Genomic DNA, 115343 nt, shown 5'->3' with positions numbered 1-115343 from the left:
AAAAAATAAATTTGTAATAAAAACGCGTACTTTTCCGGTTCCGCATAAAATAAAGGTAATACCTCATTATCATCAACTGATTCGTAAAAGGCTTCTGAACCTAAACGGTTTGCAATTAAAGCTGTTAAACTAGATTTACCAGCGCCAATCGTACCTGCTAAAACAATCACTGCCATCGAACTCCCTACCTATTTTTTTCCATTTTATTTTTTATCTTCAACCAATTAAACATACCAAAAATTGAGTTAAAAGTATACATACAATACATAACAAATATCGCATAATCACCACCAGCGTGCGTCCCTGCTCGGAACCATAACAAAATTGAAAAAATATTTCCTAGTAGCCAAAACACGAATTGCGATTGATAACGTTTAATCATCAATAACATCCCTGTCGCTGAAACACTGAACGTGATTGCATCTAATGTTTGTTGCGCATCATTTACAAAACCTAACAAAATATATGCCGCTACGCCAATGAGCAGCCACGTGAAAAAGGCATACAACCACTGAATACCTTTTAAAACTTTTACTTCGGTTACTTGACCTGAGCCATCTTCGCTAGCCCGAAGCCAAGCATAAAGCCCTGTAATGTCCATAATAATATAGAAGCTTTGTAAAAGAACTTCCGCATATACCCGTGTCACTAACCCAAAATAGCCAATAATCACTGCACTGATTAACCCAAAAATGTAATTGCTGACTTTTCCTTGGGCAATTAAATTCACACAAATGATGCCGGCTAAACCACCTACTAACGTAATCCAATTCGATGGATTGATAGCAAATGCAATCAACTGTACCCCCACCATCAAAGCTAAAAACAAGTAACTTCTCGTTTCCCAACCTTTAAAATCATTCACCAAAAAATTCTTATTCACGACAAATTTCCGACCTTCCTAAAACCAAACTTTTATCTGTTGACGTCTCAATAAGAGTACTCCGTTTTAAAAAACAAGTCAATCAGATTTCGGAATAAAAAGAAGATTTTAATACTATATATTGATTAAAAAAATAAAAAGACACTACATATAGTTATTTTGTAAGCTTTCTGATATCCTTTATTGCCACAATATTTTCTTCATCTTGTTTTAATCTTCTATGTAGTCATGGATTTGTTTCCATCTAATGATTCCTGCGGCAGAACCCTTTACGACGGTAGCGCTTCAAATTAATGTTGCGAAAGCGGAAGCAACCGCACATATTTATGCTTCAAATACAGTCATCGTTCACTCTTTTTATTGAAATGCTTAAAAATTGATGGCCTTATTTCTCGAATCTGGCCACTTATTAACTTATTACATGAAAACATTCGCCTAAAAAAAGCAAAAAAAACGACTAACCTAAATAATCGACCTACAAACAATTCCTTTCATTTGTAGGTCGATTATCTTTATTAGGTTTGATACGGATGTTTCGCCATTCCTAGTTTCCCTTTACTGCTCATCTCTACTTATTTTTTTACTGTTTGCCAACAGCTCGTGGTCTGAAAGTACTATCCGTCCTTTGGTACTTTGTTCAAAGCTGTAAGCTTGCTCAAATAACGTTTGCTCTTTATTGGCAGTTTGTGTAAAAGTAAGCCCATAAGGTTGTCCTTCACTGTTTTTCGCCAAAGGAACCGTCAATTCAGGATATCCTGCCACGGCACTTAAACCCGTACCTTCAGAATCAATAAAAGAATATCCGTCTAATTGTTGTTTTTTTAGCAACGCATCAAACGTTTGCTGTGCTTTTTTAATGGTTGCTTGAATGACTTCTTTATCTGGTTGTTTCTTTTTAGCATCTGCTTCTAATAAATCTTGCCCATACTTGGCACGAACCTTTTTATCTTGTTGATTATACGCAATTAGTTCCTCCAGTGTTTTAAATGGTAAATCATAACGTTTCGCAAATTCTTCCAATGCAAACTTAAATTCATTGGAAATAACTTTCCCGCCATCAATCCCTTCCATATCTGGCGTTACCGGAATCACTTCTGCTCCAGCTTTTTGGAGGGCCTTTTTAGCAGCCGTAAATTCTTCTTCAGCACTTGGCATTTCTAGCAACCCAATGCGTTGACCTTGTAAGTTATTTTTAGTAAATTTCGTTGAATCAATCCTCGGAACCGTGTCTTTCTTAAACGCATTATAGCCTTGCGCAGCATCAACGACACTTCGGGCAATCGGGCCAACTGTATCTAATGACGGTGCCAATGGCAAAACACCTTCGCCACTTACTGAACTGTGGGTCGGTTTAAAACCAACCACTGATTGATGAGAAGCGGGGGAAACAATCGATCCCATCGTCTCAGTGCCTAAAGAGAAGGCGCCGATATTCATCGTCACACTAGCCGCACTCCCAGAACTTGAACCTGAAGGTGTTATTTTGAGCGGCCCATAAGGATTAAGTGTTTGTCCATGTTTGGAACTATAGCCACTTGGTGCTTTCATTGACATATAATTCGCTAGTTCAGATAAGTTTACTTTTCCTAAAATCAAAGTTTGCGCCTCTGTTAACTTCTTAACTACTTCCGCATCTTCCTTAGGCTTGAACGTGCGTAAAGCATAAGCTCCTGCACTCGAAATCATGTTGGTCGTATTTATATTTTCTTTCAAAGTCACAGGAATACCATACAAAGGCTTCTTCGGTGTTTGAGAGGCTTGCTGATCAAATGCCTTTGCTTCCTTAATTGCTTGCGGATTGATTTCAGAGATGCTGTTCATGCCATTATCTATTTGATCGAACTGTAAAATACGGTCCAAATAAAACGCCGTAAGTTCTTCATAGGTCAATGTTCCTTCGGCAATCGCTTGCTGTAATTCAGTGATATTTTTTTCAATAATCAACGGTGCTTTGGTACGAGCTTTTTGTACATCTGTTTCTTTTAATTGGTCTTCAATCGTTTTAACGATTCTCTCTTGATTGTACATTGCTGGGGTTTCTGCCTCAGGAGTGAACTTTTTGAGTATAAACCAATACGCTGCAGCGCCTATTATGACTAACAAAACAGCAATTATTCCGATTACTTTTAAAAATTTAGACATTTTTATCCTCCTATACCATTTAAAGATTATCTTACTATGTTTATTTTTGCATAACAACTAACAGTTTTGTTCGTTAAAAAGACAAAATAGAGAGTAGGACATCCGTCAAAACGACCGATGTCCTACTCTCTAACGATTAAGATAGTCCGCTAAATGCGTTTGTTTTAATCTTTTGTGAAAGTTAAATATTGAGAATTTATTGTGTAATTCGTGTACCACTTTCTCCTTTGATTGCTTCCGAAGCTAATTCTAAAAGCCCGATAATCGCCTGGCGGTTTGGTTTACTTTCTGCAAAACTGATGGCCGCTTCCACCTTGGGTAACATACTACCTGGCGCAAATTGATCTTCTTCTATATATTGTTGCATTGCCGTAACCGTAACATCGGTCAAAGCTTGTTGATTTGCTTGACCAAAGTTAACAAAAACATGTTCTACTGCAGTTAATACCACAAAAACATCTGCTTCAATGAGTTCAGCCATTTTTGCTGCCGCAAAATCTTTATCAATGACTGCATCTACACCATGATAGACTGGACCATCATAGGCAATAGGAACCCCGCCACCACCACAAGCAATTACGATCTGTCCTGCATCAACAAGTGTTCGCAAGCTAACTTTTTCGTAAATATCAACTGGTTTTGGTGAAGGAACTACCCGTCGCCAGCCTCGACCCGCATCTTCTTGATAGACGTTCCCAGTTTCCGCCATCAACTGTTTGGCTGTTTCTTCGTCATAATAACCACCAATTGGTTTTGTTGGTTTTGTAAACGCTGGGTCTTTTGGATCCACCACGACTTGTGTAATTAACGTAACAACTGGTTGTTCCCCTAAATTTCTGGCTACTAGTTCTTCATCAATTGCTTGTTGTAAATGATAGCCAATATAGCCTTGGCTCATTGCTGTGCATTCAGGAAATGGCACGACATCTTCTGAAGATTGACTCGTTTCCTCAAAAGCTAAGCGAATTTTGCCAACTTGTGGCCCGTTGCCATGAGCAATCACCACTTGATGGCCTTGTTCAATTAAATCAACAATGGATTTTGCAGCGGTTTGTGCTTTTGCCAATTGTTCTTTCGAAGAATTTCCTAACGCATTTCCACCTAATGCAATCACTATTTTTGACATCTGTTTCCCTCCTAGCGCTTTGGTTCTTGTTGTGTGATACAGTGAATATTGCCGCCCCCATAAACAACTTCTACCGTATTAACGCCGACAATTTTTTTATCTGGGAACATCGTTTGAACTTGCTCTAAAGCCAAACGATCATTTTCATCACCATACTGTGGCACAATCACGCCATCATTTGTAATTAAAAAGTTCATATAGGATGCGATACAAATATCGCCATCTTCTCGTGGCATGGTTCCTTCCACGAAATCAATTTTGAAGGAGCCTTTAATGGTTACATTTTTGACAGGACAGCATAATTTGTGGACTTTTAATTGGCGTCCTTTAGCATCAGTCATTTTAAGCAAACGTTGATACGCATCTTGTGCCGCTTCATAAAATGGGCTATTTTGATCTTCGGTGTAAATACAAGCCACTTCACCAGGTGCAATAAAACAAGCTACATCATCTACGTGACCATTGGTTTCTTCTGGGTCAATTCCATCACCTAGCCAAAGAACTTTTTCAACATTTAAATAGTCGCATAATTTTTGTTCGATTGCTTCTTTTGAAAGTTGTGGATTTCGACCTTCACTTAATAAGCACATTTCTGTAGTCAAGACTGTTCCTTGTCCATCTACGTGGAATGAACCGCCTTCTAAAACAAAATCATCTGTACGATAAGAATCTACATGCTCAATTTCACAAATTTTTTGTGCAACCAAATCGTCTTGGTCCCAAGGGAAATATAAACCATCTACTAATCCCCCCCAAGCATTGAATGTCCAATCCACACCACGGATTTCTCCATGGTCGTTAATGACAAATGATGGTCCACAATCACGGACCCACGCATCATTGTTTGACATTTCGTAAACCGTAATTTCTGGCGGCAATTGGCGACGGCAATTTTGAAATTGTTGTTGAGAAACCACCACATTCATCGGTGTAAATTGACTAATTGCTTTGGCCACATTAGTAAAAGCTTCTTGGACAGGTTTACCACCATCGCGCCAATTATCCGGTCTTTCTGGCCAAATCATCCAAACTTTCTCTTGTGGTTCAAATTCTCCTGGCATTCTAAAGCCATCTTGTTTAGGGGTACTTCCTACAATTCGTTTAGCCATTTTCTTTCGTTCCCTTCTTAATTTTTTTCACGTAAATAATTACTTCACCAAACAGAATAAAAATGATTGCCCCAATTGTAATTGGTAATTTTTCATTTAATGCTGCGGGACTAAAATCTAAAGGTACTGCTGTGAAAACCAGTGAAATAATAATCATAATCATTGGTAAAACCACTAAAACTTTTAAAAATCCTGGTTTTCCGTTAACTTTAAACGGACGTGGTGTATCGGGATCAATTTTTCTAAGCTTATAAAAAGCTGGGAAAACTGGGATATACGATAACAAGAATAGGACGACATTCAAGGAGAAAAAGGCCCAGAATAAATTTTGATTAGGTAAAATTGGTGCTAATACAATGACCACCGATGCCACAATGCCATTCATCAAAGCAGCCCCAATTGGCATGTCATTTTTCTTGCTACGTTTTTCAAAAAATTTAGGCATGTCACCATTTTCAGCAGCATAACAAGCTGTATTATTGACTCCTAATGACCAAGAAATCATGTTGCCGAACAACGTAAGAAGGAATAGGAAAGCCATCAACATAATGAACCAACCTTCTGTCGAGCCTGTCAATAGTTTAAAGCTATCCATCATACCACTGCCGGTACTAATTTGATCGGTGGGAATCGCTACCCCAATTCCAAAGGCTGAAAAAATATAAATGGCCGCAATGACTAACCCCGCTGCTACAATAGCTTGTGGAATTTGCTTCTTAGGATTTTCCATATCATCTGCAAACGTACAGATGACTTCAAACCCTAACAAATTAAAAATGATTACAGAAATAAAAGATAAACTCCTTAAGTCAAACGTTGGTAGCATTGATTTCAAGGTAAATTCGTTGGCAACACCTTTCGTCAAGGCTACATACAACCCTAGCCCACCAATTAAGACTGCTAAAACCATCTTGATTACGGCAGCTCCATTTAGAATCCAGATACTGTCGCTGACTGGATAAAAACTAATCCAAACCACAATCCAAGTAAAAATTAATTCAACAATAATCATCATCGGTGTTGAAAACTTAATACCTGTAATTGTCGTTAATAGTTCTGGCGTCATAACGGCTAATGAAGCTAGCCACAATGGATAATTAATCCAATAATACCAAGAAACTCTGGCACCCCAACGATGACCATATGCTTTGGTCACCCAATCATAGATGCCCCCTTCACCAATATAAGTTGTTCCTAATTCTGATGAAATTAACCCATATGGCAATAGGAATGCAATTAATAAGAAAATCCACCAAAAAAACTGAGAATTACCAATTGCAGCAACAGGCGCCGCTGCTTCAGCAACGAAAACCACACAGATGACTGATAAAATGGCACTCGTTAAACTAAATTTCTTTTTCCCCTCCATGAAGACTCTTCCTCTCTTTATAAACTGTCCACTGATTCATTTTTTCAATCAGTGGACAGTTGGCCGTTAAATGCTTTGAGTGTCTAAGAAAACTTCTAGTTCTTTTTTCGCTTCTGCTTGCTTGATTAAATCATAAGGATTTTTTGCTTCATAATCATTCATAAGATATACTAATAAGCCACGAATAGATGTTAAACGGTTTTCTGCTTCATCGAAACAAATAGAATTTTTACCGTCAATCACTTCATCAGTTACTTCTTCCCCACGTGTTGCTGGTAAACAGTGCATGAATTTACAATTGGCACCTGCCCGATCCATCATTTCTTGATTCACTTGATATTTTGGATAGAAAACCTTCATACGTTCTTCTTCAGATAATTCCGCTTCGTACAAGCCATACCAAACATCCGTGTACAAGAAATCAGCGCCTTCAACAGAACTTGCATCATCTGTGACCAAAAAGCTACCGCCTGAAACTTCACAATTTTTTGCTAATTTCGCTTGATGCTCTTCATTTAATTGGAAGCCTTCTGGACCGAAGTGAACAAAATTCATGCCCATTTTTGTTGTGATTAATCCTAAAGAAAAACAAACTTGTGTTGCATCTCCGACAAAGACAACTTTACAATCTTCTAATTTTTTGCCTTCTGGTAAATGCTCAACCATGGTACACAAATCACCTAATTCTTGGGTTGGATGATTGTAATCAGACATACCGTTAATGACTGGGATGGTAGCACAATTAGCTAAATCAACAATACTATGGTGACGTTCCACACGAGCCATCAAAATATCTACTAAACGTGACAATACGCGGCTGGTATCTTCAATCGTTTCATGTCCCCCTAATTGAATTTGACCAGGTGCTAAATATTCGCCATGTCCACCTAATTGTTCCATTGCAGTTTCAAAAGATACTCGTGTTCGAGTTGAAGATTGTTGGAAAATCATTCCTAAAGATTTGTTTTTTAACAGTTGCGGATAATACCCATTTTTAATCGCTTCTTTAATTTTTAATGATAAATCGACTAAGTAATGCATTTCCTCTTTCGTATATGTTTCTGTTGTAACGTAATCTCTTTTCATGATGTGTTCCTCCTAAAGTTGTTTTTGTTTACACATTGACTTTACCAAGTTTAGCGAAGAGTTTACTATCCGCCAAAAGTTAGAAAACGCTTTCTTTTTTGGCGTGATTTTTCAGTAAAAAAAGTTTATTTATGGTTATAAACCGTTGGTACACCAGGAGTTTATAAAAGTTTAGGCGGATTTCTCTCTAATTTCTGACCAATCATAGATTTGAAAATGGTATAATTATTTTGAAAAATCATTCACTTAAAATAAAAGATGAAAGGGGTTTCCAATCGTGACATTTGTTTTTATTTATAACATCTTGTTGATTATTTTATATTCGTTTACTTCAACCTTTACCTTAAATCTTTACTTGAAAAATAAACAACCGATTTTTTTATTGCTTCTCTTTTTAATGGTTATTTTTATTTGTGACAATGTGATTGTTTATATGACTGAGTTCATTAATTCGTTTGCAACCGAATATAATCAGACCTTTATGACCGCACCTTTTTTAAAGACCATTATTTTTATTTGTTGTAATTTTGCCTATCTGGCTATTATCAATACTATTAGTGGGCGTCCTTTTAAAAATTATCAATTTGTCTGGTTATTTTTAATTGGTTTATGGATGCTAGCTATTCCATTTTCACAAAATTCCGCCTTAAAAGTTTGGTTGTACTATTTACCCAATCAGTTATTTTTAATTTACCTTGGTTTCTATGCGCTCTATCAATTACGAATAGATCCTTTATCAGCCCTTGCAAAAAAATATCTTCGTTTTATTGGTTGGCTAAGCATTGGTTTCGGTGTGGCGATTCTTTTGGAAGATACCTTCGTTATTTTTAACATTGACCAATATTCTGATATTGTCTTTAAAATTAACAACCGAAACGTTTCTGAAGATATTTATACAATCATTCTCTCCATCGCCATTATCTACTTCTGTAATCGTGATTTTCCTCTGTCGGTTCTTGAAAAAGATGCTGCTAAATTGGAAGAAAATCAATCAGATGAACCCGTACTTTTGGCGCCTTTTTGTGATGCCTATCAATTAACGCAACGAGAACGAGAAGTGCTTTCGTTACTTTTAGAGTGCAAAACAAATCAAGATATAGCCAACGAACTATTCCTATCAATCGGGACAGTAAAAACACATATCCACAATATTTTCGTTAAATTAGAAGTAAACAAAAGAGCAGAAGTTTTTGTCAGTTATCAACTTTTTTCTCAACAACAAACTGAACATTTAGCGAGATAATTAAAAAGGAAGCCTCTTGTAGTGAGACCCGAAAGTTAGACCGAATACCGACTGGAGAAATCTGGTCGGTATTTTTATGCGACGAACCGTTTACGGAATTGAACGGGACTGCACCCTAGTTTTGTCTTTATTCGTTGATGATTATAATAATCAATCCATTCCTCAATTGCTTGTTCTAGTTCTTCGAAACTAGAATAAATAATGCCATGGTAGGTTTCTTGTTTTAGTAAACCAAAGAAATTCTCCATAGGAGAATTATCAAAACAATTGCCTTTTCGAGACATACTTTGAAAGATCTGGTGACTGGTTAATTGCTTTTTGTACTGCTTCATTTGGTACCCCCAACCTTGGTCAGAATGAAAAGTGCGCCGATATGGACAATCTTGCGTTTTATCAATGGCTTCTTTTTGTGCCTCAAGAATTGCTTTGGCATTCGGCTGTTTAGAAATACGGTAAGACAAGATTTCACCATTAAATAAATCAAGAAAAGGATCCAAATAGAGTTTTTTTATTTGAATCTTTCCACTTTGATCACGTTCATAATACTTAAATTCAGAGGTATCTGTTGTTAGCTTTTGATGGGGTACTGAAGTGTAGAAACGACGATGTAGACGGTTTTTTTCGCCATAGCCAACGGTTCCTTTGTAGGAATTATATTTTCTTGATTTACGAATAAATTTTGTCCCTTTTAGGCCAAGTTTACGCATAAGACGACGAATTTTTTTCTGGTTTACGTTCAATCCTTGTTCTTTTAAAGCTAATTGAATACGGCGATAGCCATAGTTTCCTTTGTTTTCGTCAAAAATTTTCTTAATCAGGGCTTCTAATTTTTGATTGGGATTTTTTCGCTCAAATCGCTTTTGCCAATACATATACGTCGCTTTAGGAAATTTGGTTGCTTCCAGTAAGATTGTTAATCGGAATTTTTTTCGGAGTTCGTGGATGATTCGGGCATCTCGTTCTTGAGTCGTTCCGGGATATTCATTCCTAAAGCGCGGAGCTTTTTTATGAAGGCTAGTTCCGCTCGCAATAGTTCATTTTCATGTTCTAATTCTTGTTCACGTGTTCGTGTTTTTTTCACCTGAACGGGTTTCTTTTTCTTTGACATAGAAGGTCTTCCTTTCTGTTTTGGTGAAAGCCCTTCTATGCCTGTTTCTAGAAATTTCTGGTGCCAAGCCAGGACTAAGGTATCGTTTGGCAGACCATATTTCAATGCGACAGTCAGATAAGAGTCACCACTCGTTAAATAATAGTGTATGACATCCCACTTGAATTTGGAAGAGTAATGTTGGTAATTTACTCTTCGATGAAGTGCGTTAAATCCAAATTTTTCGACTGTTTTAACCCATTTACGAACAGTCGAAAGTGAAGCAATATCAAATTGATTCGCAAGTGTTCGATAACCTCCTGCGCCATTTTGATAAGCTTCTACTACTTTTTTCTTGAATGCATAATCGTATTTTGCCAATTTAAATACGCCTCCAAAGTTAGATTTTTTGGTCTAACTTTGGGGGCGCACTACATCTCCGTGATCGGCGGCTTCCTTTTTGATTAACTATTTTCTTGTACTTGTCGAACTCGCTTTTCAATTTCTTGAAAGTTAATAATTTTAGCTTGGCGATGAATTTCTTTTCCTTCATAGTATAAGATAATGGTCGGTGCAGAAAAAGCATTTAATTGTCCAATTATTTCTGGACTTTTATCAGCTTCTGCAATGTATGTAGGAAATTCATATTTTGTTGCAATTTTTTCGACAATCGGTTTATCAACTGTACAAACACTACAATTTTTTGCTGTCAAAAAGACGGCTTGTAGACGATTGTCTGTAATTTTTTCTTCTAATTCTTCTAATGTTGTTACATATTCCACTGAATAGCCCTCCTTGTCTTTTGTCTAAAATAACAGATTTACTAGCAAAATAACAACTTATTTGTTTGGCTAGGAATGCTTTAACAAAAAAGTTGCCCCCCATTTCATTAATGGGAGACAACTTTTTACTGATAACCGCTTATTTATTAAAAATTTTAGGCCCTTTGCGCATGTTTTTACGATCATTTTTGGGAGTTTCCATTTTTTTAGAACGGCCACCACCTTGTTTCTTTTTAATTAATTCTAACATTTTTTCTTTTTCATTCATTTAATCCACCGCCTTTGTTAATAACGTGACAGATTCAATGTGGGTCGTTTGTGGGAAATTATCCACTGGTTGAATTTCTTTTGCTTCATAGCCACCTTCTGTTAATAATGCAATGTCGCGAGCGAGTGTGGCTGGATTACAGCTGACATAAACAATTCGTTCAGGTTGCGTTTCAATTAATGTGTTTACTAATTGACCGTCTAACCCTTTCCGTGGTGGATCCACCACCACAACATCTGGTTGCAAGCCATTTTCAACTAATTTTGGCAATAATTCTTCCGCTAAACCAGCCGTGAAAGTGGCATTCTCAATGTTGTTTAATTTAGCATTATTTTCTGCATCTTTGACCGCTTCTTCAATTACTTCAATACCGTAAACTTGCTTTGCATCTTGGGCTAAAGTTAAGCCAATCGTCCCAATCCCACAATAGGCATCCACCACAATTTCATTGCCTGTTAAAGCCGCATACTCTTTGACTTTTTGATACATCACTTCTGTTTGTTGTGGATTTACTTGATAAAATGAACGCGCGGAAATTTCAAATTTCAAATCAAAAATAGTATCTGTAATTTTTTCAGACCCATGTAATAAGATGGTTTCGTCGCCAAAAATGACATTGGTTCGTTTTGGATTTACATTTTGTACAATGCTGACTACTTCCGGAATAGCTTCCAAAATATCTGGCACAATTTTACTAATTGGGAATAATTTCGGTGTTCTCGTAATTAGAACAACCATCATCTCCCCAGTATGGTAGCCACGACGAACGACAATATGGCGTAAGTTCCCTGTATTATCAGATTCGTTATAAGGTTTTACGCTATATTTACGCATAATGTCACGGATTTTAACAATTGCTGTATCAATTTCTGGGTCTTGAATATAGAAATGTTCCATCGGAATTAAATCATGGCTATTTTTCCGGAAAAAACCTGTTTGTAGTTGGTTGTCAATTTTACGCACGGGAATTTGTGCTTTGTTCCGGTAATGCCACGGATCGTTCATCCCAATTGTTGGTAAAACAGGGACTTCTGGTAATTTAGCAACACGTTGCATAACATTTTCGACTTGTTGCGTTTTAAATGATAGTTGGGCGCCGTACGCTAAATGTTGCAACGGACTAATCCCTACTTTTGTAAAGTTTTCATCTTTCACGGGAACACGCTGTTCACTGCTTTTTAGGACAGTCAATACTTTCCCATAACCAAAACTTTTGCCTGTTTTTAAGACTTTGATTTCAAGTTTTTCACCTGGTAAGGCATTTTCAATAAACAATGGATAATGGTCCACTTTTGCCACGCCTAAACCTTCATGCGTCAAGTCAATGATTTCTACTTCAATGACGTCATTTTTCTTTACTGGATAATTTTTCATAAGTCGCTCCTTCTTTTTATACACTTCACTCATTCTAATGAAAATACCTAAGAAAAGCAACAACGAATTTTCATGGCGATTTAGCAATTTCGTTTGAGCTTTTTAGGTAAATAAAAGAATGAGACCCTTTCCCTTAGTCAAAAAATAGCCAATGAAAGATCTTATCAACTAAATCTTTCATTAGCTATTCACGGACTACCTAGTGCTTTTCTTTTTCGGCAATCTTTCCATCACCATCAATATCTTCGTCTGTTAGTCGTTCAACTTCTTTGACAAATTCTTTGCTGGCTTCATTATATGCTTCTTCCTCTTCGTCTTCTGACTCTACGACAATCTCATCGCTACCAGTTAAGACAGAACCCATAATCGCATTGGACGGCAGTGCATCACCATTTGCAAAAATTTCAATGTGTTGATGCATATTTTTAAAGGTCATTGGAGCATCGCCTCCATATTCACCATCTAAATTAATCATCATTTTATTGTTCTTTTCTAACGTTTCTGCATGTAAATAGCTGGTCTTTGTATAGATTAGTCGATGATCTTCAACATGTTTTCCACCATTTAACATTAACGCAACTAAATGAAGAATCTCAAAAATATTGGCTGTTTTTACAATGATTAATGAAAACTTACCATCATCTAATTTAGCGTCTGGTACGATTTGCTCGAAACCACCCACCGAGTTAGTCAGCCCTAGGAAAAACATTGATGCATTGCCTTCGTACACACCTTCATCATACGTCATGCGCATTTTAATCGGCTTCACTCGCGGCAACATTTCGGCTCCTTTGGCTAAGTACGCTAAATAACCAAAAATACTTTTCAACTCTGACGGAACCTCATAAGTCAGTTCCGTTAAATGACCACCCGCCGCAATATTGATAAAGTAATTTTTACCGGCTTGGCCAATATCCATTTTGACAGTTTGATTTTTTTTAATCACTTCTGCTGCCTTAACGATATTATCACGAGGAATCTTCAAGGCCCGTGCATAGTCATTCGTCGTTCCAGCAGGAATAATGGCCATTTTAGGGCGCCGCTTCAACGGAGCAATCCCATTCACGACTTCATTAATGGTCCCATCTCCACCTGCTGCTACTAGTAAATCAAATCCTGCACGCGCAGCACGATGTGCTTCATTGCGTGCTGAATTTTCTTCTGGTGTGGTCGCAAATGCACTGGCTTCATAACCACATTCTTCTAAAATAGATAAAATATCGGCTAAGTTCTTTTTGATTAACTCTTTTCCTGACGTTGGATTATAAATCACTCTAGCTTTTTTCATGGTTTGCCTGCTACTTTCTTATCGTTTTGAAAGCTCTTCTTGCAATAACTTGTTAACCACACCTGGGTTTGCTTGTCCACGAGTTGCTTTCATAATTTGTCCAACAAGGAAACCAACTGCACGGTCTTTTCCGTTTTTAAAGTCATCAATTGATTGTTGGTTGTTGTCTAAAACTTCGTTAATCATTGGTAATAATTGCGCTGGATCAGATAATTGAACAAGGCCTTTTGCTTCGACAACTTCTTTAGCGTCTCCACCGTTTTCAATTAACTCTTTGAACACTTTCTTCGCAATTTTCGAGCTGATTGTGCCATCGTTAATCAAAGTAATCATACCCGCTAGATTTTCTGGTGTTAGTTTAGTATCGGCTAATTCAACTTTTTCACTGTTTAAGTAAGCAGAAACTTCGCCCATTAACCAGTTTGATGCTTGTTTCGCATCTGCACCGTTTGCTAAAGTTGCTTCAAAGAAATCTGACATTTCTTTCGTTAAAGTCAAGACCATTGCGTCGTATTCAGGTAACCCTAATTCACTGATATAACGGGCACGACGTGAGGCTGGCATTTCTGGCAAACTAGCGCGAACTTTTTCAATCCATTCATCATCAATTGAAAAACGAGGAACATCTGGCTCTGGGAAGTAACGGTAGTCACTTGAGCCTTCTTTAACACGCATAAGCAACGTTGTACTAGTTGCTTCATCAAAGCGGCGTGTTTCTTGTTGAATTTCGCCACCAGATAATAGGACTTTGGCTTGGCGTTTTTCTTCATAAGCTAAACCTTTTTTTACAAAGTTCATGGAGTTCAAGTTCTTTAATTCCGCTTTAGTACCAAATTCTTCTTGACCATACGGACGTAAAGAAATATTGGCATCACAACGCATAGAACCTTCTTCCATTTTCACATCAGAAACTTCTGTAAATTGGATAATTGAACGCAACGCTTCTAAATACGCATAGGCTTCTTCTGGTGAACGCATGTCTGCTTCAGAAACAATCTCAATTAAAGGCGTGCCTTGACGATTCAAGTCTACATAAGAATAGCCATCTGTGCCGTGAATATTTTTCCCAGCATCTTCTTCTAAATGCACCCGTTCAATGCGAATTTTTTTCTTTTTGCCTTCGACTTCAATTTCAATCCAACCATCATGTCCGATTGGTTGATCAAATTGAGAAATTTGATACGCTTTAGGATTATCTGGGTAGAAATAGTTTTTACGATCAAAATGAGTTTCTTTTGAAATTTCACAGTTCAAAGCAAGAGCTGCTTTCATCCCAAATTCTAAAGCACCTTTATTCATCACAGGTAAAACACCTGGGTAACTCCAGTCAACTACATTTGTGTTGCTATTTGGTTCTGCTCCGAAATGCGCTGGCGCAGAGGAGAAAATTTTAGAGTTGGTTTTTAATTCTACGTGGACTTCTAATCCAATGACAGTTTCAAAGTTCATTAATCGTTCCCCCCTAAAATGACTGGTTTTTTCGTATGGAAATCTGTCGCTTGTTCAAAGGCGTACGCTGCTTTGTACATTGTATGTTCGTCAAAATGTTTCCCGATAATTTGTAAACCAACTGGCAAGCCTTCTGAGAATCCTGCTGGAATTGACATACCTGGTAACCCAGCTAAGTTGACAGGAACTGTTAAAATATCATACATATACATCGTGATTGGATCATTGATATTTTCACCCAAACCAAAAGCAACCGTTGGTGTGGAAGGACCAATAATTAAGTCATAATCCGCAAAGACGTTATCAAAGTCTTGTTTGATTAATGTGCGGACTTGTCCTGCTTTTTTGAAGTGCGCATCATAATAACCAGCACTTAAAGAGAAGGTTCCTAACATAATCCGACGTTTGACTTCAGTACCAAAGCCTTCAGAACGCGAATTAACATAGACGTCTTCTAGATTTTGGACATTTTCGGAACGGTAACCATAACGAATGCCATCAAAGCGTTGTAAGTTTGAACTTGCTTCTGAAGAGGCAATAATATAATAAGCGGCAATCCCATATTTAGAATGTGGCAAGCTAACTTCTTCTACTGTTGCGCCTAAAGCTTTAAACGTTTCTGCAGCTTTTAATATCGCTTCGCGAACATCCGATTGTACCCCTTCACCTAAGTATTCTTTTGGTAAAGCAATTTTCATGCCTTTGATGTCGCCAGTTAAATCTGACGTAAAATCAGGAACAGAAACGCCTGCAGAAGTGCCGTCTTTTTCGTCATAACCACTAATTGCATTTAAAGCTAAGGCATTGTCTTTAACATTTCGTGTCAATGGACCAATTTGGTCTAAACTTGAAGCAAAAGCAATCAAACCAAAACGAGACACACGTCCATACGTTGGTTTTAAGCCCACAATACCGTTAAAAGCTGCTGGTTGACGGATACTACCACCTGTATCAGTTCCTAGAGAAACTGGTACTTGACCGGCTGCAACAGCTGAAGCTGAACCACCTGAAGAACCACCAGGGACTTTCGTTTGATCCCAAGCATTTTTAGTTTTCTTGAAGTAAGATGTTTCCGTACTTCCACCCATAGCAAACTCATCCATGTTTAATTTTCCAACTGGAATCATATCTGCTTGATAGACTTTATCCATCACAGTCGCATCATAAATTGGATCAAAATTGTATAACATTTTTGATCCAGCTGTTGTTAAAATATCTTTTGTGACAATGTTGTCTTTAATCCCAATTGGAATTCCTGCTAAAGGATTACTTTCAGTGATGCCTTTTAAGTCGATGGCTTTTGCTAATTCCAGCGCTTTTTCTTCACTTACTGTGATAAAAGAATCCATTTTTTCTTCTGTATCTCGGATACGATTTAAAGTTTCTTTTGTTAAATCAACTGCTGTAATTTCTTTTGAAACCAATAAATCATGTAATTCCGTTAACGATTTGTCGTATAATTTTTCCATTAGGCTCCTGCCTCCCCGTTATCCATAATTGCAGGCACTTTAATGTAACCATTCTCTGATTCTGGAACATTCCGCATTAATTCTTTACGGTCCATTCCTGGTGTCGCTACGTCTTCACGCATAACATTGATTGATTCATTCACATTTGAAGTAAAAGGAACCCCGGTTGTATCTACTTCTTCTAGTAATTCCACCATATCAATAATTTTATCTAGTTGATTGGTAAAGTCCGCTAATTCTTCTTCGGAGAAAGATAATTTTGATAATTTAGCGACATGTTTGACTTGTTCTTCTGTAATTGCCATAGATACCCTTCTTTCTATCATTTACTGAAATTTTCATTTTCAGATTAATCAATTGGATTGTATTTCTTTAAACAGCTTGTCTCAGCTATTCACTCTGTTCCCATTCTACCATAAAATGGTCGGATATTTTAGATGAAACCTTGAATTTCATTGATAATTTGTCGCTCGCAAAAATGACGGAAATATGTTATTATGAAAATGAAAAGAGAGATATGCAGGAACATACCTCTCTAGTAGCCACTACTAGTTATAAGAACTAGCGGCTTACTGAGTTAAATATTTTTTGTTGCTTTAACCGTTCAGCTCCTCAAAGCTTATGAACGGTTATTTTTGTTGTCTGAGACAAGCGCGAGGATACTGATGATTGGTTTTACAACAAGTGTTGCAAAACCAATCATCAGTCCTAGCGCTGCTTCAACGGACAAAAATATTGCTCCTTTCGTTAAAGTAAGAAGAATTGCGCATAAGCATCAACCTCCTTTCTCAACTCAGAAAGTCCTCGTTCATATAACTTTTATGACTAAAATAAGTATACCATCAAATTACTACATAAAATCTGACAACGTTAATTTGTCTTCTTAAAAATGACTTGCATCTAACGCATCGACCATTTCTTGTTCATTCCAAACGGTCACGCCTAAGCTTTCAGCTTTGGTTAATTTACTGCCTGCATCTTCGCCAGCAACCACAATATCAGTTTTTTTCGAAACACTCCCTGTAACTTTTCCACCAAGATTTTCAATTTTTTCTTTGGCTTCTTCGCGAGTGTACTGCGTTAATTTTCCTGTTAAAACAACTGTTTTGTCTTTGAAAGGTGACTCCACTTCTGCTAATTGCTCTGTCCGGAGACCTTTATATGTCAAGTTCACTTGGGCTTTTTCCAGTTCAGCCATTAATTCATGAACTTCCTCATTTTCAAAATACGTCACAACGCTGTCGGCGATTGTTTCACCAATTGAATCCAAAGCCACAATTTCTTCCGCAGTTGCTCGACTTAAGGTTGATAAATCACCAAAATGCTCCGCTAAAATTTTCGCCGCTTTCGCACCCACATGGCGAATCCCTAAGCCAAAAATCAAACGCTCTACAGAGTTTTCTTTACTCCCTTGAATGGCAGTATAAATGTTGTTTGCTGATTTTTCTTTGATTTTATCCAAAGTCATTAATTGTTCTTCTGTTAAGAAATACAGATCCGCTACATCTTTCACTAATTCTTTGTCATACATTTGTGCTAACACTCGTGGCCCCAAGCCATCAATGTTCATTGCGTTTCGTGAGACAAAGTGATTCAGCCCTTCCTTAATTTGCGCAGGGCATTTTGGATTAATACAACGTAACGCCACTTCCTCATCTAAATGCACCAACTCACTATGACAAATCGGACAATGTGTCGGCATTTCATAAGGCTGACTATCGGCTGCACGTTTTTCAACTAGGACTTGCGCTACTTCTGGGATAATATCGCCGGCTTTGTAAATAATAACATGATCATTTAAACGGATATCTTTCATTTGAATAAAATCTGCATTATGCAAACTTGCCCGACTAACCGTGGTTCCCGCGACTCGTACAGGAGCCATGACCGCAGTAGGAGTGACCACCCCCGTGCGCCCAATTGTCCATTCAATATCTTCCACTACTGTTTCTGCTTCTTCTGGTGGAAATTTGTAGGCAATCGCCCAGCGAGGTGCTTTGACAGTGAAACCTAATTCATCTTGCAACGCAAATTCGTTCACTTTAATCACAATTCCATCGATTTCGTATGGCAAAGTGCTCCGCTTTTCATGGTATTCTTCAATGTAGGCCCAAGCTTCATCGATTGACTGACATAATTGCCGTTCGGGATTGGTTCTAAAACCAATTGCAGAAAGCTCTTCTAATGCCTCAAACTGCGTCTTCGCTTTCATTGGTCCAAAGTCAGCAACTGTGTATAAAAACGTATTTAAGTTCCGTTTCGCCACAATTTTTGTATCTAATTGGCGCAAGCTTCCCGCCGCTGCATTCCGAGGATTGGCAAAAATATCTTGGCCATTTTCTTCACGTTCTTCATTCAATGCGACAAAGGATTGTTTAGGCATGTAGCACTCGCCACGAACTTCCACTGAAATGGGCTCCGTTAAGCGCATCGGTACAGAGCGAACCGTTCGTAAGTTCTCTGTAATGTTTTCACCAACCGTTCCATCGCCTCGTGTTGCTCCGCGTACAAACACCCCGTTTTCATAACGTAATGAAATTGCTAACCCATCAATTTTTAACTCGCAACAGTAAGCAACGGGTTTACCAATCGCCTTACGAACACGTTCATCAAAAGCAAAAATGTCTTCCTTGCTAAACCCATCATTTAAACTATACATTGGAATGTCATGCGGAGCTTTTTCAAAACCAGATAAAACTTTGCCACCTACACGTTGTGTCGGCGAATCTGGCGTGATTAAATCAGGAAACTCCGTTTCAATATCGACTAACTCTTTATACAAACGATCGTAAACATAATCTTCTACGGATGGTTGATCTTTGACATAATATTCATGGGAATATTGATTGAGTTGTTTTCTTAATTCTTGCGCACGAGTTGTCGCCGCCGTTAATGTTAATGGTTGTTGTTCCATCGTAGAACTCCTCCTCATAAGTGTAATGCTCTTATCGTCTTTTTAACACATTTACACTAAGATAGAAAATAAAAAGAATTTATCTAATGATGATTTCTCATTAAATCGCTGACCTATTTTGCATGTTAAATTTTTTCAATTGGTGCAAATGCCGCTAACAACCGTTTTATGCCTCTTTCTGGGAAAGCAATGTCCAACTCTAAGTCTTTGGCCGAACCGCCTACACGAACGACTGTACCAACGCCCCATGCTTTATGTTGGACCTTATCACCTGCTTGCCAAGAAACTTTTTCGCCACCACTTGCCACTTTGTTGCTAACTGATTTTGTAGCTGGCTGTGTATAAGCTGGTTTACTTGCGCTAGGCTTAAATACTTTAGGATCAAAGGTGCGCGCTGGAGCTTTCTGTAAATTGGCCGCCGCCCCTTGTTTCATTAAACGCTCCGCCTCAATTTCTTCTAAAAAGCGACTTGGTCGATTATATTGCGTGCGACCATATAATGTTCTCGAATAAGCATTCGTTAAGAACAAGGCTTCTTCCGCTCGTGTAATACCAACATAAGCCAAGCGCCGTTCTTCTTCCAGTTCACTTTCTTCTAGCATGGCACGTGATAATGGGAAAACCCCTTCTTCTAAGCCCATTAAAAAGACCACTGGAAATTCCAGCCCTTTGGCCGCATGCAACGTCATTAAGGTTACTTGTGAAGAGCTCTCTTCTAAATTATCTAAATCAGAAACCAAGGCTAAATCTGTTAAGAAATCCGCCAATTTTGTTTCTTCGCCATTTGGATCGTCGTTATTTTGCGCTTCAAAACGTTTATCAAATTCTTGTGTCACAGATAAAAATTCGTCCAAGTTTTCTAAGCGAGCTTGAGACTCTAAATTATTTTGCGCCATCAAAGCTTCCCGATAACCACTACGTTGTAAAGTTTCTTTCACCAATTCTGTAATCGTTAAATAGGGCACTGTTTTCGTTAAGTCTTGAATCATCATGCCAAAATTACCAAGCTCTTTACCCGCTTTTCCTGAAATATTTGCCAAATCAACATTTTGGGTAGCTTCCAGCAAAGCCCAACCATGCGTATCCGCAAATAATCGTAATTTTTCAATTGAACTTTTACCGATTCCTCGTTTTGGTTCATTGACAATTCGTTCAAAGCTGATTGAATCATCTGGATTGGCAATCAAACTTAAATAAGCCAAAATATCTTTAATTTCTTTACGGTCGTAGAATTTATGTCCGCCCACCATGGTATACGGAATATTAGATTTCAAGAGCATTTCTTCCACTACACGGGATTGAGCATTGGTCCGATATAATACCGCAAAATCACCATAAATTCGGTCATTTTCCCGCATTTCTTTTTGGATTTGGCTCACAATAAATTGTGTTTCATCCCGTTCTGTGTCCCCACGATAATAGACAATTTTTTCACCGTCTATATTTTCTGTCCACAGTTCTTTCTCGCGGCGGTTACGGTTATTTTTGATGACATCATTCGCAGCCGCCAAAATGTTTTTGGTGGATCGATAATTTTGTTCTAGCAAAATTACACTGGCATCTGGATAATCTTTTTCAAAATCCAAGATATTTTGCATATCCGCCCCGCGCCAACCATAGATACTTTGGTCGGCATCACCTACGACACACAGATTTTTGAAACGTGCAGCCAATAAATTAACTAAGGTATATTGTGCATGATTGGTATCTTGGTATTCATCCACATGAATATAGTGAAATTTATTTTGGTAGAAAGCCAACGTATCTGGTTGTTCATTGAATAAACGAATCGTATTCATAATCAAATCATCAAAATCCATACATTGGTTTTTGCGTAATTCTTTTTGATAGGCTTCATAGCATTTTGCGACAATTTCTTCATATAAGGAACCTTGCATTTCAGCAACTTTTTCAGGCGTTTGTAATTCATTTTTGGCATTGCTAATCGTACCTAAAATTGAGCGAGGATCATATTTTTTTGAATCAATATTTAAGTCGTTTAAGATGCGTTTCATTAATGTTTTTTGTTCCGATGGGTCAATAATTGTAAAATTACGGTTGTAACCAATCTGATCCACATCACGACGTAAAATTCTTACACACATGGAGTGAAAAGTGGAGACCCATACATCTTCGCCACCCGTTTCCAGTAATTTATTTACACGCTCTTTCATTTCTTTAGCAGCTTTATTGGTAAACGTAATCGCCAAAATATTCCATGGATTTACTTCTTTTTCCTCAATTAGATAGGCAATTCGGTGTGTTAAAACCCGCGTTTTTCCACTACCAGCACCAGCCATGACTAACAGTGGTCCTTCTGTATGCAAAACGGCTTCTTCTTGTCGAGGATTCATTCCCTGAACCAAGGCATGTTTTTGTGTCATATTAAACGTCCTCTCTCTTTTTTCAATCTTATACAGTATACCAAAAATCCCTTTGAAGTTCTTTAGAAAAGAACAAAAAATCTTTTTCTTTTTATATGAAATTTTCTTGTAAATCAAGTCAAACCGCAGTACATTAGTAAGTAGTGATGGAGGCTAAAAATGAAATGAATAATGATGTACATGAAATTAAACAATTAGATGGTACCCGAATCGGCTTTATCCTTAAAGGCATCGTCGTCGGAATCCTGGTCGGCTTTGTTGTCAGCTTATTTCGCTTAGGCATTGAAAAAATTGGCGAACAAGTCGTTCATCTGTATCAAACGTTTCACGAAAAACCCTTTTGGATGATTCCGTGGTTCTTATTTTCTCTCGTGCTTGCTTATTTATTAGGACGACTGATTAAGAGCGAACCAGCAATTAAAGGCAGTGGCATTCCCCAAGTGGAAGGACAACTTCAAGGTCAATTAGAAATTCATTGGTTTCCAGTGCTTTGGAAAAAATTTATCGGTGGGATCTTAGCGATTAGTCCTGGGCTATTTTTGGGACGTGAAGGTCCTTCAATTCAACTAGGTGCAGTGGTTGGACAAGGCTATAGTCAATGGCGGCAAAGCACCAAGTCTGAAGAAAAAATTTTAATCAGTAGTGGTGCCAGTGCTGGTTTAGCCGCCGCTTTTAATGCACCAATCGCAGGACTTTTATTTGTTCTAGAAGAGGTTCACCATTCCTTTTCACCTTTAGTTTGGTTAACCTCTTTTTCTGCGGCCATTTCCGCTAACTTTGTTTCTTTGCATTTCTTCGGATTGCAACCAGTTCTTTATATTGGTCCGGTTAAATCTTTGCCTTTAGAGTACTATTGGACATTAGTACTGCTGGGCGTTTTGCTAGGATTATTAGGTTGGATATATCAAAAAACATTGTTGTCCTTACCAAAAGTATATGGAAAAATCAAAGGCCTTTCTCCTAATTATTATGGTTTTGTTCCTTTTATTTTGATTTTACCGATTGGTTATTTCTTTCCACATTTACTTGGCGGTGGGAATCAAATTGTTTTAGCTTTAGGCAATCAACCGGCCACGATTTGGGCTTTAGTCGGCTTACTGGTTTTACGTTTTGTTTTTTCAATGGTTTCTTACGGTTCGAATCTCCCTGGCGGTATTTTCTTGCCTATTCTAACTTTAGGTGCCATTATCGGAACATTGTATGGCAGTCTACTTGTCCAATACGTAGGGATGGATCCAATTTTTGTGAAAAACTTTTTAATTTTTGCCATGGCTGGTTATTTTACTGCGATTGGTAAAGCACCGTTAACAGCGATTATTTTAGTAACAGAAATGGTCGGCAATTTTTCTCATTTAATGTCTTTAGGGGTTGTCGCTTTAGTTAGTTATATTACCATCGATAGTCTTGGCGGCAAGCCAATTTATGAAAGCTTATTAGAACGTTTGGTTCCTTCTAAAGTAAGTAATATTCGTGGCCACAAAACGATTATTGAATTACCTATCACTGCAGAAAGTTCCTTAGATGATACGATGGTACGTGATTTTGTCTGGCCTAAACAAATGTTGCTCACTTCCATTCGCCGTGGCGAATCGGAAATTTTAACACATGGTGATACTGTTATGCATGTTGGCGATGTGCTCATTATTTTGACCGATGAAAAACTCGCTTACCAAGTCAAAAAAGAGATTTATCAAAAAACTTTACCGAATGATTTAGTAAATTAAAGAAAGCTGCTGAACTCAGGTTCAGCAGCTTTCTTTTTTTATGACTGTTTTTTAATTTTTTTGAATGTTTTTGACCGTTTTAGATTGATTAGCGTTTTCATTTGTGCTATTATATCCATGAAATGAGGGATGAAAATGCTTACGGAAGAACGACATCAAAAAATTTTACAATTGTTAGATCAAAAATCAGTCGTCAAATCGCAAGAACTTGCTAGCTTATTCAACGCTTCAGAATCCACAATCCGCCGCGATTTACAAGAATTAGAAGACGCCAATTTGTTAGAACGCATTCACGGCGGCGCTAAGCGTATTCTTAATTTAGGCTTTGAACAAAACATGACGGAAAAATCAATCAAAAACACGCACGAAAAGCAAAAGATTGCTTCTTTAGCCGCTAGTTATGTACAAGATGGCGATATGATCTATTTAGATGCTGGTTCAACCACGTTAGAAATGATCCCTTTTTTAGTTGGGAAACAAATCCATGTAGTGACGAATTCCGTGCATCACGCTGCAAAACTTAGCGATATGGAAATTCCCACTATTATGCTTGGTGGTACTTTGAAGCTCTCCACTAAAGCAATCATTGGTGCCACTAGTATGGAACAGCTACAACATTTTCGTTTTAACAAAGCTTTTTTAGGAACTAACGGCGCACATTTAGAATTTGGTTTAACGACGCCTGATCCCGAAGAAGCAGCGCTAAAAGCCTTGGCTATTCATCAAGCAGAAACAGCCTATGTTTTACTGGATCATACAAAATTTAATGAAGTAACGTTTACCAAAGTGGAAGAATTAGAGTCAGTTACTTTACTAACTGACTACTGCCCTGCTGAATCGCTTCAAGGATTCCAGCAAAAAACTATTTTAATGGAGGCAAACAAATGATTTACACAGTGACTTTAAACCCTTCTATCGACTTTATCGTTCACGTCGATCATCTACAAATTGGTGATTTGAATCGGATGACGAATGATTTTAAATTACCTGGCGGCAAAGGAATCAACGTTTCACGTATTTTAAAACGTATGGAAACAGAATCCACTGCCTTAGGTTTTTTAGGTGGTTTTACAGGCTCATTCATTGCCGATTGGTTGAAAAAAGAAGAAATCCAAACGAATTTCACTCCCGTGTCTGCTGATACACGAATCAACATTAAATTGAAATCAGATACTGAGACAGAAATTAACGGCTTAGGACCTGCTCTAACAAACGAAGAAATTCAAGAACTAAAACAAGCAGTTAGTCGTGTTCAGGCTGGTGATATTGTTGTTCTTTCAGGAAGTACACCTGCTTCTCTACGCAAAGGATTTTACGAAGAGTTAATCCAAATTGTGAAGGAAAAAGGCGCAGAATTTGTTATTGATACGACAGGTGAAGATTTAATGAACGCTTTGCCACAAAAACCTTTATTGGTCAAGCCAAACAATCATGAGTTGGCAGAATTATATCATACAACCTTTACAAGTGTTGAAGACATTTTACCTTATGGACATCGGTTACTAGAAGAAGGAGCGCAACACGTAATTATCTCAATGGCTGGTGATGGTGCATTACTTTTCACAACAGAAGGTGTTTATCGTTCCAACGTTTTAAAACGTCCACTGAAAAATTCTGTCGGCGCTGGCGACTCAATGATTGCTGGTTTTATTGGCAACTTTTCAAAAACACAAGATCCTTTAGAGGCTTTCAAATGGGGTGTCGCTTGCGGTAGCGCGACCGCATTTTCTGATGATTTAGCCTCAGAAGATTTTATCCAAGAACTTATTCACGAAGTAACAATTGAAAAAATTTCAGAATAAATCCACTAAGGGAGGAAAATAGAGTGAACATTAATGATTTATTAATAAAAGATGTCATGATTATGGATTTACAAGCTACTGATAAAAAAGGCGCGATTGATGAAATGGTCCAAAAATTATACGATGGTGGCCGCATCTCTGACATTGACACTTACAAAGAAGGAATTTTAAAACGCGAAGCACAAACATCGACTGGTTTAGGCGACGGCATCGCTATGCCTCACGCAAAAAATAGTGCCGTAAAAGAACCGACAGTTCTTTTTGCTAAAAGTAAAAAAGGTGTTGATTATGAAGCACTAGATGGACAACCTACTTATCTATTCTTCATGATTGCTGCTCCAGAAGGCGCCAATGATACACATCTCCAAGCGCTTGCGGCCCTTTCTCGATTACTTATCGATCCAGAATTTGTTGGCAAATTGAAAGAGGCGGAAACTCCAGAAGCAGTCCAAGCTCTTTTCCAAGCAGCAGAAGATCAAAAAGAAGCGGAAGAAAAAGCAGAACAAGAACAAACAACGCCAGCACCAGAAAGCAATCGTAAATATATTATTGCTGTGACTGCTTGTCCTACAGGAATTGCTCATACTTACATGGCCGAAGATGCGCTGAAGAAAAAAGCAAAAGAAATGGGCGTAGACATTAAAGTAGAAACAAACGGTTCAGAAGGAATTAAAAATCGTTTAACTGCTGAAGATATTGCTCGTGCTGATGGCGTGATTGTCGCAGCCGATAAAAAAGTAGAAATGAATCGTTTTGACGGTAAAAAATTAGTCAACCGTCCCGTTAGTGATGGAATTCGTAAAACCGAAGAACTAATTAACTTAGCCATTAGTGGCGAAGCTCCTACTTTCCATGGCAGTGACTCGGCTGCAAGCGATCAAGAGGATTCAGCGGAAGGTTCAATCGGTTCTCGTATCTATAAAGATTTAATGAATGGTGTTTCTCATATGTTACCTTTCGTTATTGGTGGCGGAATTGCCATTGCTCTTTCCTTTATGATTGATCAATTTATCGGGGTTCCTCAAGATCAATTAGCCAATTTAGGGAATTACAATGACGTAGCTAGCTGGTTTAACCAAATTGGTGGCGCAGCATTTGGCTTTATGTTACCTGTCTTAGCTGGTTTTATTGCTTCTAGTATTGGGGATCGTCCAGGCTTAGTCGCTGGTTTTGCGGCTGGTGCGTTAGCAAACGCTGGCGGAGCTGGATTCCTTGGGGCCCTAATCGGTGGTTTCTTAGCTGGTTATGTAGTGGTTCTTTTACGTAAAGTCTTCAAAGGCTTGCCAAAATCATTAGATGGAATTAAAACCATTTTATTCTATCCAGTTTTTGGTTTGATTATTACGGGCTTATTAATGTTAGTCATTAACATCCCGATGAAAGCAATTAATGATGCGTTAAATCATTTCCTACTTGGCTTAGATGGCACAAATGCAGCTTTACTTGGTGCCTTATTAGCTGGTATGATGGCCATCGACTTAGGTGGACCAGTTAACAAAGCTGCTTATGTTTTCGGTACAGCTACGCTAGCAAGTACTGTTGCAGAAGGTGGCAGCGTGGTCATGGCTTCTGTAATGGCTGGCGGAATGGTTCCTCCATTAGCAATTTTCGTAGCAACTCGTTTATTTAAAAATAAATTTACAAAAGATCAACAAGATGCCGGCTTAACCAATATTGTAATGGGACTTTCTTTTGTTACTGAAGGGGCAATTCCTTTTGCAGCAGCTGACCCATTACGTGTGATTCCAAGTTTCGTGGTAGGTTCTGCCTTTACTGGTGCGTTGGTTGGTGCGTTTGGTATCAAATTATTGGCACCACATGGAGGAATCTTCGTCGTCTTCCTATTAAGTAATCCATTACTATATCTATTGTTCATCTTAATTGGGGCGATTATTTCAGGAATTGTCTACGGACTTTTGAAAAAACCTGTCGAAGTACCTGCTTAAAAAAAAGCAAAAAAGCGATTCAACCATGGTTGAATCGCTTTTTTATTATTTTCTCTTTATCGCATAATTTTCTAAATACTCAGGATTTCCTTTGCTTCTGATATACGTGTACACGCCCATCACAAAGGCCCCAAGGGTATTGGTAAATAAATCCCCCATCGTATCCATTAAAGCAGCACGCCCAATAAATGGTTGGCCGTTGGACATATTATAGCGTTGTAAGTTCATGTTCCCTAGTGAATCGCAGATAAATTCCCAGAATTCCCAGAAGACGCCACAAAGCCCTGCAAATGCAAACCCAAATAATAAAAATAACCACGGGGAAACATCGGCGTACTTCGTTTTCTTCAATAGGAAACCAGCAATACCATAACCAACAGCAGTTAACAGCATCGGACTAACAAAGTGTAAAATTTTATCCCAGAACGAAATGATTGAAATCATATGCAACGAGGTTCCTAGGAATACTGAAATAAATAAGAAAAACCAGTAAAAATAAACGATGGTCGGTGGCATAATAATTTTTAAAAATTTATTGACAAGATCCGGTAAAAAGATCAGCCCAATTCCAAGTAAACATTCGATAACAAACGTCACACCTTGTTTTGTTGAATACTTAGCCGTAAAAAATTCCCAGAGATTGTACGTCAAGCATAAGATGCCAAACACCACTAATCCATATTTAATTTTCGAATAATTTTTATCCATTTTGACACACCCTTTCAAAAGTTATTTTATATGAAAAAAACTGTAGATGAAAGACACCTTCCATCTACAGTTTTAGAAAACTCTATCGAATGAAGAGCTTATTAAAAATGTTTATTTTTCAACAGCTGTTTCAGTAATTGTTTCAACAGCACGTTTCATACGAATATCGTGTTCTAACATGTCGTTGTTTAATACTTTACGTACTTGCGCTTCAGGCATGTTGTATTGTTCTGCTAAATCTTTCACTTCAGCATCGATGTCTTCTTGTGTTACTTCGATGTTTTCAGCTTTGGCAACTGCTTCAATCACTAAGTTTGTTTTTGTGCGTGTTTCTGCTTCACCTTCAAATTGTTTGTGTAAATCTTCTTCTGTAGAACCAGTTAATTGGTAGTACATTTCAGGAGAAATTCCTTGGCGTTGCATGTTGTTTAAGAATTCATCCATTGAACGGTGAACTTCGTCGTGAACCATTACGTGTGGTAATTCAACGATTTCAGCATTTTCAACAGCTAAACGAATTGCTTCTTCGTCTTTTGCTTCTTCAGCTGCTGCTTCTTTTGCTTCTGTCAATTCTTTACGGAATTTTTCTTTTAATTCGTCTAATGATTCTACTGAATCGTCAACGTCTTTTGCAAATTCATCATCCAATTCTGGTAATTCTTTTGCTTTTACTTCATGAACAGTTACTTTGAAGACTGCTTCTTTACCAGCTAAATCTTCTGCTTGGTAATCTTCAGGGAAAGTAACGTTTACTTCTACTTCTTCGCCAGCTTTTTTGCCAACTAATTGGTCTTCAAAGCCTGGAATAAATGAATTAGAACCTAGTTCTAATGAGTAATTTTCGCCTTTGCCGCCTTCAAATGCTTCGTCGCCTAAGAAGCCTTCAAAGTCGATAACTACAGTGTCGCCATTTTCAGCAGCGGCATCTTCTTTGATTACTAATTCAGCTTGAGATTCTTGTTCGCGTTTCAAACGTGCTTCCACGTCTTCATCTGTTACTTCACGGTCTTGTTTAGACACTGTTAAGTTTTTGTATTCACCTAATTTTACTTCAGGTTTTACAGTTACTTCAGCAGTGATAACCCAGTCTTCCCCTTTATTCATGCTTTCAACATCAATTTTTGGTTGTGCTACTGGTTCAATTCCTGCTTCTAAAACAGCCGCTTCATATGCTTCTGGTAAAACAGCGTTTAACGCATCTTCGTATAACGCTTCTTCTCCATACATACGGTTAAAAACAGTACGTGATACTTTTCCTTTACGGAAACCAGGTACGTTTAAGTTTTTTTTCACTTTATTGAACGCTTGCGTTAATCCTTTTTCGATTACTGCTTGTTCGATTGAAAAAGTTAATACACCATCATTAGTGCCTTTTTTTTCCCATTTCGCAGACATTTGTTTCCCTCCGAATAACATTTAATTTTATACATCAAACTTTATTTATGCATACCTTTAAATAGTACACTATCCCTAGGAAAATGTAAATATTTTAAGTGCTAAGAAGTGAAAGAAAGACTCGATTTTTAGCAAACTATCAGTTTTTTAATTTTTTCGGATTAAAAAAGCATAGAATTTCGAGAAATTTCCTTCTTAAAATCCTAAAAGATTGTGAACAAAATATCTTGTTCATCATCGGATGTAATCGCTTTACTTTATGAATGGTCCATTATAGAATGTATGTACTCAATATTTACGCATTATATATTTTCGTCATTATACATATAATATCAAAAAAGGAGAGGATGGTTTTGAATAAGTTCGTCTGGGGAATCTTTTCTTGCATCATATCATGGCTTTTTTTATCGCTGACTCAACCTTTGATAGCTCATTCTGAAACACTGAACCCTACAACTCACGCCTCTACTTTTAGTGAAACATTTACCTCAGTTTCAACAGAACAACAAACAACTCAAGCAACCGATATCGTGGAACAAGAAACCGAGCAAACCCATGCTTCCTCTGAAAACGATGAACCTATGGCACCTACGCCAGCTAGTGTTTCTGTTGGTAATAGCACCTTAAAAAGTACCTTAAGCACGGGAACGTATAACCAAGATATTATCACACTTTCGTATGAATACAGTGTGACACTTATCGGCTTAGCAATTAATGATCGACCGATTATTGCTATTCAACTTCCTACAGAAATTTCAAGCCAGTTAGATAACGACACTCTAAAGCAACAAGATTTTCTGACTCTTTTAACAGGGACTGTCAGTTATCCAGGAACAACCACTCAAGATATTCACAGTTCAACTAACGGCGTCAGCCTCTCTTATAGTAGCACTTATCATTCTGTATATCTGACTTTTCCAAGTAGCACCTTGGTGTTACTTCCCGGAACCAAATGGTCTGCCGCCATTTCGTTTGATGTGGGCGCACTTTATAAACGAGGAATTTCAATCCCTCCTGCTCTTAACGGCAAAGACTATCCGATTCGAGGAACCTTTACAGATGTTGGCACTGGATTAGGTGCAATTAATATTATTATTGGGAATAATACAAAAACAGGCGTAATTAGCAAAGCTCAACTTAGTTTAGGGAATTATCCCGTTCCTCAAGTCACACCAGCCAAACTAACTCAATCAAATCATCTGGACACTACTGTAACAGGGACCATTCAACAAGTACAAGACCCAAACTATAACTACTCTGTTCAATTAACCTTGAACCGCCATGATGGCACCACTACCCCCATTGTGGTGAAAGGGATTTCTGTCGATGCAGCCGGAAATTTCTCGACATCGTTAGCTTCACCATTAGAATATGGCGACACGCTCTCTACAATTGTCTTTGCTCGTTCCAAAACGTCAACCGACTATATTCAAAGCAGCCCCTCAGCTGACCAAAGTGTCAATTGGTCAATCCAACCAGTCACAAACGTAGTCGCCAATGCCGGCTCAACTCAACTTTCAGGTAAAGCTTCTCAAGTATCTAACGGAACCTATCAAGTTAAAGTACAAATAAATGGTGGTTCTATTTACACAACGTCCTTAGATTCCAATAGCCATTTTCAATTTGCTAATTTACCCACTTTCCAAGGAGGAGAAACGGTCAGCTTGTGGGCCCAAGGGCTCAGCAATCGCACTGGCCTGCCTTTGCTAACCAGTTCTACTGTTTCTCAAACAGTTGCTTATCCTGTGCCTCAACTAACGGTCACGCAAATCATTGAGCGGAAAAATGCACAAGGGCTCTGGGAAGCTGCAAACTCTGTCGTAAGTGGTCAAATCATTCGTTTTACGTTAACCACACGTTTAACCAATCAACCAGCAACGTGGATGAATCAGCAATTACGAGCAACGGTGCCTAAAGGACTGTCCCAACTTTCAGCTGCTACATTAACAAAACAATCAGCAGCAGGTTTAAGTACGCCAATAGCTGGGCTTCAACTTTTAACTGATAGTTCCACTGGTTTGCCGTATTGGAGTTATCACAATTCGCTGCCAGCAGATAATTTTACGGAAGCCAATACACAATTCACCTTACAATATACAGCAACGGTTACAGAAGAATGGATAAACCAATTTCTTTTATTTTCTAGCACGGTTACTGGCAATGATGGTGGCGGAACGCCAATTACGCCAATCACTAAGGAACAGTCTTTACCTATCAAAAACGGTACCCTCCGTTTTGTGCAGATGCCAACTACAGTTTCCTTTAAAAATTTACCTTTTCCCAGCAAACGAACCCTCTACTCACCATCGACCATTAGCGCTCCTTTCCTCATTGCCGATGGTCGTGTTGCAAAAACACCATGGCATTTGTTGGTAAGAGAGAGTCAGCCCATGCATTCAACTTCTACAAATAAAACGATCCAGCAAGCTTTCATTTATCGAAAAAACGGCAGTGATTTTCCTCTCTCCTCTTTAGCAACCGAAGTTTATCAATACACCGCAACGGACGATAACAATGTAGAAATTCCTTGGAACCAACAAAATGGACTTTTTTTAAGCGTTGCTCCTGACCTTAATTTAACGGTCAAAGAATCTTACACTGCCGAATTACAATGGATTCTTTCTGATACACCTCTCTAATTAGGATTTAGCTTTTTTAAAAGTTAAAAATAAACAAGAAAGAAGGAATAAAAAATGAAAAAGATCGTGCGCATTTCAAGCATTTTGTTCGTTGCTACGCCTCTTATGCTTTTAAATAGTCCAAAAGTTGAAGCAGCTCAAGTCGCTTCTATTCAATCCAACGCTGATATTACGTTTGCTCTTGATAATACTGTCACGCCACCTGTCAACCCGACGAACCCTTCTCAGCCTGTGACACCTAATCCTGCTGATCCTCATCAACCTGGTACAGCCGGACCCCTTAGTATTGACTATGTTTCAAATATCCATTTTGGATCAAAACAAATTCAAGCCGGAACAGCGATCTATTCGGCACAACTGGATCAAGTGCAAAATAGTACTGGCGATTTAATTAGCGTGCCAAACTATGTTCAAGTAACTGACAAACGTGGTCTAAATCTTGGCTGGAAATTATCAGTTAAACAGAGTGCGCAATTTGCTACAAGTGATTCAACACCCGCTGTTTTGGATAATGCATCCTTGACCTTTTTAGCAGCAACACCCAATTCAACACAGTTACTTTCTTTGGCGCCATTAACGGTCCCAGTAACCTTGGATCCAACTGGTGCCGCCACTTCTCCTGTGGCGACTGCCGCTCTTTCAACAGGAATGGGCACTTGGACATCAGCTTTTGGTAGCGGAGCGACCGCTGCTCAAGGCATTCAATTAACTGTTCCTGCGACAACGAAAAAAGTTGCAGCTAAACAATATAAAACAACGCTTACTTGGATTTTGGATGATACACCACTTTAAAAGAAAACAAACAAGGTATTGCATGAAACAACTTCATGCAATACCTTGTTATAAAAAATTGTCAAAAAGGAGTGCACACTATGAATCAGCAGCTTTTTAAATGGCTCCATGCTATTAGCGTCATCATTTTTTTATTTTTTATTGGCTCTTATTCTGTAGAAGCAAGCGAAATGACTTTTTCTGTAAAAGCCATTTTACCCGACAATCAACGAACCAAAGAGACAAGTTATTTTGATTTACGTGTCGCTCCAAACCAAACACAAAAGCTACAAATCGAACTAACGAATCAAACAGCCAACGACATTACCGTGCTAGCTTCAGCCAATGCAGCGATTACTAATGATAATGGCTTGGCAGATTATTCTCATGCTGAAACAAAAAAAGATCCGTCTGCACCTTTTACTTTTAATGAGATTGCGCAATTACCAAAAGAAATCCACCTACCTAAACACTCAACCAAGACTGTTGAATGTCAGCTTACTTTACCGGAAAAACCATTTAATGGGTATGTTTTAGGAGGACTCTACTTTGAACAAAAGTCAGATGAACAACCTGCTCACTCAGAAAACGGCGTGGCCATCAATAATCGTTTTTCTTATGTAGTCGGTGTCTTACTTAGTGAAACAGATGAACCTGTTCAGCCAGAATTATCTTTAAATGAAGTAAAAACCGATCAAGCTAACGGTCGTAACCGCGTATTAATGAATCTCCAAAACAAACAAGCGGCTATGATTAAAAAATTACAAGTCGATGCCTCTTTATATTATGAAAAAGAAGCTAAACCTCGCTACGAAAATCACCAAGAGTCGTTAACAATGGCCCCTAATACAAATTTTAATTATCGGATTGACTTAAAGGAACAACCTTTTGTTCCTGGAAATTATACTGTAAAAATCAAAGCAAACGATGGCTATCAAGACTATTCGTGGGAAAAACACTTAGTTATCCAAGAAAAAGAAGCTAAAAAATACAATGCTACCGCCGTCAACCTCCCACCTGAAAAACACACCAATTTCCCTTGGAAACTGGTGAGTAGCATCACGCTAGTTTTTCTATTCATTTTGGGAAGCACGATTTATTATTTCAAGAAAAAAATACGTGAATCGCAACAATAAAAAAGCACATCGACAATTGTCGATGTGCTTTCATAATCACTTAATTATTTTGTATATTCTTCAACTAATGCAACGACTTCTTCCATCGTGTCGCATTCTTTTAATGCGCGGTCAGCAAGTTCAGCCATTTTAGTTGTGTCTAGACGTTTCATCAAGCTACGTGTTTTAAGGATAGATGTAGCACTCATTGAGAACTCATCTAAGCCCATACCCAATAGTAATGGAACAGCTGTTTGATCGCCCGCCATTTCACCACACATACCAGCCCATTTACCTTCAGAGTGTGCTGCATCAATTACATTTTTAATTAAACGTAAGATTGATGGGTTGTATGGTTGGTATAAGTAAGAAACGCGTTCGTTCATACGGTCTGCCGCCATTGTGTATTGGATTAAGTCGTTGGTTCCAACACTAAAGAAGTCTACTTCTTTGGCAAATTTATCAGCTAATACGGCAGCTGCTGGAATTTCAATCATAATACCTACTTGGATATCGTTTGAAACTTCAACACCTTCGTTGACTAATTTTTGTTTTTCGTCTTCAAAGATTGCTTTCGCTGCTCTAAATTCTTTCAAAGTAGCAACCATTGGGAACATGATACGTAAGTTACCATGAACAGACGCACGTAATAATGCACGCATTTGTGTACGGAACATGCCGTCACCTAGTTCTGATAAGCTAATACGTAATGCACGGTAACCTAAGAATGGGTTCATTTCGTGTGGTAATGTTAGGTAAGGAAGCTCTTTGTCCCCACCAATATCCATTGTACGAACCACAACTGGTTTTCCTTCCATTCCTTCAAGAACTGCTTTATACGCTTGGTATTGGTCCTCTTCAGTTGGAAAGTCAGATGAATCCATGTATAAGAATTCTGTACGATATAAACCAACAGCTTCGCCGCCGTTTTTGTGTACGCCTTCTAAATCTTTTGGTGTACCAATGTTTGCAGCTAACTCAACATGTTTGCCGTCAGCTGTCACTGTTTCTGCATTTTTTAGTTTATCCCATTCTGCTTTTTGATCTGCATAAGCTTTTGCTTCTGCTTCAAATTCAGATTTTTCAGCATCTGTTGGGTCAATAATAACATCCCCAATGATTCCGTTCACTGCTAAAATATCGCCTGCTTTTACTTTGTCAGTAATTTCTTTTGTACCAACGATTGCAGGGATTTCTAACGAACGAGCCATGATTGCTGAGTGAGAAGTACGTCCGCCGATGTCTGTAACAAAGGCTTTAACATACGTACGGTCTAATTGTGCAGTATCACTAGGTGTTAAGTCATGGGCAACCACGATTACTTCTTCGTTAATCATTGAAGGATTTGGAAGAGTCACACCTAATAAATGTGCTAAGATACGTTTGGCAACGTCACGAATATCTGCTGCACGCTCTTGCATGTAAGCATTATCGTCCATTGCTTCAAACATACCAATATACATATCCGTAACTTCTTTCAAGGCAGCTTCTGCATTGACTTTGTTGTCTTGGATATTTTGTTTGATTTGACCAACCATTTCTGGGTCAGATAAAACCATTAAATGAGCATCGAAAACTTGCGCTTCTGCTTCACCAAGGCTTTGAGCTGCTTTGTCGCGAATTGCTTGCAACTCTTCAGTAGATTTTGCTAAAGCATCGTCTAAGCGAGTTGCTTCTGCATCAGTATCTTCTACGGAAGTTTTGTTGAAAGACAAGTCAGGTTGAACTAGCAGGTAAGCTTTAGCAACAGCAACGCCATCACTTGCGGCAATCCCTTTTAGCATCTCAGACATTATTCAGCCAATCCTTCTTTTTGTAATGTTTCAACGATTGCTGCCATTCCTTCAGCTTCGTCAGCACCATCAACAGTGATTGTTACGTCAGAACCTTGACCAACGCCTAAAGACATAACGCCCATGATTGATTTTAAGTTAACAGATTTACCTTTGTATTCTAAGTTAATATCTGAGTTAAATTTGCTTGCAGTTTGTACTAATAAAGTAGCTGGACGTGCGTGAATTCCTGTTTCTGCTACAATGTGAAATTCTTTCTTTTCCATATAAATCGGTCTCCTTCGTAAATAAAAAATTTTTATGTTAGGGTTTTCCTTTCTTGATACGCTAAAATCAAACGTCTACTCGAAAAAAGACCCTTTCAGTTTCTAAGATTACCATTTTTTTCTATCTTACACAACACTTTTTGCTTAAATTTCGTGATGTTTTGCACTGACTATTCTTCCTCTTTTTGGTAACGATAAATGATTCGTCCATTTAACCCCGCTTCTCCAACAATTTCCGCGCGGTCAGGTAAAGAAATCCAAGCATCACGGAATTGGAAAAATTCATTTTGCTCCACGATTAATTCAGAGATTTCTCCAGCTTTTAATGAAGCAATTTTTTCTACAAAAGGATTTTCAGCCATTGATTTCACCACTCTTTCTCTTAAATATCAACTCTTATAGTTTACTTGAAAATGGCGCAATTGTCTGTAAAAAAATCGAATCTTTGCCTTTTTTTAAACAAGGTCTTTTACTTGATTCTCTTACAAAAAATGCTATAATAACTTCAAAGGTCAAAAATGGTCAAGTGGTTTTATAGACAGAATTTATTCTTGCTATCTAGTACTTGGCTGGTTTGAGGAAAAATGGTCTGTTTACTAGAAATAATAGAGCAAACAACTATTTTTCTGGCCTCAGTTATTTTGAAAGGATGTGTTTCATTCAATGATTTGTCAAAATTGTCAACAAAATGAAGCAACAATTCATTTATATGCAAATGTGAATGGTCAAAGAAAACAACTGGACTATTGCCAAAGCTGCTATCAAAAATTAAAAAATCAAGCAAATAATTCCCCTCAAAATATGGGACAAGACCCTTTTGGCTTTGGGAGTTTAGACGATTTATATCGTTCTCTTTCTCGCCAAATGCAACAAGGTAATCCTTATGAACAACAAACACCACCCACTCAATTTGGTGATGGTGGTAATGGAGGTCAACCCCCTCGCGGAGGCGCTGGCGCTGGTCAAGGTTTACTAGGCGAGTATGGGATTAACATCACCGAAGCGGCACGCCAAGGAGATATCGATCCTGTGGTAGGACGTGACCAAGAAATTAAGCGTGTCATTGAAATCTTAAATCGCCGTACAAAAAACAACCCCGTTTTAATCGGTGAACCAGGTGTTGGTAAAACAGCCGTTGTCGAAGGTTTAGCCCAAAAAATTGTCGATGGCGATGTGCCCCAAAAATTATTGGACAAAGAAGTCATTCGTTTAGATGTGGTTTCACTTGTTCAAGGAACTGGTATTCGCGGACAATTTGAAGAACGGATGCAAAAATTGATTGAAGAAATCACTGAAGCTGAAAATGTCATTTTATTTATTGATGAAGTCCATGAAATTGTGGGTGCTGGTGCTGCTGGTGATGGCAATATGGATGCTGGCAATATTTTAAAACCAGCCTTAGCACGTGGTGAATTACAATTAGTCGGTGCCACAACTTTAAATGAGTACCGTATTATTGAAAAAGACGCTGCCTTAGAACGTCGGATGCAACCAGTCCAAGTAGATGAGCCAACCGTTGCCGAAACCATAACGATTTTACATGGTTTGCAAAAACGTTATGAAGATTATCATCATGTTAAATATACAGATGAAGCGATTAACGCAGCAGCAAACTTATCCAACCGTTACATTCAAGATCGCTTTTTACCAGATAAAGCGATTGACTTGTTAGATGAATCTGGTTCAAAAATGAATCTAACTATTCAACTCGTCGATCCAAAAACAATTGATAAAAAATTAGCAGAAGCGGAACAACAAAAACAACAAGCTTCCGCAGAAGAAGATTTTGAAAAAGCGGCTTATTATCGTGATCAAATCAATAAATTACAAGCAATGAAAGAAAAACAAATCAGCGATGAAGAAACACCCGTCATCACTGAAAAAGATATTGAAGCCATTGTGGAACAAAAAACTGGCATTCCTGTCGGTGACTTAAAAGAAAAAGAACAAACCCAATTGAAAAATTTAGCTGTTGACTTAAAAGCTCATGTTGTCGGACAAGATGATGCCGTCGATAAAGTAGCTAAAGCGATTCGTCGCAATCGTGTAGGCCTAGGCAAACAAAACCGCCCAATTGGTTCCTTCTTATTTGTTGGGCCAACAGGCGTTGGTAAAACAGAATTAGCAAAACAATTAGCTTTTGAGCTATTCGGTTCAGAAGATTCGATGGTTCGTTTTGATATGAGTGAGTATATGGAAAAACACAGTGTTTCTAAACTGATTGGTTCTCCTCCAGGCTATGTTGGTTATGACGAAGCTGGACAACTCACAGAAAAAGTCCGTCGTAATCCTTATAGTTTAATTTTATTGGATGAAATTGAAAAAGCGCATCCTGATGTTTTACACATGTTTTTACAAATTCTCGACGATGGTCGTTTAACAGATGCACAAGGTCGTACAGTCAGCTTTAAAGACACCATCATTATCATGACAAGTAATGCTGGAACAGGAGCTGTGGAAGCCAACGTTGGCTTCGGTGCTGCCCGTGAAGGTGTGACTAAATCTGTTTTAGGTCAATTGAACAACTTCTTCACCCCCGAATTCCTTAACCGTTTCGATGGTATTATCGAATTCAAAGCATTAAGCAAAGAAAACCTGATGAACATTGTCAGCTTGATGTTAGAAGAAGTAAATGGCTTATTAGCTAAACAAAAATTACACATTGAGGTTCCAACAGAAGTCAAAGAGAAACTCGTTGATTTAGGTTATGATCCTGCAATGGGCGCTCGTCCTTTACGTCGAACAATTCAAGAACAAATTGAAGACGGCATTGCTGAATACTATCTAGATCATCCTGAAAATCATCAATTAGTCGCAGCGTTAGATAACGAAGGTAAAATTATCGTAACTGGCGCACAAGAAGTGACTAAAACAGAAACTTCAACATCTGACCAAGCAGAATAATCAAAAATCCACACGCATTAATAACAATGCGTGCGGATTTTTTTATGCTTTTCACTTTTTATTTTCATCAAAAAAAACTATAATAGAAGAAAGATATTCGTATACTTGTTCCTCATAGAAAAAATTCAATCTGGAACTCCTGTACATAATTGGAAACGCTCTTTTGCAGCACACAACTATAATGAGGTGATAAAATGAAATTAGTGAATGTGACCAATAGCTACAAACAATTAGTAAATAAACAATTGGAAAACACGGATGCTTACTTTGTAAAAGTCTACTCAGCAGGAAATACGACCGCTGTCTATTCAGAAGCAGCTCACCATGTGGAAGTTCTGATTATGAATAAAAATCGTCGCATTCGTCCGACAGAAGTAAAAGAAATTTTAGCAAAACTGTTAAAACGATTACCTAAAGAGGCTTATGACCCAGATGAAATTTCTATCATTGAGTTAAACCATGTGACCGAAGTGTCTGTTCCATTAAAAGTTTCCCTCATGGAAAACTAAAAAAAACTGCCGAAGTTTCCCCACTTCGGCAGTTTTTTTAATTTATTGTGACGTTATTTTTTTTACAAGACTTTGATAATTTTCCGACCAGGCTTCCTCATTTGTCGGACTGACTAATTTATTTTCCTCGATTGCTTTTTTTCTTAAGTCATCCACTTCTTTTTTGAAATTTTCCCCCGATTTTTGAGCATAATCTTTAGAAAAATATTTTGATTGGCGAGAATAAGCCTTCAGTTTCGCATCTTTAATCTCTTCTTCTGTATCTGCAAAATATTCATCATAACGAAGATCGGTTATTTTCCCTGAATCTTTTAACGTAATAACAGTTAAACGTCCAGAAAGCCCCTCCTCAAAATCTTCTGTTAGACTTGTATAATGTTCTTTTGAAGGTTCTTTGATTTCCTTGGCTAAAGCCCTAGCAGCAGGAAGATAGCCATTATTAGCGCTATTGGATTGACCTTTGGCTGTCTGGAAGGCGCCATCTAGGCGATTTTCAGCAACCATTTGATTTTCTAGAAAAGTCATCGTATTAACAACGGTCACTAACGATTGATCAGTTCGGGCGTTGTTCGCTTGAAAATTTGCATAGCCGGATAAACGTTTTGTCACTCCTGCCCATTCTTCAGAATAATAGTTTTTAGGTCCACGTTCATCAAATTCCACTAACTGAATTTGTTGATCCTTAACAACGACATCAATTAAAGCCGTATAGCCGCCATCAAACACGACTTCATGATGATAATAATCCCCTTGAACTTCCCCGATTTCTGGACGACCTGACCAATACATCTTTTGAGCTTTTTCTTCTGGACTAATTCCTGATTGTCCATTATTAGCTTCTACTGTAGCGCCAGAAACAGCATCAACTTCAAAGGTATGTCCATTACGCTCATAACTCACTTTGGCAGCACTCTCCTTCGGTTGATCATTCGTGTTTGTCTGCTCCTCCCGCTTTACAGAAGTGGCATTAGTGGCTGCCGAGGCACCACTCGTTACTTGGACTGCTTCTGCTTCAGTACTTTCTTTCATTTTTTCAGTTCGTTGATCTGGTTGGCACCCCATTAAAACAATCATTGAACAAAATAACCCGACAACTATCTTTTTAGTTTTCATTTTTCCTCCTTTTAAAACTCATTGAATTACCATTTAATTTTAATATAAGTAGAATGAAAAGTATAGCTAAGCAATCGTTTTTTCTTCATACGGCGATAAACTTAACTGTCCAGATAAATACTCACCTAAATAGATTTCCTGTAATCTTTGAAATCCTTGTTCTTGGATTTGCGTTAATAGCCAGTGCTCATCTTTTTTGATTAACTCTAGGACATCCATGTTGGCTTGACCGTCCACAATAATCGGATAACGAATACTTTCATCGCCATATTCGACGATTGTTAATTGACCATTTTGTTCTAAAACCGCCCGTTTAACAAGCTGGACTTCATAAATACCATTTGCTCGTAATTTAAACATTAGATCATTTGCAGAAATACCATTTTTCAAACATTCCTTCACCACAACCTGTCCATCCTTGATTAAAGTAATGGGTTTACCATCCACAATTTGCTTCACATAGCGATTGTGTTCTTTTGCAAATTTTAAAATTAAGACTAATAATGTCCACAAAATTAACACTAATACAAATTGGAGCACCGTAATTGAATCATTATAAATAACACCACCAATAATGCCCCCCAATACATAGTTTTGCACTTGGTCCATAGCCGATGTGGGCGCCAAATTCCCTTTTCCCATCAAATTAATTTGGACAATTAAACAAATAATACCTAAAGCAAATTTAATAATAATTGGACTATAAAACTGCATTAATTTTCCCTCACTTTACTTTATGATTTCAATCGTTGGTGTTAATAAATACGTTTCTTGTAACGTATAAGACTGCTGATCCGTACTTAAACTCATTTTGTAAAACACTTCGTCAATTTTAACTATGGTTCCGTCAGCCAATTGTGTACCATTGACATAAACTTTTTCTGGAGAAACTTTTTTTTCCTGTGCCACTTGTTCGACAAAATGTACCATTTGTGAAGATTGTGAATGCTGATTTTGGTTCAGTTGATAATTGGAATATTGAACCCCTAAAACAAATAATAATGATAAAAAAATAATAATACTTAATTCACGATATTTCGTTTGAATTTGATGTCGCACATAAAAACTAAACACAATGACTAGCCCGATTAACAAAGCAAAAATAAAAAAATACTTTAAGTAATCATTTAAATTAGATTGGCTTTTTAAATACTCGATGCCATAAAAATTCATGTTCTTGTCCACTCCTTGATAGGTTCGTTATAGTAAGTATTCTATCTCAAAAAAAACAATCACGCCTACTTTAATACCTTATAACAAGAAAAAGCTCAGCGCAATCATCTTGAGAATGACTGCGCCGAGCTTCAATCTTCTAAAGATTCAGCTACTGATTGATTACAAATTAATTTTACATCAAACTTTTCAGTTCAACATCTGGATATTTATCCGCAAACCAGCGTTCCGCAAATTGGTTTTCAAATTGTTAAAGTCCCTTTTTATCAGGCTTCATCATACAATAAATAATCTTAGAAAGCAATCTATTTCTGCTACAAACCAACGCAATGTTCAACCTTTGTTTTTCTCAATACACCTATTACTTCTTAATCAATAATTTTAGTAGGAAAATTGATTAGACAAGTATCACAAAACAAAAGTTGAAAATTATATGTTATTTAATGTGACTTTTCTATTCTATCAATTGTGCCTAATCCAAACTATTTAATGGATAAATCTGCGTTTTTCTTGAGGGAGTAGATTCATGAACAACATTGCTGAAGGATAGTGTTTCTGTATATATTCCAAAACACCTAAGCTTCCCTTATCTTCGGAATTTCGGAGTTCTTCTTTTATTTGAGCCATATCTACATGAATACTTCTACTTAAAAAATCCACTGCATCTGTAAATTCTTTATCTTCATGATAAGTATCATAAAAATCAGAAAGCTGTTTACATGTAACTACTTTGTCTATTGTAAGTTCTATTAAAACTTTCTTTATATTCATCTAATTTTCCTCTATGCATTATTCATGCAATCCATTTAATATTGGAATCAATTTATTATATATCTTCAATAAACAATCCAACTTTCTTATCTAAAGAATTGCCATCATTTACTTTCTCTGATAATTCATTGATAAATTCTCTTTCGTTATCTTCATTATAAAATTTCAATCCAATCAAACGAACTTCTTCATTTTCACCAATTATTTCAATATCTGAACCGTTTATTTCATATAACATCTCTTGTTTCCAAGCATCATTAGATTCTAAATGTTGTCCTTTTGGTTCAATATAGACTTGATAATTAAAAGTTTCATTTTCAAGATACAGAATAAAATCAGGCATAAACCCTCGTGGTCCATTAAATTCTGTTAGTTTCAAACGAATTCCTTTTTCATCGTTACGAATAAGGTATACTTTTTCATATTTATTTTCCAATGTTTGAACAAAAGTTCCTATCAAATCAACTAATTTCTTTTCTGTGCCATTTACAATGGCATGTGTATATACAAACCAATCTTTACCTTTCATTGAATGTGGACGGATACGCTGTGTCACTTGACCTGTCTGAACTTTAGACGAAACTACTTCATAATCCTTCAACACATCTCTAATAGGAACTGGCTTAAATATTTTCAAACCAATCTCTTTTTTATAATTTTTGCGAATTTTCTCTTCACAATACACCAAAAACTTATCAATAATTTCTAATTTTTCAGTAGCTGATAAATCAGCAATGTACTGACCCTTAGGTAAAGACACCTTTATAGAAACGCCATTAAAATACTGTGGACTATTAATCAATTCTTCTTTTGATTCAAGCAAAGGTAAATAATTTTTCAAATTAGAAAAACGGAAAAAAGGATTTCTCTGTAGAGCTTTTCTAAAGAAACGTTTATCTACATGTAAAAACTCTGATTCTCTCTGAATTACCATTTCATCATTAACGTTCCCTTGATAATCTGTTTCAACAGTTGAACCTATATATTCGGTTTCCCATTCTTTGGGAATTGTAAATTTATCTAGCGAACTATAATCTTCAGAAGTCGTTGCTCTACTTTCATTAATAAATAGGTTACCTTGCTTATAAACAGTTGTATTTTTAAAAGAATTTTTTAATTTCGTTTCAAATATTTCTACTGTTTCATCACTAGAACTAATTAGATTAACGGCATTCATTGATTTTTCAAGATTAGCTAAATAGCCTTTTTCATTAATTGTATGATAATGCAATGTTTCTAAGAAACGTAAATCACTATTCACATTATCAAACCTGCGTTGATAACTTTTCTCTCCTTTATATACAAAAGGAAAATATCTTGCTCCTCTACCAATAAGTTGTGCTTCACTATCTGTAGCGGTTCTAGTTACTCCTGCCCCTTCAGAAATTCTGACGATATCATAAAGATTTAGAACATCCCATCCCTCATTAAGCTTTGCGACTGCAAAAATAACTCGAATTGGATTATTGATATCTTCTAAACTATTCAATAGTACTGCATTATCCTCATTTAACATGTTTTTTTCGTTGGCATTTAAAATATTTCTAGCTTCAAAATTCTCCTGAATTTCTCGGATAACACTATCTAAATCTTGTTCTAAAAAATAAGAAAAAACTTTATAGAGTGTAGAATTCGATGATACTGTTGTTTTTCTCTGATTAATATATTTAGTTAAACTTTCAACAGACAAATTCTCTATGATAGCGTTAAATTCTTGTTGTTTTTGTTCAGAAATTTTAATTTTACTTGATTTAAACATGATAATAGGTTTGAAATAAGAAATACCATTTTCCCTAGCAATCAATTTTCTGTATTGACTTAATAAAAGGGCATCTTTCATTTTTTCATCATCATTTTCTGAAGATTGTAGTCTTAATACATTTTTAGAATAACCATCTGTCATAAATTCGCCTAAATCATATTTGTAAAGAATTTTATCACTATATTTTTGGGAAATATTTTTATCATCCATATTGATTGTTGCTGAAAACTCTAAGAGTTTATTATTCGTTCTTAGATATAGCATTTTGTTAATAGTATTTTCCCAAGAAGTTTCTTGCTCTTTTTCTTTCTTTGTGGAAGCATTAAAATGATGGGCTTCATCACCTAATATGACAATATCTTCCTCTTCTAAACTCTCTAAAGAAATACCATTTTCTTTGGGTTTATTTAATTCTCCATGAATCTTTTGAATAGTAGTCAACTTTAGATAAATTGTGTTTTTATCTTTAACAACAGGAAAATTGTCCACTGCTTGAATCATAATTTGTTCGCCATCAATAAAAATGCCATTAGAATTAAACAAATACTTATTTGATTGTGTGTTTAACATATTTTCTTGCGTTTTCTTTATAATCGCATCAGTATTTACAAGGAAAATAAAGTTCTGATAATTGAATTCTTTATATAAATACAACATCAAACTCGCCATCACCATCGTTTTCCCAGAACCAGTAGCCATATTAAAAAGTAAATGTTTTCTTTGAAAACCTGCATCACTAATGCCTGCAAGCAAGCTATTGTCTTGCATAAACTGAAATCTTCTAAAGGCTTCTTCTTGATAAGGACGAAGTTCATCTCTTAGATTAGTTTTAACATATTCTGGAACTTCATGGGTATTCATTGCATAAGTGATGGTTCTCATTTCTCTATCTAACCATTCATATAAGCGTTCTTTTGCCATAACTATTTCTCCTCATTGTTATAAAAGCTATGATTAAAGGCTTTGTCATCATCAGAAATGATAACATTTTTATCTTCAATCTCTGAATAAGGTACATATAATTGATTCTTATCTAATGCTTTTTTGAAAATTTCTTTTTGTTCGTTAAAAGTTAGGTCATTGAAAGTAACAGAACCTTCTTTTTCATCATGTTCTTTTAATAATTCATTAACTAGTTTTTCTTTATCTAATTGGAAATTTAAATCAGCATTGTTATCTAATTCATCCCATAAATTAGATAGTTCTTCTTTAGTTGATGCTTGGTCAATTTTGTTCATATATAATTGATTTAATTCCATCAATTCAGCATAAATAAATGAATCTCCACCTTGCCAATTTACATCTTTAGAAATTCCGCCTTGTTCGCCTTCAATTACTTTTTGAAGCCTTGGAACAGAAACTGTATTGATATAATCCATTTGTTCAATACCAATAAATCTTCTATTCATTTTCATAGCAACAGCAGCTGTTGTTCCAGACCCCATATGAAAATCTAACACTAAATCATTAACATCTGACCCTATTTCGATGATATCCTTAATCAAATTCTCAGGTTTAGGAAAACTGAATACCTTACCATCAAACAATTTTTGTAACTCTTCAGTCCCTCGTCTGTTAGAATATTTTGCATCTTGCCACACTGTTCTTGGAATTTGTTTCTTTGGACGCATCTTTTGTGCAATCCGATAAGTACCATCAGTTTTCAGCTGTCCTACTAACTCTGTATTCCCAAATTCTCTAACCTTATTTTTCCCCCATCTCCATACAAACTGTGTTCCATCAGTTTGAGATACAGGAGGGAAAACTTCAATAATATGAATATCATCTTTATCACAAGAAACACTTCTATAGCCATTATCATCAGCAACAGTTGACAGGTACATTGGATAGTATAAGTTGGGACGATTTTTTTTGTTAAAAGCAGAATTACTGTTAAATAAAGGATGTAAATAATAATTACTAATAGAATCACTTAATTTGAATTTTTCTTCTGTTACACTCAAAGCATTAGTTTTTGTGTTTTCTGAACTTTTTCCATAAACATGAATATAATCATGAGTCTGGGCAAATGCTCCATAATCTCTGCCATTTGGAGTCGATGTATTTATTATAGTTCCTAAATATGAATCCTTAAATATTGAATCCATCAATACTTTGAGTTCAGCAAATTCATTTCTATCAACACTAACAAAAATTACTCCCTCTTCAGATAACAATTCCTTAGCTATCAATAATCTATTCTTCATAAATGTCAACCATGTAGAATGATTGAATCTATCATTATATTTAAAGGAATCATTACCAGTATTATAGGGTGGGTCAATATAAATACATTTCACTTTTCCTGCATATCTTTCCTTCAGAGAATGTAAAGCTAATAAGTTATTTCCCTTGATAATTAAATTATCTTCATCACTGAAAGAATCAACTGTATGTTCTCCGTCAGCATCATATTTTTTTACATTCACAAATGCCTTCGGTGCTAAAAGAGTATCTATTTCATCTCTTGCAATGATTTCATTATAAAAAACTTCTTCTTTTCCAGTATCTTCTTTCGTCATACCACCTTTTAAGACACAGTCTTTATAAGGAAAATCTAGCACGACATCAGTATTATATTGAAGATATTTCCCCTCACTTGATAGTCCAATCGTATTTGAATATTTAGTATAGCTATCTGCCCAATAGTCTTTGTATCGTAAAATATCAATAAATTCTTGCACTTTAAAAATAACGACATCTCCAGCTTTTATCGAATAATTCTCTCTAATTTTCTGATTTTTCAATAATGCTGAAATTAAAAGTGCATCATAATTTTTCAAATCATCAATAACGATTGGTCTTTGTAGCTCTTCACCGTTCCAATACTGCGGGAACTCTTTTAAAATATCTTTAATTTGTTGCATTAATCGAGTATCCATTTTTCAGCTCCTAAATTTATTTTTGTCTATTTCATTATATCAAGCAGCGTACTATAAGTCATGAAAAAATAAAAAAGTCCTATAATTAGGACTTTAGTATAATTAATAATATCCGAAAAAATCTATCTCTCTACTACTTCATCAAGCGTTTTACCTTGATTATTCTTCCATACTTTCCAACCATTATACGACCCTTTCCCTATAATATCCGCCCCAGTAGATGGTGCAGTAAATGTATAATCTTTTAGAAAATAACCATTTTCATCAATAGTCCCAGATAAAATCAATTGATTTAATAAGTTTTGTCTTCTAAATCCCTTATTCGGTTCTAATGATGTTATTTCTGACCCCTTTAAAACAGTCATTCCATCTTTAGAATATATTGCTCTAGCATCTGAACCACGAGCATTTAAATAAAACACTTCTTCTTGGTCTGATAAATTATTACTAGAAACAACGGGAATAAATAATGGATACCCTGAAAATGTTAATAATGTGGAAATTGAATGAAAAACGTCTTCTAAATCAGCTTTTCTTGCTTCTGAAACATATGATTGTGTAGGAATGCTTTGCGTCAATTTGTATCTTTCTGCCTCTAACGCTTTCTGATAACAATAATTTTCCAAGTATTTTATATCTGCTTTATTTAATTGGTTTGCTTCACTGTTTGTTGTAAAAATGATAGCTACTGTCCAATTTGGCTTATTTTTCAAATGTCGGATTAAACGTTCGGATACATCTTCACTTTCTCCTATGTAGACCTCACTTTCTCCATTCGCTTGAAGATACCCTTCCTCTTCAAATAAAAAATACAAGCCATTATAATTTAATTCTTCTCGTAATGATATGGCTTCTTTTATTTCATCACGAGGAATCAGAATAGATTGAACTGTTCTGGTTGGAATATGACTGATTTGAATACTTCTAGTATCACCACTTGGAAAATAAGTTTGAATTGTAAATGGATTATCCTTCATACAGACTCCTTCCAAAAGATAAATATTTTATTGCTATTTTACCATACATCAATGATGATTATAGAATTTATTTTCAAGAAATTAATTGATGTATAAATATCACTATTTTTTTATATTTGAAAATAAAGAAAATAAATTTTAACTATTTAAAGCAACTGAATAGTTTCTCAATTCACGTAAAAACATTTTTATTTATCTAAATTTTTTTATAGACTTTTTTAATCCACTCTTTCTTTAATCGAGTAGTAACACCTTGTGGAACAATATTTTTAGAGTGTTCCTTTAAATCAAAATAAAAAATATCTGTCTTTGTTTCCCAATTCTCAAAATGATTCAAGTGCCAATGCCAATCAATTAAATCAGACCATAAGAAATTTTTATATAGTAACTTGTTAGGTACTTCAAAACAAAATACATTATGTTTATCAAAATCAATATACTTCCAAGGAACGTGTTTCATTTCAAAATAAACCCAAATTAAACACCTATCTAAAGGTAAATTAGTTCTATCAGAATAATGTTTTCCCATCCAACTATAAACATCATCTACCCACTCTAAAGTATCTTTATCCCAATCACATTTTTGTGGCATAATATAGCCTTCTTTATCTACAAAGCACAAAAAATCTTTTGATTGGACTGTATATATCTTCACTAAATCTCTCTCCTTATATAGTTTTTTATGATAATTGGATATATTTTATCAAGTATATTCCTTTCATATATGCAAAAATTCACTTTATACTAAAAACAAATTTATTATACATGGAAAATTCAAAACTGAAATACTCCTATTTCTATCTCTAAATTTTAGATAAAAATCACTTAAAAAATGCCCCCTTTAAAACCCAGTAAAATCAAGGGTTTTCTCTTTGTTGACAAAATTAATGGATTATCGTTATATCAATGTTTTAAAGCACTATTTTTCAAAAAACACCTCTCAGACGACACGAAGAAAAATTTGTGGGTAATTCTACGCTTAAAGTTATCTGAAAGGTGTTTTTTGTATCGAAGATTTACCTAAACTATGCTTAAACGTTTATATATCAATTTTTACATATAATTTTTCAAATTCTAAAACTGGTACAAGTAAAATTTTTATCTTGCCGTCAGATTATGATTTAAAATAATATCCACAAAGTCATTTTACTATTTAAAAGTTCAAAAATATTTTATAGATTTCTACAATCGATTCTATGCTGCTTATTTTGCGTTCTAAGACGTTTTAAATTTTTACGTATAATTTTATCGAAAATAATTTTCAACGCTCTTTAGAGATAACACAGGCTATTTAAAGCACATTACGAGTTATTTTATTATTTAGAAACTCCATTGCTTCATTTTATATACTATTATGTATATCCTTGTTAGATAGAGGTTCATATAGATTTTTCAAGTACTTTTATTTAGTAAAACAAAAAGAAATAAACATAGAATTTTGTTATATATAAAAATACATAATCACTAATAGAGAGTAAATTTTAGCTATTTTACTAAACCTAGACAGTGCTTTTAAGTAAGCAAGATGAATCTTGCTGTCACCATAAAATATAAATACTGATATATCAACGTTTTACAGCTATTTACATCACACAATTATCAAGTGTAAATAATTTTTTGCGTATTTATATGTGCGAAAACAGATAGTTTACCCCTAGTTTTATTAGCCTCATCGTTTGATACCTCTAGAGGGAATATTCCTTATAGAGGTATCTAATGATTTCTATCAATTTCGTCAGTATTTCTAGGGGTAAACTATACGTATTTTTCTTGTTCAATACGCAATTTTCAACTGGCAATAATAATAAAGATAATATTCTTCATGCACATAAATAATTTGTATTAGCCACACTTATCTTTTATTTTCTATTTCTAGGACTATATGACAATAGTTCTTCAAATTTTTCTAATTCAAATATCATAGCTTTTTTTTCAGGTATTAAATCTCCTTTAAATTGATACCTCATATCTTCTTTCCATTTATCGCCCATTAGTGACCGAAGAATATTCCGTATTGCACCATATTGTATTTTGACACTTCCTTTTTGTTGGCTTTCAGGTTTTGAAAACGGAATAGACTTTAAAGAGTTGGGCTTACATGCCTGAATAGCAAATATTTTATTATCTCTATCTAAAAGTAGCTTTACGTGACTTGAATACCCTAATGCTTCTGCAATTGATTTATCAAATGTCAAAGAATTTTTATTTAGGGTCAGCAAATAACTACCAGTTGTTTCTACACTAATTACTTCAAAATTATAATCGTCAAAATTTATTTTACTCATTACTGGTGTTCTCCTTTCGACAATACTTTAGCAACTTCCTCTTTTGACCATTTAGCATCAATCACAATAAATCCTTTAAATAACCCTGATTTAATAGTGGAAACAAAAGTTTTAGGTTTTTCAATATTTTTGACTGTTTTCTTTTTGAATCCTTTTTTTGGATTTAACAATAATTCTTGAACCAAATCCCAATCTTCTTCAGATACAATGGCAGGCAATCCATTTCTCAATAAATACTGGGGTTTCTCACCATGGTTGACTTTTTTCTTATGTGTAAAGCAATCTACAGTAAAAGTCTTTTGCATGATAACTAAGCCAAAATACTTCTCATTTCTTAACACACGATAAATTGATGGAGATTTCCACTTATTGCCTGCTACAGTTGGTATATTCGCTTCATTTAGAAGACTTGCTATATCAACTGCCCGAACTCCTTCAAGAAAATTTTTATAGATGAAACGAACTATTTCAGCTTCTGATTCCTCAATAACAACCTTACCAAATCTATCTTTAGTAAATCCTTACGGTTATCACCACTGTCTTTCAATTTTGCATCATAAATCTGAACAGAAGTATCATTACCTGTCTTGCTATCATTCATTTGGTCAAGTAGTGTGAAATAGCCATTTTTATTTATATCGCCTGACATACTACCATAAGCCGTATAAAACCCTTTTTCTCTATAATCATTTGCTAAATAATCTACAGTAACTCTTGAAGAAAAACGATAGGGAATTATTCCATATTTCCCAGAAGTTAGTGTATTAAGAGATGTAGGATTATCAACTGTTCGTTCTCCTAACCGAATCCCTTTCAAATCACCATTTTCATCTAAATAAGTAGAATAAATTTCATATTCATCTTCTATTGGAACTTCTTTTCCTAAAATTACATCCATTTCAGTTTTCAATGAATGGGCAAGTTCATCTCTTTTCATATCAGCATTTAAAATAGAATTTTTTTCATTTAATGATGTATCGTAAATTGTCCAATTATACGAACTTTCATCTCCAGTTTGACCGATTACTAGTTCATTTTGAACATAAATCGTATCGTAATCTGTCGCTGTTTTTGATTGAATAATTGATTCTTTTTCTTTAGTATGGGTTATTGATTCTACTGTGGATGATTGGATAGCCGCTTCACTATCCTTAGTATTTTGCACTTTCCCACACGCACCTAACATACTAAATGATAACAAGCCAATACTTGCCATTTTTACCCATTTTTTCATTCTATTCACCTCTTCTGTTATCTTTTATTAAATAAACTAATTAAAAGTAAAATTCCTCCAATAAATAAAAAAGAAATAAACAAGTGTCGGAAAATAAAATCTAATACGTGTATCAGAATTGTAATAGCAATCACTAATAATACTATCCATCCAATGCATCCACATCCTTTTTCCTTCTCGTCAGGTACTTCTATCATTTCCTGAAAAATACGTCCACCTTTAAGTGCCATTTTTTCAACCCTTTCTGACTATTATACGATGTAAAAATCCAAGGTTTTTTCTGCATAAAAAAAGACCAATCTATCAATCTTCAAAACATTGATACACTCGTCTTTGTCTGTCAGTTATTTTTTTAATAAATTATCGGTAAAAAACCTTGGTTTTGTACCGATTAATTGCCCTGTTATACTACTAAATTTTATCGTTTGTCCATTAAAATAGCAAGTACTATTTTCTTGACAAACCTTCACTTTTAGCTAAATTATAGACCGTTTTCACACTAACACCACATTTTTCAGCAATTTCATTTAGTGACAATTCTTTATTCTGATATAACTTTAAAACTTTCTTTTTCGTGTTATTTTTTACTTTAGGTCTCCCAAGTTTCTTGTTTGAATTCGCTAAGGCTTCTTTTGTTCGGATACTGATATTTTCTGCTTCAAATTCTGCAATAGCCGCTAAAACGGTAAAAAATAGTCTTCCGGTCGCTGTTTTCGTGTCTACACTCTCTTGAATGCTTTTCAGATGAATACCTTTTGCATTTAATTCTGACATTAGATTCACTAACTGCTTGCTAGACCTACTTAAACGAGCTAAATTATAGATAAGTAAAGTATCTCCTGTATCTAAATTTTCTAACGCTTTTTCAAGCTCTGTTCGCTTCTCTTTTCTTCCACTTACTTTTTCAGAATAAATAATATCTGGTTTATACCGCTCTAACGCCTTTTTCTGGACTTCTAATCCTAAATCTTGTGAGCTAGTACTTGTTCTGATATATCCAATGACTTTATTTGTCATCCTGCAAAACCTCCCTTCTTTCTTTATTTTAATTGTTTATTTTCCATACAAAAATACCCTAGTATCACATAAAAAATGGATACTAGAGCAAATTAGGGATTTTCTATCATATAGAGGGAATACAATTATCCAATATTGTATCTATTTATATGACAATGGTGTATTTCATCAAGGTATACATTTATTATTGCATCAAAAATAACAAATGTCCAGCGAATTAATCCTCCTTTACTTTTCTATTATTTCCCTTTAAACACTTTATTATTCTAACAAAAACGCTTTTTTACAGAAATTATCCTGTTCTATAAAATTGATTTCTGATAGGTACTTGCTATAATTTATACTACAATAAAATAACAAGAAGGAGGTCATTTTTTATGACAAATGGAACAAGTCAAGGACTATTTATAGTTGTTGCAATAATTATATTTGGTATTTTTATAGCTATTAGTTATTTATTATTTAGAAATACTTTAAAACCCAGCTTATCGACAATATATTGTGATTCTTTTGAACAAATAGATGAGAACACCAATCTATTAGATACTAATAATAGTAAATGTATGAGAAAATTTAACAATTCTTTTGAAGTTAAAGGTTATTTTAATATTTGGTTTAAAGGAGCGAATTGGGGACCTATCATTTGGACACCAGATAATACAGAAATAAGAACAATTAAACTAAGCCAAGCATCAAATGGAATACCTACAATAGAGAATGGATATGTTCTTGTTGATAGTATTTCCGACATTAATGTTGCTGTAAAACAAGATGCTATTGATAAAGGATTTGGAACAAACAAGACACGTGAAGCATATATAAGTATTAACGGAGAAAAAGAAATATACTTAGGTAAAGCGAATTCTTCAAATGTAAGCTGGGGAACAAATAAAGGATTAAAACTAAAAATCGGTGAAGTAAATACAATTAAAATGAAATACATCAATGTTCATGGTGGAAAAACAGTATATACTTTACAGGTAATAATACTCAATTAATACTTGATTTCTCTCTAATAATTTTATTAGAGAGTTTTTTTGTCAACAATTTTAAAGACATGATTCAAATTTCCATCATCTATTTTAAGATGATATAATGAAGGGGTGAAGTAGGGTTAGGATACTTATGGATTTGGGATACTCTTGTGGGATACTTTTAGGAATTGAACACTCTTTTTTATTAAATTACCACCCCTTCATAAACCCTACATTCATAAAAATTATAGGCTACATAATCCCTTCACAAACCCTACATAAAGCATTTTTTAATAAAAGCAGATGAGAACTTTTTGAGAACTTTCATGAGAACTTTTATAAAACTACAGGAAATTTGAAAGGATTTTGAAAAAATTGAATGGAAACCTCCGTGAATTTTTTCTAACTGGCTGCTCCTTACAATTATCCTAATTTTCTACTAACTTACAATCAGCAAATTGAATGGATAGTTTTAAAGGATAGTTTAGAGAATAAACAATTAAGTTTATTAAATATAATATATTATCAATTATACAAAATTACTATTGGAGGGAGTGAACATGACAACACAATTTGTAAACAAACGAGCAATTGACACAGAAGAATTATTTCAATTAATTGACAACTCAGATGGCATCTATGAATCCACCCTACTGAAAATGCTTCAGTGCAATCGAATCAGTTTAGAAAGTCGATTAAAAACCCTTGAAAAAAACAAAATGATTACGAAACAAAAATTGGGAAAATATTTCTTTTATACGAACCATTTTGATTCTAAGAATTTAAGCCTATTAGATAGTCAAGCCAACATTATTCAAAAGCTTGTTGACTATGCTATGTTTACTGAAACTATTCAAATTATCACAAAAGATAACAACTATAAGGAAGTTTATCTTTCAGCTTATGTCACAGGCAAAATTAACTTCAAAACGAACGAACAATTAAAACAAATTGCAAATGTGCGATACAATCAATTAATTTCCAAAGAAGACATGAATTGGTATTTAGAATTTCTAAAAAATATACTAACTAAATTTCCAGTCAAAATTTCAAGTATTACTAATAAACTTGACTCTCATTATCATACAAATTCTTTAGATGCGGTTGAAATTCTATCTATTCCCAATATCGAATATATTCCTATACTGGAAGCAAAACTCGATGATTTTTCTTATAAAAAAATCGCTGGAAATACTGACTATATTCGCGATGATATCTTACTCTACATTGAATCTGAAAATAGAATTTGTTATTTTGATAAAATTCAAAATAGGCAATATGAACTAAAACGAATTAGCTCAATAATGGACTTCTTTTATGTTCTAGCTAAGAATTCAAAATCTAAGGATACGTTTTACTTTTCTTCAAATACAAATGAATTAGATACTGCACATCAACTTTATAATAAAAGCCAACAGAATAAAAAGAAATTTAATACTGTTCAGCTAAAAAAGAACAAACAAAAAGCACAATCTTAAAGACTGTGCTTTTTACTATTTAAACTAAAGGATTAAACTTATCTAAACTTGCTCGAATTTCTTCCTCTTCTAATCCAATATACCGAATCGTGATTGCTTGACTACTATGATTTAGTATTTTCATCAGCGTAGGAATATCCCTGAACTGTCGGTAGTATTTATATCCGAATGTTTTCCGCATCGTGTGCGTGCCAATATAATCTAATTCAAGGGTGTCTGCGACTCTTTGCAAGACTTTATAGTATTGATGGGTTCCTAACGGTTTAGAATGGTCAGAAGGTCTATAAAATAACCAATTAGATTGTCCATCATGATAAGAATTTAAATAATCAATTATTAAACTAGTCAAATTGGATAGATTTAATTCTCTTTGTTTATTTGTCTTTTTCTCGACAATGACTGTAGTAGTCTTATTTTGAACATCAGACACTTTTAAATTCAAAATATCAGAAATTCGTAAACCTGTATAAATACCAATGACAAAAATCAGATGGTCTCTTTTTCCATGTTTTCCTTTTTTCAATTCCGTTAAAAAATCTAACATCACTTGTTTATCTTTTATAGGTTTTACATTAATAATATTTCGTGTCATTTTACCTCCTCCTATGCTGTTTTAAAGGGATACTTTTACATTGAATAATAATTAAAGTATCCTTTTCAACTTTGTGGTCAATTTCGATGTTGATAAATCAACATCTTCAAGGGATACTAATTACAAAAGTATCCATCACATGGACCTTTATAGCATCATAAATAACGGAGAGCAAATTTGTAGAACAAAAAAGAGTAGCTATTAGAGCTACTCTATATAAATATTCCCCAGTATATAGTCAATCATAAACTTATATTGGTTTTTAATATCAAAATCAGCTGATTTTATATTAATAAATCTTACATTTGTTGTCTTTAATAACTCGTCTTTTTCTTCCCTATCTCCATTAATCATTACATAATAGTTTGTGCAATACCCTTTATTAGACTCACAAATTTTTCCAAATTCATCACTAAAGTATGTGTCATTCATAGAAAATCCTAAAAACAACATAGAATGCTTGTTTATCAGACCAGACAGTATTCTTTTTTTATCCTCAGAATCATATAAATTAGCATAATCTTCATTAGTAACTACCATTGAATCATAGTTTTTGATAGAACCATGTATATGGAATATATATTGTGTTTCATCCAAAGATTCAAATCCTTGGAATGAAGAAATATCCCTTGATTCTTCATATCCTAAACTTAGCAACTGACTAGTCTTTTCCAACAAATCATCATAATTAGTTGTAATTATATATTCTGCATCCAATTTTAATACATCAGGTATTATTGAATTTAATAAAACTTCATTCTTAATACGTTTATTAACTGCAGGGACTACTAATTCTTTTTTCAAATCTTTATCATTGCAAATTAAAGGATGTGCTTCCTTTATCACATTTATAATCTTATCAACATTTTTAGATTCATACTGTAAATCAAAGTAAGGTTTATAATCATCAGATATCTTATCTCTAGCTTTTTTAAAAAGCTCTAACCATAATGGTAACCCGACACTTTTACTTATACCTGAACCAACAAACGGAATTACTCTGTCAATATTTTTTTGTATATCTTCCATCACAATTTTAGAATCTGAATCAAAATACTTTTCAAATAATTGAATATTATATGCAGAGAGTTCACTCAAATAGCTTGGTGAATATAGTTCAAAATATTCGTGTTCTAGAACTTTATTTCCACATATTTCACACTTTTTTTCTAACAATTCAGCATCATAAATTTCATCATCACATTCATATGAGATTTTTCTTTTAAGCATTTTTTGTTCCAATAATTTATTGAAAAATACTGCCGAATCCTCATCTTTCATATATTTTTTTAACAATTCCAAATAATGTTTTTCTCTAAAATAATTATCTCCATGTAAAGCTATCATGTTCAAGGACTTATTCCATTCCCCATTAGTCATACATAGCTTTTCTAATTTCTCTCTCAATATGTTCTGTCATCCCTCTATTTTTATTTTTCGTATTTTTTAAAGTTAAAGAAAAAAGCTCCTCAGTAATTTTAATTGTTGTTTGACTAACCTCCAATTCTGAATGTTTATCAAAAAAATCTGCATCAAACCAAGCTAACGTAAATTCATCTAGTTCTCCCGCAATTTCTATATCAGTATTTAAACTATAAAAAATTGATTCAAACGTTAAAGGGAATTTTCTACCTCTTGTTGTTGCTCTCCCACGAGCTAATTGTTGTCCTCTGAAACTAATCTTAGTCGGATAACACACTGCACCCGCTTCTTTCGCTTTTCTAATCAAATCACTTTCACTATACCCTGTTGTAATATACTCTCCTAAATAATTAGAAAAAATTCGTTTCATTAACATTTCAGTTTTCTCACTGTTTAGCTTTACTTTGCTATTCTTTTTATTCATTTCCTTATATATTTTCTTAATCTGTCTTTTTAAAACAGGAGATAAAGCATCATTTAAATCTTCAGAATAATCTCCTATCATTAAGTTATTCATCTTATTACAAAAATCAAACATCTTAGCTCTATTTATATAACAATCTTCCTTATGTGACATGAAACTACAAGAAAAAAAAGAATTTATTAAGTCTCTTATGCGTTTAAAAAAAGTAGCACCTGAAGATATATAGACCTTATTATCATTTATAATATTAAAACTTCCAGTTTTTCCATTAACATAAAACGTAGCATACCTTGTTTTTCTATCTAAATATATGATACAGACTCTTAATGATGTATTTCCATCCTTTTCTAAAAATTTTACACTTGCCATTATATTAACACTATTTTCATCATATTCTATAACAGGGAAATACAGTTCATTTATATTTTTTGAAGTAATTCTATCTATAAGATTATATCCTGATTCCGAAAAATCTTCATGATAATTTGTAGGAGTATTTTTTAAACTATAAAACGAGGAAATATTATTGATTCCAGACTTAATATCTTCATCAGTTATATGTCCAGAAACTTTCTCGAAAAAAATATTACTACAATTAAATCTTATATTTTCTAAGATAAGTCTATTTAAATCTATTACTGATAACAATCTATTTTCTAGTATGTAAAAAAATATATCATGTAATGTTTTCAAATCATCAAATAAACTAATATCTATAGTTTTTCCGTTTTGTTCAATAGTTTCTAATAAAACTTGTTTTAATTCATCTTCGTGAATTACATTTTTATAAGATGAAGCACGATAATCAATACTCTGGTTACTCACTTCAAAAACTTCCTCCATATTAATTAGCCCCTTACTATATATGATATTCTTAATTTGATTATATCACATGCTATTGAAAAACTCTTTGATACTATGTAATTTAAATCACACTAGTAAAAATTCTAAATAAATTTAATTTCAAGTATTAAACATTGTAATAAAAATGCGGTAAGACACTCGGAAAGCTATAATCTATTAAATACGCAGGTTGATTCGTTCTAATAAGTAGCATTCAACAATTTTTAATTTGAATTCAAAACCATACTTTTCCATAAAAATAACGACCTAAAAAAGTTAAACAAAAACTAACTTTTTTAGGTCGTTTCATTTCCTACTTATATTAAATCATTAAATTATCAAAATCTAACAAATCTTCATCAGCTACTGCAGTGCTTTCTTTAACAGTTTTTTTATCTGGAACTGTTGCTTCAGTAGTTTCAGTTCCTTCATCATCTTTTTTGAATTGGTTATTACCTTTCGCAATTTCTAATACTTTACGAGCGAAGTCAACATATTTTTGAGTTAGATATTTTTCTTTTAATTCGTTGAAGTATGCACCATTATCTCCCATGTATGCTTGGTATTCGTCATTAGTAAACTCTTGCAAGTTTGTATGAGATTTTTCCCAAGCCAAGTTAGATTTTTCAATCAATTCAGCAGATTTAGCTAATACTACATCAATAAACACTTGTGTGATTACTCATTTTTCAGTAAATATTGCACGAATTTCTAATTCTGTTACTGAGTTTATTTTTTTTGTTTTAATTGGGAAGTCCAATTAAAAGTCTAAGAAATTTATTTTAACTTATTAACTAGTTGCATCAGTGAATGAATCACCTCAAATTCATCAAAGTACTCGTTTTAATAGACTTCTCAATAAAATCTTCGCTACTTAACGTTTGAACATATCTTTGAGTCATTTCAATTGAACTATGCCCCATATTTAAACTTAACGTATAAATATCTAATCCGTTCCGTAATTGCATACTTGCATAAGTATGTCTTAGCGTATGCCCCGAAAAACGGACACAATCTCTTATATCAATTTGCTTCTTTATTTCTTGCATAATCTGCCAAATACTTTTTTCATTCAATTTTTTACCTAGATTACTGACAATAAAAGGATTTCCTTCTAACAAACCATATTTTCTTTTCTTAATTCGTTGATATTTTATTATGTCTTTTTTGAGAATTGGACTGACAGCGACTGCTCTATCCTTATTATTTTTTGATTTTCTAATAATGATTTGATTATTCATAATATCTTCATCTCGTATCTCGCAAACTTCGCTAATTCTCAACCCACATTCAATCATCAACATCAATATCACAACATTTCTTTGTGCTATATGTTTGTATGGGTGTTTTTTAGCAACTGTCAGCATTTGTTTAATTTCATAATCATTCAAAGGATAGATTACTTTTCTTTGTTCTTTTAATCTTTCAATATCAACAAACGGATTATAATCAATATATTTTTCAATTAACATATAGTCAAATAACTTCTTTAATCTGCTAACACTGACATTGATTGTCGATGCTTGCATTTCTTTTTCTTGCATATCTATTATCCAACTTTTTATATGTTTCTTTTCAAGCTGTAACGGTTCAACATTTATTGATTTGAAAAAATTTGCTGTGTTTCTCAATTTTGATTTATAATTTTTGATTGTTATTTTTGAAAAACCTCTCACTGTAATATCCATACAAAATTCTAAAATAATATCCTCCCAGTTCATGAAAAAAAGTCCCTTCTTATCAAATTTTGATAAAAAAGGACTTCTTGCAAACCAACGCATCTTAGTAGATTTTTGCTAAAGATGCGAGCTTCAATCTTCTAAAGATTCAGCTACTGATTGATTACAAATTAATTTTACATCAAACTTTTCAGTTCAACATCTGGATATTTATCCGCAAACCAGCGTTCCGCAAATTGGTTTTCAAATAAGAACAATGGTTGATCGAAACGGTCCCGTGCCAAAATATTTCGGCTAGAGCTCATGCGTTCATCTAAATCTTCTGGATTAATCCAGCGGGCAATTTTAGAACCCATTGGCGTCATTACTACTTCAGCATTGTATTCATTAGACATTCGGTATTGGAAAACTTCAAACTGCAATTGACCTACTGCGCCAATGATATATTCTTCTGTTAAATATGTTTTGTATAATTGAATGGCTCCTTCTTGAACCAGTTGGTAAATTCCTTTATGGAAAGATTTTTGTTTCATCACGTTTTTGGCAGTCACTTTCATGAATAATTCAGGGGTAAATGACGGCAACTCTTCATATTGAACATTCATTTTCCCTTCATACAAAGTATCGCCAATTTGGTAATTTCCTGTGTCATACACACCGATAATATCGCCTGCAACAGCTTCTGTGACGTTTTCGCGGGCATCCGCCATAAATTGTGTCACGTTACTTAATTTGACTTTTTTGCCTGTTCTACCTAAAGTCACGTCCATGCCTCTTTCAAAAACACCTGAACAAATTCGAACAAAGGCAATTCGATCACGATGGGCTGGGTTCATATTCGCTTGAATTTTAAAGACAAAGCCTGAAAATTCTTTTTCATAAGGACTTACTTCGCCACCCTCTTCTGTTTTATGCGCATGTGGCGCAGGCGCAAATTGTAAGAAGGTTTCTAAAAATGTTTGAACCCCAAAGTTTGTCAAAGCAGAACCGAAGAAGACTGGCGTTTGATCACCACGAGCGATTTTTTCCTCGCTAAATTCATCGCCTGCTTCTACCAATAACTCAACATCTTCCAACACTTGTTGATAAACGCTGTTATTGTGCAATGGTAAATCGCTTGGGATATCGCCATCTTTTAAAGGAATAAAACGCTCCCCGCCATTATTTTCTGGACGATATAATTCCACACGTTCATTATAAATATCGTATAGACCTTCTAGGCCTTTTCCCATACCAATTGGCCAGTTCATTGGATAAGATTCAATATCCAATAGTTCTTCCAATTCTTCTAAAAGTTCCAATGGTTCCCGTCCGTCACGGTCCAATTTGTTAATAAAAGTAAAAATTGGAATACCACGTTTTTTAACAACTTGGAAAAGTTTTTTCGTTTGTGCTTCAATCCCTTTGGCACTATCAATAACCATCACAGCACTATCCACGGCCATTAAGGTCCGATACGTATCCTCTGAGAAATCCTCATGTCCTGGGGTGTCCAAGATATTAATCCGTTTGTCTTGATAGTCAAATTGCATCACAGAACTCGTTACCGAAATTCCCCGTTGTTTTTCAATTTCCATCCAGTCAGATTTGGCAAAGTTCCCTGTTTTTTTCCCTTTGACGGTTCCAGCTTGGCGGATGGCGCCCCCAAATAATAATAATTGTTCAGTAATCGTTGTTTTCCCAGCATCCGGATGGGAAATAATCGCAAACGTACGGCGACTATCGACTGCTTCTTTTTGATTGATCGTCATAAAAATCTCCTTATCACTTGTGATGTTTATTTATTTATTTTCTTCAGCATAATTTTTGATTAACCTTTGCTAGTATATCATGTCAAGCCTTGAGAATAAAGAGCTGCTGTTGGCTGTTTTTTAAAAGGAAAACCTGCGACATTAGTCAAAACGACTGATGTCACAGGTTATTTTTAACGTCTTGGTTCGTCATCTTCCATTTCTTTACGGAAAAAACGACGATTTTCTTCTGGTTCTTCATCGACAGTTTCTTCATCGTAGAAATGAACGCGTAAGACTAGCAAACGTGTGCCTTCCATTTCTTCAGCAGTTAACTTAATATTGCCCACTTCAAAAGAAGGTTTTTCCCCTTCATCAGGAATGGTTCCTAATGCTGTAATTAAGTAACCTGCCATTGTATCAACATCGCTCATGTGTAAATCTGTTTCAAATACTTCATTAAATTCGTCAATTAACATGCGTCCTTGAACCAAATATTCATTGTCGGCCACTTGTGTATATAAATTTTCTACTTCATCTGTTTCATCGTCAATTTCACCAACGATTTCTTCTAGTAAATCTTCCAGTGTTGCTAAACCGACAACACCGCCATATTCATCTAGTAAAATCGCCATTTGGTTTTGTGTTCGTTTTAACTCATAAAGTAAATCATCAATAAAAATGGTTTCTGGGACAAATAATGGTTCTTGGATGATTGCGCCTAATTCAATGTTTTCAAAGCCTAAATTACGTGCAGCTTTTAGTAACGTTTTGGTATGTAAAATACCAACAATTTTATCTTTGTCTTCACTATAAACAGGAATCCGAGAATAATTTTCTCCTAAAATTAAATTGATGTTTTCTTGGACATCATCTTGGATATCAACCATGAATGCGTCTGTCCGAGGAACCATTACTTCTCGTGCCACTTTTGTATCTAATGAAAAGACACCTTGTAGCATTTCTAGTTCTTCGTTTTCCAAAACACCTTCTGTTTCAAGCATGTAGCGCATTTCATCTCGTGTCATCTTCGAATCGGCATCATCGAAAGTCATTGGTGTGATTTTGGATAATAAATCGGTCGAAGCCGATAGCAACCAAACGAAGGGACGCGCGATAACTCCTAAAAAGCGGACTGCACCAGAAGTCAATTGAGCGACTTCTTCTGATTTATTCATAGCAATTCGTTTAGGGTATAATTCACCAAATACAATAGAAACGTACGTTAACAAAGCTAAGATAATGATACTGGCAAGACTCTTAGCTGCGGCGCCGCCACCTAATACAGGGGCCAAACGACTAGATAAAGTCTCTGCTAATGAAGCACCAGATAGGATATTAACCAAAGTAATCCCTACTTGGATTGTGGATAAAAAGTTATTGGGGTCTTGCAATACCTTAAGCAATTTTTGAGCTTTTGCGTCGCCGTCTTCCGCTTTTTGTTCCACACGATTCTTGTTAACAGATACGACTGCAATTTCCGCCGCTGCCAAAAAGGCATTGATAAACGTCAACACGACTAATAATAGAAGTTGCGCAATTAGCGACTGACTCTCAGGGTCAGCATTATTCATAATGTTCTCTCTCTCCTTAATTGTTGATAATTCCGAGGCTGTACTTTCGTACTCTTTTAATGTTCTTCCTCTTTTTATGGTTAGGCTTAGAAACAGACACAATCAGTATTATGACAGGTTATTTTCTATCCTAATCCATAAAATCATAGCACGAAAGATTAGCGGATTCAATCATTAACCGTTATTTTCTTTCGTATTTGTTTCATTCCCTAAAAGAACGGCATTGGTAACTTTTTCACTACGACCCGCTTTGACCATATCAATAACATAGTAGATAATGGTCCGGCAGATTGCGTAAAATGGGACACCGAGGAAAATACCTAGCAAACCTGCTAAATTTCCTGCCACCAATAAAATTAAAATAATCGTTAACGGATGGATTTTTAAAGATTTTCCGATAACGTTTGGATAAATAATATTTCCGTCCAATTGTTGAACCACTAGCACCACTAAACAACATAAGGCTGCTTTGACGGGTTCATTAAAGATGGTCACTAAGACAGCAGGCGCTAATCCTAGATAAGGGCCTAGATAGGGAATTAAATTCGTAAAGCCGGCAATGACACCAAATAAAAAGGCATAACGAACGCCAAGCAATGAATACCCAATAATCGTAAATGTACCAACAAATAAACATTCAATCGCTTGCCCACTAATATAGCTGGATAAGGTTTGGTTCAATTGTCCTAAAAGATCCACAATATCATCTTTTCTTTTCTCAGGTAAAAAGCGTTGAATCGCTGGTACTAGCTTATCTCCATCTTTTAACATATAAAATAAAATAAATGGCGCAGTGACCAAAACAATGGTGGTTGACGCCACCGTTGATACGATTGAACCTAAGCTACTTGATAAACTACTTAAAAATTGTTGGATAATATTTGCATAAGAAATATCCATTTTTTCAATATAGCTTGTTAAATCAATTTGTTTAAAAATAGGTAACTCCGCAATCTCATAAATCCAGGTCTCCACTTGTTTAAAGAAATCCGGCATACTTGATGCTAAACTAGCTAGCTGATCTGCCAACTTAGGGATAATTGTTAATAAGATCAGAACTAATGCGATGATTAGTAATAAAAATACCAGTAAGACGGCATAAATTCGTTTCATTTTCGTCTTCATTAGTAGATTGACCACAGGATTTAGTAAATAATACAAAAAGCCTGCTACTAAGACTGGGGCAAACAACGTTGAAAAGAATGTCCCAATCGGTGCAAATAAGAAATTAATTTTCGAAGCAATAAATAATAGCATGGCCACGACAAGTAATTCAACTGACCAGAAAAATAATTTCGATTCTTTAAATCGATTAATCACATCGGCTCCTCCTTTATTTTTATTCAATTGTTGCTGTTTTATTTTATCACACCTTCCGCCCTCAGTCATTGAGAATACTTCATTGCTAGAACTTTTTCGTGGTATAATAAAATAGAAACAGATTCTGAACTTGGGGGTTTTTCTATGCATGTAGCTCAAACAAAAGATACCATGAGTGATCTTTATTTAGATGCTGTCCGGCTTCGTCAACGCGTATTCGTAGCGGAACAAGGGGTACCAGAAGAGATGGAAATCGATGAATATGAAGCTCGTTGTATTCACTTTGTTTTGTACACGGATCATGTAGCTGTCGCAACTTGTCGCTTGCTTCCACTAGAAAATGGCGTTATGAAATTACAACGAATGGCCGTTGAAAAAGCTTACCGTGGCGCCGACTATGGACGAGTGATTATGGAAGCGGCGGAAAATTTTGCCAAAGAACAAGGCTACCACAAGATTACTCTAGGAGCACAAGTCACCGCTGTAGGCTTCTATGAACGTTTAGGTTATCAAAAAACAGGCGCACCTTTTATGGATGCTGGCATTGAACACTACGAAATGAATAAAGAACTATAACACCAATTAAATCGGAAAATTTAGAGCTTGGAGCATTAGCCATTTTGGCTAATGCTCCAAGCTCCTTTTGTGGGCTGTTTACATCGGCTATTTTTTTGATAGCTGTTGATAACGTTGATACCAGATATCTACATATTCGGGCGAGAAGGGGCCTTTTTCGTTATTAATCCAATCCACTAAAGTCTTGACATTTTCTTTTAAAATGAAGTCAATATCTTCTGGATAATCCATTAGTTTGCTATGAAATTCATATTCATCAACGTCTAGTAAACGTTTTTCACCATCTGGAAAAACCTTGATATCTAAATCATAATCAATATACTTCAACGCTTCGTCATCTAAAACATATGGCGAAGCCAGATTGCAGTAATACGAAACCCCCTTTTCTCTAATCATTGCTATTATATTGAACCAATATTTCTTGTGAAAATAAACAATGGCTGGTTCACGAGTCACCCACCGACGTCCGTCGGATTCCGTTACTAACGTGTGATCGTTCACACCAATTAAAGAATACTCGCTCGTTTTTAGTACCATCGTATCACGCCACGTTCGATGTAAATGTCCGTCATGTTTATAACTCTGAATGGTTACAAACTCGCCTTCTTTAGGAATTCCCATAATACCCCAACTTTCCCCAAATAAAGTAAAGCACTGTTACTTTTTGGGTGTTCATACATCGATATCAAAATAATTATATCATATCTTTTGAGTTTGCGTACATTGAGTTCACTTAAAGAAGACGATTTCTGAAAAAATTTAATTCAGATGACCAAATAGTTTAAATTCAGTATATATTTTCAGCTTAATTACTGTATTTTTTCAAAGACTGATACTGCGCTCTCTCTTAAAACCTGATTCAATTCTTCAACATTTGTTTTACCAGTTGTTTCAAGCCACGCAACGGCTGCTTCAGCACCTTGTTGAACAAATGGAAGCACGCCGTCTGCCCAAGTTGCGCGACCACATAAGACTCCATTAAACGAGGAACCTGCTTTTTTTGCAAATTTCAATGTTTCCTGAAACATCGTAGCACTAACCCCTGCACTCAAGAAAATAAATGGAAGTTGTGTTGCTTCACTTTGCATGTTGAAAAAGGCCTGCGCTTCATCTTGGCTATAAAGACTTTCAGTGCCAAAACCTTCTACAAAATTCATGTTCACAGGGACTTCTACTTTTAAAACATCAACATTATAGCGATCCTTTGAAAATTCTTTCATCGCTTCAATTACTTTGTGCGGTTTTACTTTAGCGTATTCTTTTGAAGCACTATCCGAATTGTTTGCATCATAAGAGACAATTTCTAAAAAGAATGGAATTTCTTCGGCTAAACACTCTGAACCAATCCGTTCTATATAAGCTTTCTTTCGTTCATTGATTGCTTCACTTTCGTCAACATCGTAGTAAAGTAAAAATTTACACGCGTCTGCGCCAGCTTCTTTTAAACGCTTAACCGACCAAACATCAAGACTATCGGGGAACCGTCCTGGTGTCGAAGCATCGTAGCCCGTTTTTTCATACGCAAGTAACAAACCTGAAGTCTGTGCTCGATTTTCAGCAGCAGCTAGGCCATATTCTGGATCCAACAAAATTGCTGAAGTCTCTGGTGTTAAGCAACGAGATACTAATACTTTAAAGTCACTGATTTCTTGCGCAGTCACCTCTTTGTATTTTCCCATCATGCGTTTTAAGGCCCCACGTTGATCAATGGCTAGTGCTCCAATAATCCCTTGATCATCTACCAGATTTTCTAAATGTTTACGTTTTTGTTCACTAATTTTTTTCATTCTGTTCCCTCTCCTAATTGATTATTTAGTAACGTAGCAATTTCAGCTGGCGAACTTGCTTGTTTCAGTCCAGAAGTAACTTCTTCTCTTAATAGGAGGCGCGCAACGGAAGAGAGTAATTTCAAATGTGTCGTGCCAGCTTCGGCATCTGGAATAAACAGCGCAATCACAAACTCCGTTAATTGGTTGTCAAGGCTCTGCCACTCAACACCTTGGTCCAAGGTAACGATGATAATGGCCGCTTGTTGAATCGTTGCTGCTTTTGCATGAGGTATCGCAAATCCATTCATCATCCCCGTTGTTCCTTCTTGTTCTCGCTCGTTCAGTTTATCGAAAACTTCCTGTGCGTCCTGAGCAACTTCCAATTCTGTTGATTTTTTTGCTAAAAAGTGAAAAACATCCTCTTGCGTTTGTAACTGTTGATTTAAAAAAATATGATTTTCTTTAATAAAAGCCATTCCATCCACTCCTAATTCCTGTTATTTCATTTTTTTGATAACGATTGCTCTTGTTTGGCGATTCTACTTTTTTGTACAAAACCTAGCAATAAGCCACCTACCAATGAACCAGCTAAAATTGCCAAAACCCATTGAACAGCGTGAGTAACAACCGGTAAAACAAGAAATCCTCCATGAGGTGCTGGCACTTGTACCCCAAACATATACGTTAGGACTGCCGCAATTGAAGATCCGAGCATCATAATTGGTAAAACCTTCAAGGGGTCTTTTGCCGCAAACGGAATAGCGCCTTCTGTAATATGTGTGGAGCCTAAAATAAAGTTCACTAGCCCCGCATTGCGTTCATTTGTGTCAAAGTATTTTCCAAAGAATAATGTAGCAAAGCCTGTAATTAAAGGTGGCGCTATGCAGGCAGCAGAAACTCCTGCCATAAAAGAAGTATTTCCTTGAGCTAAGAGTGCCGTCCCAGTAACATAGGCCGCTTTATTAACTGGACCTCCCATATCAAAGGCACACATACAACCCACAATTATTCCTAAAACCAACGGACTGGAGTTTTGGAAACTAGCTAAAAAGCTCATCATTCCTTCGTTAACAGCTTTCATCGGATCTGCTAGTAAAGACATAGTGATACCAATAACTGCAACGCCAATGACTGGATAAAGGAAAATTGCTTTTAAACCATCTAATGATTTAGGCAAACCTTTAAATACTCTTTGTAATAAAAGAATGAAATACCCAGCAAGAAAACCAGATAATATCCCTCCTAAAAAGCCAGTGCCACCAGTGTTAGCAATCAAACCACCGACAAAGCCCACAACCAAACCAGGTCGTTTGGCAATCCCCTCTGCGATATACGCAGATAAGATTGGCACCATCATGCCCATTGAGGCATCACCAATACTTTTTAACATAGCAGCGGTAGCATTATACTGACTACTTTCTGGATCAAATGAATAAATGCCCCAAATAGCAAAAGAAAGAGCAATTAAAACGCCGCCTGCTACTACAAACGGCAACATGTGAGAGACGCCATTCATTAAGTTTTTATAAATACTATGTCCAACATTTCCTGAAGAAATCTGTGTTTCCTGTTCAAGTTCATCCACTGCTTGGTTTTCGGCCGCAATCGATCCTTTGCCTGCGAGCGCTTCTTCAATTAAGCGATCTGCTTCTTTAATACCAACGCTGACAGGGACATCAATGATTCGTTTCCCAGCAAAACGTTCTGCTTGAACGTCTTTGTCGGCGGCAATAATGACTGCCTCCGCTCCTTGGATTTCTGCAGGTGTTAACTCGTTTTCTATGCCAATCTGACCATGTGTTTCAACCTTAATCGTAATACCTTTACGTTTCGCAGCTTGTTCCAATGCCTCCTGTGCCATATACGTGTGCGCTATTCCCGTCGGACAACCTGTAGCAGCTATTAATTGATACGTAGCCATCTGTTTATTCCTCCTCTTGAATCTTTATTTGTTGCTCTAACTCCTGAACATCTGAAAAATCTGTCAATCCTTTGCGAAATGCTGTTGAACTACCTGCTGCAATACTTCTTTTTAAATTTTTTTCCAATGAAAGTCCTTGATGCCAGCCAGCTAAAAAGGTACCTAACATTGCATCCCCTGAACAAGCTGTATTCACAACCATTCCAGTTGGTGAATTACCTGAAAGAACCTTTTCATTGTTCATAAATAAAGCCCCTTCACTACCTAAAGAAAGTAAAATATTTTTGGCTCCCCGCTTCAGTAATTCTTGTCCGTAAAAAATGTAATCGTCCTTAGTCTGCACTTCTGTATGAAACCACTCTTGAAGTTCTTCTTCATTTGGTTTCAATAAAAATGGTTGATAAGGCAAACAATCTAAAATTTCTTCATAACTACTGTCTAAAATTAAGAACACCTGCTTTTCAAAACAAATTCGGCTAATTTCAATCAAAATACTTGGCGAAACCCCTTGTGGTAAACTTCCTGATACGCACAAATAATCCCCTTTACGTAACTCTGAAATTTTTTTCAAAAAACGTTGTACATGTTCTTCAGATAATTTTGGTCCTTTATTGACTAATTTGTATTCCTTTTGATCTTGGGTAACTTTTGTAAACACATTAATTCTCGTTGTACCAGCGACTTCGATAAAATCAGTGGTTATCTCTTTTTCTTTTAAATAATCCTCGACATAGTTCCCAGTGAAACCAGCTTTGACTCCCAAAGCGGTATTATCAATCCCTAACATCTTTAAAATTAGGGAAACATTGACTCCTTTCCCGTTTGCTTGAATATCATCTTCCTTCGTGCGATTCACGACAAAAGGAACTAGCTCTTCTGTTTCGATAAATAAATCAATGGCTAAATTTAATGTACATGTATAAATAGTCACTGTAGTTCCTCCTTTCTCCTCTTTATTATGTCTCAAAATACTATGTAAAGGTTTTCATTCTTTCGCAAAAATAGAGAAAACATTTACAATTTCATAATTTCTCTAGCTTTTTTATTTTTTTTCATTAAAAATAGGCTTATAAATGTTTTTTTAGTGAAAGAAAGAAGGGCTGGCCATTATGGAACAAAAATTGAGTGAGTCGGAGCAATATCTCTGGCATTTTATCGAAACACATATTTTAGAAATCCCTGATTATTCCATTGTAAAATTAAGCGAACGAGCCAACGTATCAACTGCGACGATTGTAAGAACTATGAAAAAGAAAGGCTATGAAGGTTTCACATCCTTCAAGCATCATTTGAAAGATAAAGAAAACCAAAATATAAATTTTTCAGCATTAGAAAAAGTAGACCGAGGAATTCGGACGGCCATTTTAAAGAATGAAGAAGAAGTAACTCGCACGATTAACATGATTGAAATTGGTAATATCGAAGATGCGATCCAAAAAATCAAAGCTTCTCGACGGATTATTATCTTTGCTAGAGGTTTTTCAGAATTAATTGCTCAGGAAATGATGGTTAAGTTTCAATTGGCTGGCAAATACTGTGAACTGCATACGGACCCAGAAATTATTAAAAATATTAGTAAAAAGTTATCAAAAAAAGATGTGGCTCTTTTTGTTTCTTTAAACGGAGAAACCCAAGAATTAGTTGTCGCTGGTAAAAACTGTTACGACTCAGAAATTGGGACTATCCTTTTAACTGCAAGCAAACACTCTAGTTTAATGAAATACATTGAAATTCCGTTCGTAGGCTTCAAATCAGAAGGCTCCTTTTTCCCCGATTATGAAGTGCGTTCACGGTTACCATTATCCATTCTGGCCAGAATTTTATTGGACGCCTATGCTTTAAGAACGACAACTTAGGCTTTCTTAAATAATAAAAAAACAAGCATTCCTTCACTTAAAATAAAGGAATGCTTGTTTTTTATTTTGCAACAAAACGTGCTTCTACTCGATAAATTCGTTGACCACGACTAGAAAATTTTTCTTCGTATTCTGTCATAATGTTGCCTTCAAACTCGCTATTATGCAAATCTAGCCACACACGTTCAATAATCATGCCATATTTAGAAAAGCTACTTAATGAGTATTCGAAGAGACCTTGATTATCCGTTTTAAAATGAATTTCTCCATTCGGTTTTAAAATAATCTCATCTGTCGCTAAAAAGTTTTTATACGTTAAACGACGTTTTTCATGTTTTTTCTTTGGCCAAGGATCTGAAAAATTTAAATAGATTAAATCTACTTCATTTTCAGCAAAATATTCTGTTAATGCTTCGCCGTCTACTCGCAATAATTGTAGATTAGGTAACGGATCGGCCACTAGCTTATCTAATGCAATCGATAAAATACTTAATTGCATATCGATACCAATATAATTAATTTCAGGATGTGCTTTAGCCATTTCATAAATAAAACGACCTTTACCTGAACCAATTTCAATGTGGATGGGATGATTATTGCCAAAACGTTCTTGCCATTTCCCTTGCCATTTTTCAGGACCTTCTACCACATATTGTGGATATTTTGCCATATATTCTGCTGCTCCGGGTCTATTTCTTACACGCATATTTAAAATTCCTTTCTTTTAAAAACAGACTGGTGAAATTCGCCAGCCTGTGTGGATGTTAAATGAATTAGTTTAACTACTAAACATTCGTTTTAATTGTAAAATTTCTGCAGTCATTGCTCTTCTTTCGCCCTCTTGGTGATGACGAACAATCTCTTGTAAAAAGCTAAATAAACCATACCAATAAATTCGTTGAACCGTACTTTCATTAGGAATTAAACCATAAGATAGTAACCATTGATTCCAACCGGAACGAGGCACATAATGACTCAAAATCATTCCTAAATCTACCGCTGGGTCCGCGACCATCACAGAATCCCAATCTACTAAATAGAGATAATTATTCGAGACTAACCAATTCCGATGATTCACATCGCCGTGGACAGCCACATAGCTAGTTTCTGGATATTCTGGTAAATGATTATATAAATAAGTGATTACTTCTTTTAAATAACTGTTTCGTTTTAATTCTTTAGGTAGTTGACGCTTATACTCTTTCAACATTGTTAGCGGGGTACAAACTTCGCCACCAATTTTTTTCAACATGTCTTTCAGCAAATTGGAATGATGCAATTGGTATAACACGTCAATCACGTCATTGCGTTTGCCAATTTCGTCCGCATGTAATAAACGTCCTTCCAGCCATTCTTGGGCTGTTAGTACGTCGCCATTCGCTGTCCGCTTTGTCCAAATCATCTTCGGGGCTAACCCTTCTTTAGACAATGCTGCAAGAAGTGGAGAAGTGTTTCGTTTAATGAACACTTTCTCTGTTTCTTTTATTCCCATGTATGTTTGACCAGTTGCGCCCTTTATCGGCTGCAGACGCCAGTCTTTATCCAACTGAAATTCCATGGAAATTATCTCCTATCTCAACACAATTTTATTGCAATTTTTACAGCAATTACCATTTTAGTCGCCAAACCTTGCTTCGTCAAGCTTCTATGTGGTTCTTTTGTAAATTTTGCTGGGTTTTCTCATCTTTATAACTTATTCAAGCGCATTGGAACATACATTTTAGTGAAAATCACAACTTCTACAATTAAGGCACCCAGAATGATCAAGCTATTTTGCAAACTGCCTAAACGAAGGCAGACAATCCCACCAAAAATAATGGCCGCAACAGATAATGCGCCGCTAATTAACCGGCGAATCGCTGCTTGTTTTTTTTCTATTGAAATTGGATATAACTGTGTCATCACCATATAATCAAATTGCGTGTACATGGGAATCAACTGGAACCCGATTAAATAGACAAACAATAAAGCAACTACCAACGCAATCCAGAATTCTTGTAAAAAGAAGAGTAGCACGCCACCAACCAAAATCAAACGAAACAATAAGCCGCTATATTCGCTACCTCGTAAAAAGCTCCGAATGAATAAGTAAGCATACGTGTTCTCAGATGTTTTTTTGACTACTCCGAGGAGAGGATCTAAGTATTTACGGCGTTTCACTGTACTACTCACTTCAGGAATATCTGTAAACAGCTGAATGAATTTATAAATTCTATGCATTCTGTTTTGTTCTTTTTGGATCATTTTTTCCCAATCCAAGAAACTCTGTTTCATCTTATTTTGCCAAATACTCGATAAACAAACGGCCAGAATGATGCCACCAATCACACCAACCCAAGGCGTCCAGTAAATAGCTCCCGTCATAATCAAGAGACTACTGATCAACCAAACAAACCACCAACTACGGTAAGTGGTTGACGAAAGATGATAGAGCCCATAGCTTTGTAAACTAAGATGTGTATAAATCATACAAACTAGCATGACCAAAAATAAAAAGAAGGTTTGAAACGACCAACCTGTTGTGACTACAATCAACGGCATCAATAGGCCACTTCCTAGAAAGCTGACTACAATCGGTAAAAGTAAAGAGTAGCGCAGCGCTCGTTTCAGATAAGCAGCGAATTGTTTTTCTTTTGGTAATAAAAACACCTTGTCTGGCTCTTCTGTCAGAGTAGCCAACTTACCAACTTGAATGAGTAGCAGCCAGCCCAATAGAATTAACGGTCTGCCCCAAACAAAATCACGAGGTAATTCTTTTAACAACTGGGAATAGTACAGACCTAATCCGCCTAATAAAAACATACAGACTAAAACAAAATGATCATTTAAAATATAGCGCAAGTACTTGGACATTTTTTTGAAATGCCGTGACAAACGTTGACTAAAAAATTCGCCCATGTTACCCCACCTTTTCTTCCTTCGTCAAGGCAAGATAAATATCATCTAAAGAAGACTCTGGTAAATTAAATTCTGCACGTAATTCAGCCATTGTACCGTTTGCCCGTAATTTCCCTTCGTGTAGCACCACAAAACGATCACAATATTTTTCAGCTGTTGCTAAAATATGCGTGGACATTAAAATCGCTGCCCCTTGCTTACGCATCGTATCCATTAATTCTAATAAAGCATGAATTGCTAAAGGATCTAAGCCTAGAAAAGGTTCATCAATAATATATAAACTCGGTTCAATTAAGAATGCACAAAGTACCATGACTTTTTGTTTCATGCCTTTTGAAAAATTAGCAGGAAACCATTCCAATTTATTGTCTAAGCGGAACGTTTTTAGTAATGGTTCCGCTCGTTTGAATGCTTCTTCTAATGAAATATCATAAGCCAAGGCCGTTACTTCGATATGCTCTTTCAATGTTAATTCTTCATATAAAGAAGGTGTTTCCGGAATATAGCCGATTTTTTTACGATATTCTTCAGGGGCTTGCTGCAATGTTTCCCCGTCAATCATAATTTTGCCTTTTTGCGGCGTAAGTAACCCAATAATATTTTTGATGGTGGTACTTTTCCCCGCACCATTCAAGCCGATCAAACCAACCATTTCACCAGACTTGACGTCAAAATTAATATCTTTTAAGACAGGAATATGGCCGTAACCTCCTGTTAAATGTTCAATTGTTAAGCTCATTTCTTTTGCCTCCAACCTTTTCTCTCTACCATTATTAAACCCTAAGCGAACCAAGAATTCAAAAATTACTCCCTTAATTAAATGGATTTTTTTCTTTCTCTTATTATACACGAAATGAAACGAACTTTTTAGCGAACTCACGTACTTTTTCATCCACAGAGAAATCAACTTGTGGTAAAGTAAAGGAAAGAACCTAGAGAAAAGAGGAATTTTTCATGAATGATTGTATTTTTTGTAAAATTATCAACGGCGAAATCCCAAGTTATAAAGTCTATGAAGACGAGAAAGTCTACGCGTTTTTAGACATCACACAAGTGACCAAAGGACATACCTTAATGATTCCAAAACAACACGTTGCTGATATTTTTGAATATAATGACCTTTTAGCAAGTGACGTCTTTGCTCGTATTCCTAAAGTAGCACGAGCATTAGAAAAAGCTTTTCCAGAAATGGAAGGATTAAACATTTTAAATAACAATAAGGAAGTGGCTTATCAATCCGTTTTCCATTCCCACGTTCATTTGATTCCCCGTTATTCAAAAGAAGATGATTTCTCTATTCATTTTGGCAACCATCAAGAGGACTATTCCGCCGAAGCGATGCAAGAAATTGCTGAGACCATTGCAAAGCAGGTGAACTAAATGAAAAAATTTATTAAAGGCCTCTTTTTTGGCGCAGCTGCCGGTACCATTGGCGGTTTGTTGGCTGCTCCAAGAAGCGGGAAAGAAACACGTCAGCATTTAATCAATGAGCTAGAGGACTATCGTTCACTGAAAAATCAAGTCACGAATGACTGGGATCAGGTGCAACGAAACTTGGGAGTTGTCGAAGAAAACGTTCCACTGGCAACTGAATTTTCAAAAGACCTGCAACAAGAAATCACTGATTTCAAATTTCAAGCGGAACCTCGGATTGCTCAAATTAAAGAACAAATTGCCAAAATTACAGCTGAATTACCTGACACACAAACCAACAAGCAAAAGTAAAGTCTTTGATGTTAATTATTTCTTTTGTTATTAAAAAAATAAAAAGTGTGACGTAAATACGAATTTTGTTTGAAACTATGCCTGAGACTCTTTCTTTTTCAAAATGAGGTATGGTATAGTTATAACAGAAATAAAACTAAAAAAAACAGGAGTGCATAAGAGAATGAAGAAAAAACTAATCTTAGCTGCAGCGGGCGCAATGGCCGTTTTTAGTTTAGCAGCGTGTTCAAGCGGTTCAAAAGATATCGCAACAATGAAAGGTTCAACAATTACTGTTGATGATTTTTATAACCAAATTAAAGAACAAAGTACGAGCCAACAAGCGTTTAGCCAAATGGTTATTTATAAAGTCTTTGAAGAAAAATATGGCGACAAAGTAACTGACAAAGCCATTCAAAAGAAATTTGATGACGCTAAAAAACAAGTGGAAGCGCAAGGCGGAAAATTCTCTGATGCACTAACACAAGCTGGTTTAACTGAAAAATCATTCAAGAAACAATTAAAACAAGCCGAAGCAATGCAAGTAGGTTTGAAAGATCATTTGAAAATTACAGATGAAGACTTAAAAACAGCTTGGGCAAGCTTCCATCCAGAAGTAGAAGCACAAATTATCCAAGTTGCTTCAGAAGATGATGCAAAAGCTGTCAAGAAAGAAATCACTGACGGCGGCGATTTCGCAAAAATTGCCAAAGACAAATCAACCGATGCTGCAACGAAAAAAGACGGCGGTAAAATTAAATTTGATTCACAATCAACAACTGTTCCTGCCGAAGTTAAAGAAGCAGCCTTCAAACTAAAAGATGGCGAAGTATCAGAACCAATTGCTGCAACAAACGCACAAACGTACCAAACAACTTACTATGTAGTGAAAATGACGAAAAACAAAGCAAAAGGCAATGACATGAAACCTTATGAAAAAGAGATCAAGAAAATTGCTGAAGAGACAAAATTAGCCGATCAAACATTCCAAGCAAAAGTTATTAGTGACGAATTAAAAGCGGCCAATGTGAAAATTAAAGATGATGCCTTCAAGAATGCTTTAGCAGGCTACATGCAAACTGAATCTTCAAGCGCTTCTTCAGAGAAAAAAGAATCAAAATCAAGTGATTCTAAAACAAGTGATACCAAAACAAGCGACTCTGAAAAAGCAACAGATTCTTCAAGTAAAACAACAGAATCTTCTTCTAAATAAACATACAAAAGGGAGTGGTCAATTGACCACCCCCTTTTTTTATTTATCTTTTGGCACATAGAAACTGCGGTTATCTAAACCAAAGATTCGTTCCGTATACTCCCCAGGCTGTGTTTGACGAATTGCCCCTAGCATCATTTGAATGGACGCATCCATGGTATCAATTTGATGTAAGATTTCCGCTTCCATAATTCTTGGTCGCACAGGTGAGCCATATTCCAACAATCCATGGTGGGCTAAGACCATGTGCCGAAGAACGACAACGTCTTCTTCTCGATCATCAATTTTCAAAGCCAAACACGCCTTGGTAATTTCCTCATCCACCAAAACTAAATGACCAATTAAGTTCCCTGCCACCGTATATTCTGTCGTAATAGCACCAGATAGTTCTAAAACTTTTCCTAAGTCATGTAAAATAATCCCCGCGTATAATAGTGACGTGTTAATTTCAGTATATTCCTTAGTAATTGCTTTGCCTAGGCGCAACATTGAGACAGTGTGGTAAGCTAAGCCATTCGCAAAAGCATGATGGTTCCGTTTGGCTGCAGGAAATTCATAAAATTCTTGTTGGTATTTCGTCATGAGATAGCGCACAATACGATTCCAATGAGCATTGGTAATCTCAAAAATCACTTGATTGATTTCCTCGACCATCTCTTCTTTTTTCAAAGGCGCTCGTTCCATATATAAACTTGGCTGGCTTGGTTCCTCTGCTGTCGCTAAACGCATGTGTAAAATTTTTACTTGGGGTTTGTTTTGATAAACTTCTCGTTTCCCATTCAGTAAAACAACGTTTCCCGCAGTAAATCGTGTAATTTCATCCTCAGAGGCGTCCCAATATTTTCCGTCAATCGTGCCAGATGTGTCTTGAAAGGTAAAGGCAATAAACTTTTTTCCATTTTTAGCTACACGCACATCGGCATTTTTAATTAGAACAAATGATTCAAAAAGTTCTTCTACTGTTAATTCACGTAATTTTTTCACTTGACGCTTCCTCCTTCTAACGCAATTACTCTTTGTTGTAAGTCCTGATAATAGCTTACCATTTCTTGGTCAGAAGAAAAACAAATGACTTGCTGTTTTTGACCAAACTTAGTAAATAATTCAGCTAATTGGGCTTTTCTTTGATGATCATAGTGTAACCAGCCATCATCAATGATAATTGGACAAATCAGTTGCTCGCCTTGGACTGCTAAAAAGGCAAAACGAACAGCCATCATCAATTGATCTTTAGTGCCAGTTGATAATTCATGTAAATAAAACATTTCTTGTTCTTTCGTCACCGCAACTAGTTGACCTTCGGCTACTTGGATTGATTGATAACGCTGATTTGTTAAAAGTGCAAAGTAGCTTGATGCATACTGTAATAAGCTGGGCAATTGTTGTTCTGAAAGCTCTGTTAATAGGTCCATTAACAGTTGCCCCGCCAGTTGATACCCAGACCAACGTTGAGCTAGTTCTTTGATTTCCGCTTTTAAAATTGCTTGGCGTTGATACAACTCATCTAAGGTACCATCCGTCATTAATTGTTGTTTTTCATAAATCAGCGCTTGATACTGTTCTTGTATTTTATCTAACTGGCTTTCTTCCAGTGCTTGTTGCTGCGCCAGTTGTAAAGAACGGTCTTTTAACGTTGCTTCTGTTACTGCTTCTGGAAACAGATTACCTAATTGCGTCGCTAATTCTTGCCCACGACCAACTTGGGCTTGCTGAGTGGTCAGCTGTTGAATCCTCATTGGAACATCAGCGATTGATAGAATCCGATAACGAATCAGTAAAGGCTGAATTCGTGTTAACGCTTCTTGCTGTTTAGTTTTCAACTCTCGTAACTGCTGTTTGAGATAGCCATCTGCTTGATACTCCTGAGCAAAGCGAACTTTCTCCATTTCTTCAGCAAATCCTTCTAAAAAGTGTAACTTTTCGGAAAGGCTCTTTCCTTGTAAGGGTAAATGCGTCATCAATGGGAAAACTTGTTCTTCAAATACTTGGCGTTTTTGTTGATTTTCCTTCAATTGACTCATGAGTTCTTCATTTGTTTGAACAAGCAATAAATAGCGCGTAATCAATTCCCGCTGATTCATTAAAGTATCAATTTGATTCATTTTTCCTAATTGATGGAGTTGGGCTTGCTCCGCTACTGCTTGTTCAAGTTGTTCCACTTGCAGTTGTGCCTCACGTTCTTGATTCAGCGCTTGTTGGAACTGTTCATTTAGATAATCTAGTTGCGAAAGTTTCGTCTGCCATTCTTCTTTCACTTCATCAGAGGACGCTTCTTTTCTAGTGGGGTAGCCAATCACTTCTTTTGCGATAAGACTAACTCCCACGAGAACTAGGCCCCATTTTAAAGGGCTCGGCAAAAAGAAACCCAGTAATGTAAGGAGACTTCCTGACAATAACCATAGTGGCTGACTTGTTTTCTGCGCTTTTTGAGCACGTGTCGCTTCACCAAAAAATGCAGCATGCGCTTTTTCAAAATCCGTTAACTGGGCTTCCAAATTTTCAATTTGAGAAGCCAAGAATGCTTTTTGTTCTTGGCCCTTTTGAAGAGCTTGCGTATACGCAACTTGTTGTTGGCGCCACTTTTGAACGGTTTCGTTGTCATAAAAAAGCTGTGGTGGTCGTTCAGGCGACCATGACCATTCGTTCTCTAAAAGGACCATTTCTTGACGATTTTGATCAAAGGTTTGGGTCATCCATTCCGATTCCGTCATCAATTGTTGCATATCATAGCGTTGATTCAACAATTGTTGAATTAATGCTTCTTGTTCTAGGTAAAAAGCATAGCCTTCTGGAACATCGAGCGCTTCTGACTGAAGAGATAACTCTTTGGTCAAACGTTGTCGTTCTTTATCTAGGTACATATATTCTTGAAAGGTTTCTTCTAATTGAACTTGGTCTTCTTTTACTAAAACAACGTTCTCTGTTTCTTCAGGTAGCGACTGCCATTCTTCGTACAAGGGAAAGTGACGTTGCTGTTCCGCAACCTGTAACAAGTCCTGTTGCGTTTCTTTTAATTGCTGTTGCAGTGTCACTCGCTGTTGTTCTGTTTCGCGAATCGTTTCTTCTAATTGTTGAAAAGTTTGTTGCTGCGCTTCTTTCTCTTGAATTTGCTCTTTTAGTTCTTGATAAGCCGCCAACTTCTGATTGAGTAATGGCTGCTGTCCTTTACCTTTAAAGATTTTTTGTGCTTCTTTAAAGTACACATTTCGGTAAGTCAAAAGTTGTTGACTACCAGAAACACCAATGGCTAACAAGGATGTTTGCAGTTCCTCTTCTGTTAACTTGTCACTCGTAATTAATTGTTCTTGTTGGAAAGTAAAAACCTCTTGAAATAACTTTTTCGTTAGCGGATGTAACATTTGCTGTAAGGTTTTTTCATCCCCCATTTGTTGTTGATAATAAATGATTGCTTGCCCTTTATTTTTTTCTTTAAAACGCTCGACTTGAACTTCTCCAAACACAGGATGTGCCAACCACAAACGACCACCATACGAACCACCATTTTTAGGTGCGTAATCGCGTTTTCTTTTGCCCTTTGTGGGAAAACCAAACAGCATTGCTTGAATGAATTGATACAATGTGGACTTGCCAACTTCATTTGCGCCGTACAGCAATTGATTACCAGATTCAAATGTAATTTTCTGTTGTTGCCATTTTCCAAAGCCCACAATCTCTACTGCAAGTAATTTCATAGTGGGTCCTCCTGAATAGTAAAGTCTTCATTAATTTGCTCATGTGCTAGGCGCAAGCTCTCTAATCGCCACTGCTCATCCATTGAAAAAATTCCAGCAAATTCTGGATAACGTAACAATTCCTTGGTGGTATCTTCAAAAATAACTGGATCTAAGTATGTTTTTTCTAATGCCGTTAACAAGTTAGGACTAGCGGCTAAATAGATCGGTTCTTTTGTTGGTTCCTCTGCTTGCAATAGTAGGCGATAAACAAAAAAATCACCTTGCGTTTTTTGTAAAAGCTGCTGCTGTAAGTAGCTTAATAGTTCACCATTGACAATGGCTTGCACCACGGTCACATCCAAATGTTGCGTTTCTTTCAGTGTCAACGCCATCAATTGCTGTTGCTGATGCGCATGCCACTTCGTCAGCAAACTGGTTTCAAGATAAGACAAAACGCTTTGGGTGTCACGGCATTGCGCAAGAGATACTTCTTCATTCGTCCAATCTATTTCTGCGACTTTTTCAAATTGAACAGTCGCTTGATTTTGGGAAAGTGTGACCACTGCAACCCCTTGTAAAGACTGTTCTTTTTTCGTGTGCCCTTGAGGTGTTCCAGGATAAACAATTAGCGGTTGTTCACTAACAATTTGTGGCTGATGAATATGGCCCAATGCCCAATAATTATAACCAGTGGCTTTTAAATCCTTCCATGTAAACGGAGCATAATTTTGTTGCGCTTTCCGACTGGTGTCTCCATGATAAATCCCAATATGAATGTCAGATTCTGCTTGTTTGATAGGAAATTCTAGTGCTTTATTTTCATCAATCCAGGGATGCTCATAACTAAACCCTGAAACAGCCACTTGTTCGCCCGCTTTCGTTTCAAAATACAGTGTCTCAACCATTTCTTTTTCAAATAAAAAGACATTGTCTGGAAAAGAAAACCAATAGCGGTCTTTTTTATAGTAATCATGATTCCCAAATGTTAGAATCACAGGGATTTCTGCTTGTTTCAACTGTTCTAATGCGGCCATCAATTGGGCTTGCATTGAAATAGAGGTCTGACTTTGATGAAACGTATCTCCTGCAAAAATAACCAAGTCCACCGCTTCTCGAATGGCAACTGTTACGATGTTCATTAACAATTGTTGATTAGCTTCTCTTAAGCGCTTCGCTAAGGCTGTCGGGATCCCAGTTAACCCTTCAAAAGACCGATCCATGTGTAAATCAGCTGTATGCAATAGTTTCATCGTTTCCCCTCCTTTTCTCCTTCCTTTATCATATCATTTTCTGCCAGCTTGGTCAGTAAAAACATACGAAAATTTGTTCGTTTTTTTATTTTCAGTAAAAGAAAAACTCTGACAAATTGTCTTATAGACAACTTGTCAGAGTTCAATTACGTAAATTAATCGTTATACATATCACGCACAGGAGTCATGATAATTCGGTTTAAATCATTGACAACTAAGCTAAACGCTTGTTCTTTTTGCATTAATTCGTTGATAACTGCTGTTTCTTGCACTTTCGTTGCAATGCTTTGTGCTTTTTCAGCATCTTCATCTGTGAATTCTTCGCCGCGCATTTGTTTTTCTTGTAGTCCTTGCTGGAATCCTTGGAATTCTTTAAACAATGTGTAAGCTGCTTCGTCTGCTTTTACTTCTTCATACGCTGCTTGTAATGCTTTAAATTCGTCTAACTCACGTAGTTCACGTTCAATCTGATTGGCTGTATCATAAATGTTACTCAATGGAATCCCTCTTTTCTCAATAGTTTCATCTTTATTGTACCATTTCTCTTAGGTTTTCCCAACTAATTTCCTAATAAGCCTCCGAAAATTCCTTCAATCTTGTCTTTGACTTTTTTCGCGCCGTCTTTAATTTGTCCCCCAACTTCATTCAATGTATCTCCGAAATTGCTAGCGCCATCTTGAACAGAGTTTCCAAAGTCTTTTAAGTTATCCCGCCAATTAGAATTGGCACCACCGGTTAAACTATCGTTGCTATCAACAACTTTCCCACCTGTGGCATAAGCATCCGCGACAGGAAATTGTGCTTGTTTAACTTCAGGCAAGATGCCACTGGCTTGACTGTTGAACACCTGAGAGGCATATGTGGCGCTACTACCTTCCAGATAATGGGTTTTACTGGTTTCTTGGAAGCCTAGCCAAGTAGCAATGACAACTTCTGGTGTATAACCAATCACCCACTGATCGTTCGTTTTACTACTATCGAAGTTGGTTTCTGTCGTACCTGTTTTACCAGCCATTACATAGCCTCCCGGTTGTGCGTTGACCCCGCTCCCAGAACTAAAGACCCCTAGTAACATACTTGTAATCCCATCTGCAACATCTTTGGTAATGACTTGCTCTTTCTTGACTTTCGTATTATCAACTACAATTGCGCCAGTTGAGTCGACGATTTTTGTAATTAAATGCGTTTCAGTTTTATAGCCTTCATTGGCAAAGGCACTATAAGCTCCCGCCATGGTTAGTGGCGAAACACCCGTTTGTAATCCCCCAAGTGCTAAACCATAATATCGATCTTTTTCTGATAACGGAATGCCAAATTTCTCTGTTTTTTCATAGCCTTTATCTAAACCAATTTGATGTAATAACCACACCGCTGGTAAATTTAAGCTTTCTCCTAAGGCTTGGTACATAGGAACTTCTCCACTGTACGTGCGGCTATAGTTTTGTGCTGGATAATAATCTTGTGGTTTATCTTCTAAAATAGAGTCTGGTTTATAGCCAGCCTCTAAAGCTGGTGTATAGACTGAAATTGGTTTTAAGGACGAGCCTGGTGAACGTTTTGTTTGCGTTGCAAAGTTAAAGCCTCGATAAACGTGTTCCCCTCGACCGCCCACCAGTGCTTGCACGCCGCCGGTTTTCGGATCAATGGCTACAGAACCACTCTGAACCATGGCACCATCTTCTGCATTGGGTGGAAATAGTGCATCATTTTTATAAGTTGCATCCATCGCATCTTGATACCCCTGATTTAAAGAAGTGTAAATCTTGTAGCCTTTATTTAAAATATCTTCTTCTTTAAATTTATAACGATTGACTGCTTCATCAATTACCGCATCAAAATAATATGGATATTTGTAACTATTTTCGTCGCCAACATAGGTGTCATTTAATAGACTCGCTAAGTTAACACTCGCTTCTTGATTGGCTTCTTCTTGAGATAGTTTTTTATTGTCGACCATTAGTTGTAAAACGGTATTCCGTCGCGCTGTGGCATTGTCAATGTAATCAATTGGGTTATAAATTCCTGGCCCTTTTAACATGCCCGCTAGCGTTGCGGCTTCCCCCACTGTAACTTGGGACGCATCCACGCCAAAGTATTTACGAGCTGCATCTTGCACGCCCCAGACACCATTACCAAAATAAGAATTATTTAAATACATTGCTAAGATATCTTTTTTCGAATATTTCTTTTCGATTTCAATCGCTAAGAATAATTCTCTGGCTTTCCTATCTAGCGTTTGCTCTTGCGTTAAGTAAGCATTTTTGGCTAATTGCTGCGTAATTGTACTTCCGCCACCACCGCCACCGATTTTCCCGAAGGTCAATTTTCCAACAACCGCACGGGCAATCCCTTTAATGGAATACCCTTTATGTTGATAAAACGCGCGATCTTCAGTTGAAATAACCGCATCTTGAATATAAGGAGAAATATTATCCAGTTCCATAAAAGTCCCTTTTTGCCCGAATAATTTTCCAACTTCCTCTCCTGACTCATCATAAACGCGTGTTGATTCACTTAGCCCCGATTTTAGGGTCTCAACGTTTGCGGACTTGGCTAAGTAAAATAAATAAATACTGGCACCTAAAGCGACTACCAAACCAATTAACAAGAAAATTTTATTGATTTGATACTTTTTCCAAATCCGCTTTCTGGCTTGATGGAATTGTATTAAATAAGGCTTTATCCACGTCCAAAAATGACGTAATCCGACACCGACTTTACTAAAAAATTGTTTAAGATTGTCCATAGTACTCCCTCTGTTTACGTTTCTTGGCTAAGTCTACCATATTCTTGTGGGTACGACCTAGGTCTAAAGCATGAAAAATTCTTGAAAAACAATTTCAATGGTCTTTTCGCTGTAGCAAAGGAAATATGGCCTTCACTAGAGGTAAATAATTGCTTACGTTTAGAAACGAGTCTTTATTTAGCCTCTATTCTATCATGATTTTCTTCGTTTTTTATGTAAATTTGTTTAAGAATCTCTCAAGGAACTGCCTTTCTAACAAATTTCAGCTTTTTTTCCGTTCTGACTTGACCTTTTGAGCAGCTTTGTTACACTAAATAGCGAATCAGTGAAAGGTGGGATTTGGTGGAATATTCAATGAGATTACCTGAAGATTTTTCAACAATGACTGTAAAAGAACTATTAGAAAATGAGTGGCTAGTCCCTCGAAAAGTGCGCCATTTTTTACGCACGCGAAAAAATGTCAAAATCAACGGAGAAACAGCTGCTTTTCATTTTCCAGTCCAAGCTGGCGATTGTGTCACCTTAACGTTTGAAGAAACCGATTATGTACGTCCCACTATTCATTTGGGGGAAGCAACGCGTGTGAAGGTTCTATATGAAGATGAACATTTAATGATTGTAAATAAACCTTATGGCATTAAAACCCATCCAAATCAGCCACAGGAAACAGACACCTTGTTAAATCATGTTGCTGCCTATTTAGCTGAGAAAAATCAGGTCCCTTATGTCGTTCATCGATTAGATAAAGAAACCAGTGGTGCGATTGTCTTTGCTAAAAATCCTTTTGTCTTACCTATTTTAGGGCGTTTATTAGAAACAAAACAAATTTACCGCCAATATCAAGCGATTGTGGCTGGTCACTTTAACCAAAAAGAGCAGACAATCAATCAGCCGATCGGTCGTGATCGACATGATCGCCGGAAACGACGGATTGATCCTCAAAAAGGGGATTCAGCGATTACACATGTCCAAGTGGTCCAAGCTCTTTCTAATAATCAAACTGCAGTTACCTGTGTTTTAGAAACAGGTCGGACGCACCAAATTCGGGTCCATTTAGCTAGCGAAGGGCATCCAATTATTGGTGATCCGTTATACAACCCAAAATCGCAGGCAGCTCGTTTAATGCTCCATGCTTCACAACTTCATTTACTCCAGCCGTTTACAAAAAAACAAATCGTTGTGACTGCAGCGCCTGGTCTATGGTAAAAAAAGTAGAAGAAATCGGACGGTAACCGCCGATTTCTTCTACTTTTTTTATTTTACCGCACATTCACTGTTGAGAACGGCATATCTGCGTTTGCTCAGTGTCTTGGTGTTAAACAGTTCCTGAGCTAACTCTCAGCCTTAATCATTTGTAGCCACTCTTTTTGTAAAATTCCGTAATTGTAGATATCCAGCCATTGGCCATCTTGAAATAACGCTTCTCTATCAATTCCTTCTTTTTTGAAGCCTACTTTTTCATAAACATGAATCGCTTTTTGATTGTTACTATTGACAGCTAATCTGATTTTGTGCAAGCCCAATTCATAAAAAGCAAATTTACAAATTAAAGACACCGCCTCAAAGCCATATCCTTGACCACGTTGCTCTTTTTGTAAAATAGCAATCCCTAAATTGGCCCCTCTATTTTTTAACTGTACATCAGACAATGAAACCCAACCAATAAATTCCTCTGTCGTATTTTCTAAAATAGCAAATAGAAATCGATCATCTTCTCCTTTATTAATCGTGAAATCTTTCCATTCTTCAAGCCCCCACGGATGTAAAGCATCCCAGCTCAAATGCCGAAGCAATTCATTATCCCACTGCTGTTTTGCAATATGTTCGATATATTCTTCTCTAAAATGAGAAAAGCCAATGTGTTTTCCTTTTAAGACATTTTCCATAAGAACACCTTTAATTTCCTAGATTATTTTTCTATTTGCTGACTATCTATTTCCTCATATTTTTGTAAAAAAGTGGCAATTTTTTCGATGACACACGCATTTTTATCGCTTTGGTCATTCTCTACCTGAAGAACAAGCAACGGTTCATGCAGACTTAAGCGTAGTAAAAACCACCCACTGCCATATTGACCAGACACGTTTCCCCGAACACCTTCTTGGTTTTCACGGTCCACAGCAAAGTCTACTTGATTTTCTACAAACAATTCAAAGTCTCGCAAGACTTGTTGCCCATAACAAGTAACATCCTCCGCAGTAATTTTGAAGCGAAATTCGTTGGTTTCTGCCGGTTGCTTCAATGTAGCAATCAGATCTCCTAACGTTTGATTATTTTGTTTCAATTCTGGTAACAACATTAAAATTTTCGCCACGACATATGCACCATCATCCAGATTGTAGTTTTCTTGAAACGCTGCATGACCACTGGTTTCAATGGCTAACGGTGTCTGAAAGCCCCCATGATTCAATTCAATCATTTTATTAATGACATTTCGGTAACCAGAAATATAACGAATCTGTTGGCCGCCTTTTTCTTCAATAAATGTTTTTAAATGACTTGAGGTTGGCGAATTTGTCACAATATAACTACCAGGCGCTTCTTTTAAAACAATTGCCGCTAAAACAGCAATTAAATTATTTCGGTTTAGTACCTCACCTGATTGGTCCACCACGGCCGAACGATCTACATCTGTATCAAAAATAATGCCCAAATCTGCTTGATTAGCTAAAACAGCCGTTTGAATACTTTTCATTGCTTCAGAATTATCTGGATTAGGTACATGATTAGGAAAATGCCCATCTGGTTCTAAAAACTGTGATCCCGTCGTATCAGCGCCCAAAACTTGAAGAACCTGCTCCGCAAAGAAGCCCCCAGCCCCATTACCCGCATCAACGATAATTCGAAAGCCCTGTAAAGGTTTCTCTTCGGACGAATGAATTCCTTGGCGGATTTTTGCCACCAAATGCTCCGCATAAATTGGCAGTAACTCTTGCTTCATCAGTGTGCCATTTTCATTGGCTGTCAGCGGATCAGTATGAGATAAAATATACCGAATATCTTCTTTCTCTGCTCCACCTTCTGCTGTGAAGAACTTCAAGCCATTAAAATAGTAAGGCAAATGGCTAGCTGTAATCATAATCGCTGCATCACATTGAAGCGTTGGAAATTGAGTAGCCATAAACATAGCAGGCGTCGTAGCTAAACCAACGTCAATCACCTGAATACCTAATGAAAGAAACGTATCTACTAATGCTTGCTTAATCGGCTCCGCCGTTAGACGACTATCATGTCCGATTGCAATTGTCAGGCGCTGTTGTGCCTTTCGTGGCAGCTGTTTTTTGTCCTGTAACCAACGAACCACGCCCACCGCAATCTCGGCTACTGCTGTTGCGGTTAATGTTGCAGTTTGCTCTTCCGTATCCAAAGCAATTCCCCGAATATCCGAACCATTTTGTAGCGCTTTCAATTCTACCAAGAAAAAAACTCCCTTCTATTGATGCTTTCAATTTTAAAAAATCATATTTTCGATACGTTCGATAAAGTGTTCCGCATCCTCTTCTGAACGTGTAATCACAATAATCGTATCCGCACCAGCCACTGTACCCGCCACTTCTGGATAAGCTACTTCATCTAAAAAGTTACTCACCACATCGGCATTTCCCATCTCTGTATGCAAGATGACAATAAATTGTACTCGCTCCATTCGAACAACTGAATCTTTTACTGATTCTCGTAATTTCTCTTCACTGCTTGCGCCTTGTGCTTGAGAAAAAATTGCATATTTGACACGACCATCTGCACCATGTGTTTTAACAATACTCATTTCACGGATATCTCTTGAAACAGTCGCTTGAGTGGCTCGGACGCCAAGTTCTTCCAAACGAGTGATTAATTCATCTTGTGTTTCAATTTCTTGTTGCATAATTAATTGTTTAATCAAACGTTGACGTTCTGCTTTTTTCATATAGACCACTCCTCTCCATTCATTTCTTTTATTATATCCAAAAATGAGTAAAAATACAGGTACTTTTCACATTAAACTCTTTATTTATCTGAAAAAGACTGGATAAATGTTTATATACCAGTCTTTTTCAGTAAAAAATACTTATTTAAGAAGATTCTTTTCTTTTAAATAGTCTTTCGCCACTATGCTAGGATCTTGCCCCTCCACATTGACTTGATAATTCATTTCACTCATTTCTTCTTCGCTAATTTTTCCTGCCAATTTATTCAATATTTCTGCTAATTCTGGATATTTTTCCAACGTTGCTGTTTTTATAAGTGGTGCTCCTTGATAAGGCGGAAATAGCGCTTGATCATCTTCTAACGTTACTAAATCGTATTGTCTCAATTCACTATCCGTTGAATAGGCATCAATCACATTTACCTCACCATTATTAATCGCTTGATAGCGTAACGCCGGTTCCATCGATTGGACATTCAGATTTAAATGATATTTTTCTTGTAATCCCTTATAACCATCTTGCCGATCAATAAATTCTAACGTAAAACCTGCTTTCAACTGATTGCTAATTTTCTGTAAATCACTAATCGTTTTTAATTGATGCGCTTTTGCAAATGAGCGCTTAACTGCGACGGCATACGTATTTTCATAGCGCATCGGTTTCAACAAAGTAAGGTTTTCTTGTTTTTTCAAGCCAGCGCGTGCCGCTTCATAGACTACTTGAGGTTGATTGTCTAGCTGAGGAGGATTTTTTAAAAAGGTTTCGATTACTGTTCCTGTAAATTCCGGATAAAGATCGATTTCATCTGATTTCAAGGCATTATATAAAAAAGTAGTCTTGCCAAAGTTTGGCTTTAACGTCACCTGAATGTCGCTATTTTCTTCAATTAAGGCTTTATACATATTAATAATAATATCTGGTTCCGCTCCTAATTTGCCAGCAATTGTCAGCTGTTTTTCCTTTGAAGAAGTTTGTTGATTCCAGAAAAATGAACTACCTAACAAAAGGCCTAAAATAGTACCGCCAATGATTAGTCGCCGCCCATTCGCTTTTTCCAACCAATGAATTCCATAATTAAATAAGACTGCTAGTGCAGCCGATGAAATGGCTCCAATAAAAATCAACGATAAATTATTTCGATCAATTCCTAATAAAATGAAGGTCCCTAAACCACCTGCTCCAATTAACGCCGCCAACGTGGCCGTACCAATAATTAAAACGGTAGCCGTTCGAATCCCAGAAATAATAAATGGTAACGCCATTTGCAACTCAAACTTAAACAGTTTTTCTTTTTTACTCATCCCAAATGCTTCTGCGGCTTCTTCTAACGAAGGATCAATTTCCGTCAAACCAGTATAGGTGTTTTGTAAAATTGGGAATAAGGCATAAATCACTAGCGCAACAATTGCCGGTGGTCGACCAATACCAATTAACGGAATCAGTAAGCCTAGCAAGGCTAAAGAAGGGATTGTTTGGAAAATCCCAGTCACTTGTAACAGACTTTCCGCTAACTTGCGATGACTCGTTAAATAAATGGCTAAAGGAATTGCAATCAATGCAGCGAATAATAACGAAATAAAGGACAATTGCATATGCTCGATTAACGCTTGCAGATATTCTTCTTTTCGAGCGAAAAAAGTTTCAATCAGTGCTTGCATCTACTGTCCCTCGCTTTCCAACAGTTGTTCCATAAAACGAGTAATCGTTTTTGAGGTGATACACCCTAAAACTTGTTTTTTTTCTACTAAATTTGCTTTCTCTTGCGCATTAATGAGTTGGACAATCTCTTTTAAATTGGTTTCCATGAAAACAGTCGGCACTGGCTCAATCGTCTCATCTGCGGCTTCTAAAAATGCAGTCAAGTCAGCGCCACAATAGTTCGCTAGTTCTGGCGAAGATTGTTTGAAAAATTGACCGACAAAATTATTTTTCGGATGTTTTTGAATGGCTTCTGGCGTATCGACTTGAATAATTTTGCCAGCGTCCATAATACAGATGCGCTCTCCTAACAGTAAAGCTTCATTCATATCATGGGTCACAAAAACAATGGTACTCACTAATTCCTGATGAAGTTCTTTCACCAAACGTTGAAGATGATGTCTTGAAATCGGATCTAGCGCGCTAAAAGGTTCATCCATTAAAATCACTTCTGGTTCGGCTGCAATGGCGCGTAAAATCCCGATACGTTGTTGTTCGCCTCCTGAAAGCACTGCTGGCTTACGATGCAGATATTCCTCAGGATCCAGCTGAACTTTTTTCAATAGTTCAATGGTTCGCTCTCTGCGTTGCTCTTTGGGCCATTTTTTCATTTCAGGAATCAACTCAATATTTTCCGCCACGGTTAAGTTAGGAAATAAGGCAATTTGCTGAAGAACATAGCCAATTTTTAGTCGTAATTCACGTAAAGGGTAGTTGGTTACCGCTTGTTCATTGAGAGCCACTTCACCTGTCGTTGGCTCAATGAGCCGATTAATCATTTTCAAAGTCGTCGTTTTTCCACTACCACTCGGCCCTACTAATACAAAAAATTCGCCTTGTTGGATTGTTAAATTCACATCGGACAAAACAGCATTTTCTCGATATACTTTTGAAACATTTTGAAATTTTATCATTTATTTTCACCGCATCTTTCACTTCTTAATAAACAAAATCTTTGGAGGATCGTCACTCTTTCAGTATAATTTAAGACTAACATCCTGCCTAATTTTTTGTTTTAAGCGCAAGTATGTGGGGGCTCATTTAACGGCTGCCGGTTCGTATCTACAATTATCTACTCAATGAATGGAAAAATTGTCCTCTTCTGCCTTAAACAAAAGTGAACTGTTTTCTACTAAAAGGAGTGATCGTTATGGAAAACGACAAGCGAATTTATAAATGGGACAACGTGAAACTTTTTTTAATTTTCTTAGTGATTTTTGGGCATATTTTAGATCGTGAAGCTTCTCCTTCACGACTCATGGAAACGATCAACTTTTGGATCTATTCATTCCATATGTCAGCCTTTATTTTTGTCTCTGGACTCTTTAGTAAACATGCCATTAAACGACGAAAATATCTCCGTTTACTTTCCTTTGTTTGGCTTTATCTCTTAGCGAAGTTGTTGATTACACTTGCTAATTTCGCCTTTGCAAATAAAATGAATTTTGATTTACTGAACGAAACGGGCGTTCCTTGGTACTTACTTTCCTTAGCAAGTTTCTACTTAATTACCATCTTTCTTCAGCGCGTTCAGCCGAAAATCATGTTGCCCATCATCATTGTTATCGGCTGCGCCTCAGGCTATTTGCCTGTGGAAGGTTTCTTGTCTTTAGGACGGACTCTGGGCTTCTTTCCTTTCTTTTATTGTGGCTACTTAATGGATATTCAAAAGCTACAAACCTTTTTAGATCATCGCAAAGTCAAATGGGCAGCGATAGGCGTAATTTTAAGCTCCTTTTTATTTGTAAATAGTCAATGGTCATTGGCAACGAAATTTTGGGGCTTCTTAACTGGTTGGGCTTCCTACGCTGAAATTAGTCCGGCCTTTGAATACAGTAGTTTCATTCAGCTGTTCTTTTACGTTGCTGCAGCGTTGGTGTCTCTTTCTTGGTTTGCATTATTGCCTAAACGAAAGTTACCTTTAAGCGCCCTCGGAAAAGATACCCTCTACCCTTATCTCTTGCATATGCCCTTAATTATTCTGTTGGAAAGTGGTTTGCAATTAGACACACTCTTTAAAGAATGGTTTACTTTCCGAATCCTGGCACTTTTCTTCTTAGCCCTCTTCATTTTAGCTATTACGAATATGCCTGTGGTGAAACGGGGAGCGGATTATCTTTTTAATCCAATTGCGTATGTGTTGCCAAAACAATGGTTAAAAGTTAAATAAAAAAAGAAGAGCGTGGGACAAAAATCACTTTGGATTTTTGCTCCACGCTCAAAAACTGTTAAACGGCGAGAGTTACAATGTTTCACTGTGAAGCATGAACAGATGAAATCATCGTACCTACTTGGTTCTTGGAGCTAAACAATTTTGTCTCAGCCTCCACTTTTATCTCAGATTTTTTCCAACTATTGAAACAATCCTTTAATTTTATCAAACAAACCATCGGTCGTTGTATCAGCTAACATCGCTGTAATTTTATGATAGTGTTCGCCTAATTCATCTTTATGTTCTTCAATGAATTGTTGCGCATGTTCCACGTTGCCTTCTCCAATTAAATCTTTTGCTTTTTGAACTAGTTCTTTTACGTTCATCTTCACACGTCCTTTGATTAAATAGTTAACAATAAGTGTTTCACTCATTGCGTTTTCTCCTATTTATCGTATCGTGGGATCCCTTGATTTGCAAGAAATTTTCAGTAAATTGACGGTTCTGATTTTGGGTTTTTAAAAGGCAAAAATTGCAAAAAAAGCTGTTTTCGAAAATCGAAAACAGCTTTTTTACTTTACTTCGCTAAACGATAAATCGCATCTGCATAAATAGCAGCTGCTCGGAATAAGTCATCTAATTCCATAAATTCGTTGGCTTGGTGCATTGTGTCTGTGTAGCCAGGGAACATTGCGCCATAGGCAACACCACGTTTTAATAAACGGCCATAAGTACCGCCACCAATGATTTGTTCTTGGCCTTTTTCGCCTGTATGGTCTTCGTAAACTTGTAGTAACGTTGCCACCAATGGATCATCAACTGGCACATAATGCGGTTCTTGGTTGCGATCTCCTTGTGTTGCAGTGACCGTTTCACCGACTGTTGCTTGAACTTTTGCTTGTAATTCTTCTGCTGAAGTTCCTTTTGGATAGCGGAAGTTTAATGTTACTAAGCTATTTTCAGGATTTTCTGGATCAAAGTTAACAATCCCAGCGTTCATTGTCAATTTACCCATTTTTTCGTCTTCAAAAGCCACGCCTAATTTTTCACCATAAAAATCTTCATGGATAAATTCAGCAATGGTATTAATAAAGCTATATGCGCCTTCTGCAAAGCTGTAATCATTTAAGAAAGTTGCCAAGAAAGTCGCTGCGTTAATTCCAGATTGTGGGCTAGCCCCGTGAGCACCTTTACCAACTACATGGAAAGTCACTGTTTTATCTGAAAGTTCTGCGTTACCTGAAATTTTTGCTTCTTGTTTGATGAATGTTTCAAAGCTAGCAGCTAGTGAAGCCGCTTCGTCTGCTGAAGCAGCCGTTACAACAGCATCTGCTGTTCCCGGAACCATGTTTTCACGTAAACCAGATTTGAAGCTTTCTAATTTATAATCAGCGCCGTTACCGCCTCGGAAAGTTAAACGAATAGTCACATTTCCTTTTTCCCCATTGATAATTGGGAACTCAGCATCTGGTGAGAAACCAAAGTCTGGCGCTTCTTCATGTTGGAAATAGTAATCCATATCGCCCCAGCCGCTTTCTTCGTCACTTCCTACTACGAAACGAATTTTTTTAGACACGGGTAAGCCTAATTCTTTGATAATTTTCATTGCGTAATAAGCAGCCATACTTGGACCTTTATCATCGCTTGCACCACGTGCATAAATTTTGCCATCTTTAATGACTGGTTCATAAGGATCTGTTTCCCAACCATCACCAGCAGGAACAACGTCCATATGACCAAAAATTCCTAACGTTTCGTCGCCTTCACCATATTCAATGTGTCCAGCGTAATTGTCGACATTTTTCACCGTAAAGCCATCACGTTCACCATAAGCTAACATGTGTTTTAAGCCAGCAACTGGCCCAGGTCCAAAGGGCGCTTCAGGTGTTGCTTGTGCATCATCACGTTCACTGTTGATCCGTAATAAGTTTTGTAAATCTTCTAATAAGTCGTCTTTACGTGCTTCGACTTCTTTTGTCCAATCAATTGTCATTTGTTGTCACTCCTATTCATAAAGTTCTACATAGTCAATCATACCATTTTATGCAGAAAAAGAAAGAAACCCGACACTATTTTTCGAGAAAATTTTTATCTTTTCCGCAGAAAGGGCTGGGTTTTTGTTTATTTTAATTGAGGTGTGATTGTTTAGGTTGTAGTTGTTGCAATTCGGCTTCTGTTAAGGGCCGATATTCCCCTAGTTCTAACGTTTCATCCAACCATAGTTCGCCCATTCGTAATCGTTTTAAATACGTCACAGGTTTGCCTACAGTGGCTAACATCCGTTTGACTTGATGGAATTTTCCCTCTTGAATCACTAAACGGACTACGGAAGTCCCTTCTTCCTCATTGATCGTCTCAATGACTAAACGACTTGGTTTAACTATTTCTCCATCTTTCAAGGCAAATCCTTGCGCAAACAGTTGACAATCTTCCGCTGTCACAAGTCCCTCAACTTCAGCTAAATATTCTTTATCCACATGCTTTTTGGGTGATAATAATTGATGCGCTAACTGGCCATCATTTGTTAATAGAAGCAAGCCTTCGGTATCTTTATCCAAGCGACCAACTGGGAACAAGTCGGCACGGTAATCCTGATCAGTTAACAAGTCAATTACCGTTTCATCTCGCTGATCTTCCGTCGCAGAAATGACACCTTGTGGTTTATGCAACATGTAATAAAAGAATTTCTGATACGTAAGAATTTCTCCCATCAAGGCAATTTGATCTGTTTCTTCATTTACTTGTGTTTTGGCTTCTTTTACGACGTCACCATTCACCGTAACGACTTTTTTCTTTAACAATTGTTTGATTTCTTTACGACTACCGATACCAACATCGGCTAAAAATTTATCTAAACGCATCGTCATTCCTCTTTCCTTTAAAAAAATAGCTTGGGACATAAATCGAATCGATCGATGTCTCAAGCCTTGTCTCTTAAGAGAATCTGCTGAAAGGAGTTCAATCAGCTATTATTTAATATTGAATTTTGCACGTAATTTTGCGGCATTTTTCCCTAATAAACGATCAGCTAAGCGAATCTTCAAGACCGAATAGCCATAAAAAGCGCCTCCTGCAGCAGCCACAATTACAACGATAATGAAGGCTTGGAAACGTCTAGTTGGATCTAAAAATAGATACAAGAACTGACGGAAAATCAAAGCGATAATCATCATGATGACTGTAATACAGAACATTAACAATGTTCGCCGTAAGGTTAATTTGTAATTAAAACGTGTCACTTGACGAATTCTTCTTAGAATCAATACGCAAGAAACCGTAAAGCCAATCATCGTTGCTAATAACGGACCGTAAACTTCAAATAAACGGATTGCGGGGAATTGCACGATTAATTTCACTGCTAAACCAATTCCTAAATAACGCATTGCGTCACGATTTTCATACATCCCCATCAACATATTTGACACTAACATATACAAGCCCAAGAATAAACTAGCGTAACAAGCTTGCACTAATAAAGAAGTACCTAAAGCATCTGGCATGTAAAAAACAGTGTATAGTGGTTGCGCTAAAACAATCATACCGAACGTTGCTGGCAACATTACAAACACAAAAAGTTGTAAATTATTACTAATCAAACGCGCTAACTCACGGTGATTTTTTAAGGTGACCGCTTCTGTAATTAACGGCAATCCAGTAGCCGAAATCGAAGTCGCTAAAGCCACGACAATCATGGTTAATTTGTCCGGATTGGCATTAAAAATACCGAAAAGCTCTCGTAACTGGGTATCTGAATAATCCGTAAACAAACGCATAAAGTTTGAGAAAGTAAACTGATCGACAAGTTTAAAGACCGTCACCCCTGAACCAACTACGATAAAAGGAATCGCCTCTTTAAAAGTTTCAATCAATAACTCTTTTGGAGCAATTTCATGTTCATTGGCGCTGTGTTCTTCTAAATAATCAAATAATGGTTTTTGTTTGTACATGTAATAACCTAAAACCGCAAAACTTGCGAGCATCCCAATAAATGCCGCAAAAGTGGCTTGGGTCACCGCTGTAACGTAATTACCTTCAAAGACTTTCATGATAATAAAAGCGGTTAATAACATGTAAAACACTCGTGCTACTTGTTCAACAATTTGTGATAAAGCAAAGGGCATCATTTCTTGGTTTCCTTGGAAATAACCGCGAATGACACTCATGCTTGGGAAAACTAAAACGGCTAAACTTAATGAACGCATTGTTGGAACTAATTCAGGACCTCCGCCAGACAAAGCTGCTAATGCCGGAGATGCCAAATACATCACAATAGCAAAAACCACACCTAAGCCACCCATTAGTTGTAAGGCACGATAAAAAAGCTGTCGACTAATTTTATATTCGTTCAATGAATTATAATGCGAGGTCTGCTTGGCAATCGCACCTGGAATTCCGGCGGTAGAGATCATTAGGAATAAGGCATAAATCGTATACCCCATTGAAAACAAACTGTTCGCTTCGTTTCCGTGCTCGCCCATCCAAGCGTACCAGGGGATGATGTAAATCGCCCCTAACATGCGGGAGATAATATTACTAGCTGTCATCCAAGCTGAGCCTTTGACCATTTTTTCTTGGTTCGTCAGGATTGGTTGATCAACTGAATTTGGTTGATTGATCATTTTGTCCTCCAATATTCTTTGAGTATGCTTTCTTTATTTTAATTGTTCATCTTGGGATATGCAACGACTTTCTCGAAGAATTATCCTATTTTAACATTTCTCATGGATTTTCTCACGCTAACGAGATGGTTTTTTTAAAAGAAAAATAATGCTATAATGACATCAGTTTTGAAATTTCGTTGAAACGTTTGGAGGCAAAAAAAGTGACGATTTCATTATTCGCAATTCGCGATTGCTTAGAAAAAGAAGATTTATTAAAAGAATTTATTTCACCAGAAGGCTGGCACTTGACCCTTTCCGACACGTTAGGTCAACGAGAAGTAACGGCTCTTTCTTACGATTCGAGAGACGTAACAGCAGAAACACTCTTTTTTTGTAAAGGATTAAACTTTAAAGAAATCTATTTAGAAAATGCTGTAAAAGACGGCCTAGAAATCTATGTTTCTGAGGTGCCTTATGAGGTTCCGGCGCAACTAGGAATTATCGTGACTGACATTAAAAAAGCAATGGCTGTGTTAAGCATGGCTTTTTATGATTATCCACAAAATAAATTAAAACTGATTGGCTTTACTGGAACCAAGGGTAAAACAACAGCGGCTTATTTCACCAAATATATTTTAGATGTTGCTACACAACAAAAAACAGCCTTGCTTTCTACCATGAATTCGACATTAGATGGCAAAACATTCTTTAAATCTGCCTTGACTACACCCGAATCTTTGGACTTGTATCGAATGATGGCAACCGCTGTTGCTAACGGGATGACTCATTTTATTATGGAAGTTTCTTCCCAAGCCTACAAAACTAATCGTGTCTACAAGTTATTTTTTGATGTCGGCATTTTTTTAAACATTACCCCCGACCATATCAGTCCAATTGAACATCCAACCTTTGACGATTACTTTTATTGCAAACGTCAATTGATTACACATTCTAAAGTCATTGTGTTGAATCACGAAGCTGATTATTTTCCATTACTTAAAGAAACCGCACAACAGCAAAAAGTCCCTGCCATTGTCTATGGCAGTCAGCCAGCTTCAGAAGTTGACTATTCATTCGCTGTTTCTTCAGATGATTCCTTACGTTTTATCGTTGAAAGTCCTGCAGATGCGTTAGGATTGGCCGGCTCTTATCACCTTCGTTTAGGTGGTGATTTTAACAAAGGTAATGCGTTAAGCGCGGCGATCGCTAGTGTCCTTGTGGGAGCTTCAAAAGAAGAGTGTCAACAAGGGATCGCAGCAACCACCGTCCCTGGCCGGATGGAATCTTTAACGAATACCAACGGTGCAACCGTCTATGTTGATTACGCTCATAACTATGACAGTTTGAAGAATCTTTTAACCTTTGTCCGTGAAGAACATCCTGACGGCCGCTTAATTGTTCTTGTCGGTAGTACGGGAGACAAAGCGATTTCTCGCCGCAAAGACTTTGGTAGGGTTCTTTCTGAATTGGCTGATGTTGCAGTCCTAACAACCGATGACCCAGCCAGTGAAGATCCAGCAAAAATTTGCCAAGAAATCCAAGCCCATATTACCAAAGAAATGCCTGTTTACACCGTTTTAGATCGTGGCGAAGCAATTGCTCACGCATTATCTTTAAGCACAACGGCTGATGATGCGATTGTCTTAGCTGGTAAAGGTGCCGACCTTTATCAAAAAGTAAATGGCGTAGATGAACCTTACGCAGGAGACTTTGCCCTTGCGGAAGCTTTCATTAATAAAAAGAACTAAATTATTTAAACACACATGAAAAAACAAGCTGCAACCACTTATCAGCAAAGGTTGCAGCTTGTTTTTTAAAGAACTTCTTTTATTTTCGTTACTTCTTCTTCTGATAAGCCATGACCGCCATCCACTAGTAAAAAGTCGACTGGAAAATGTTTCTTTAATTGATTAGCTAAAGAAAGAACTTGTCCCGGAATACTCAACTCATCCTGAGCCCCTGTTGTGACAATCACTTTTGTCGCAAACTCACCAGATACATATTGATAGCCTAAATTGCTTGGATGCAGTAAAATAACAGTGTTAGCAATAGTCGGGTTCTTTTCTAACAGGCCTAAAATAAAATTGGCACCGTTAGAGTACCCTATAAAAATAACTTCATCGTATAACTTTTGCGGTTGCCAAACTTCTTCTAGAAACGCCGTCACTCGCTCATCAAAGTTAGCACGAGGTAATGCTCCATTGACTAATGGCGCAAAAAAGCGTCGCTGTTCGCCTACACCTTCTGTCCCTAAGTAACTTAGAACACTCGCTTCTGGATAAAGGGTTGCGATGGTCGTTAATAATTGATATTCATTGCCACCAGTACCATGGAAAGCGACAACTAATTGATTAGGTTTCGACCCTTTTTGAAAAAATTGTTTCATTTAATAAACCTCCAAGAAAGGAATTTTACTATGTATGCACAAATTCATCACATCTCTATTTTAAATCGATTGATAAAGCCTACATTTGACTTCTATCATAATACACTGGGATTAAAATTACTAATGAAAACGATCAACCAAGATGACCACACCATGTATCACTTGTTTTTCTCAGATAATGAGCAACGAACAGGTACCGAATTAACTTTTTTTGAATTGAATGATGGCCAAGATCAATCCTTTGGGACAAATACAATTGAACGAACTATTTTAAAAGTACCAACGCGCGCCTCTTTGGATTTTTGGGCAGAACGTCTTGAGCAAGCGGGTATCTGCCACTATGGTGTGGAAACATTTAACCAACACCCAATTTTGCGTTTTGAAGCGCCCGATAATACGCAAATGGCGCTTGTTCCGTTACGTGAATTTGAAAATGCGGAAGATTATTTTCCAGCTGAGCATGCTGAAATTCCAGTAGAACATGCAATTTTAGGCATTGATGCAATTCAATTACGCGTCCAATATGCCGCAGCTACCAAACAACCTTTAGTGGATTATTTACATTGGCATGAAAAAGAAACAGTACCTTTTTTTGAAACTGCACATGAAGTAACTGTTCTGGAAAATCATCATCCACAGTTTTATCAAGAGGTTCATATCATTGATGACCGAACCAATCCGCTTGCCATTGAAGGAATTGGTGGCGTTCATCACGTCGCCTTTGGGGTGGAAGATACGCAAGAATTAACGCAAGTTGATAGCCTGTTGGATGAAAAGAATTTTACAAACTCAGGAATTAAAGACCGCGAATTTTTCAAATCATTGTATTTTAGAGAACCGAACCACTTGTTATTTGAAGTAGCCACACAAAAAGGCCTGCTAGATGCCGAAGCCTATGAAAATCAAAGCTCAAACTTTGATGAAATCCCCCTTTATTTGCCTCACTTTTTGGCAGATCAAAGAGAACGAATCGAAGCGATTTTAGCACAACAACGCCATGAGTAAACAAAAATAGCGGTTAGGACCGCTATTTTTGTTTTTTAATATCCTATTATTGCCCTTTTTTGAAAAAAAGGAGTACACTAATAGTAGATGAACTGCGCAAGGAGGTGAGTACATGTTATCTAAGGAAGAAGTTCTACACTTATTGAACGAAGCAAAAAAAGAAGTCGATCGTTTAGAAACAAACCGCCAAGAAGATTTAGGTAATTCAATCAACTATATTGAAAATGAATTACAGCTCCAACGTGTCTTATCTCAAGTGGAAGCTTATGAAAAAGTACTTGGTTAATTGATTACGCATTAAATGAGAGAGGAGCAACCAGATTCATTCACCTGAATCTGGTTGCTCCTCTCTCATTTTTTACTAGACTAATTCGTAAGCAAGTTCTCGTGCAATAATTTTTGCGGTTGTTTCAGCGATTTCTCCAGTAAAGCCAATGCATTGTTCCATATGCTCAGGTGAACCCATCGTCATTTTACTTGTCAAAATACTGCAGCAAACCACTCGATGCTTTTGTCGAAAACTTTGATGCAATTCGTTGGCTAAAGTCATCGTTTTATTTACTTGTTCTCCTTTGGCTTCTGTCCGACCAAAAAAGTAGCCCAGACACATAACCCCGCCTGAAAGAGCACCACAAATACACTTCGCTCCTCCAACACCTACAGGAAACCCAGAAGCCATGGCAACAGCTTCAATGGGAATCTCCGCATCAAAGTGTTGCCGAATGGTCGCCACAATCGCTTCCGAGCAATAAAAATCACCGTTACGATAATAGGCTTCCGCTTCTTCCCTGATTGCTTGTAAACAAATTCTCTTTTTCAAAATGCCCTCCATTCTGTATCCGCTTTCATTTTATGAATAAAAGGACGCCAAGCATCCCTTTATTTTATAGATTTTCTGCAGAGGTAAATACTTCTGACACATCATCATCGTCTTCTAACTTGTCAACCAAGCGCTCTAATTGCGCTTTTTGTTCATCGTTCAAGGTTAGTAAGGTTTGCGGAACCATTGTTAATTCAGCTTGTGCTAATGAATAACCTGCTTGTTCTAAAGCATCGCGAACCGCTGTAAAATCTTCTGGTGCTGTGTAAATTTCAAATACTTCTGGTGATGTTTCTAAATCCTCGCCGCCTGCTTCCAAAACGACTTCTAACATGTCGTCTTCCTCAATTGCATGATCTTCTCGCTTAATGACAATATAGCCTTTACGATCAAACATATAATTCACCGAACCCGTTTCACCTAAAGAGCCACCATTTCGAGTAAACGCGACGCGAACATTGGTGGCCGTTCGGTTGCGGTTATCTGTTAGTGCATGAACTAAAACTGCCACGCCACCTGGCCCGTATCCTTCATAAGTTACCTCGTCATAATGTTCCCCTTCACCAGCACTACTGGCTTTTTTTATGGCGCGAGCAATATTATCATTGGGCATATTGGCTGACTTAGCTTTATCGACTGCTAAACGTAAAGCAGGATTCATTGCGGGGTCAGGGCCACCTGCTTTTGCCGCCATATAGATTTCCCTTGAAACTTTTTGGAAAATTTTCCCACGTTTGGCATCTTGCGCATTTTTACGCCCTTGAATGTTGCTCCATTTGCTGTGTCCTGACATCCTTGATTCCTCCTGACTTTTCGTTACTATTCTCCCTTATTCTACTCTTCTTTTCAGTTAGGAACAAGCGCTACCAAAAAAAGACCCTCGCTTATCCACCTTTCTGACGAATAAACGAAGCTCTTCTAAATTAGCGTCTTCTTTTTTTATTTTTCTTCAAACCATGAACCACCAAACAAATAACGATGGCTGTCAAAGCACCCATGGCATCCAACATAACATCTTGAAAAAGAGGGGTCCTTCCGCCCGTGATCATTTGATGAAATTCATCTAAACCTGCATAGCCAGTAGCAGCTAGCCAGGAAACAACAGCTGTTAAAAACAGACCTTTGATTCTTGGCACTAATCCAATAAACCAACTACCACCTAATAGAAAATACGTACCAAAATGGGCTCCCTTACGAATAAAAAATTCAACAAATTTACTATAACCACTAGCTTGAATGCTCACTTCACTGCCAGCATATTGAAAAGAAATATTTTTTAATTGTTCTTCAAAAGGATGACTGCTCAGAAGTTTATCTAAAAGACCAACTTGTGATTGCTGTTCATACGTCTGTGATGAACTGAAAAATAAAATGGCCATAATAACAAACGCAATGACTAAATATAAATTACTATCTTTCAAATAATTTTTCATATAATCCTCTTTTCTTGGTTTCAAGTTGCCCCGTGCCTGCCACGGAAAATTCTTTTTTATTATAGTCGGTTTCGAGGGAAAAAGAAACAACTTCTCTTAGGTCTTATGATATACTGAAAAGAAAAAAATGAAAGAAGGATTGGATATGACCTATTCTATTACATGGGATTTAGACAGTATTTTCCCCAATGGGAGCGAGTCCAAAGAACTTAGCCAACGAATGACTCAATTAACCGAACAAACGAAAGAGTACCATCAATTAATCACAGAATGGACACCAGAAAGTGCCCAAGGCAAAGAACAATTTGCTGAAATCTTAACGTTACAAGGGAAAATCTCAAATGGCTTTTCACAATGTAATAGTTTTTTAACTGCTTTAATTTCTGCTAATACTAATGATACCAAGGCCAAAATTTTATCAGGCGATTTATACAATCTGTTGCCAGCGATTCAATTAGCTGAAACCATTTTTACTAAAAAAATCACCGAGATTTCAGCAGAACATTGGCAAGCCCTGTTAGCCGAAGAACCGTTCAAAACAATGGCTTTTCGCTTAAATGAATTACGACGTGATGGAAAAAAACTGCTTTCCGAACAAGAAGAAAATATCATCAATACGCTTTCTCTAGATGGGTTAAATGCTTGGAGTACACATTACGATACGATTGTTGCTTCCATTGTGATTCCTTTTGAAGAAAAAGATGGCTCTGTGACAGAACTATCTGCAGGCCAAGCCTTTAACCGCATGATGGGAGATCCTGACAAAGAGGTTCGTCAACGTTTGTTTACAGCCTGGGAGAAAGCTTGGAGTGGCAAAGCTTCAATTTTAGCAGACACCCTAAATCACTTGGATGGTTTCCGTTTATCTGATTACAAATTGCATGGCACTACAGATTATTTAGAAAATCCCTTAAACTATAATCGAATGAGTCAAGAAACATTAACGGTTATGTGGGAAACCATCCAAAAAAATAAACAACCATTCGTCGACTTTCTAACGCGCAAAGCGCAATTATTTGGCAAAGAAAAAATGGATTGGCAAGACCAAGATGCGCCAATTATTTTAGGTGATTTAGAAGAAAAAACGTATTCCTTTGATCAAGCCGCTGCCTTTATTTTAGAAAATTTCCGTAAATTCAGTCCGAAAATGGCCGATTTTGCCCAAATGGCTTTTGAAAAAAGTTGGATTGAAGCTGAAGATCGTCCAGGCAAACGTCCTGGGGGTTATTGTACAGAATTACCTGAAACACAAGAGTCGCGGATTTTCATGACCTTTGGCAATTCAATCAACGAAGTAGCTACTTTAGCCCATGAATTAGGTCACGCTTTCCATAGTAGCGTGATGTGGGATTTACCTTCATTGAATCGAGAGTATGCCATGAACGTAGCAGAAACGGCTAGTACCTTTGCAGAATTGATTGTTGCTGACGCCACCTTAAAAGAGGCCAAATCAGATGTTGAAAAGATTAACCTTTTAGACACAAAAATGCAAAATGCCATTGCTATGTTTATGAACATTCATGCGCGTTTTATCTTTGAAAATAATTTTTATCAAGCGCGCCAAAAAGGTTTAGTAGCGGAAGAAGATATTACTGAATTAATGTTAGCGGCGCAAAAAGAAAGCTACAAAGATAGTCTTGGCAGTTATCATCCTCATTTCTGGGCGAGCAAATTGCACTTCTTTATTGATGATGTGCCTTTCTATAATTTCCCATATACTTTTGGCTATCTATTCAGCATGGGTATCTATGCGTATGCCAATCAACAAGGCAGTTCTTTTGAAGACCAATACATTGCGTTATTAAGAGACACTGCTTCGATGACAAGCGAAGAATTAGCGAAAAAACATTTAAATGTTGACTTAACAAAACCTGATTTCTGGCAAGCCGGCATTGATCAAGTCCTAAAAGATGTGGAACAATTCATGACTTTAACTGAAAACTATGTAAACTAAGCAAAAAAGAAGCAGTAACCAACATCAGGTTACTGCTTCTCTTTTTTTCAAATAGTTTCGATACGTAAGGTAGCCTACAAGCATTAGTCCAAACGTAACAAATTCAACTACGGGCATGGCTAACCAAACACCGGTTAATCCTAGTAATTTCACCAAAATAAATAAAACTGGCACAATTAAAAAGAACCCACGCAAAGAGGAAATCATTAGCGCCATTTTCGGTTTACGAACTGCCGAAAAGTAATAAATCCCCATAAAATTCAATCCTGTAAACAAGAAGGAAATCGCATATAAGCGGATGGCTGTCCTAGCAATTTGCGCCAACTGGTCGTTCCCTTCGCTATTAAAGACCTCAATAATTTGTCCCGTAAACACTTGACTGATTAAAAAGAACAGGAAGCCGGCGATCAGATACGTAATAAAGCTAAGTTTAACAAATTTACGCAACACCTTCGTTTCCCCTAAACCATAATATCGGCTGAGTAATGGTTGCGCCCCTTGCCCAATCCCTGTAAAAATGGCAATCACAATAATATTGAGATTGGCAACAATCGCATAAGCTGAAATCGCCACATGACCAACTAAGTTTAACAAAACAATATTAAATAAAAACATGACAAAGGCCGAAGAAAATTCATTTAAAAAGGAGGAAAAACCAATCGACATAATTTCTCGAACATCCTGAAATTTCACTTTAAACTTTTCAAAACGTAAAACTCGTTGCGGCGACCACTTATGCAACGTAATCAGGATTAAGCTTGTTAACGGTGACATCACCGTTGCAATGGCCGCACCTGCCATGCCCCACCCAAATTGATAAATAAAGACATAATCCAAAATAATATTGACAATTCCCCCACTGACAAAAGCAATCGTTGCCAAACGAGGATTATGGTCATTTCTTAAAAAAGTAATCAGGCAATTGTTTAAAATAAATAATAATGAACAGCTAAGGTAAATCATATAATATTCCTTCGCCAAACCAAACAAGACACCGGTCCCCTGAAGTCCCCGAATAATTTGATCGGAAAAAATCAAGCTCGCTAAAGTAAAGAGACTCCCTATAACGAAAACTAACCCAATCGTTAAACTAAAATACTGATTGGCTTTTTTGATTTCTTTTTGCGCAACCGTGGTCGAAAATAACGTAGCGCCGCCAACCCCAAACATCCAACCTAATCCATTAATAATATTAACGAGTGGTAAGACAATGTTAAGCCCCGCCAACGCCTCAGTGCCGATCCCATTTGCAATGAAAAATGTGTCCGCCAAAATAAAAATTGATTGCGCCGCCATACTTAAAATTCCTAACAGAACATTTTTATAAAACAACGCAGTAAAATGGTTTTGCTGTGTTTGCTCCATACCCAAATCTCCTTCTAACAAAAAAAGGACTCATTCTTTTTGCTTCAAGGCTTACGCAAAAATCAGAATCCTTCAATTATTCAACCCAGCGATTAAATAATCTGTCTATTTATTGATACTTCTAGGGTAGCATTCTCTCTTCGAAAAAACAACCATCCTTCTATTTTTCTCATTTTAAACTTTCTTAAGCAGTTGCAGTTGTTTTTGAACCACTTGCCAATCTTCTTTCACGACTTCTTTTAAACGATAATTATAAAAGACAGCTGCTGGATGGAAGAGTGGAATGATTTGATAGGTTTTCTGCGTCCAATGATAGTTTTGGGATTGCTCATCAAATGTTTGAATGGGCGACTGAATGACCGTTCCGTGCACTGCAGTGATTGTTGGCTTTGGTCCTAAAAGTCGTTGCAACCCAATATTCCCCAGTGTCAAAATTAGTTCAGGTTGGCAAACAGCGATTTCCCAATCAAGCAAAGGCGCAAAAATTTTGATTTCTTCTTTGGTTGGGGTTCGATTAGGAAATTTGGTTACTCTTTCTCCCGTTTTTGCTATCTGCTTCGTTTTTACAGAAAAAGGCCGACTCCTAACCGCACTGGTGATATACACCGTTTCACGACTTAAGCCAACTTGTTGTAATTGTTCCATCAACAATTGACCTGAACGCCCTATAAATGGTACGTTTTCTTTAATTTCTTCTTTTCCAGGGGCTTCCCCAATCAACATCACTTTTGGCTGTTGCGGACCTTGCCCTTCCACAAAACCTTCTAATGGTAAGTCTTTTGCTTTAGCTAAAACTGCTTTTTTCAGATGTTCAGGATAGTGCATTTACCATCACGCCTCTCTTCTGGTGTTCTTCCTTCGCTATATTGATTATAAATAAGGCCCAAAAGAAACTCAAAAAAGGAGCCTACTCATTTAGGAGCTGGTTTTTCTACACACAAAGCTTTGTCTTTAGCTAGATAAAAAGGCCGTAAGTAACCAACTAAATTAGACATTGGTAAAACCTCCGATGGTAAGTCAATCTTCAATGTCTCCTTTAAATAGGCTTTGCGTGTCGCAATCCGTTGCCACATGTCTGGATAAGTTTGTTGAATCTCTTTTTGCAATGTTTCATCAGCCAAAGCCACACATTCTTCTGCACTCACCCCTGTATAACCAGGTACAGAAGGAATAATATCCACTTGAAAGAGCATGCCACTTTCCAAGCGAATGGCTGAATCTGGATAAATAGGCGACGACATCCATTCATCATCCGAAACTAAATGCCCAGGATTCAAATGCCAGTAATAGATTTCTTTTGGTAACTGTTCTTCAATCGCTTGGTACATTTCTCGCCCTAACAGTCCGATTCGAATGGTTTCAAGCCAGTGAACGACAGCTTGAAAATAGGGTTTTGCTACGCGCTCTAAATAATCACGTTGCGCTTCTGGCAATTGCTGCTCGTTTTCAATAACAAAACCTGTTCGGCTCGACAAGCCGCCTTTGTAGCCTGTAGTTAATGATAAGGCATCACCTAACTGAATTTCTTTGGCAGTCGGATACATGTTTGCATATTCAAAACGTTGACCAGTTGCCGCAATGGTTACTACCGTCGGCGTTTGACCTTCATCATTTAACAAAGCCCCAATGTCCGTTTCACGCTGTCCTACTTCAATTGCATTTAAGGCCTTTAACATACTGCGAGAAGCCAAATTCGCCCCATATTCATAGTGCGCCAATTCGTTAGCATTATTTGTTGTGCGGGCCCCCTTTGCTCCAATCAATAAGTGGGTCCCATTTAGTAAACGAGCTTCTTTCGGCAGCGCTTTTTTCAGTGCTTCGACAATAAAATATGGCACATCAAACATAGTAGCAGGTTCTTGCTGTTGTGTCGTAAACATTTTCCAACCAACAATACCTATTTTTTGAGCTGTTTCATCGAGAAGCGTTTCAAAAATCTGCGCCAACTTTTGTTCCCCAGCCATTGGTTGATTCGGTAGCGAAAAAGCTGGATAATGAATTAAATCGGCTGAGATGCGGGCATGTTGGCACAGTTTTAAATTTTCATTACCTAAAATAAGTGTCGCCATACCATCCTTATTTAACACAAGGAGTCCTTCTTCAAACCTCGGAATAAAGCCAGTTAAGTATTCAAAATTACTGCCATGCTCTTTGTCTGCATAGAAGACCAATTGATCGAATTTTTCTGTTTCCATTCGTTGTAATACTTTCTGCTTACGCGCCATCATCGTTTCATTCGTCAAATACGTTGGAAAAACATTCTCAAAAACAGTAGGTTCAGCAATATGTGTATAATTAATTTTTCGCTTCATTATTATCCTCCATTATTCATCTGCGACAATCAACGTTACGCCTGCTTGCGCTAACTGCTCACAGAATTTTTCATCAGGTTGTGTATCTGTCACTAAACAATCAATTTCTGTTAATTCGCAAATTTTAAATAAACCCGTTTTGTTTAATTTCGTTTGGTCTGCTAAGGCAATGACTTGTTTGCCTTGTTGAATCATTCGCCGTTTGACTTGACCTTCTTCTTCTGTGTGAATAAATAATCCTTGTTCAGATAACGCAAACACACCTAATAATGTATAGTCGGGGGCAAATTCCCCAACCTTAGCGACTGTTTCTGCCCCAAACAAAAAGAGTTGTTGTTTATGCAGTTGCCCAGGTAATACTGTAATTTTTGTTTGATCCATTTGCGCTAGAAGTAGCGCATGACTGAGAGAGTTCGTGATCGCGTGAATCGGACTATTTTCCATCGCTCGAATAGCTGCTTCCACCGTGGTTGATGAATCAAAAAAAATGGACGCTTGTTTGGGAATATTTGCCCAAACTTTTTGGGCAATCGCTTGTTTTTTCTCTGGATGCTTCATTATTCGTTGAGCATAATCGTAAATAGTTGCTTCAGACTGCACTGAGATAGCGCCACCATGCGTTCTCTTTAAATGTCCTTCCTTTTCTAAACGAATTAAATCTCGTCGAATAGTATCTTTTGAAACGGAGACTTGCTCCGCTAACGCTTCCATGGAAATACTTTTTTGTTCATTCACTATTTTTTGAATCTTGGCTAAACGTTCTTCAATCAACATGCTTCCTCACCTCTTCTAAGTAAAGATAGCACCTTTTGCATTATTTTGCAAACAAATGCAAAATAATGCAAACAAGACAAAAAAACTAGTCCTTCATTTTCTAACGAAGGGCTAGTTTGAGAGTGGTTTTAATAGGTAAATTGAATAATCATGCCGCTAGGATCTTCTAACGCAAGTAAATGATCTTTGGCAATAAAATGTAACTTTGCTTCTTCCGCATTGGCTTGGACGATCTCTAAATCTGCCGCAGTTGGTAAACGGAAGGTGTAATTTTCTAAGCCAAATTGATTTTCTTGAATCGTTGGCAGCTGTTTGCCGCTCCATGTATTTGTCCCAATATGATGATGGTACTGACCCGCTGCAAAAAACTTCGCTTGTTGACCAAAGTTAGACTTTAAGCCAAACCCTAAATTTTTATAGAACGTTTCAGTGGTATCTAAATCGGCCACTTTCAAATGAATGTGCCCAATTTTAGAACCTTCGGAAATTCCTAGCCAGTGACCGTCAGCTTCTGCAGCTAAACTATCACCGTCTAATTCTTCTGTCACACCGATAATTTCACCATTTGGACGAATATCCCAGACTTCTTCTGGTTTATCCCAATAAATTTCGATGCCATTATTTTCTGGATCACTTAAGTAAAGGGCTTCACTATAGCCATGATCTGCTGCGCCAATTTGCACATTTTCCTGCAAAAGCCACAGCAACATATTGCCTAAATCTTTGCGGGTTGGTAGCAGGAAAGCAATATGGTACAAGCCAGTGGTACCCTGATTTTCTTCCCCAGCTGTTAGTTCTTTTAAGACAAGAATTGCATCGTTGGTGCCTTGTGGCGCTAGCCAAGCACGTCCCTCTCCTTGTTTTAAAAGTTTTAAGCCAATTGTTTTCGTATAAAAGTTTACCATTTTATCTAAATCAGCCACTTTCAAAGTGACTTGTTGAATCCCAATATTACTTGGTAATGCTTGAACCATTTGCTTTCACTCCTTTCCTCTTCATTTTACTAAAGCAATGATTTAGTTGAATTCTTTAAAACGAGCACTATCTTCCATGTATTCTTTTTCGCCAGCTGGCGCTTCAATGGAACCAATAACCATTTGTGCACGTAAATTCCAGTTTGCAGGAATTGACCATTCTGCAGCAACCGCTTCGTCAATGACTGGGTTGTAGTGTTGTAAGTTTGCGCCGATATTTTCTTGCGCTAAGGCAGTCCAAACGTTTGCTTGTGTTAAACCAGTTGCTTGTTCAGACCAAACAGGGAAGTTATCCGCATATAATGGGAAGCTATCTTGTAAGTTTTTCACGATATCTGTATCTTCAAAGAATAAAATTGTGCCCGCACCAGCTGCAAAACCTTGTAATTTAGCTTGTGTGTTTGGAAATGCTTCTGCTGGAGTTAATGGTTTTAAGGCGTCTTCAGTCATTGCCCATAATTTTTTGTGAGCATCGCCGAATAAGAACACAACACGTTGTGTTTGAGAGTTAAAAGCTGTTGGACTTTCTCTAACAACTTCTTTTACTAAAGCAGTTACTTCTTCTTTTGAAATTGGTAAGTTTTCTCCTAAAGCATAGATTGAACGACGGTTTTTCATCATTTCAGTAAATTTTGACATAATATGTTCATCCTTTCGAATTTCCTCAGTAAATTCATTTAATTTTGTTTACATGCTTACTATACTACCTTACTAAAAGTAAGTAAAGCTTTTTGTCTTACTTTTTGTAAGTTTTTTTATTTTTTAGTGAAAAACCTTATTCTACCAAAGAAAAAACAACCAGCTTTTTTCTAAGAAAAAGAAAAATCTGGTTGTCGATTAATAAATGTAGAAGTCAATTGAATCGTTTTCGGCCGTTTTTCTTGAAATAAATGTGTGGCTTTTTCCCCTAATTCCATTAATGGATGACAGATTGTTGAAAAATTTAAAATTTCACTTAATAAAGTTTGTTCCTGTCCCACTAAAAAGAGTGGTCTTTCAATAACGGCTTGAATCCCTGCGGCAATTTCATCACCGTTGGTCACAACCGCTTGGAGCGTTGGATCTTGCCCACAGTGACGTCCTACTTCACACCCATCTTCATAGGTTAAACAGTCCTTAAATAACCGATTTTCAGGAATCGCTCCATAAATTTCCTGATATGCGTCAACTAAATAGCGTGCGCTTGTACTTTTTTCTGGTGCACGGTTAATCGTAATTGCCACTTCACTACATCCTTGTTGTTTCAATGCTTGGAAGACCCGCCGATAAACGGTTAAACGATCGATATAGATACTAGCATAACTAGGGTCTTCTATTTTTTCACAAAAAACAACTTGCTCTTTATACGGAGCAAACACACTTAAAGGATTTGCCTTTGACAAAACAATCATGCCATCAAACGCACCCGTGGCCATTTTTTCCAAGTAACTTTTTTCAACTTCTTTATCATAATCCGTTGGTAATAAACTGACCATCATCCCTTGCTGAAATGCTTGGTGGATAATCCCACTTAAAATAGCATCAAAATAAGGTTGATTCGTATAAGGAACCATGACACCTAATGTATTACTTTTCCCAAAGCTAAGATTTCTCGCTAATATATTGGGCTTATAGCCCAACTCATCGATAATTGCTTGGATTTTCAGTCGTTTTTCTTCAGAAACATACGGATGATGATTAATCACACGCGAAACAGTCGTGACTGAAGATCCTGAAAGGCGCGCAATTTCTCGAATTGTTGTCATACTTTCACCCCATTACTTTACAAAATTGAGTTAAATAAGGCACAATCCCTGTCCCGTAATCAACAAAACGATAAAAGGTCTCCTGCCAAGCAAAAGAAATTTCCTGAATATCCTCCTGCTGTGTCAAGTGCCACTCCGTTATCTGATGGTACGGAATTTCTTGATGCCAAATCTTATAGTATTTTTTGGGACTATCTAACTGCAGACTTTTGGCCGTCGTAGTCACCGAGACAAAATAGTAATCCATACCAAGTCTATCGCTTATCTCCACTATAACATTCATTTTCATGCCCTCCAATATTTTGATACACCTAGCTTACCTTATGAAACGCGTACCAGAGCAAGAGGAAAAATAAAAAAAGTGAGGCCATGTTATACTAGATGTATCATATAAAAGCAAAGGATGAGTGCAATGGAAACTGTTACAGTAGCAACAAAAAGCGACTTACTAACAAATTTGAACAAGCAAACAGATGAAATCATTATCTCGGGGGCACTTGCACAAGAAATATACCACTTAAAAAAACAACAATTAACCGAAACGGAAGAAATGGGCTTTTTAGTGGGTAGCCAAGGCGCTGGCTCATTTTTAACCTATTTAATCGAGAAGTTATCCTATATAAATTCGGAGCTATCGCCAGAAGAACAAAAAATTGAACATGCGATTTTGCGTTTGTATGTTATTAAAAAATTAACTCCAGAAACTACTTTATTACGTCTAAAACAGTTAGATTATTAAAATTTTATTTAATCAAGATAGACCAATTCCCTGCGTACAACGAGTCCCTTTCATTAATCACTTGATATAATTACCTTTATTCAAGTTCCCACCATTGTCATTATCGATTAACCAATGGTATATTAGAAGTAACAGATAAGTCATTTTATTTGAAAAAGTGTTTGGGAAATGTTTGGGGAGGAATGTTTATGTGTCAACCGCAGGAAAAAAAGAAAGAAATTTCTGTTGCTAAGTTACGTTATCGTTTTGAAGTACCAATGATTATCATTGGTTTTGTTTTATTGTTTTTCGCATTGGGGTTAGTTGCTTTATTGATATTGAGTGATTTGCCGATTCCTGACTGGTTATTAATTGTCTTAATTGCACCAATTGCGCCAGTCATTGCTTTTTTTACCATTCGTTATATGTACATGGATACTGCTTCTAACGGAGTGGAAATTACAGAAAATCAGTTACCAGAAATTTATTCCTTGTATATTGATTTGGCAAAAGAAATGGGCTTTGGCACTAAAAAATTAAGGATGCCACGTCTTTATTTAATCAACGGGAATGGTGTCTTAAACGCTTTTGCGGCAAAATGCTCTTTACACAGACGCTATGTTGTCATTCACAGTGATTTGTTGGATATCGCGTACAATACAGGCGATTTTTCGCTGATTCGCTTTATTTTGGCACACGAGCTAGGACACCATAAATGTGGGCACACTAATTTATGGCGACTAATGTTATCCATTATTTTGAAACCAGTTGCGTTAGATAAAAGTTTTACAAGAACGCAAGAATATACCGCTGATCGCGCAGGTTTATACTACGCAGAAGAAGGTGCTTTAAGCATGATTTATTTATTTTCAGGAAAATACATGGGCAGTCGTGTGGATTTAGAAGAATACTTTCACAGTATTGATTTACATGATGATACCATCTGGCTTAAATTGAGTAACTTCTTATCCGATCATCCTGTTGGCTTCCGTCGAATGCAAACATTGAAAAAAGCCAAAGATACTGGCAATTGGGACGTTCATGGGAAATTTTTCTAGCAAGAGCCAACCATCATTAAATAAACGTGCTGGGACAAAAGATTCTTTAACTTTTGTCCCAGCACGTTTATTAATCCACCAATAAATGAACAAATTCTTCTTTGGTGATATTTACAAAGTAGTCTTCAAAGTTAAACGCTGCTAATGCTTGCCAAATTGATGAATACTGATAGTCCACACCTAATAAAGCCGCAACGATTTCCGCTGTTTCTTTTTTGGCAAAGTAATCACCATAAATCGTTAACTCAATTATTTTACCTTTTTCAACAGTCAAACGTGCATCCACAATGCCGCCTTTAAACTTTTCTTCTTTTTTGATCGTAAATTTAGGCGCTTCACCAAAAATCCAAGCTTCATTGCCATACACTTCAGCGACCAATTTCCTAATTTCCTGTTGATCTGCTTTGGTTAGGACATATTCTTTCTCCGCAATTTCAGTTAGAGATTCGACATCAAAGAGCTCCATCAGTAAACGATTGCGAAATTCCTCGATGGTTAATTGTTGATATTTTTCGTCTAAGTACGGCCGTAAATTGGTTACGCGTCCCCGAACAGATTTTGTCCCTTTTGATTCAATTTTTTTCTTAGAAACAGTTAAGACACGTTGAACTTCTGCCAAATCAACATCATACATCAAGGTACCATGAGTATACATCTTCCCCTTTTTTGTATACATGGCATTGCCAGAAAATTTTTTCCCATCAATTAATAAATCATTGCGACCGCTAATCTCGGCCCCCGTTGCGCCCATTTTATGTAATGCTTCAATAATTGGTTTAGTGAACGCTTTAAAATCCCCAAAAGCTTGATGTCCTTCCTGAACAACAAAACTAAAGCTGACATTCCCGAGATCATCATAAACAGCACCACCGCCCGATAAACGGCGAGTAATAACGATTCCCTTCTCTCTAGCATAAGCTAAGTCAATTTCTTCATAAGCATTTTGATTTCGGCCTAAAATAACACAGGGTTCCTGAATATAAAACAATACTAAGGGCTCTTCAAAAGAGAGAGTGTTTAATAGATAATCTTCCGTTGCTAAATTTTCACGAATATCTCGTGACTGCATTATGACATAACGCATAAGGTCGCCCCACTTCTTTTTCTTCTAGTGTATCACTTTCTTTCAAAATTGGTTCACTAAACGTCTTCTCTGGCCATTCTCAAAAGCGGATGATCAACAAAAAAACGAACGTGGGACAACAATCACTTTGGATGTTTGTTCCACGCTCAAAATCTAATAAACAGCAATTACAGAACTGTTTAGCTTTTTAGTCTAACCAAGTTACTACTTCTGAAACATCTCGTCGGACTGTTTCAAAGCCGGGTGTTTGAGCTTTGCCAATCGGAATAATCAGTCCGTTCACTAAATGATCTTCAATATTAAATAACTTGCGAACCGCTTCTGTTTCAAAACCAGACATCGCCACAGTATCATAGCCTCGATCTTTTGCAGAAAGCATCAGCTGCATTGCAACTAAGCCTTGGTCTAACATTAGCCACTCTCTTTTTTGTTCTTCGCTAACATCATAGTACCAAGAAACATTTTCATTAATTCCTTGACGAATTTCTTCCGTCATCGTTCCTTGTGCGACAGCTTTAGCACTGATTTCATCTGCATTTGCCACTGTATAAGCAGTCAAATCACCTAATAAAATAATCACCGCCGCTGCCCCTTTAACTGCTGGTTGTTGCATCGAAACTTCGTAAAGGGCCTCTTTTTGTTCTTTTTCTGTGACAATTAAAAAACGCCATGAATTTAAATTGGTACTATTTGGCGCGAACATCGCTTCCTCAATTATAGCCATTAATTCCTCTTTAGGAATCTCAACATCTGGCATAAAATCCCGAACTGAGCGGCGGCTGCGAACAACATCTTGATACATCATATTTCTTCTTCCTTCCTCTTACCTTACTTGACATAGTTATTATTACTCACTATGATGGAGAAAAAAAGTACGCACTTTTTATTCACCTAGGAAGAAAAAAGTAACCATTACGTGTCACAAGGAGAAACTATGACAACTGATAAACAAAC

At 36.7% G+C, this 115343-nt stretch carries 108 protein-coding genes (2 of these 108 cut by a window edge); 27 read left to right on the top strand and 81 right to left on the bottom strand.

Translation table 11 applies throughout. The annotated features are described in order from the left end of the window. The 7 genes from IGJ24_RS02495 to ptcA all read right to left on the bottom strand — a co-directional run. Positions 1–176 carry the 5' portion of a deoxynucleoside kinase gene (locus tag IGJ24_RS02495; protein ID WP_002355594.1) on the bottom strand. The gene continues 469 nt to the left of window position 1, outside the view, so the window shows 176 of its 645 coding nt (coding positions 1–176); it begins with the start codon at positions 174–176; its stop codon lies beyond the left edge, outside the window. A gap of 8 nt (positions 177–184) precedes the next feature. Further along, positions 185–883, bottom strand: coding sequence for a nicotinamide riboside transporter PnuC (pnuC, locus tag IGJ24_RS02490; protein WP_002355593.1), 699 nt, complete (start codon positions 881–883; stop codon positions 185–187). A 555-nt stretch (positions 884–1438) separates the two neighbouring features. Continuing rightward, positions 1439–3025, bottom strand: a complete 1587-nt coding sequence (locus IGJ24_RS02485) for an amidase family protein (RefSeq protein ID WP_129194157.1) — start codon at positions 3023–3025, stop codon at positions 1439–1441. A gap of 196 nt (positions 3026–3221) precedes the next feature. After that, positions 3222–4151 carry a carbamate kinase gene (gene arcC / locus IGJ24_RS02480; RefSeq protein WP_289865798.1) on the bottom strand — a complete coding sequence of 310 codons (930 nt, stop codon included), beginning with the start codon at positions 4149–4151 and terminating at the stop codon, positions 3222–3224. 11 nt (positions 4152–4162) lie between these two features. Further along, the gene (gene aguA, locus IGJ24_RS02475; RefSeq protein ID WP_002364800.1) at positions 4163–5260 is read right to left on the bottom strand and encodes an agmatine deiminase; all 1098 of its coding nucleotides are present in this window, start codon (positions 5258–5260) and stop codon (positions 4163–4165) included. Next, positions 5253–6629, bottom strand: a complete 1377-nt coding sequence (locus tag IGJ24_RS02470; protein ID WP_289865796.1) for an APC family permease — start codon at positions 6627–6629, stop codon at positions 5253–5255. The genes aguA and IGJ24_RS02470 overlap by 8 nt, the downstream gene beginning before the upstream one ends. 66 nt (positions 6630–6695) lie before the next feature. Further along, positions 6696–7715 (bottom strand): putrescine carbamoyltransferase, encoded by a 1020-nt coding sequence (gene ptcA, locus IGJ24_RS02465; protein ID WP_002355587.1) that lies wholly within the window; start codon positions 7713–7715, stop codon positions 6696–6698. A 397-nt stretch (positions 7716–8112) separates the two neighbouring features. On the opposite strand from ptcA, the gene IGJ24_RS02460 reads away from it, so the two are divergent. Then, positions 8113–8958, top strand: a complete 846-nt coding sequence (locus IGJ24_RS02460; RefSeq protein ID WP_002419993.1) for a helix-turn-helix domain-containing protein — start codon at positions 8113–8115, stop codon at positions 8956–8958. A 74-nt stretch (positions 8959–9032) separates the two neighbouring features. On the opposite strand, the gene IGJ24_RS02455 is transcribed toward IGJ24_RS02460, so the two are convergent. The 9 genes from IGJ24_RS02455 to IGJ24_RS02415 form a co-directional block, all read right to left on the bottom strand. Next, a protein-coding gene (locus tag IGJ24_RS02455; RefSeq protein ID WP_438775350.1) for an IS3 family transposase occupies positions 9033–10426 on the bottom strand; the annotation gives its coding sequence in 2 pieces (ribosomal slippage) (positions 9033–9886 and positions 9886–10426; 1395 coding nt in all). An 83-nt stretch (positions 10427–10509) separates the two neighbouring features. Continuing rightward, positions 10510–10827 carry a thioredoxin family protein gene (locus IGJ24_RS02450; RefSeq protein WP_002355583.1) on the bottom strand — a complete coding sequence of 106 codons (318 nt, stop codon included), beginning with the start codon at positions 10825–10827 and terminating at the stop codon, positions 10510–10512. A 139-nt stretch (positions 10828–10966) separates the two neighbouring features. Further along, positions 10967–11095 carry a hypothetical protein gene (locus IGJ24_RS02445; RefSeq protein WP_002355577.1) on the bottom strand — a complete coding sequence of 43 codons (129 nt, stop codon included), beginning with the start codon at positions 11093–11095 and terminating at the stop codon, positions 10967–10969. Continuing rightward, positions 11096–12469 (bottom strand): 23S rRNA (uracil(1939)-C(5))-methyltransferase RlmD, encoded by a 1374-nt coding sequence (rlmD, locus tag IGJ24_RS02440; RefSeq protein WP_010712012.1) that lies wholly within the window; start codon positions 12467–12469, stop codon positions 11096–11098. It lies immediately after the preceding gene. Positions 12470–12668: 199 nt separating this feature from the next. Beyond that, positions 12669–13757: a diacylglycerol kinase gene (locus IGJ24_RS02435; RefSeq protein WP_002355572.1), complete on the bottom strand. Its 1089-nt coding sequence runs from the start codon at positions 13755–13757 to the stop codon at positions 12669–12671. An 18-nt stretch (positions 13758–13775) separates the two neighbouring features. Beyond that, entirely contained in the window at positions 13776–15206 is a 1431-nt protein-coding gene (gatB, locus tag IGJ24_RS02430; RefSeq protein WP_002358703.1) for an Asp-tRNA(Asn)/Glu-tRNA(Gln) amidotransferase subunit GatB, read from the bottom strand. Then, a complete protein-coding gene (gene gatA / locus IGJ24_RS02425) occupies positions 15206–16675 on the bottom strand; it encodes an Asp-tRNA(Asn)/Glu-tRNA(Gln) amidotransferase subunit GatA (RefSeq protein ID WP_289865528.1) in 1470 nt (489 codons plus the stop codon). The genes gatB and gatA overlap by 1 nt, the downstream gene beginning before the upstream one ends. After that, complete coding sequence (gatC, locus tag IGJ24_RS02420; protein WP_002355569.1) at positions 16675–16980, bottom strand: Asp-tRNA(Asn)/Glu-tRNA(Gln) amidotransferase subunit GatC; 306 nt, start codon at positions 16978–16980, stop codon at positions 16675–16677. Before gatC ends, gatA begins: the two co-directional genes overlap by 1 nt. Positions 16981–17294: 314 nt before the next feature. Continuing rightward, entirely contained in the window at positions 17295–17381 is an 87-nt protein-coding gene (locus tag IGJ24_RS02415; RefSeq protein WP_425531680.1) for a putative holin-like toxin, read from the bottom strand. Here IGJ24_RS02415 and IGJ24_RS02410 point away from each other — a divergent pair. Continuing rightward, positions 17341–17562, top strand: coding sequence for a hypothetical protein (locus IGJ24_RS02410; protein ID WP_315984552.1), 222 nt, complete (start codon positions 17341–17343; stop codon positions 17560–17562). The two genes, IGJ24_RS02415 and IGJ24_RS02410, sit on opposite strands and share 41 nt — an antisense overlap. On the opposite strand, the gene ligA is transcribed toward IGJ24_RS02410, so the two are convergent. Continuing rightward, a complete protein-coding gene (gene ligA, locus IGJ24_RS02405; RefSeq protein ID WP_289865527.1) occupies positions 17559–19589 on the bottom strand; it encodes an NAD-dependent DNA ligase LigA in 2031 nt (676 codons plus the stop codon). The two genes, IGJ24_RS02410 and ligA, sit on opposite strands and share 4 nt — an antisense overlap. Positions 19590–19714: 125 nt before the next feature. Continuing rightward, positions 19715–21973, bottom strand: a complete 2259-nt coding sequence (pcrA, locus tag IGJ24_RS02400; RefSeq protein WP_289865526.1) for a DNA helicase PcrA — start codon at positions 21971–21973, stop codon at positions 19715–19717. A 164-nt stretch (positions 21974–22137) separates the two neighbouring features. Between pcrA and IGJ24_RS02395 the strand changes: the two genes are divergently transcribed. The 4 genes from IGJ24_RS02395 to IGJ24_RS02380 all read left to right on the top strand — a co-directional run bounded on the left by IGJ24_RS02395 (position 22138) and on the right by IGJ24_RS02380 (position 27445). Further along, on the top strand, positions 22138–23697 hold the full coding sequence (locus tag IGJ24_RS02395; RefSeq protein WP_289865525.1) for a ClC family H(+)/Cl(-) exchange transporter: 1560 nt from the start codon (positions 22138–22140) through the stop codon (positions 23695–23697). Between the two features lie 135 nt (positions 23698–23832). Next, entirely contained in the window at positions 23833–24585 is a 753-nt protein-coding gene (locus IGJ24_RS02390) for a DeoR/GlpR family DNA-binding transcription regulator (protein ID WP_289865524.1), read from the top strand. Next, complete coding sequence (pfkB, locus tag IGJ24_RS02385) at positions 24582–25499, top strand: 1-phosphofructokinase (protein WP_002425502.1); 918 nt, start codon at positions 24582–24584, stop codon at positions 25497–25499. Before IGJ24_RS02390 ends, pfkB (IGJ24_RS02385) begins: the two co-directional genes overlap by 4 nt. 23 nt (positions 25500–25522) lie before the next feature. After that, complete coding sequence (locus tag IGJ24_RS02380; protein ID WP_002366176.1) at positions 25523–27445, top strand: PTS fructose transporter subunit IIABC; 1923 nt, start codon at positions 25523–25525, stop codon at positions 27443–27445. A 45-nt stretch (positions 27446–27490) separates the two neighbouring features. Here IGJ24_RS02380 and IGJ24_RS02375 read toward each other — a convergent pair whose 3' ends face one another. Both IGJ24_RS02375 and tig read right to left on the bottom strand, forming a co-directional pair. Further along, positions 27491–28153: a hypothetical protein gene (locus IGJ24_RS02375; protein WP_002366175.1), complete on the bottom strand. Its 663-nt coding sequence runs from the start codon at positions 28151–28153 to the stop codon at positions 27491–27493. Positions 28154–28264: 111 nt separating this feature from the next. Further along, a complete protein-coding gene (tig, locus tag IGJ24_RS02370) occupies positions 28265–29548 on the bottom strand; it encodes a trigger factor (protein WP_002355556.1) in 1284 nt (427 codons plus the stop codon). A gap of 263 nt (positions 29549–29811) precedes the next feature. Between tig and IGJ24_RS02365 the strand changes: the two genes are divergently transcribed. Genes IGJ24_RS02365 through IGJ24_RS02355 form a run of 3 tightly spaced genes read left to right on the top strand, consistent with a single transcriptional unit; the run spans position 29812 to position 34094 of the window. Beyond that, on the top strand, positions 29812–32187 hold the full coding sequence (locus IGJ24_RS02365) for a hypothetical protein (protein ID WP_438775349.1): 2376 nt from the start codon (positions 29812–29814) through the stop codon (positions 32185–32187). Positions 32188–32241: 54 nt separating this feature from the next. Further along, positions 32242–32979 (top strand): WxL domain-containing protein, encoded by a 738-nt coding sequence (locus IGJ24_RS02360; RefSeq protein ID WP_289865522.1) that lies wholly within the window; start codon positions 32242–32244, stop codon positions 32977–32979. 35 nt (positions 32980–33014) lie between these two features. After that, on the top strand, positions 33015–34094 hold the full coding sequence (locus tag IGJ24_RS02355) for a DUF916 and DUF3324 domain-containing protein (RefSeq protein ID WP_025190676.1): 1080 nt from the start codon (positions 33015–33017) through the stop codon (positions 34092–34094). Positions 34095–34138: 44 nt separating this feature from the next. Here the strand turns inward: IGJ24_RS02355 and ptsP are convergent, their stop codons facing one another. From ptsP to IGJ24_RS02340, 3 genes are all read right to left on the bottom strand, one after another. After that, positions 34139–35866, bottom strand: a complete 1728-nt coding sequence (gene ptsP, locus IGJ24_RS02350; RefSeq protein ID WP_289865521.1) for a phosphoenolpyruvate--protein phosphotransferase — start codon at positions 35864–35866, stop codon at positions 34139–34141. Then, positions 35866–36132 (bottom strand): phosphocarrier protein HPr, encoded by a 267-nt coding sequence (locus IGJ24_RS02345; RefSeq protein ID WP_002355551.1) that lies wholly within the window; start codon positions 36130–36132, stop codon positions 35866–35868. The genes ptsP and IGJ24_RS02345 overlap by 1 nt, the downstream gene beginning before the upstream one ends. A 170-nt stretch (positions 36133–36302) precedes the next feature. Beyond that, on the bottom strand, positions 36303–36494 hold the full coding sequence (locus IGJ24_RS02340) for a hypothetical protein (protein WP_002366170.1): 192 nt from the start codon (positions 36492–36494) through the stop codon (positions 36303–36305). Between the two features lie 301 nt (positions 36495–36795). Between IGJ24_RS02340 and IGJ24_RS02335 the strand changes: the two genes are divergently transcribed. Then, positions 36796–39036 (top strand): ATP-dependent Clp protease ATP-binding subunit, encoded by a 2241-nt coding sequence (locus IGJ24_RS02335; RefSeq protein WP_002386935.1) that lies wholly within the window; start codon positions 36796–36798, stop codon positions 39034–39036. A 194-nt stretch (positions 39037–39230) separates the two neighbouring features. Further along, positions 39231–39545, top strand: coding sequence for a DUF1827 family protein (locus IGJ24_RS02330; protein ID WP_002355547.1), 315 nt, complete (start codon positions 39231–39233; stop codon positions 39543–39545). 42 nt (positions 39546–39587) lie between these two features. Here IGJ24_RS02330 and IGJ24_RS02325 read toward each other — a convergent pair whose 3' ends face one another. The 13 genes from IGJ24_RS02325 to IGJ24_RS02265 form a co-directional block, all read right to left on the bottom strand. Continuing rightward, the gene (locus IGJ24_RS02325; protein WP_002371485.1) at positions 39588–40658 is read right to left on the bottom strand and encodes a lipoprotein; all 1071 of its coding nucleotides are present in this window, start codon (positions 40656–40658) and stop codon (positions 39588–39590) included. A 66-nt stretch (positions 40659–40724) separates the two neighbouring features. Continuing rightward, a complete protein-coding gene (locus IGJ24_RS02320) occupies positions 40725–41372 on the bottom strand; it encodes a DUF421 domain-containing protein (protein ID WP_002368017.1) in 648 nt (215 codons plus the stop codon). A gap of 15 nt (positions 41373–41387) precedes the next feature. Beyond that, positions 41388–41831 carry a DUF3290 domain-containing protein gene (locus IGJ24_RS02315; RefSeq protein ID WP_002355544.1) on the bottom strand — a complete coding sequence of 148 codons (444 nt, stop codon included), beginning with the start codon at positions 41829–41831 and terminating at the stop codon, positions 41388–41390. Positions 41832–42317: 486 nt separating this feature from the next. Beyond that, positions 42318–42602 (bottom strand): hypothetical protein, encoded by a 285-nt coding sequence (locus IGJ24_RS02310; RefSeq protein ID WP_048969062.1) that lies wholly within the window; start codon positions 42600–42602, stop codon positions 42318–42320. A 55-nt stretch (positions 42603–42657) separates the two neighbouring features. Beyond that, complete coding sequence (locus IGJ24_RS02305; RefSeq protein ID WP_048969060.1) at positions 42658–45285, bottom strand: DEAD/DEAH box helicase family protein; 2628 nt, start codon at positions 45283–45285, stop codon at positions 42658–42660. Positions 45286–45287: 2 nt separating this feature from the next. Next, a complete protein-coding gene (locus tag IGJ24_RS02300) occupies positions 45288–47246 on the bottom strand; it encodes a site-specific DNA-methyltransferase (RefSeq protein ID WP_048969059.1) in 1959 nt (652 codons plus the stop codon). A gap of 122 nt (positions 47247–47368) precedes the next feature. Next, positions 47369–48223, bottom strand: a complete 855-nt coding sequence (locus tag IGJ24_RS02295) for a GIY-YIG nuclease family protein (RefSeq protein ID WP_048969057.1) — start codon at positions 48221–48223, stop codon at positions 47369–47371. Between the two features lie 196 nt (positions 48224–48419). After that, positions 48420–48878, bottom strand: coding sequence for a hypothetical protein (locus IGJ24_RS02290; RefSeq protein WP_048969056.1), 459 nt, complete (start codon positions 48876–48878; stop codon positions 48420–48422). Between the two features lie 1204 nt (positions 48879–50082). Continuing rightward, the gene (locus IGJ24_RS02285; protein ID WP_048968888.1) at positions 50083–50508 is read right to left on the bottom strand and encodes a hypothetical protein; all 426 of its coding nucleotides are present in this window, start codon (positions 50506–50508) and stop codon (positions 50083–50085) included. Further along, positions 50508–50963 (bottom strand): recombinase family protein, encoded by a 456-nt coding sequence (locus IGJ24_RS02280; RefSeq protein WP_289865529.1) that lies wholly within the window; start codon positions 50961–50963, stop codon positions 50508–50510. Before IGJ24_RS02280 ends, IGJ24_RS02285 begins: the two co-directional genes overlap by 1 nt. 8 nt (positions 50964–50971) lie before the next feature. Further along, the gene (locus tag IGJ24_RS02275) at positions 50972–51742 is read right to left on the bottom strand and encodes a hypothetical protein (RefSeq protein WP_289865520.1); all 771 of its coding nucleotides are present in this window, start codon (positions 51740–51742) and stop codon (positions 50972–50974) included. Positions 51743–51759: 17 nt separating this feature from the next. Further along, positions 51760–51972 (bottom strand): hypothetical protein, encoded by a 213-nt coding sequence (locus IGJ24_RS02270; protein WP_048968771.1) that lies wholly within the window; start codon positions 51970–51972, stop codon positions 51760–51762. A gap of 217 nt (positions 51973–52189) precedes the next feature. Beyond that, positions 52190–52759 carry a recombinase family protein gene (locus IGJ24_RS02265; protein WP_048968773.1) on the bottom strand — a complete coding sequence of 190 codons (570 nt, stop codon included), beginning with the start codon at positions 52757–52759 and terminating at the stop codon, positions 52190–52192. Positions 52760–53136: 377 nt separating this feature from the next. Here IGJ24_RS02265 and IGJ24_RS02260 point away from each other — a divergent pair, with 377 nt between their 5' ends. Continuing rightward, entirely contained in the window at positions 53137–53757 is a 621-nt protein-coding gene (locus IGJ24_RS02260; RefSeq protein ID WP_033625963.1) for a hypothetical protein, read from the top strand. A gap of 536 nt (positions 53758–54293) precedes the next feature. Further along, positions 54294–55211, top strand: a complete 918-nt coding sequence (locus IGJ24_RS02255; protein ID WP_048968777.1) for a hypothetical protein — start codon at positions 54294–54296, stop codon at positions 55209–55211. A 19-nt stretch (positions 55212–55230) separates the two neighbouring features. Here the strand turns inward: IGJ24_RS02255 and IGJ24_RS02250 are convergent, their stop codons facing one another. From IGJ24_RS02250 to IGJ24_RS02215, 8 genes are all read right to left on the bottom strand, one after another. Beyond that, positions 55231–55803 (bottom strand): tyrosine-type recombinase/integrase, encoded by a 573-nt coding sequence (locus IGJ24_RS02250; RefSeq protein WP_048968778.1) that lies wholly within the window; start codon positions 55801–55803, stop codon positions 55231–55233. Between the two features lie 207 nt (positions 55804–56010). Then, on the bottom strand, positions 56011–57210 hold the full coding sequence (locus tag IGJ24_RS02245) for an SIR2 family NAD-dependent protein deacylase (protein ID WP_289865519.1): 1200 nt from the start codon (positions 57208–57210) through the stop codon (positions 56011–56013). Continuing rightward, complete coding sequence (locus IGJ24_RS02240) at positions 57176–58492, bottom strand: hypothetical protein (protein WP_048968781.1); 1317 nt, start codon at positions 58490–58492, stop codon at positions 57176–57178. Before IGJ24_RS02240 ends, IGJ24_RS02245 begins: the two co-directional genes overlap by 35 nt. 322 nt (positions 58493–58814) lie before the next feature. Then, positions 58815–59162: a hypothetical protein gene (locus IGJ24_RS02235; protein ID WP_289865518.1), complete on the bottom strand. Its 348-nt coding sequence runs from the start codon at positions 59160–59162 to the stop codon at positions 58815–58817. Between the two features lie 145 nt (positions 59163–59307). Continuing rightward, complete coding sequence (locus IGJ24_RS02230; protein ID WP_048968782.1) at positions 59308–60273, bottom strand: tyrosine-type recombinase/integrase; 966 nt, start codon at positions 60271–60273, stop codon at positions 59308–59310. A gap of 74 nt (positions 60274–60347) precedes the next feature. Next, complete coding sequence (locus tag IGJ24_RS02225) at positions 60348–61922, bottom strand: peptide chain release factor 3 (RefSeq protein ID WP_002355543.1); 1575 nt, start codon at positions 61920–61922, stop codon at positions 60348–60350. A gap of 173 nt (positions 61923–62095) precedes the next feature. Continuing rightward, positions 62096–63475, bottom strand: a complete 1380-nt coding sequence (locus tag IGJ24_RS02220; protein ID WP_002363168.1) for a hemolysin family protein — start codon at positions 63473–63475, stop codon at positions 62096–62098. A 174-nt stretch (positions 63476–63649) separates the two neighbouring features. Continuing rightward, a complete protein-coding gene (locus IGJ24_RS02215; RefSeq protein ID WP_172759295.1) occupies positions 63650–64864 on the bottom strand; it encodes an AI-2E family transporter in 1215 nt (404 codons plus the stop codon). 75 nt (positions 64865–64939) lie between these two features. On the opposite strand from IGJ24_RS02215, the gene IGJ24_RS02210 reads away from it, so the two are divergent. Beyond that, on the top strand, positions 64940–65371 hold the full coding sequence (locus IGJ24_RS02210; protein WP_002358682.1) for a GNAT family N-acetyltransferase: 432 nt from the start codon (positions 64940–64942) through the stop codon (positions 65369–65371). 87 nt (positions 65372–65458) lie between these two features. Here IGJ24_RS02210 and bph read toward each other — a convergent pair whose 3' ends face one another. The 5 genes from bph to pfkB (IGJ24_RS02185) form a co-directional block, all read right to left on the bottom strand. Beyond that, the gene (gene bph, locus IGJ24_RS02205) at positions 65459–65992 is read right to left on the bottom strand and encodes a biofilm phosphatase Bph (RefSeq protein ID WP_002355538.1); all 534 of its coding nucleotides are present in this window, start codon (positions 65990–65992) and stop codon (positions 65459–65461) included. A gap of 188 nt (positions 65993–66180) precedes the next feature. Next, positions 66181–67158, bottom strand: coding sequence for a tagatose-bisphosphate aldolase (gene lacD, locus IGJ24_RS02200; protein WP_129193932.1), 978 nt, complete (start codon positions 67156–67158; stop codon positions 66181–66183). Then, positions 67155–67616 (bottom strand): fructose PTS transporter subunit IIA, encoded by a 462-nt coding sequence (locus tag IGJ24_RS02195; protein ID WP_002358680.1) that lies wholly within the window; start codon positions 67614–67616, stop codon positions 67155–67157. Before IGJ24_RS02195 ends, lacD begins: the two co-directional genes overlap by 4 nt. A 26-nt stretch (positions 67617–67642) precedes the next feature. Further along, positions 67643–69061, bottom strand: a complete 1419-nt coding sequence (locus IGJ24_RS02190) for a PTS fructose transporter subunit IIC (RefSeq protein WP_002355535.1) — start codon at positions 69059–69061, stop codon at positions 67643–67645. Positions 69062–69065: 4 nt separating this feature from the next. After that, positions 69066–69992, bottom strand: coding sequence for a 1-phosphofructokinase (gene pfkB / locus IGJ24_RS02185; protein WP_002355534.1), 927 nt, complete (start codon positions 69990–69992; stop codon positions 69066–69068). Positions 69993–70170: 178 nt separating this feature from the next. Between pfkB (IGJ24_RS02185) and IGJ24_RS02180 the strand changes: the two genes are divergently transcribed. Beyond that, positions 70171–70917: a MurR/RpiR family transcriptional regulator gene (locus IGJ24_RS02180; protein WP_002363162.1), complete on the top strand. Its 747-nt coding sequence runs from the start codon at positions 70171–70173 to the stop codon at positions 70915–70917. Between the two features lie 61 nt (positions 70918–70978). Here IGJ24_RS02180 and trmB read toward each other — a convergent pair whose 3' ends face one another. The 4 genes from trmB to IGJ24_RS02160 all read right to left on the bottom strand — a co-directional run bounded on the left by trmB (position 70979) and on the right by IGJ24_RS02160 (position 74554). Continuing rightward, complete coding sequence (trmB, locus tag IGJ24_RS02175; RefSeq protein WP_002371476.1) at positions 70979–71623, bottom strand: tRNA (guanosine(46)-N7)-methyltransferase TrmB; 645 nt, start codon at positions 71621–71623, stop codon at positions 70979–70981. 72 nt (positions 71624–71695) lie between these two features. After that, positions 71696–72475, bottom strand: a complete 780-nt coding sequence (locus IGJ24_RS02170; RefSeq protein WP_002355531.1) for a phosphotransferase family protein — start codon at positions 72473–72475, stop codon at positions 71696–71698. A 128-nt stretch (positions 72476–72603) separates the two neighbouring features. Further along, positions 72604–73815, bottom strand: a complete 1212-nt coding sequence (locus IGJ24_RS02165) for an ABC transporter permease (protein ID WP_002371475.1) — start codon at positions 73813–73815, stop codon at positions 72604–72606. Between the two features lies 1 nt (position 73816). Continuing rightward, positions 73817–74554: an ABC transporter ATP-binding protein gene (locus IGJ24_RS02160; RefSeq protein WP_033627612.1), complete on the bottom strand. Its 738-nt coding sequence runs from the start codon at positions 74552–74554 to the stop codon at positions 73817–73819. A 215-nt stretch (positions 74555–74769) separates the two neighbouring features. On the opposite strand from IGJ24_RS02160, the gene IGJ24_RS02155 reads away from it, so the two are divergent. The 3 genes from IGJ24_RS02155 (at position 74770) to IGJ24_RS02145 (ending at position 76732) form a co-directional block, all read left to right on the top strand. Continuing rightward, on the top strand, positions 74770–75195 hold the full coding sequence (locus IGJ24_RS02155) for an HIT family protein (RefSeq protein WP_002398134.1): 426 nt from the start codon (positions 74770–74772) through the stop codon (positions 75193–75195). Continuing rightward, complete coding sequence (locus IGJ24_RS02150; protein WP_002398135.1) at positions 75196–75540, top strand: YtxH domain-containing protein; 345 nt, start codon at positions 75196–75198, stop codon at positions 75538–75540. 163 nt (positions 75541–75703) lie between these two features. Then, the gene (locus IGJ24_RS02145) at positions 75704–76732 is read left to right on the top strand and encodes a peptidylprolyl isomerase (protein WP_033594561.1); all 1029 of its coding nucleotides are present in this window, start codon (positions 75704–75706) and stop codon (positions 76730–76732) included. A gap of 39 nt (positions 76733–76771) precedes the next feature. Here IGJ24_RS02145 and IGJ24_RS02140 read toward each other — a convergent pair whose 3' ends face one another. The 5 genes from IGJ24_RS02140 to IGJ24_RS02120 all read right to left on the bottom strand — a co-directional run bounded on the left by IGJ24_RS02140 (position 76772) and on the right by IGJ24_RS02120 (position 84402). Further along, the gene (locus IGJ24_RS02140; protein ID WP_289865516.1) at positions 76772–77716 is read right to left on the bottom strand and encodes a 3'-5' exoribonuclease YhaM family protein; all 945 of its coding nucleotides are present in this window, start codon (positions 77714–77716) and stop codon (positions 76772–76774) included. After that, complete coding sequence (locus IGJ24_RS02135; RefSeq protein WP_289865515.1) at positions 77713–80424, bottom strand: ATP-binding protein; 2712 nt, start codon at positions 80422–80424, stop codon at positions 77713–77715. Before IGJ24_RS02135 ends, IGJ24_RS02140 begins: the two co-directional genes overlap by 4 nt. Further along, positions 80421–81656, bottom strand: a complete 1236-nt coding sequence (locus tag IGJ24_RS02130) for a DNA repair exonuclease (protein WP_002375921.1) — start codon at positions 81654–81656, stop codon at positions 80421–80423. Before IGJ24_RS02130 ends, IGJ24_RS02135 begins: the two co-directional genes overlap by 4 nt. A 155-nt stretch (positions 81657–81811) precedes the next feature. Then, positions 81812–82153, bottom strand: coding sequence for a YlbF family regulator (locus IGJ24_RS02125; protein WP_002355518.1), 342 nt, complete (start codon positions 82151–82153; stop codon positions 81812–81814). A gap of 62 nt (positions 82154–82215) precedes the next feature. Then, on the bottom strand, positions 82216–84402 hold the full coding sequence (locus IGJ24_RS02120) for a PBP1A family penicillin-binding protein (protein ID WP_289865514.1): 2187 nt from the start codon (positions 84400–84402) through the stop codon (positions 82216–82218). A gap of 342 nt (positions 84403–84744) precedes the next feature. On the opposite strand from IGJ24_RS02120, the gene IGJ24_RS02115 reads away from it, so the two are divergent. Next, positions 84745–85608, top strand: a complete 864-nt coding sequence (locus IGJ24_RS02115) for an RluA family pseudouridine synthase (protein WP_164980808.1) — start codon at positions 84745–84747, stop codon at positions 85606–85608. Positions 85609–85733: 125 nt separating this feature from the next. Here the strand turns inward: IGJ24_RS02115 and IGJ24_RS02110 are convergent, their stop codons facing one another. From IGJ24_RS02110 to IGJ24_RS02090, 5 genes are all read right to left on the bottom strand, one after another. Next, positions 85734–86288 carry a GNAT family N-acetyltransferase gene (locus IGJ24_RS02110; RefSeq protein WP_002367997.1) on the bottom strand — a complete coding sequence of 185 codons (555 nt, stop codon included), beginning with the start codon at positions 86286–86288 and terminating at the stop codon, positions 85734–85736. A 23-nt stretch (positions 86289–86311) separates the two neighbouring features. Then, positions 86312–87820, bottom strand: a complete 1509-nt coding sequence (locus IGJ24_RS02105; RefSeq protein ID WP_192190242.1) for a phosphomannomutase/phosphoglucomutase — start codon at positions 87818–87820, stop codon at positions 86312–86314. A gap of 33 nt (positions 87821–87853) precedes the next feature. Further along, positions 87854–88309 (bottom strand): arginine repressor, encoded by a 456-nt coding sequence (argR, locus tag IGJ24_RS02100; RefSeq protein ID WP_129193925.1) that lies wholly within the window; start codon positions 88307–88309, stop codon positions 87854–87856. A 141-nt stretch (positions 88310–88450) separates the two neighbouring features. Further along, a complete protein-coding gene (locus IGJ24_RS02095; RefSeq protein WP_289865513.1) occupies positions 88451–89968 on the bottom strand; it encodes an ABC transporter permease/substrate-binding protein in 1518 nt (505 codons plus the stop codon). After that, positions 89969–90922 (bottom strand): ABC transporter ATP-binding protein, encoded by a 954-nt coding sequence (locus IGJ24_RS02090; protein WP_438775347.1) that lies wholly within the window; start codon positions 90920–90922, stop codon positions 89969–89971. 236 nt (positions 90923–91158) lie between these two features. Here IGJ24_RS02090 and IGJ24_RS02085 point away from each other — a divergent pair, with 236 nt between their 5' ends. Further along, positions 91159–92178 (top strand): acyltransferase family protein, encoded by a 1020-nt coding sequence (locus IGJ24_RS02085; protein WP_289865510.1) that lies wholly within the window; start codon positions 91159–91161, stop codon positions 92176–92178. 182 nt (positions 92179–92360) lie between these two features. Here the strand turns inward: IGJ24_RS02085 and IGJ24_RS02080 are convergent, their stop codons facing one another. The 4 genes from IGJ24_RS02080 to IGJ24_RS02065 all read right to left on the bottom strand — a co-directional run bounded on the left by IGJ24_RS02080 (position 92361) and on the right by IGJ24_RS02065 (position 96779). Continuing rightward, positions 92361–92594, bottom strand: a complete 234-nt coding sequence (locus IGJ24_RS02080) for a hypothetical protein (RefSeq protein ID WP_129193922.1) — start codon at positions 92592–92594, stop codon at positions 92361–92363. A 143-nt stretch (positions 92595–92737) separates the two neighbouring features. Further along, the gene (gene pepV / locus IGJ24_RS02075; RefSeq protein WP_002358655.1) at positions 92738–94153 is read right to left on the bottom strand and encodes a dipeptidase PepV; all 1416 of its coding nucleotides are present in this window, start codon (positions 94151–94153) and stop codon (positions 92738–92740) included. 133 nt (positions 94154–94286) lie between these two features. After that, positions 94287–95021, bottom strand: a complete 735-nt coding sequence (locus tag IGJ24_RS02070; RefSeq protein WP_010822534.1) for a pseudouridine synthase — start codon at positions 95019–95021, stop codon at positions 94287–94289. Positions 95022–95129: 108 nt separating this feature from the next. Further along, positions 95130–96779 carry a putative polysaccharide biosynthesis protein gene (locus IGJ24_RS02065; protein ID WP_002364837.1) on the bottom strand — a complete coding sequence of 550 codons (1650 nt, stop codon included), beginning with the start codon at positions 96777–96779 and terminating at the stop codon, positions 95130–95132. A 203-nt stretch (positions 96780–96982) separates the two neighbouring features. Here IGJ24_RS02065 and IGJ24_RS02060 point away from each other — a divergent pair, with 203 nt between their 5' ends. Beyond that, positions 96983–98509 (top strand): UDP-N-acetylmuramoyl-L-alanyl-D-glutamate--L-lysine ligase, encoded by a 1527-nt coding sequence (locus IGJ24_RS02060; protein WP_002363136.1) that lies wholly within the window; start codon positions 96983–96985, stop codon positions 98507–98509. Between the two features lie 65 nt (positions 98510–98574). Here IGJ24_RS02060 and IGJ24_RS02055 read toward each other — a convergent pair whose 3' ends face one another. Continuing rightward, the gene (locus IGJ24_RS02055; protein WP_002358653.1) at positions 98575–99147 is read right to left on the bottom strand and encodes an alpha/beta hydrolase; all 573 of its coding nucleotides are present in this window, start codon (positions 99145–99147) and stop codon (positions 98575–98577) included. 30 nt (positions 99148–99177) lie between these two features. Between IGJ24_RS02055 and IGJ24_RS02050 the strand changes: the two genes are divergently transcribed. Together IGJ24_RS02050 and IGJ24_RS02045 are read left to right on the top strand one after the other, a co-directional pair. Beyond that, positions 99178–100152 carry a ring-cleaving dioxygenase gene (locus IGJ24_RS02050; protein WP_002382960.1) on the top strand — a complete coding sequence of 325 codons (975 nt, stop codon included), beginning with the start codon at positions 99178–99180 and terminating at the stop codon, positions 100150–100152. 112 nt (positions 100153–100264) lie between these two features. After that, positions 100265–100438 (top strand): hypothetical protein, encoded by a 174-nt coding sequence (locus IGJ24_RS02045; protein ID WP_002355495.1) that lies wholly within the window; start codon positions 100265–100267, stop codon positions 100436–100438. Positions 100439–100513: 75 nt separating this feature from the next. On the opposite strand, the gene IGJ24_RS02040 is transcribed toward IGJ24_RS02045, so the two are convergent. The 3 genes from IGJ24_RS02040 to IGJ24_RS02030 form a co-directional block, all read right to left on the bottom strand. Next, a complete protein-coding gene (locus IGJ24_RS02040) occupies positions 100514–100984 on the bottom strand; it encodes a C-GCAxxG-C-C family protein (RefSeq protein ID WP_025189908.1) in 471 nt (156 codons plus the stop codon). A gap of 52 nt (positions 100985–101036) precedes the next feature. After that, complete coding sequence (locus IGJ24_RS02035; RefSeq protein WP_002361233.1) at positions 101037–101765, bottom strand: YebC/PmpR family DNA-binding transcriptional regulator; 729 nt, start codon at positions 101763–101765, stop codon at positions 101037–101039. A 130-nt stretch (positions 101766–101895) separates the two neighbouring features. Next, positions 101896–102405 carry a VanZ family protein gene (locus tag IGJ24_RS02030; RefSeq protein ID WP_002366143.1) on the bottom strand — a complete coding sequence of 170 codons (510 nt, stop codon included), beginning with the start codon at positions 102403–102405 and terminating at the stop codon, positions 101896–101898. A 127-nt stretch (positions 102406–102532) separates the two neighbouring features. Between IGJ24_RS02030 and IGJ24_RS02025 the strand changes: the two genes are divergently transcribed. After that, a complete protein-coding gene (locus tag IGJ24_RS02025; protein ID WP_002399760.1) occupies positions 102533–104359 on the top strand; it encodes a M3 family oligoendopeptidase in 1827 nt (608 codons plus the stop codon). A 24-nt stretch (positions 104360–104383) separates the two neighbouring features. On the opposite strand, the gene IGJ24_RS02020 is transcribed toward IGJ24_RS02025, so the two are convergent. From IGJ24_RS02020 to IGJ24_RS01985, 8 genes are all read right to left on the bottom strand, one after another. Next, a complete protein-coding gene (locus tag IGJ24_RS02020; RefSeq protein WP_129193919.1) occupies positions 104384–105724 on the bottom strand; it encodes an MATE family efflux transporter in 1341 nt (446 codons plus the stop codon). Between the two features lie 174 nt (positions 105725–105898). Further along, on the bottom strand, positions 105899–106549 hold the full coding sequence (locus IGJ24_RS02015) for a uracil-DNA glycosylase (RefSeq protein WP_002355481.1): 651 nt from the start codon (positions 106547–106549) through the stop codon (positions 105899–105901). Between the two features lie 86 nt (positions 106550–106635). Continuing rightward, a complete protein-coding gene (locus IGJ24_RS02010) occupies positions 106636–108036 on the bottom strand; it encodes a M24 family metallopeptidase (RefSeq protein ID WP_129193918.1) in 1401 nt (466 codons plus the stop codon). A 12-nt stretch (positions 108037–108048) separates the two neighbouring features. Further along, positions 108049–108810, bottom strand: coding sequence for a DeoR/GlpR family DNA-binding transcription regulator (locus IGJ24_RS02005; RefSeq protein WP_002397519.1), 762 nt, complete (start codon positions 108808–108810; stop codon positions 108049–108051). 128 nt (positions 108811–108938) lie between these two features. Beyond that, a complete protein-coding gene (locus IGJ24_RS02000; protein WP_002355476.1) occupies positions 108939–109784 on the bottom strand; it encodes a VOC family protein in 846 nt (281 codons plus the stop codon). 42 nt (positions 109785–109826) lie between these two features. Further along, positions 109827–110423, bottom strand: a complete 597-nt coding sequence (locus IGJ24_RS01995) for a nitroreductase family protein (protein ID WP_002355475.1) — start codon at positions 110421–110423, stop codon at positions 109827–109829. A gap of 170 nt (positions 110424–110593) precedes the next feature. After that, the gene (locus tag IGJ24_RS01990; RefSeq protein ID WP_002361227.1) at positions 110594–111529 is read right to left on the bottom strand and encodes a LacI family DNA-binding transcriptional regulator; all 936 of its coding nucleotides are present in this window, start codon (positions 111527–111529) and stop codon (positions 110594–110596) included. Between the two features lie 4 nt (positions 111530–111533). Further along, on the bottom strand, positions 111534–111818 hold the full coding sequence (locus tag IGJ24_RS01985; protein WP_025190328.1) for a hypothetical protein: 285 nt from the start codon (positions 111816–111818) through the stop codon (positions 111534–111536). A gap of 114 nt (positions 111819–111932) precedes the next feature. Between IGJ24_RS01985 and IGJ24_RS01980 the strand changes: the two genes are divergently transcribed. Both IGJ24_RS01980 and IGJ24_RS01975 read left to right on the top strand, forming a co-directional pair. Beyond that, entirely contained in the window at positions 111933–112268 is a 336-nt protein-coding gene (locus tag IGJ24_RS01980) for a hypothetical protein (RefSeq protein ID WP_002355470.1), read from the top strand. A 182-nt stretch (positions 112269–112450) separates the two neighbouring features. Beyond that, the gene (locus IGJ24_RS01975) at positions 112451–113305 is read left to right on the top strand and encodes a M48 family metallopeptidase (protein ID WP_002382951.1); all 855 of its coding nucleotides are present in this window, start codon (positions 112451–112453) and stop codon (positions 113303–113305) included. Between the two features lie 70 nt (positions 113306–113375). Here the strand turns inward: IGJ24_RS01975 and IGJ24_RS01970 are convergent, their stop codons facing one another. Together IGJ24_RS01970 and IGJ24_RS01965 are read right to left on the bottom strand one after the other, a co-directional pair. Beyond that, positions 113376–114389 (bottom strand): lipoate--protein ligase, encoded by a 1014-nt coding sequence (locus IGJ24_RS01970; protein WP_002389569.1) that lies wholly within the window; start codon positions 114387–114389, stop codon positions 113376–113378. Positions 114390–114576: 187 nt separating this feature from the next. Further along, positions 114577–115194: a nitroreductase family protein gene (locus tag IGJ24_RS01965; RefSeq protein ID WP_002355466.1), complete on the bottom strand. Its 618-nt coding sequence runs from the start codon at positions 115192–115194 to the stop codon at positions 114577–114579. 111 nt (positions 115195–115305) lie between these two features. On the opposite strand from IGJ24_RS01965, the gene IGJ24_RS01960 reads away from it, so the two are divergent. Beyond that, positions 115306–115343: the 5' end (the start) of a winged helix-turn-helix transcriptional regulator gene (locus tag IGJ24_RS01960; protein WP_002355464.1), read on the top strand. The gene runs 310 nt beyond the window's last position; only the first 38 of its 348 coding nucleotides appear in the window; its start codon is at positions 115306–115308; its stop codon lies off the right edge, out of view.

Source organism: Enterococcus sp. DIV0546 (genome assembly GCF_051712785.1).
In the GTDB taxonomy this organism is placed as follows: Bacteria; Bacillota; Bacilli; order Lactobacillales; family Enterococcaceae; genus Enterococcus; species Enterococcus faecalis.
Note: the sequence above shows the minus strand (reverse complement) of the source record. Positions and strands in the feature narration are given on the sequence as shown.

Excerpts from the sequence above, each read along its gene's own strand:
- IGJ24_RS02410 (WP_315984552.1), top strand. The coding sequence starts at position 17,341 with ATGATTGGTTTTACAACAAGTGTTGCAAAACCAATCATCAGTCCTAGC.
- IGJ24_RS02460 (WP_002419993.1), top strand. The coding sequence starts at position 8,113 with ATGGTTATTTTTATTTGTGACAATGTGATTGTTTATATGACTGAGTTC.
- IGJ24_RS02110 (WP_002367997.1), bottom strand. The coding sequence starts at position 86,288 with ATGGAAAATGTCTTAAAAGGAAAACACATTGGCTTTTCTCATTTTAGA.
- IGJ24_RS02220 (WP_002363168.1), bottom strand. The coding sequence starts at position 63,475 with ATGAATAATGCTGACCCTGAGAGTCAGTCGCTAATTGCGCAACTTCTA.
- gatA (WP_289865528.1), bottom strand. The coding sequence starts at position 16,675 with ATGGAAAAATTATACGACAAATCGTTAACGGAATTACATGATTTATTG.
- IGJ24_RS01965 (WP_002355466.1), bottom strand. The coding sequence starts at position 115,194 with ATGATGTATCAAGATGTTGTTCGCAGCCGCCGCTCAGTTCGGGATTTT.
- argR (WP_129193925.1), bottom strand. The coding sequence starts at position 88,309 with ATGAAAAAAGCAGAACGTCAACGTTTGATTAAACAATTAATTATGCAA.
- IGJ24_RS02015 (WP_002355481.1), bottom strand. The coding sequence starts at position 106,549 with ATGCACTATCCTGAACATCTGAAAAAAGCAGTTTTAGCTAAAGCAAAA.
- IGJ24_RS02055 (WP_002358653.1), bottom strand. The coding sequence starts at position 99,147 with ATGAAACAATTTTTTCAAAAAGGGTCGAAACCTAATCAATTAGTTGTC.
- IGJ24_RS02295 (WP_048969057.1), bottom strand. The coding sequence starts at position 48,223 with ATGAAGGATAATCCATTTACAATTCAAACTTATTTTCCAAGTGGTGAT.
- IGJ24_RS02355 (WP_025190676.1), top strand. The coding sequence starts at position 33,015 with ATGCAATACCTTGTTATAAAAAATTGTCAAAAAGGAGTGCACACTATG.
- IGJ24_RS02040 (WP_025189908.1), bottom strand. The coding sequence starts at position 100,984 with ATGGAGGGCATTTTGAAAAAGAGAATTTGTTTACAAGCAATCAGGGAA.
- IGJ24_RS02065 (WP_002364837.1), bottom strand. The coding sequence starts at position 96,779 with ATGATCAATCAACCAAATTCAGTTGATCAACCAATCCTGACGAACCAA.
- IGJ24_RS02080 (WP_129193922.1), bottom strand. The coding sequence starts at position 92,594 with ATGAGTGAAACACTTATTGTTAACTATTTAATCAAAGGACGTGTGAAG.
- IGJ24_RS02260 (WP_033625963.1), top strand. The coding sequence starts at position 53,137 with ATGACAAATGGAACAAGTCAAGGACTATTTATAGTTGTTGCAATAATT.
- IGJ24_RS02265 (WP_048968773.1), bottom strand. The coding sequence starts at position 52,759 with ATGACAAATAAAGTCATTGGATATATCAGAACAAGTACTAGCTCACAA.
- IGJ24_RS02360 (WP_289865522.1), top strand. The coding sequence starts at position 32,242 with ATGAAAAAGATCGTGCGCATTTCAAGCATTTTGTTCGTTGCTACGCCT.
- IGJ24_RS02135 (WP_289865515.1), bottom strand. The coding sequence starts at position 80,424 with ATGAAATTACTTGCAGTAGAGATTGTGGGCTTTGGAAAATGGCAACAA.
- IGJ24_RS02195 (WP_002358680.1), bottom strand. The coding sequence starts at position 67,616 with ATGGCTTTTATTAAAGAAAATCATATTTTTTTAAATCAACAGTTACAA.
- IGJ24_RS02250 (WP_048968778.1), bottom strand. The coding sequence starts at position 55,803 with ATGACACGAAATATTATTAATGTAAAACCTATAAAAGATAAACAAGTG.
- IGJ24_RS02270 (WP_048968771.1), bottom strand. The coding sequence starts at position 51,972 with ATGGCACTTAAAGGTGGACGTATTTTTCAGGAAATGATAGAAGTACCT.
- IGJ24_RS01985 (WP_025190328.1), bottom strand. The coding sequence starts at position 111,818 with ATGAAAATGAATGTTATAGTGGAGATAAGCGATAGACTTGGTATGGAT.
- IGJ24_RS02090 (WP_438775347.1), bottom strand. The coding sequence starts at position 90,922 with ATGATAAAATTTCAAAATGTTTCAAAAGTATATCGAGAAAATGCTGTT.
- IGJ24_RS02300 (WP_048969059.1), bottom strand. The coding sequence starts at position 47,246 with ATGGATACTCGATTAATGCAACAAATTAAAGATATTTTAAAAGAGTTC.
- IGJ24_RS02435 (WP_002355572.1), bottom strand. The coding sequence starts at position 13,757 with ATGAAAAAAGCTAGAGTGATTTATAATCCAACGTCAGGAAAAGAGTTA.
- IGJ24_RS02330 (WP_002355547.1), top strand. The coding sequence starts at position 39,231 with ATGAAATTAGTGAATGTGACCAATAGCTACAAACAATTAGTAAATAAA.
- tig (WP_002355556.1), bottom strand. The coding sequence starts at position 29,548 with ATGTCTGCGAAATGGGAAAAAAAAGGCACTAATGATGGTGTATTAACT.
- lacD (WP_129193932.1), bottom strand. The coding sequence starts at position 67,158 with ATGAAAAAAATTAGTGAACAAAAACGTAAACATTTAGAAAATCTGGTA.
- IGJ24_RS02155 (WP_002398134.1), top strand. The coding sequence starts at position 74,770 with ATGAATGATTGTATTTTTTGTAAAATTATCAACGGCGAAATCCCAAGT.
- IGJ24_RS02035 (WP_002361233.1), bottom strand. The coding sequence starts at position 101,765 with ATGTCAGGACACAGCAAATGGAGCAACATTCAAGGGCGTAAAAATGCG.
- IGJ24_RS02025 (WP_002399760.1), top strand. The coding sequence starts at position 102,533 with ATGAAAGAAGGATTGGATATGACCTATTCTATTACATGGGATTTAGAC.
- rlmD (WP_010712012.1), bottom strand. The coding sequence starts at position 12,469 with ATGAAAAATTATCCAGTAAAGAAAAATGACGTCATTGAAGTAGAAATC.
- IGJ24_RS02050 (WP_002382960.1), top strand. The coding sequence starts at position 99,178 with ATGTATGCACAAATTCATCACATCTCTATTTTAAATCGATTGATAAAG.
- IGJ24_RS02240 (WP_048968781.1), bottom strand. The coding sequence starts at position 58,492 with ATGGAGGAAGTTTTTGAAGTGAGTAACCAGAGTATTGATTATCGTGCT.
- ptcA (WP_002355587.1), bottom strand. The coding sequence starts at position 7,715 with ATGAAAAGAGATTACGTTACAACAGAAACATATACGAAAGAGGAAATG.
- IGJ24_RS02390 (WP_289865524.1), top strand. The coding sequence starts at position 23,833 with ATGCTTACGGAAGAACGACATCAAAAAATTTTACAATTGTTAGATCAA.
- IGJ24_RS02045 (WP_002355495.1), top strand. The coding sequence starts at position 100,265 with ATGTTATCTAAGGAAGAAGTTCTACACTTATTGAACGAAGCAAAAAAA.
- arcC (WP_289865798.1), bottom strand. The coding sequence starts at position 4,151 with ATGTCAAAAATAGTGATTGCATTAGGTGGAAATGCGTTAGGAAATTCT.
- IGJ24_RS02230 (WP_048968782.1), bottom strand. The coding sequence starts at position 60,273 with ATGCGTTGGTTTGCAAGAAGTCCTTTTTTATCAAAATTTGATAAGAAG.
- IGJ24_RS02095 (WP_289865513.1), bottom strand. The coding sequence starts at position 89,968 with ATGCAAGCACTGATTGAAACTTTTTTCGCTCGAAAAGAAGAATATCTG.
- IGJ24_RS02170 (WP_002355531.1), bottom strand. The coding sequence starts at position 72,475 with ATGGAATTTCAGTTGGATAAAGACTGGCGTCTGCAGCCGATAAAGGGC.
- IGJ24_RS02325 (WP_002371485.1), bottom strand. The coding sequence starts at position 40,658 with ATGAAAACTAAAAAGATAGTTGTCGGGTTATTTTGTTCAATGATTGTT.
- IGJ24_RS02340 (WP_002366170.1), bottom strand. The coding sequence starts at position 36,494 with ATGGCTGAAAATCCTTTTGTAGAAAAAATTGCTTCATTAAAAGCTGGA.
- pcrA (WP_289865526.1), bottom strand. The coding sequence starts at position 21,973 with ATGACACAAAAACATGCCTTGGTTCAGGGAATGAATCCTCGACAAGAA.
- IGJ24_RS02005 (WP_002397519.1), bottom strand. The coding sequence starts at position 108,810 with ATGTTGATTGAAGAACGTTTAGCCAAGATTCAAAAAATAGTGAATGAA.
- IGJ24_RS02345 (WP_002355551.1), bottom strand. The coding sequence starts at position 36,132 with ATGGAAAAGAAAGAATTTCACATTGTAGCAGAAACAGGAATTCACGCA.
- IGJ24_RS02310 (WP_048969062.1), bottom strand. The coding sequence starts at position 42,602 with ATGAATATAAAGAAAGTTTTAATAGAACTTACAATAGACAAAGTAGTT.
- aguA (WP_002364800.1), bottom strand. The coding sequence starts at position 5,260 with ATGGCTAAACGAATTGTAGGAAGTACCCCTAAACAAGATGGCTTTAGA.
- IGJ24_RS02210 (WP_002358682.1), top strand. The coding sequence starts at position 64,940 with ATGCATGTAGCTCAAACAAAAGATACCATGAGTGATCTTTATTTAGAT.
- IGJ24_RS02335 (WP_002386935.1), top strand. The coding sequence starts at position 36,796 with ATGATTTGTCAAAATTGTCAACAAAATGAAGCAACAATTCATTTATAT.
- IGJ24_RS02275 (WP_289865520.1), bottom strand. The coding sequence starts at position 51,742 with ATGAAAAAATGGGTAAAAATGGCAAGTATTGGCTTGTTATCATTTAGT.
- IGJ24_RS02150 (WP_002398135.1), top strand. The coding sequence starts at position 75,196 with ATGAAAAAATTTATTAAAGGCCTCTTTTTTGGCGCAGCTGCCGGTACC.
- ligA (WP_289865527.1), bottom strand. The coding sequence starts at position 19,589 with ATGGAACAACAACCATTAACATTAACGGCGGCGACAACTCGTGCGCAA.
- IGJ24_RS02285 (WP_048968888.1), bottom strand. The coding sequence starts at position 50,508 with ATGAGTAAAATAAATTTTGACGATTATAATTTTGAAGTAATTAGTGTA.
- IGJ24_RS01980 (WP_002355470.1), top strand. The coding sequence starts at position 111,933 with ATGAGTGCAATGGAAACTGTTACAGTAGCAACAAAAAGCGACTTACTA.
- trmB (WP_002371476.1), bottom strand. The coding sequence starts at position 71,623 with ATGCGTGTAAGAAATAGACCCGGAGCAGCAGAATATATGGCAAAATAT.
- IGJ24_RS02255 (WP_048968777.1), top strand. The coding sequence starts at position 54,294 with ATGACAACACAATTTGTAAACAAACGAGCAATTGACACAGAAGAATTA.
- bph (WP_002355538.1), bottom strand. The coding sequence starts at position 65,992 with ATGGGAATTCCTAAAGAAGGCGAGTTTGTAACCATTCAGAGTTATAAA.
- IGJ24_RS02470 (WP_289865796.1), bottom strand. The coding sequence starts at position 6,629 with ATGGAGGGGAAAAAGAAATTTAGTTTAACGAGTGCCATTTTATCAGTC.
- IGJ24_RS02215 (WP_172759295.1), bottom strand. The coding sequence starts at position 64,864 with ATGACTGAGGGCGGAAGGTGTGATAAAATAAAACAGCAACAATTGAAT.
- IGJ24_RS02085 (WP_289865510.1), top strand. The coding sequence starts at position 91,159 with ATGGAAAACGACAAGCGAATTTATAAATGGGACAACGTGAAACTTTTT.
- pfkB (WP_002425502.1), top strand. The coding sequence starts at position 24,582 with ATGATTTACACAGTGACTTTAAACCCTTCTATCGACTTTATCGTTCAC.
- gatB (WP_002358703.1), bottom strand. The coding sequence starts at position 15,206 with ATGAACTTTGAAACTGTCATTGGATTAGAAGTCCACGTAGAATTAAAA.
- IGJ24_RS02010 (WP_129193918.1), bottom strand. The coding sequence starts at position 108,036 with ATGAAGCGAAAAATTAATTATACACATATTGCTGAACCTACTGTTTTT.
- gatC (WP_002355569.1), bottom strand. The coding sequence starts at position 16,980 with ATGGCAATTACAGAAGAACAAGTCAAACATGTCGCTAAATTATCAAAA.
- IGJ24_RS02190 (WP_002355535.1), bottom strand. The coding sequence starts at position 69,061 with ATGGCTACGTATCAATTAATAGCTGCTACAGGTTGTCCGACGGGAATA.
- IGJ24_RS02030 (WP_002366143.1), bottom strand. The coding sequence starts at position 102,405 with ATGAAAAATTATTTGAAAGATAGTAATTTATATTTAGTCATTGCGTTT.
- pepV (WP_002358655.1), bottom strand. The coding sequence starts at position 94,153 with ATGACAATTGATTGGACAAAAGAAGTCGAAGCACGTAAAGACGACTTA.
- IGJ24_RS01970 (WP_002389569.1), bottom strand. The coding sequence starts at position 114,389 with ATGCGTTATGTCATAATGCAGTCACGAGATATTCGTGAAAATTTAGCA.
- IGJ24_RS01975 (WP_002382951.1), top strand. The coding sequence starts at position 112,451 with ATGTTTATGTGTCAACCGCAGGAAAAAAAGAAAGAAATTTCTGTTGCT.
- IGJ24_RS01995 (WP_002355475.1), bottom strand. The coding sequence starts at position 110,423 with ATGTCAAAATTTACTGAAATGATGAAAAACCGTCGTTCAATCTATGCT.
- IGJ24_RS02395 (WP_289865525.1), top strand. The coding sequence starts at position 22,138 with ATGAATAATGATGTACATGAAATTAAACAATTAGATGGTACCCGAATC.
- IGJ24_RS02145 (WP_033594561.1), top strand. The coding sequence starts at position 75,704 with ATGAAGAAAAAACTAATCTTAGCTGCAGCGGGCGCAATGGCCGTTTTT.
- IGJ24_RS02315 (WP_002355544.1), bottom strand. The coding sequence starts at position 41,831 with ATGAATTTTTATGGCATCGAGTATTTAAAAAGCCAATCTAATTTAAAT.
- IGJ24_RS02160 (WP_033627612.1), bottom strand. The coding sequence starts at position 74,554 with ATGAGCTTAACAATTGAACATTTAACAGGAGGTTACGGCCATATTCCT.
- IGJ24_RS02070 (WP_010822534.1), bottom strand. The coding sequence starts at position 95,021 with ATGCGTTTAGATAAATTTTTAGCCGATGTTGGTATCGGTAGTCGTAAA.
- IGJ24_RS02320 (WP_002368017.1), bottom strand. The coding sequence starts at position 41,372 with ATGCAGTTTTATAGTCCAATTATTATTAAATTTGCTTTAGGTATTATT.
- IGJ24_RS02375 (WP_002366175.1), bottom strand. The coding sequence starts at position 28,153 with ATGGATAAAAATTATTCGAAAATTAAATATGGATTAGTGGTGTTTGGC.
- IGJ24_RS02445 (WP_002355577.1), bottom strand. The coding sequence starts at position 11,095 with ATGAATGAAAAAGAAAAAATGTTAGAATTAATTAAAAAGAAACAAGGT.
- IGJ24_RS02365 (WP_438775349.1), top strand. The coding sequence starts at position 29,812 with ATGGTCCATTATAGAATGTATGTACTCAATATTTACGCATTATATATT.
- IGJ24_RS02020 (WP_129193919.1), bottom strand. The coding sequence starts at position 105,724 with ATGGAGCAAACACAGCAAAACCATTTTACTGCGTTGTTTTATAAAAAT.
- IGJ24_RS02000 (WP_002355476.1), bottom strand. The coding sequence starts at position 109,784 with ATGGTTCAAGCATTACCAAGTAATATTGGGATTCAACAAGTCACTTTG.
- IGJ24_RS02305 (WP_048969060.1), bottom strand. The coding sequence starts at position 45,285 with ATGGCAAAAGAACGCTTATATGAATGGTTAGATAGAGAAATGAGAACC.
- IGJ24_RS02130 (WP_002375921.1), bottom strand. The coding sequence starts at position 81,656 with ATGAAACTATTGCATACAGCTGATTTACACATGGATCGGTCTTTTGAA.
- IGJ24_RS02180 (WP_002363162.1), top strand. The coding sequence starts at position 70,171 with ATGGAACAAAAATTGAGTGAGTCGGAGCAATATCTCTGGCATTTTATC.
- IGJ24_RS02485 (WP_129194157.1), bottom strand. The coding sequence starts at position 3,025 with ATGTCTAAATTTTTAAAAGTAATCGGAATAATTGCTGTTTTGTTAGTC.
- IGJ24_RS02225 (WP_002355543.1), bottom strand. The coding sequence starts at position 61,922 with ATGACGATCAATCAAAAAGAAGCAGTCGATAGTCGCCGTACGTTTGCG.
- IGJ24_RS02120 (WP_289865514.1), bottom strand. The coding sequence starts at position 84,402 with ATGGACAATCTTAAACAATTTTTTAGTAAAGTCGGTGTCGGATTACGT.
- IGJ24_RS01990 (WP_002361227.1), bottom strand. The coding sequence starts at position 111,529 with ATGACAACAATTCGAGAAATTGCGCGCCTTTCAGGATCTTCAGTCACG.
- ptsP (WP_289865521.1), bottom strand. The coding sequence starts at position 35,866 with ATGTCTGAGATGCTAAAAGGGATTGCCGCAAGTGATGGCGTTGCTGTT.
- IGJ24_RS02165 (WP_002371475.1), bottom strand. The coding sequence starts at position 73,815 with ATGGGCGAATTTTTTAGTCAACGTTTGTCACGGCATTTCAAAAAAATG.